The sequence below is a fragment of the Ideonella margarita genome (genome assembly GCF_038066635.1).
GTDB lineage: Bacteria > Pseudomonadota > Gammaproteobacteria > Burkholderiales > Burkholderiaceae_C > Ideonella > Ideonella margarita.
Window position 1 is genome coordinate 112,970 of the sequence record NZ_JBBUTI010000008.1, and the last position, 113,845, is coordinate 226,814.

The 113,845-nt window shown below is 68.5% G+C and carries 99 protein-coding genes and 1 riboswitch (2 of these 100 cut by a window edge); of the genes, 47 read left to right on the forward strand and 52 right to left on the reverse strand.

Going from position 1 to position 113,845, the window contains the following annotated elements; translation table 11 throughout:
- The 6 genes from AACH00_RS12965 to AACH00_RS12990 form a co-directional block, all read right to left on the reverse strand.
- On the reverse strand, positions 1-304 hold the 5' end (the start) of the coding sequence (locus AACH00_RS12965) for an extracellular solute-binding protein (RefSeq protein WP_341399567.1). 713 nt of this gene lie to the left of the window's left edge; only the first 304 of its 1,017 coding nucleotides appear in the window; the start codon lies at positions 302-304; its stop codon lies off the left edge, out of view.
- Between the two features lie 120 nt (positions 305-424).
- The gene (locus tag AACH00_RS12970) at positions 425-2,074 is read right to left on the reverse strand and encodes an FAD-dependent oxidoreductase (protein ID WP_341399568.1); all 1,650 of its coding nucleotides are present in this window, start codon (positions 2,072-2,074) and stop codon (positions 425-427) included.
- The gene (locus AACH00_RS12975) at positions 2,074-3,651 is read right to left on the reverse strand and encodes a polyamine aminopropyltransferase (RefSeq protein ID WP_341399569.1); all 1,578 of its coding nucleotides are present in this window, start codon (positions 3,649-3,651) and stop codon (positions 2,074-2,076) included. The genes AACH00_RS12970 and AACH00_RS12975 overlap by 1 nt, the downstream gene beginning before the upstream one ends.
- 1 nt (position 3,652) lies before the next feature.
- Positions 3,653-3,874, reverse strand: coding sequence for a DUF350 domain-containing protein (locus tag AACH00_RS12980; RefSeq protein ID WP_341399570.1), 222 nt, complete (start codon positions 3,872-3,874; stop codon positions 3,653-3,655).
- Positions 3,875-3,904: 30 nt separating this feature from the next.
- Positions 3,905-5,545, reverse strand: a complete 1,641-nt coding sequence (locus AACH00_RS12985; protein WP_341399571.1) for a DUF4178 domain-containing protein — start codon at positions 5,543-5,545, stop codon at positions 3,905-3,907.
- A gap of 10 nt (positions 5,546-5,555) precedes the next feature.
- Positions 5,556-6,599, reverse strand: a complete 1,044-nt coding sequence (locus tag AACH00_RS12990; RefSeq protein WP_341399572.1) for an SPFH domain-containing protein — start codon at positions 6,597-6,599, stop codon at positions 5,556-5,558.
- A gap of 120 nt (positions 6,600-6,719) precedes the next feature.
- Between AACH00_RS12990 and AACH00_RS12995 the strand changes: the two genes are divergently transcribed.
- On the forward strand, positions 6,720-7,964 hold the full coding sequence (locus AACH00_RS12995) for an FAD-dependent monooxygenase (protein ID WP_341399573.1): 1,245 nt from the start codon (positions 6,720-6,722) through the stop codon (positions 7,962-7,964).
- Positions 7,965-8,115: 151 nt separating this feature from the next.
- Here the strand turns inward: AACH00_RS12995 and AACH00_RS13000 are convergent, their stop codons facing one another.
- A complete protein-coding gene (locus tag AACH00_RS13000) occupies positions 8,116-9,123 on the reverse strand; it encodes a SphA family protein (protein ID WP_341399574.1) in 1,008 nt (335 codons plus the stop codon).
- A 165-nt stretch (positions 9,124-9,288) separates the two neighbouring features.
- On the opposite strand from AACH00_RS13000, the gene AACH00_RS13005 reads away from it, so the two are divergent.
- Positions 9,289-9,924, forward strand: a complete 636-nt coding sequence (locus tag AACH00_RS13005; protein WP_341399575.1) for a chalcone isomerase family protein — start codon at positions 9,289-9,291, stop codon at positions 9,922-9,924.
- 36 nt (positions 9,925-9,960) lie between these two features.
- On the opposite strand, the gene AACH00_RS13010 is transcribed toward AACH00_RS13005, so the two are convergent.
- Genes AACH00_RS13010 through AACH00_RS13030 form a run of 5 tightly spaced genes read right to left on the reverse strand, consistent with a single transcriptional unit; the run spans position 9,961 to position 14,475 of the window.
- Positions 9,961-11,202, reverse strand: coding sequence for an ROK family transcriptional regulator (locus AACH00_RS13010; protein WP_341399576.1), 1,242 nt, complete (start codon positions 11,200-11,202; stop codon positions 9,961-9,963).
- Positions 11,192-11,659 carry an RbsD/FucU family protein gene (locus AACH00_RS13015; RefSeq protein WP_341399577.1) on the reverse strand — a complete coding sequence of 156 codons (468 nt, stop codon included), beginning with the start codon at positions 11,657-11,659 and terminating at the stop codon, positions 11,192-11,194. Before AACH00_RS13015 ends, AACH00_RS13010 begins: the two co-directional genes overlap by 11 nt.
- Positions 11,660-11,677: 18 nt before the next feature.
- Positions 11,678-12,478, reverse strand: a complete 801-nt coding sequence (locus tag AACH00_RS13020) for an ATP-binding cassette domain-containing protein (protein ID WP_341399578.1) — start codon at positions 12,476-12,478, stop codon at positions 11,678-11,680.
- Between the two features lie 20 nt (positions 12,479-12,498).
- A complete protein-coding gene (locus tag AACH00_RS13025) occupies positions 12,499-13,458 on the reverse strand; it encodes an ABC transporter permease (RefSeq protein WP_341399579.1) in 960 nt (319 codons plus the stop codon).
- Between the two features lie 42 nt (positions 13,459-13,500).
- Positions 13,501-14,475 (reverse strand): sugar ABC transporter substrate-binding protein, encoded by a 975-nt coding sequence (locus AACH00_RS13030; protein WP_423221936.1) that lies wholly within the window; start codon positions 14,473-14,475, stop codon positions 13,501-13,503.
- A gap of 252 nt (positions 14,476-14,727) precedes the next feature.
- Between AACH00_RS13030 and AACH00_RS13035 the strand changes: the two genes are divergently transcribed.
- The 3 genes from AACH00_RS13035 (at position 14,728) to AACH00_RS13045 (ending at position 17,768) form a co-directional block, all read left to right on the forward strand.
- Entirely contained in the window at positions 14,728-15,654 is a 927-nt protein-coding gene (locus tag AACH00_RS13035; RefSeq protein WP_341399582.1) for a carbohydrate kinase family protein, read from the forward strand.
- A 95-nt stretch (positions 15,655-15,749) separates the two neighbouring features.
- On the forward strand, positions 15,750-16,577 hold the full coding sequence (locus AACH00_RS13040) for an HDOD domain-containing protein (RefSeq protein ID WP_341399583.1): 828 nt from the start codon (positions 15,750-15,752) through the stop codon (positions 16,575-16,577).
- Positions 16,578-16,634: 57 nt separating this feature from the next.
- Positions 16,635-17,768 (forward strand): AEC family transporter, encoded by a 1,134-nt coding sequence (locus AACH00_RS13045; RefSeq protein ID WP_341399584.1) that lies wholly within the window; start codon positions 16,635-16,637, stop codon positions 17,766-17,768.
- Here the strand turns inward: AACH00_RS13045 and AACH00_RS13050 are convergent, their stop codons facing one another.
- On the reverse strand, positions 17,769-19,349 hold the full coding sequence (locus AACH00_RS13050) for an amidase (protein ID WP_341399585.1): 1,581 nt from the start codon (positions 19,347-19,349) through the stop codon (positions 17,769-17,771). It abuts the gene before it with no gap.
- Between the two features lie 272 nt (positions 19,350-19,621).
- Between AACH00_RS13050 and AACH00_RS13055 the strand changes: the two genes are divergently transcribed.
- Complete coding sequence (locus tag AACH00_RS13055; protein ID WP_341399586.1) at positions 19,622-20,695, forward strand: ornithine cyclodeaminase; 1,074 nt, start codon at positions 19,622-19,624, stop codon at positions 20,693-20,695.
- Positions 20,696-20,754: 59 nt separating this feature from the next.
- Here AACH00_RS13055 and AACH00_RS13060 read toward each other — a convergent pair whose 3' ends face one another.
- Together AACH00_RS13060 and AACH00_RS13065 are read right to left on the reverse strand one after the other, a co-directional pair.
- On the reverse strand, positions 20,755-21,420 hold the full coding sequence (locus tag AACH00_RS13060) for a 3'-5' exonuclease (protein ID WP_341399587.1): 666 nt from the start codon (positions 21,418-21,420) through the stop codon (positions 20,755-20,757).
- Positions 21,417-23,252, reverse strand: coding sequence for a putative nucleotidyltransferase substrate binding domain-containing protein (locus AACH00_RS13065; RefSeq protein ID WP_341399588.1), 1,836 nt, complete (start codon positions 23,250-23,252; stop codon positions 21,417-21,419). Before AACH00_RS13065 ends, AACH00_RS13060 begins: the two co-directional genes overlap by 4 nt.
- Before the next feature lie 130 nt (positions 23,253-23,382).
- Here AACH00_RS13065 and AACH00_RS13070 point away from each other — a divergent pair, with 130 nt between their 5' ends.
- The gene (locus tag AACH00_RS13070) at positions 23,383-24,912 is read left to right on the forward strand and encodes an alkaline phosphatase D family protein (protein WP_341399589.1); all 1,530 of its coding nucleotides are present in this window, start codon (positions 23,383-23,385) and stop codon (positions 24,910-24,912) included.
- Between the two features lie 222 nt (positions 24,913-25,134).
- Positions 25,135-26,163, forward strand: a complete 1,029-nt coding sequence (locus tag AACH00_RS13075) for a hypothetical protein (RefSeq protein WP_341399590.1) — start codon at positions 25,135-25,137, stop codon at positions 26,161-26,163.
- Between the two features lie 3 nt (positions 26,164-26,166).
- Here AACH00_RS13075 and AACH00_RS13080 read toward each other — a convergent pair whose 3' ends face one another.
- Together AACH00_RS13080 and AACH00_RS13085 are read right to left on the reverse strand one after the other, a co-directional pair.
- Positions 26,167-26,997, reverse strand: coding sequence for a carbon-nitrogen hydrolase family protein (locus tag AACH00_RS13080; protein ID WP_423221937.1), 831 nt, complete (start codon positions 26,995-26,997; stop codon positions 26,167-26,169).
- A gap of 2 nt (positions 26,998-26,999) precedes the next feature.
- Positions 27,000-31,139, reverse strand: a complete 4,140-nt coding sequence (locus AACH00_RS13085) for a YhdP family protein (protein WP_341399592.1) — start codon at positions 31,137-31,139, stop codon at positions 27,000-27,002.
- A gap of 135 nt (positions 31,140-31,274) precedes the next feature.
- Between AACH00_RS13085 and glnE the strand changes: the two genes are divergently transcribed.
- The 12 genes from glnE (at position 31,275) to AACH00_RS13145 (ending at position 43,889) form a co-directional block, all read left to right on the forward strand.
- Positions 31,275-34,001, forward strand: coding sequence for a bifunctional [glutamate--ammonia ligase]-adenylyl-L-tyrosine phosphorylase/[glutamate--ammonia-ligase] adenylyltransferase (glnE, locus tag AACH00_RS13090; RefSeq protein ID WP_479723911.1), 2,727 nt, complete (start codon positions 31,275-31,277; stop codon positions 33,999-34,001).
- 20 nt (positions 34,002-34,021) lie between these two features.
- Positions 34,022-34,657: a rhombosortase gene (rrtA, locus tag AACH00_RS13095; RefSeq protein ID WP_341399593.1), complete on the forward strand. Its 636-nt coding sequence runs from the start codon at positions 34,022-34,024 to the stop codon at positions 34,655-34,657.
- Positions 34,657-35,565, forward strand: coding sequence for a DMT family transporter (locus tag AACH00_RS13100; protein ID WP_341399594.1), 909 nt, complete (start codon positions 34,657-34,659; stop codon positions 35,563-35,565). Before rrtA ends, AACH00_RS13100 begins: the two co-directional genes overlap by 1 nt.
- A gap of 79 nt (positions 35,566-35,644) precedes the next feature.
- Positions 35,645-36,319 (forward strand): glutathione S-transferase family protein, encoded by a 675-nt coding sequence (locus AACH00_RS13105; protein ID WP_341399595.1) that lies wholly within the window; start codon positions 35,645-35,647, stop codon positions 36,317-36,319.
- 502 nt (positions 36,320-36,821) lie between these two features.
- The gene (locus tag AACH00_RS13110) at positions 36,822-38,150 is read left to right on the forward strand and encodes an NAD(P)/FAD-dependent oxidoreductase (protein WP_341399596.1); all 1,329 of its coding nucleotides are present in this window, start codon (positions 36,822-36,824) and stop codon (positions 38,148-38,150) included.
- Between the two features lies 1 nt (position 38,151).
- A complete protein-coding gene (locus AACH00_RS13115; protein ID WP_341399597.1) occupies positions 38,152-38,991 on the forward strand; it encodes a DUF1365 domain-containing protein in 840 nt (279 codons plus the stop codon).
- Positions 38,988-40,211: a class I SAM-dependent methyltransferase gene (locus AACH00_RS13120; RefSeq protein WP_341399598.1), complete on the forward strand. Its 1,224-nt coding sequence runs from the start codon at positions 38,988-38,990 to the stop codon at positions 40,209-40,211. The genes AACH00_RS13115 and AACH00_RS13120 overlap by 4 nt, the downstream gene beginning before the upstream one ends.
- An 8-nt stretch (positions 40,212-40,219) precedes the next feature.
- On the forward strand, positions 40,220-40,786 hold the full coding sequence (locus tag AACH00_RS13125) for a chalcone isomerase family protein (RefSeq protein WP_341399599.1): 567 nt from the start codon (positions 40,220-40,222) through the stop codon (positions 40,784-40,786).
- A complete protein-coding gene (locus AACH00_RS13130) occupies positions 40,783-42,087 on the forward strand; it encodes an MFS transporter (RefSeq protein WP_341399600.1) in 1,305 nt (434 codons plus the stop codon). Before AACH00_RS13125 ends, AACH00_RS13130 begins: the two co-directional genes overlap by 4 nt.
- The gene (locus tag AACH00_RS13135) at positions 42,084-42,650 is read left to right on the forward strand and encodes a DUF3833 domain-containing protein (RefSeq protein ID WP_341399601.1); all 567 of its coding nucleotides are present in this window, start codon (positions 42,084-42,086) and stop codon (positions 42,648-42,650) included. The genes AACH00_RS13130 and AACH00_RS13135 overlap by 4 nt, the downstream gene beginning before the upstream one ends.
- A gap of 7 nt (positions 42,651-42,657) precedes the next feature.
- Positions 42,658-43,446, forward strand: a complete 789-nt coding sequence (locus tag AACH00_RS13140; protein WP_341399602.1) for an SDR family NAD(P)-dependent oxidoreductase — start codon at positions 42,658-42,660, stop codon at positions 43,444-43,446.
- A complete protein-coding gene (locus tag AACH00_RS13145) occupies positions 43,443-43,889 on the forward strand; it encodes a nuclear transport factor 2 family protein (protein WP_341399603.1) in 447 nt (148 codons plus the stop codon). Before AACH00_RS13140 ends, AACH00_RS13145 begins: the two co-directional genes overlap by 4 nt.
- Positions 43,890-43,914: 25 nt before the next feature.
- Here the strand turns inward: AACH00_RS13145 and AACH00_RS13150 are convergent, their stop codons facing one another.
- The 7 genes from AACH00_RS13150 to AACH00_RS13180 form a co-directional block, all read right to left on the reverse strand.
- A complete protein-coding gene (locus AACH00_RS13150) occupies positions 43,915-44,637 on the reverse strand; it encodes an HAD family hydrolase (RefSeq protein ID WP_341399604.1) in 723 nt (240 codons plus the stop codon).
- Positions 44,634-45,137, reverse strand: coding sequence for a hypothetical protein (locus tag AACH00_RS13155; protein WP_341399605.1), 504 nt, complete (start codon positions 45,135-45,137; stop codon positions 44,634-44,636). Before AACH00_RS13155 ends, AACH00_RS13150 begins: the two co-directional genes overlap by 4 nt.
- Entirely contained in the window at positions 45,134-46,108 is a 975-nt protein-coding gene (gene corA, locus AACH00_RS13160) for a magnesium/cobalt transporter CorA (RefSeq protein ID WP_341399606.1), read from the reverse strand. Before corA ends, AACH00_RS13155 begins: the two co-directional genes overlap by 4 nt.
- A gap of 228 nt (positions 46,109-46,336) precedes the next feature.
- Positions 46,337-48,937, reverse strand: coding sequence for a PAS domain S-box protein (locus AACH00_RS13165; RefSeq protein WP_341399607.1), 2,601 nt, complete (start codon positions 48,935-48,937; stop codon positions 46,337-46,339).
- Positions 48,938-48,949: 12 nt separating this feature from the next.
- The gene (locus tag AACH00_RS13170) at positions 48,950-49,324 is read right to left on the reverse strand and encodes a response regulator transcription factor (RefSeq protein ID WP_341399608.1); all 375 of its coding nucleotides are present in this window, start codon (positions 49,322-49,324) and stop codon (positions 48,950-48,952) included.
- Positions 49,325-49,346: 22 nt separating this feature from the next.
- Entirely contained in the window at positions 49,347-50,498 is a 1,152-nt protein-coding gene (locus AACH00_RS13175) for a sensor histidine kinase (RefSeq protein WP_341399609.1), read from the reverse strand.
- 237 nt (positions 50,499-50,735) lie between these two features.
- Positions 50,736-51,359 (reverse strand): response regulator, encoded by a 624-nt coding sequence (locus AACH00_RS13180; protein ID WP_341399610.1) that lies wholly within the window; start codon positions 51,357-51,359, stop codon positions 50,736-50,738.
- Positions 51,360-51,721: 362 nt separating this feature from the next.
- On the opposite strand from AACH00_RS13180, the gene hpf reads away from it, so the two are divergent.
- The 3 genes from hpf (at position 51,722) to hprK (ending at position 53,754) form a co-directional block, all read left to right on the forward strand.
- Complete coding sequence (gene hpf, locus AACH00_RS13185) at positions 51,722-52,063, forward strand: ribosome hibernation-promoting factor, HPF/YfiA family (protein ID WP_341399611.1); 342 nt, start codon at positions 51,722-51,724, stop codon at positions 52,061-52,063.
- Between the two features lie 232 nt (positions 52,064-52,295).
- Positions 52,296-52,766, forward strand: coding sequence for a PTS sugar transporter subunit IIA (locus AACH00_RS13190; RefSeq protein ID WP_341399612.1), 471 nt, complete (start codon positions 52,296-52,298; stop codon positions 52,764-52,766).
- Between the two features lie 28 nt (positions 52,767-52,794).
- The gene (hprK, locus tag AACH00_RS13195; RefSeq protein ID WP_341399613.1) at positions 52,795-53,754 is read left to right on the forward strand and encodes an HPr(Ser) kinase/phosphatase; all 960 of its coding nucleotides are present in this window, start codon (positions 52,795-52,797) and stop codon (positions 53,752-53,754) included.
- On the opposite strand, the gene fur is transcribed toward hprK, so the two are convergent.
- A complete protein-coding gene (gene fur, locus AACH00_RS13200; protein ID WP_341399614.1) occupies positions 53,708-54,187 on the reverse strand; it encodes a ferric iron uptake transcriptional regulator in 480 nt (159 codons plus the stop codon). The genes hprK and fur overlap by 47 nt on opposite strands.
- 114 nt (positions 54,188-54,301) lie before the next feature.
- Between fur and AACH00_RS13205 the strand changes: the two genes are divergently transcribed.
- From AACH00_RS13205 to AACH00_RS13220, 4 genes are read left to right on the forward strand one after another with little or no spacing between them, the layout of a single operon-like run.
- Positions 54,302-54,850, forward strand: a complete 549-nt coding sequence (locus AACH00_RS13205) for an outer membrane protein assembly factor BamE (RefSeq protein WP_341399615.1) — start codon at positions 54,302-54,304, stop codon at positions 54,848-54,850.
- Positions 54,847-55,662: a 4-hydroxy-tetrahydrodipicolinate reductase gene (gene dapB / locus AACH00_RS13210; RefSeq protein WP_341399616.1), complete on the forward strand. Its 816-nt coding sequence runs from the start codon at positions 54,847-54,849 to the stop codon at positions 55,660-55,662. Before AACH00_RS13205 ends, dapB begins: the two co-directional genes overlap by 4 nt.
- 4 nt (positions 55,663-55,666) lie before the next feature.
- Entirely contained in the window at positions 55,667-56,329 is a 663-nt protein-coding gene (locus AACH00_RS13215; RefSeq protein ID WP_341399617.1) for a MotA/TolQ/ExbB proton channel family protein, read from the forward strand.
- Between the two features lie 3 nt (positions 56,330-56,332).
- Positions 56,333-56,758, forward strand: coding sequence for an ExbD/TolR family protein (locus tag AACH00_RS13220; RefSeq protein ID WP_341399618.1), 426 nt, complete (start codon positions 56,333-56,335; stop codon positions 56,756-56,758).
- Positions 56,759-56,778: 20 nt separating this feature from the next.
- Here AACH00_RS13220 and AACH00_RS13225 read toward each other — a convergent pair whose 3' ends face one another.
- Positions 56,779-58,815, reverse strand: a complete 2,037-nt coding sequence (locus AACH00_RS13225; protein WP_341399619.1) for a PEP/pyruvate-binding domain-containing protein — start codon at positions 58,813-58,815, stop codon at positions 56,779-56,781.
- 39 nt (positions 58,816-58,854) lie between these two features.
- Here AACH00_RS13225 and leuS point away from each other — a divergent pair, with 39 nt between their 5' ends.
- From leuS to holA, 3 genes are read left to right on the forward strand one after another with little or no spacing between them, the layout of a single operon-like run.
- A complete protein-coding gene (gene leuS / locus AACH00_RS13230; protein ID WP_341399620.1) occupies positions 58,855-61,536 on the forward strand; it encodes a leucine--tRNA ligase in 2,682 nt (893 codons plus the stop codon).
- 3 nt (positions 61,537-61,539) lie between these two features.
- On the forward strand, positions 61,540-62,115 hold the full coding sequence (locus AACH00_RS13235) for an LPS-assembly lipoprotein LptE (protein ID WP_341399621.1): 576 nt from the start codon (positions 61,540-61,542) through the stop codon (positions 62,113-62,115).
- A gap of 23 nt (positions 62,116-62,138) precedes the next feature.
- Positions 62,139-63,248, forward strand: a complete 1,110-nt coding sequence (holA, locus tag AACH00_RS13240) for a DNA polymerase III subunit delta (RefSeq protein ID WP_341399622.1) — start codon at positions 62,139-62,141, stop codon at positions 63,246-63,248.
- A gap of 50 nt (positions 63,249-63,298) precedes the next feature.
- On the opposite strand, the gene AACH00_RS13245 is transcribed toward holA, so the two are convergent.
- On the reverse strand, positions 63,299-64,153 hold the full coding sequence (locus tag AACH00_RS13245) for a 2-hydroxyacid dehydrogenase (RefSeq protein WP_341399623.1): 855 nt from the start codon (positions 64,151-64,153) through the stop codon (positions 63,299-63,301).
- 155 nt (positions 64,154-64,308) lie between these two features.
- On the opposite strand from AACH00_RS13245, the gene AACH00_RS13250 reads away from it, so the two are divergent.
- A complete protein-coding gene (locus AACH00_RS13250) occupies positions 64,309-66,090 on the forward strand; it encodes a putative bifunctional diguanylate cyclase/phosphodiesterase (RefSeq protein ID WP_341399624.1) in 1,782 nt (593 codons plus the stop codon).
- Here the strand turns inward: AACH00_RS13250 and AACH00_RS13255 are convergent.
- The 5 genes from AACH00_RS13255 to AACH00_RS13275 all read right to left on the reverse strand — a co-directional run bounded on the left by AACH00_RS13255 (position 65,994) and on the right by AACH00_RS13275 (position 71,005).
- Complete coding sequence (locus AACH00_RS13255; RefSeq protein ID WP_341399625.1) at positions 65,994-66,620, reverse strand: CinA family protein; 627 nt, start codon at positions 66,618-66,620, stop codon at positions 65,994-65,996. The genes AACH00_RS13250 and AACH00_RS13255 overlap by 97 nt on opposite strands.
- 18 nt (positions 66,621-66,638) lie before the next feature.
- Positions 66,639-67,259, reverse strand: a complete 621-nt coding sequence (locus AACH00_RS13260; RefSeq protein ID WP_423221931.1) for a phosphatidylglycerophosphatase A family protein — start codon at positions 67,257-67,259, stop codon at positions 66,639-66,641.
- Between the two features lie 6 nt (positions 67,260-67,265).
- Positions 67,266-68,228: a thiamine-phosphate kinase gene (gene thiL, locus AACH00_RS13265; protein WP_341399627.1), complete on the reverse strand. Its 963-nt coding sequence runs from the start codon at positions 68,226-68,228 to the stop codon at positions 67,266-67,268.
- A 66-nt stretch (positions 68,229-68,294) separates the two neighbouring features.
- The gene (locus AACH00_RS13270; protein ID WP_341399628.1) at positions 68,295-68,948 is read right to left on the reverse strand and encodes a response regulator transcription factor; all 654 of its coding nucleotides are present in this window, start codon (positions 68,946-68,948) and stop codon (positions 68,295-68,297) included.
- Complete coding sequence (locus AACH00_RS13275; RefSeq protein ID WP_341399629.1) at positions 68,945-71,005, reverse strand: two-component system sensor histidine kinase NtrB; 2,061 nt, start codon at positions 71,003-71,005, stop codon at positions 68,945-68,947. Before AACH00_RS13275 ends, AACH00_RS13270 begins: the two co-directional genes overlap by 4 nt.
- A 203-nt stretch (positions 71,006-71,208) precedes the next feature.
- Between AACH00_RS13275 and AACH00_RS13280 the strand changes: the two genes are divergently transcribed.
- The 4 genes from AACH00_RS13280 to AACH00_RS13295 all read left to right on the forward strand — a co-directional run bounded on the left by AACH00_RS13280 (position 71,209) and on the right by AACH00_RS13295 (position 74,720).
- Entirely contained in the window at positions 71,209-73,503 is a 2,295-nt protein-coding gene (locus AACH00_RS13280) for an NADP-dependent malic enzyme (protein ID WP_341399630.1), read from the forward strand.
- 156 nt (positions 73,504-73,659) lie between these two features.
- Positions 73,660-74,106 carry a guanyl-specific ribonuclease gene (locus AACH00_RS13285; protein WP_341399631.1) on the forward strand — a complete coding sequence of 149 codons (447 nt, stop codon included), beginning with the start codon at positions 73,660-73,662 and terminating at the stop codon, positions 74,104-74,106.
- 48 nt (positions 74,107-74,154) lie between these two features.
- Entirely contained in the window at positions 74,155-74,550 is a 396-nt protein-coding gene (locus tag AACH00_RS13290; protein WP_341399698.1) for a barstar family protein, read from the forward strand.
- Entirely contained in the window at positions 74,529-74,720 is a 192-nt protein-coding gene (locus AACH00_RS13295; protein ID WP_341399632.1) for a hypothetical protein, read from the forward strand. The genes AACH00_RS13290 and AACH00_RS13295 overlap by 22 nt, the downstream gene beginning before the upstream one ends.
- Positions 74,721-74,822: 102 nt before the next feature.
- Here the strand turns inward: AACH00_RS13295 and rsmA are convergent, their stop codons facing one another.
- From rsmA to AACH00_RS13310, 3 genes are read right to left on the reverse strand one after another with little or no spacing between them, the layout of a single operon-like run.
- A complete protein-coding gene (gene rsmA, locus AACH00_RS13300) occupies positions 74,823-75,590 on the reverse strand; it encodes a 16S rRNA (adenine(1518)-N(6)/adenine(1519)-N(6))-dimethyltransferase RsmA (protein ID WP_341399633.1) in 768 nt (255 codons plus the stop codon).
- Complete coding sequence (locus AACH00_RS13305) at positions 75,587-76,927, reverse strand: peptidylprolyl isomerase (protein ID WP_341399634.1); 1,341 nt, start codon at positions 76,925-76,927, stop codon at positions 75,587-75,589. Before AACH00_RS13305 ends, rsmA begins: the two co-directional genes overlap by 4 nt.
- Positions 76,924-79,281, reverse strand: a complete 2,358-nt coding sequence (locus tag AACH00_RS13310; RefSeq protein WP_341399635.1) for an LPS-assembly protein LptD — start codon at positions 79,279-79,281, stop codon at positions 76,924-76,926. The genes AACH00_RS13305 and AACH00_RS13310 overlap by 4 nt, the downstream gene beginning before the upstream one ends.
- Positions 79,282-79,488: 207 nt before the next feature.
- Here AACH00_RS13310 and AACH00_RS13315 point away from each other — a divergent pair, with 207 nt between their 5' ends.
- The gene (locus AACH00_RS13315; RefSeq protein WP_341399636.1) at positions 79,489-80,538 is read left to right on the forward strand and encodes an aminoglycoside phosphotransferase family protein; all 1,050 of its coding nucleotides are present in this window, start codon (positions 79,489-79,491) and stop codon (positions 80,536-80,538) included.
- Here the strand turns inward: AACH00_RS13315 and AACH00_RS13320 are convergent.
- On the reverse strand, positions 80,526-81,551 hold the full coding sequence (locus AACH00_RS13320; protein WP_341399637.1) for a LysR family transcriptional regulator: 1,026 nt from the start codon (positions 81,549-81,551) through the stop codon (positions 80,526-80,528). The two genes, AACH00_RS13315 and AACH00_RS13320, sit on opposite strands and share 13 nt — an antisense overlap.
- 353 nt (positions 81,552-81,904) lie before the next feature.
- Here AACH00_RS13320 and AACH00_RS13325 point away from each other — a divergent pair, with 353 nt between their 5' ends.
- The gene (locus tag AACH00_RS13325; RefSeq protein ID WP_341399638.1) at positions 81,905-82,219 is read left to right on the forward strand and encodes a hypothetical protein; all 315 of its coding nucleotides are present in this window, start codon (positions 81,905-81,907) and stop codon (positions 82,217-82,219) included.
- A gap of 66 nt (positions 82,220-82,285) precedes the next feature.
- On the forward strand, positions 82,286-82,600 hold the full coding sequence (locus tag AACH00_RS13330) for a hypothetical protein (RefSeq protein WP_341399639.1): 315 nt from the start codon (positions 82,286-82,288) through the stop codon (positions 82,598-82,600).
- 131 nt (positions 82,601-82,731) lie between these two features.
- Here the strand turns inward: AACH00_RS13330 and AACH00_RS13335 are convergent, their stop codons facing one another.
- From AACH00_RS13335 to AACH00_RS13350, 4 genes are read right to left on the reverse strand one after another with little or no spacing between them, the layout of a single operon-like run.
- Complete coding sequence (locus AACH00_RS13335; protein ID WP_341399640.1) at positions 82,732-83,862, reverse strand: ABC transporter permease; 1,131 nt, start codon at positions 83,860-83,862, stop codon at positions 82,732-82,734.
- Positions 83,859-85,052, reverse strand: a complete 1,194-nt coding sequence (locus AACH00_RS13340) for an ABC transporter permease (RefSeq protein ID WP_341399641.1) — start codon at positions 85,050-85,052, stop codon at positions 83,859-83,861. Before AACH00_RS13340 ends, AACH00_RS13335 begins: the two co-directional genes overlap by 4 nt.
- Before the next feature lie 16 nt (positions 85,053-85,068).
- Entirely contained in the window at positions 85,069-86,055 is a 987-nt protein-coding gene (locus AACH00_RS13345) for an HlyD family secretion protein (RefSeq protein ID WP_341399642.1), read from the reverse strand.
- 32 nt (positions 86,056-86,087) lie between these two features.
- Positions 86,088-87,503: a TolC family protein gene (locus AACH00_RS13350; RefSeq protein WP_341399643.1), complete on the reverse strand. Its 1,416-nt coding sequence runs from the start codon at positions 87,501-87,503 to the stop codon at positions 86,088-86,090.
- Positions 87,504-87,762: 259 nt separating this feature from the next.
- Between AACH00_RS13350 and AACH00_RS13355 the strand changes: the two genes are divergently transcribed.
- Both AACH00_RS13355 and AACH00_RS13360 read left to right on the forward strand, forming a co-directional pair.
- A complete protein-coding gene (locus tag AACH00_RS13355; RefSeq protein WP_341399638.1) occupies positions 87,763-88,077 on the forward strand; it encodes a hypothetical protein in 315 nt (104 codons plus the stop codon).
- A gap of 66 nt (positions 88,078-88,143) precedes the next feature.
- The gene (locus AACH00_RS13360) at positions 88,144-88,458 is read left to right on the forward strand and encodes a hypothetical protein (protein WP_341399644.1); all 315 of its coding nucleotides are present in this window, start codon (positions 88,144-88,146) and stop codon (positions 88,456-88,458) included.
- Between the two features lie 131 nt (positions 88,459-88,589).
- Here the strand turns inward: AACH00_RS13360 and AACH00_RS13365 are convergent, their stop codons facing one another.
- Entirely contained in the window at positions 88,590-90,056 is a 1,467-nt protein-coding gene (locus AACH00_RS13365; RefSeq protein WP_341399645.1) for a M20 family metallopeptidase, read from the reverse strand.
- A 73-nt stretch (positions 90,057-90,129) separates the two neighbouring features.
- Here AACH00_RS13365 and AACH00_RS13370 point away from each other — a divergent pair, with 73 nt between their 5' ends.
- Entirely contained in the window at positions 90,130-91,338 is a 1,209-nt protein-coding gene (locus AACH00_RS13370; RefSeq protein ID WP_341399646.1) for an ABC transporter substrate-binding protein, read from the forward strand.
- A 12-nt stretch (positions 91,339-91,350) separates the two neighbouring features.
- Here the strand turns inward: AACH00_RS13370 and AACH00_RS13375 are convergent, their stop codons facing one another.
- Positions 91,351-92,205, reverse strand: a complete 855-nt coding sequence (locus tag AACH00_RS13375; protein ID WP_341399647.1) for an alpha/beta fold hydrolase — start codon at positions 92,203-92,205, stop codon at positions 91,351-91,353.
- Positions 92,206-92,298: 93 nt separating this feature from the next.
- Between AACH00_RS13375 and AACH00_RS13380 the strand changes: the two genes are divergently transcribed.
- Positions 92,299-93,135, forward strand: a complete 837-nt coding sequence (locus AACH00_RS13380) for an enoyl-CoA hydratase-related protein (RefSeq protein WP_341399648.1) — start codon at positions 92,299-92,301, stop codon at positions 93,133-93,135.
- Between the two features lie 68 nt (positions 93,136-93,203).
- Positions 93,204-94,055 (forward strand): Rossmann-like and DUF2520 domain-containing protein, encoded by an 852-nt coding sequence (locus AACH00_RS13385; RefSeq protein ID WP_341399649.1) that lies wholly within the window; start codon positions 93,204-93,206, stop codon positions 94,053-94,055.
- Between the two features lie 12 nt (positions 94,056-94,067).
- On the opposite strand, the gene AACH00_RS13390 is transcribed toward AACH00_RS13385, so the two are convergent.
- The 3 genes from AACH00_RS13390 to metX form a co-directional block, all read right to left on the reverse strand.
- Positions 94,068-95,825 (reverse strand): GGDEF domain-containing protein, encoded by a 1,758-nt coding sequence (locus AACH00_RS13390; protein ID WP_341399650.1) that lies wholly within the window; start codon positions 95,823-95,825, stop codon positions 94,068-94,070.
- A 153-nt stretch (positions 95,826-95,978) separates the two neighbouring features.
- Positions 95,979-96,566 (reverse strand): methionine biosynthesis protein MetW, encoded by a 588-nt coding sequence (gene metW, locus AACH00_RS13395; protein WP_341399651.1) that lies wholly within the window; start codon positions 96,564-96,566, stop codon positions 95,979-95,981.
- Positions 96,563-97,705, reverse strand: coding sequence for a homoserine O-succinyltransferase MetX (gene metX / locus AACH00_RS13400; protein ID WP_341399652.1), 1,143 nt, complete (start codon positions 97,703-97,705; stop codon positions 96,563-96,565). The genes metW and metX overlap by 4 nt, the downstream gene beginning before the upstream one ends.
- A 59-nt stretch (positions 97,706-97,764) precedes the next feature.
- Positions 97,765-97,840, reverse strand: a riboswitch (SAM riboswitch).
- Positions 97,841-97,940: 100 nt separating this feature from the next.
- Here metX and AACH00_RS13405 point away from each other — a divergent pair.
- Entirely contained in the window at positions 97,941-99,920 is a 1,980-nt protein-coding gene (locus AACH00_RS13405; protein ID WP_341399653.1) for a flavin monoamine oxidase family protein, read from the forward strand.
- Between the two features lie 22 nt (positions 99,921-99,942).
- Here the strand turns inward: AACH00_RS13405 and AACH00_RS13410 are convergent, their stop codons facing one another.
- The 3 genes from AACH00_RS13410 to AACH00_RS13420 form a co-directional block, all read right to left on the reverse strand.
- The gene (locus tag AACH00_RS13410; RefSeq protein WP_341399654.1) at positions 99,943-101,175 is read right to left on the reverse strand and encodes a DUF1501 domain-containing protein; all 1,233 of its coding nucleotides are present in this window, start codon (positions 101,173-101,175) and stop codon (positions 99,943-99,945) included.
- 24 nt (positions 101,176-101,199) lie between these two features.
- The gene (locus AACH00_RS13415; RefSeq protein ID WP_341399655.1) at positions 101,200-102,819 is read right to left on the reverse strand and encodes a DUF1800 domain-containing protein; all 1,620 of its coding nucleotides are present in this window, start codon (positions 102,817-102,819) and stop codon (positions 101,200-101,202) included.
- Between the two features lie 93 nt (positions 102,820-102,912).
- A complete protein-coding gene (locus AACH00_RS13420; protein WP_341399656.1) occupies positions 102,913-105,288 on the reverse strand; it encodes a penicillin-binding protein 1A in 2,376 nt (791 codons plus the stop codon).
- A gap of 189 nt (positions 105,289-105,477) precedes the next feature.
- Here AACH00_RS13420 and AACH00_RS13425 point away from each other — a divergent pair, with 189 nt between their 5' ends.
- Positions 105,478-107,124, forward strand: a complete 1,647-nt coding sequence (locus AACH00_RS13425; protein ID WP_341399657.1) for an FMN-binding glutamate synthase family protein — start codon at positions 105,478-105,480, stop codon at positions 107,122-107,124.
- A gap of 4 nt (positions 107,125-107,128) precedes the next feature.
- On the opposite strand, the gene AACH00_RS13430 is transcribed toward AACH00_RS13425, so the two are convergent.
- Positions 107,129-107,746, reverse strand: a complete 618-nt coding sequence (locus AACH00_RS13430; protein ID WP_341399658.1) for a glutathione S-transferase family protein — start codon at positions 107,744-107,746, stop codon at positions 107,129-107,131.
- A gap of 157 nt (positions 107,747-107,903) precedes the next feature.
- Between AACH00_RS13430 and purB the strand changes: the two genes are divergently transcribed.
- Positions 107,904-109,283 (forward strand): adenylosuccinate lyase, encoded by a 1,380-nt coding sequence (gene purB, locus AACH00_RS13435; RefSeq protein ID WP_341399659.1) that lies wholly within the window; start codon positions 107,904-107,906, stop codon positions 109,281-109,283.
- Here purB and AACH00_RS13440 read toward each other — a convergent pair.
- The 3 genes from AACH00_RS13440 to AACH00_RS13450 all read right to left on the reverse strand — a co-directional run bounded on the left by AACH00_RS13440 (position 109,267) and on the right by AACH00_RS13450 (position 113,266).
- The gene (locus AACH00_RS13440) at positions 109,267-109,485 is read right to left on the reverse strand and encodes a hypothetical protein (RefSeq protein ID WP_341399660.1); all 219 of its coding nucleotides are present in this window, start codon (positions 109,483-109,485) and stop codon (positions 109,267-109,269) included. The two genes, purB and AACH00_RS13440, sit on opposite strands and share 17 nt — an antisense overlap.
- Positions 109,486-109,607: 122 nt before the next feature.
- Positions 109,608-112,691: a protein kinase domain-containing protein gene (locus AACH00_RS13445; protein ID WP_341399661.1), complete on the reverse strand. Its 3,084-nt coding sequence runs from the start codon at positions 112,689-112,691 to the stop codon at positions 109,608-109,610.
- A 2-nt stretch (positions 112,692-112,693) separates the two neighbouring features.
- Complete coding sequence (locus AACH00_RS13450) at positions 112,694-113,266, reverse strand: ECF-type sigma factor (protein WP_341399662.1); 573 nt, start codon at positions 113,264-113,266, stop codon at positions 112,694-112,696.
- 83 nt (positions 113,267-113,349) lie between these two features.
- On the opposite strand from AACH00_RS13450, the gene pyrF reads away from it, so the two are divergent.
- Positions 113,350-113,845 carry the 5' portion of an orotidine-5'-phosphate decarboxylase gene (gene pyrF / locus AACH00_RS13455; RefSeq protein ID WP_341399663.1) on the forward strand. Its footprint extends 323 nt past the window's final position, so the window shows 496 of its 819 coding nt (coding positions 1-496); the start codon lies at positions 113,350-113,352; its stop codon lies beyond the right edge, outside the window.

Sequence of the window (113,845 nt, forward strand, 5' to 3'; positions counted from 1 at the left end):
GGTCTTCCTGCCGGGACAGCAGCGGCAGCAAGGCGGGGGTCAGGGGCAGGGCCAGGTTGGCGCGCAGGTAGCGCTGCAGCTCGGCGGTGTTGACGGCGAAGACATCGAAGTCGGCGCCATTGCGCTCACGCACGCGCTGCCAGAGGGTGGCGTCGGAGTCGATCTCGCTGACTTCCACCCGGCAGCCGTGGCGGCGCTCGAATTCGGCCACCACTTCGGGCTCGGCGTAGCCCGGCCAGGCCAGCACACGCAGCACGTCATTGCCGGCCCGTGCAGCCATCGGCCATGCAGCGGCGGCGGCCAAGGTGCCTATTCCCCAACGCCTCCTGGATACTGCTGACGACGCCATGCTCTGCTTGATTGTTTGCAGAATGTTACATGTTTGCGCCCGTAAGGCGCGCCTGCATGGCCACCCACCCGTTTTCTACCGGATCTGCCTTGTGCTCACGGCGCCTAGTGTGAAGGCTTCTTCGAAAACTGAATAGCCCGCCAGATCGGCATGTGCAAACCGGATACGGCCGCGGGCCTGCCGCAGGGCCGTGCGCGCCGCCTGGCTGCGCACACCCGGCACCGGGATGCTCATGGCGTGGCCCCAGCGCATCAGCTCGGCCTGCTGCAACTGCTCGGGCAGGTCTGGATGCACGGCTTGCAGGTCGGCCACGATGCGGGCCAGCCAGCTGGCCGCGGGCTGCTGCAGCAGCGATGCACGTTCAGCCACCGGCAGCGCGTGGTACGTGGTGAGCAGTTGCGGGCCGGTCAGCCCCGCGTCGGGCCGCAAGGACTGGTGCTGGGCATTCACATAACCCAGCGCGGCGTTGCCGCCGGCGGGCGCAAACACCACGTTATCCCAGGCCGCCGGCGCCCCCACGCGCTCTTGCAGCGGGCCGCGCAACAGCAGGTTGCCCACCAGCCAGGGCGCGTAGCGGGTGGCGGCTGCCGCCTCGGCCAGGGCCTGCTGCAACGCAGCCTCGGCGCCTTGCAGCAGACGTTGGGTAATGAACAGCGGCGTGGCCAGCACCACGGTGTGGGCGCGCCAGGCTTCGAGTTGCCGGGCGGCGTGGTCAAAGGCCAGCACCTGCACGCCTTGCCGCTCGGCCGTCACCCGCAGCACGGTGCGGCCTGACTGCAGGCGCGGCTGCAGCGGCGTGGCCAGCTCGCGCACCAGAAAGGCATTGCCCTCGGGCCAGGTGAACACGGCGTCGCGCTCGGCGCTGTCATCACCGGGCGGGTGAAAACCGTGGCGGCTGGCGAAGTAGTGCAGCCCGGCCCAGGCCGACACGGTGTGGATGCCGGCGCCGTAGTCGTCGCGGCAGGCGTAATCGAGGTAGCCCAGCAGGTGCGCGTCGCTCACCCCTTGGGCCGCCAGCCACACCCCGAAGGTCTGGGCATCGAGCGCCGCATGGTCGGCGGTGAAGCGCCCGGCGTGGGTCGGCAGGTTGAAGCCGAGCCGACGCTGGGCACCATCCACCAGCCGCGCAAAGAGGCGGTACTGGGCCTGGGTGGCGGGCCGGCCATCGGCGGCAGGCAGCAGGCCATCCTGCCAGGCGCCGTCGATGAACAGGCGCTCTTGCGGGGCGTGGCACAGGTAACGCTCATTGGGCACCACGCCGGCCGCGGTGGAGCGCAGCAAGCCGATGTCGTGCAGCCAGGCGCCTACCTCGATGGCGGCCGGGCCGGGCACCGGCAGGTAGTGCGCCCCGAGCGGGCAGGCAAGGCCGCCCACGCTGTGGCCGCGGCTGTTGCCACCGACCTGGTCTTCCAGTTCCAGCAGCACGGCGTCGTCCACACCGGCCTGAGCCAGGTGATGCAAAGCCGATAGGCCCGCCACGCCGCCACCCACCACCAGCACGCCGGTCTGGCGCTGCACGGCCACGGGCGGCAGGCTGCTTGATTTGCCTTGGCCAAAGCCGTCGCGCAGCTGGTGGCCACGCTCGGCGTTGGCGCCAACCCAGCGCACGGGCACCCGGCCCAGCGCATCGCGCTTCGATGCCTCAGGCGCGGGCGTGCACGCTTGCAAGCCCAGGCCCGCAAGCGGCGCGGCCCCCGCCATCGTCAACACCTGGCGGCGGCGCATCACTGGTGCACCCGGCCCCACTCGTCTTCAAACGTGTGCACCAGGCCCTGGTTCGACAAGCGGTTCGGCTCGGCCGGCACGCGGGCCATGTCGGGCGGAAAGTCGAGCAGCGCGGGCAGGCCAGCCACCGTCAGGAAGCGCAGTCCGTCAGGCAACTGCCGGGGCGGCTGCCAGGGCCGGCGACCCGCCAGGATGAAGCCCCACTCACCGAAGCTCGGCACATGCGCGTGGTACGGCGTGGTCTGCAGGCCAACGGCCTCGATGGTGGTGGCCACGGTCCAGTAGCTCTTGCGGGCGATCAGCGGTGAGGTGGTCTGCACCACGGCAAAACCACCGGCCGACAAGTGCGGGTCCAGCAGCGCATAGAAGCTGGTCGTGTAGAGCTTGCCGAGCGCGAAATTGGTGGGGTCGGGGAAGTCGACCACGATCACGTCGAACACCTCGTCGTGGCTTTCCAGCCAGCCGAAGGCGTCGGTGTTGACGATGCGCACCTTGGGCGACGTGAGCGCGTTGCCGTTCAGCCGCGTCAGCATCGGCTCGGTGCTGAACAGCTGCGTCATCGCCGGGTCCAGCTCAACCAGCGTCACCTGCTCGACGGACGGGTACTTGAGGATTTCGCGCACCGCCATGCCGTCACCACCGCCCAGCACCAGCACCTTCTTCGGCGCACCGTGCGCGGCCATCGCGGGGTGCACCAGGGCCTCGTGATACCGGTACTCGTCACGCGAGTGGAACTGCAGATTGCCGTTGAGGAACAGGCGCGTGCCGGCACCGCTGCGCGTCACCACGATGCGCTGGTAGGGGCTGCTGCTGCGGTAGACGATGTGCTCGCCGTAGAAGCGGTCTTCAGCCCAGGTGGTGAGGTGGTCAGCACCGCCCACCGCGGCGCCCAGCGCCAGCACCACACCAGCGCAGGCGAGCGCATGGCTGCGCCAGCGCGGCAGCTCGTCGCGGAACATGAAAAGCGCCCAGATCGCCACCGCGGTGTTGAGCAGGCCGAACAGCAGCCCGGTGCGGATCAGCCCGAGGTGCGGCACCAGCAGCAGCGGAAACGCCACCGCCACCACCAGCGCGCCCAGGTAGTCGAACGTCAGCACCTGCGAGACCAGGTCCTTCAGCGCATAGCGGTGGCTGAACTGGCGCTTGAGGATGCGCATCACCAGCGGGATTTCCAGCCCGACCAAGGCCCCCACCAGGCCAACCAGGCCGTAAAGCAGGATCTTGAAAGACAGCTGCCCCGTGCCGTTCAGGCTGCTGTGGGCCACGAACAGCGCGGCAGGCATCAGGCCGCCCACCAGCCCCACCAGCAGCTCGATGCGCAGGAACTGCGCCACCAGCTGACGCTCCACCAGGCGTGACAGCCACGAGCCCACGCCCATCGCGAACAGGTAGGCGCCGATGATGGTGGAGAACTGCAGGACAGAGTCGCCCAGCAGGTAGCTGGCCAAGGCGCCAGCGGCCAGCTCATACACCAGCCCGCAGGCGGCGATCAGGAATACCGAGACCAGCAGCACCACCTCGGCGGGGTGCACGCGCGAGGTCGGGGTGGCAGCGTCGGGTGACTTGGGCGCGTTCAACTCAACCGTGGATCGCTGCGGCAACGATCTGGCCGATGGCCACGAACATGCCGGCCACCACGATGCCCAGCGCCACGTTCTTGTGCTCGACGATTTCTTCCCAGAGCTTGTAGGGCGTGAGCTTGTCGATCACGACGAAGCTCGCCCACAGCACCACCACGCCAATCACGGCGTACAGCACCGAACCCAGCACCACCGCCGGCTTGAGCCATTCAAAGTCCATCGTCATCTCCTTGTATCAGCGGGAAGCGGCCTACTTGTGGCCGCCGCCCCCGCTGGAAAAACCGCCAAAAGATCCGCCGCCGGTGCGCAATCCGCCCGAGCTGCCGCTGCTGCGGCGGCATTGCTGGTATTCAGCGCTCGCCTCACCGAAGGTGGCCCGCGTCTGGTCACAGTCGTCGCGGCTGGTGCAGCGGCTCATCAGCAGGATCACCACCACCACGACGATCAGGATGATCACGCCCTGGCTGATGCCGCTGCTGCCCAAGCCACCACCACCGAGGCTGGAGGTGGGCAGACTGTCGCCGCCGAGGCTCCCCGGTGGCAGGTTGAAGCCGCGCGCAATCTCCGCCGCACCCAGCCTGCGGCCGGCCGACCAGGTGACTTCGCTGCCGGTTTCCTCGCGCGACAACACACGGCCGTCGGCGCCGGTGAAGTCGGTGACGCGCGCACGCTCATCGCGTTTGACACGCCAGTAGAACTCGCCCTGCACCCAGGTGACGGCCGCCACGTAGCGGTAGCGCTGCTGGTAGGTCTGGTCTTGCCAGGTGGCGGCGTTGCCGCGCTGTTGCGGCGCACCGGTGAGCGGGCGCACGGCGCTCCAGCCGTCTTCGGCATCCACCAGAAAAGCAAAACCCGCCTGGCGGTTGTAGAGCAGGTATTCGCGCCAGAAGGTCTGCTCGTCGTCATCGCCCGGCGACGGGATGTCGCAGCGTTCCTGGTAGCCGACCACGGTCCAGTCTTGCGCACCCTCGGGGCCGAGTGACAGGCGGCCGGTGCTGCCCAGCGGAATCTGCGGGCCGATGCCGGCCTCGCCGGAATTGTTCTGCGCGTAGTGCTTCAGGTCAGCGCCGACGCCGGCAGAGATGTCGACCACCGCATGGCACTGGCCGCAGGTGATGGCCTGCGTGCTGGCCAGCGTGGCGGTGAGCGACGCGCCGCACGACGGGCATTCCAGCGTGCGACCACTCACCGCGGCGGCGTTGTCATCACGCAGGCCGGTCAGCGACAGCGCCGAGAGGTTGATCGGCTTGCCGATGGCCCATTGCAGGGCCGGGCCGGCCGCGTCATCGAGCGTGCCGACCTCATCGCGCTCATTGCGCAGATCGACCACCGTGTGCGGCTGACCCAGGGTCGGCGGGCGCGGCAATTCGCCCACGGCCGCCGCCAGGGTGACGGGCTGGATCGACGCCACTGTCCACGCGCGGCCGTCCACCAGCACGCGCTGACCGGCATGCCACTCGGCCAGCACCGGCGGGTCGGTCAGCGGCTTCTGGTCGAAGCTCAGCACATGGCCGGCGTTGTCCTCGCTCAGCCAGGCCGAGCGAGGCGGGCCGTCACCCGAGGTGTCGAACAGCAGATGCCATTCGTTCCAGGTGCCTTCGGGGTAGCGGTACTGCAGGCGCCCCACGAGCGTGAAGCCCACGCCCTGCCAACGCCCACTGGCGCCGAGTTGCAGCGGCGTGTGGTCGTCGAACAGCTCGGCGCTTTCGCCGATCTTGCGCAGGGTGTCGCCGTCGCGCAGCAGGCTGCTGCGACAAAAGCTGCACACCGCACTGGCCGATGCCGCCGAAGCGAAATCAACCGGTGCGCCGCAATTCGGACACGCAGCGCGCCAGGCCCGCTGGGCGCGCGGGCGTGGGGGTGGCGATGCGGGGGAAGCTGGCTCGGTCAAGGCGCAGCCGTCAGACCAGCTTCTTCAGCAGCTCGGCCTTCTTGGCGCTGAATTCCTCGTCGGTCAGGATGCCCTTGGCCTTCAGATCAGCCAGCTTTTCCAGCGTGGCCATCACGGCGTCGGGGCTCATCGCCGCCGGCGCTGCGGCTGTCGCGGCCGCAGCGGGCTGCGTGGCCGCGTTCAGGCCCTGCGACATCTGCTGCGCCAGCATCTGGCCCATGGCCACACCGGCGCCCAGGCCGAGTGCGTCACCGGCCACGCCGCCGCCCTGGCCCACGCCCTCGGCCAGCTTCGGAATGGCCTGCGCGGTCTGGTACTGCATGAACTTGTTCATGTCGCCACCCACCATGCCCATGCCGATCTTCTGGTCGAGGATCTTCTGCAGCTCTTCCGGCAGCGACACGCTCTGCAGCGTCACGCTTTCCAGCGCCAGGCCCAGGGCGTCGAAGGAGGCCGCCGTGGCTTCCTTCAGCTGCTTGGCAAATTCGATCTGGTTGGCGGCCAGGTCCAGGAAGGGAATGCCGCTGGCGGCCACCGCATCACTGATGTGCTGCAGCATCAGGCCACGCAACTGGCCGTCGAGGTCTTCGGCGGTATAGCGCTCACGCGTGCCGGAGATCTCGACGTGGAACTTCTTCGGATCGGTGATGCGGTAGGCGTAGTTGCCGAAGGCGCGCAGGCGCACCGCGCCGAAGTCCTTGTCGCGGATGGTGATCGGCTGGGCCGTGCCCCAGCGCTGGTCGATCTGCTGGCGGGTGCTGAAGAAGTAGACGTCGCTCTTGAACGGGCTGTTGAACAGCTTGTCCCAGTTCTTCAGGTAGGTCAGCACCGGCAGCGTCTGCGTCGTCAGCTTGTAGGTGCCGGGGCCGAACACGTCAGCCACCTTGCCTTCGTTGACGAAGATCGCCATCTGGCTCTCGCGCACCGTCAGCGAGGCACCATTCTGGATTTCGTTGTCGGCCATCGGGAAGCGCCAGGCCAGCGTGCCATCGCCGGATTCCGTCCACTCCAGAATATCGATGAACTGTTTCTTGATGAAATCCATCAGGCCCATGGCGAGTCCCCTTCTGTCGACGCCGGCAATGTGCCGGCCACACCGGCGAGAGATGCCGGCGCGGCGAATAATACGCGTTGGGAATTGAAGATCCAGCCCCGCCCGCCCTTCAGGAAACACATGGAAGCCTTTGCGCCCAGCCCCAGCGTCTCACCTGCGCCACAACACCTGGCGGTGATCGGCGCCGGCCCGGTCGGCCTGACCCTGGCCTTGCTGGCCCACCGCCTGCTGCCCGATGCCCGCATCACCGTGTTCGATGCGCGCCCGGCCGACCGCGACGTGAGCGCCGATCCGCGCACGCTGGCGCTTTCACTCGGCAGCGTGCAGTTGCTGCAGCGCCTGGGTGTGTGGCCGGCCGAGGTGGCCCAACCGATTCTTCAAGTGCATGTGTCGCAGGCGCCGCCCACGCTGGGTGGCCAGCACCTGCGGGCCGAAGTGGCCCTGAGCGCACGCGATGAGGGCGTGCCGATGCTGGGCGCCGTGCTGCGCTACGGCCAGATCGTGGCGCCGCTGCAGCGCGCCTGGGCGGCCGCCTGCGCCGCGCACCCCGAGAATTGCGCGATGCGATTCGGCACGCCGGTGGCGGCGCTGAAGGACGTGCCCGGTGGCGTGGAAGTGGATGCCGGCGTGATGGACGCCTTCGATCTGGCCGTGGTGGCCGAAGGTGGCGTGTTCGCCGACCAGGCCCGCAAGGCCGTGGTGCACGATTACCGCCAGAACGCCTGGGTGGGCACCGTGACGCTGGATGCCAGCGTGCCGTCCGGTGCGGCCTTCGAGCGCTTCACCCGGCACGGCCCTGTCGCGCTGCTGCCTCTTCCGACGCTCTCGCCGCTGCCAGGGTCGGGCGGCGCATCTGGGCAGCGTCAAGCCTCTCTGGTGTGGTGTGTGCCCGCCGATGACGACCCGGTGCGTGCGCTGGACGATGCCCAGCGACTGGCGGTGCTGCGCTCGGTGCTGCCCGAGGCCGCCGGCCAGTTGCAGAACGTGGGCCCTCTGAAGTGCTTTGCGCTCGGCCTGAACGCCGAGCGCAGCCTGGTGCAGGGGCGCACCGTGCGCATCGGCAATGCCGCGCAAACGCTGCACCCGGTGGCGGGCCAGGGCCTGAACCTGGGCCTGCGCGATGCATTTGCGCTCATCGACACGCTGCGCCGCACACCCGACATCGAACGGGCGCTGCGCCGCGTCGAATGGGCCCGCGCCCCCGACCGCTGGAGCATGATCGCCGCGACCGATTTCCTGGCCCGCAGCTTCACCTGGCAATGGCCGGGCCTGCCCGCCGCACGCGGCCTTGGCCTCGCCCTGCTGCAGCTGGTGCCGCCGCTGAAATCTGCGTTGGCGCGGCAGATGATGTTCGGGCGGCGTTGAGGGCAGATTCACCACAAAACGGCGGCGACGGTTCGCAAAAGTTGAAACCGTTGGTTGCGCGCGGTGCCTGAAAAACAATGGCCGACCACCCTTTGCAGGGCCGTCGGCCATTTTTTGCCTGCGCCCCTGAAGGCGCTGGGTCTGGGCTGGATCAGTCCAGACGCATCATCAGGCGCACCCAGCCCACGGTGCCTTCAGGGCGGTTGCGCACCTTGAATTCAGGCAGCACCTTCAGGTCAGCTGCCCAGACGCCGCTCTCGGACGTGTAGCCCACCGACGGGCCAACGGCCAGGATCTGTGCCTTGTTGCCGTCAGCGGCCACGTTCGGGCCCTTGTCCTTGGTGGTCTGCTTCAGCACGTAGCCGTTCAGACCCACGCGCCACAGGTCGTTCAGGCGGTACATCACGGATGCATCGGCGTGCAGGTACTGGCCCGAGCGCACCTGGGTGTCGCTGTTCTCGGTGTTGAACGAGTACGTCACGCGGGTGCCGAATTCCCAGCCGTTTTCCCAGGCGCGGCCGTACAGGAAGCCGGGACGGAAGGTCCAGAACTTGCCGGAGCCGGTGTTCACCGCGCGGCTCGCCTTGTAGTCGCCGGTCGGGGCCACCACGGCGGCCAGCAGCACCAGGCGCGACTCGTCGTCCTGGAAGTCGATGAAGGGGGCGATCTCCATGTCGGCCAGGCCGGTGACCGTGCCCGAGCTGGTGGCGGCCTTGGCGTTCAGGCCGGCTTGCACGGCGGTGGCCATGGCGGCCGGGAAGCCGGCAGGGAACACGCCGGTCAGGGTCGTGTTGACGTCGAGGTTGACGATCGGCAGCGTGGCCGAGATGCCGAGACGGCCATCACCCAGCATGGTTTCGCTGACGTAGGTGACGCGCGGCACCAGCGCCACGGCGCTGATCTTGCCGCCACGCACGGCCGTCACGCCATTGCCCACCGAGGCGGACTGGTCGTTGCCGGCGCTGTCGCGGAAGGTGGTGGCGGTGTAGCTCTGGCCCCAGACCTGGCCGTACCAGCCCGGCAGCTGCGGGGTGGTCATTTCCTGGCCGGGCGCGCCGAGCAAGGCCCGCACGGACTGGTTCTCAGTCGCCTGGGCGGGGCCGAAGAAGGCGGCCATGATGGCCAGGGTCAGTGCGCTGGCGCCAAAACGTTGGGACATAGGGTCAACTTGGTGATTTTTGTTCGAGGCGGGAAGATACCCCGCCAATTAGGGGATTGCCAACGGCGGATTCCCACGTTGTGTGGAGATAGCCACAGATGGATACTGTAGCCATCGTGCTTCGGCCTGAGTAGAAGCAGCTCCCCATTCACCCACCACAACCACATGGTCACTCTTACACGCAGAAACACCTTGGCCTTGCTGGCCGGCGCCGGCACCACGGCCGCGGGCTGGCCCCTGGCCGCGTTGGCCGCCGATCCACCGATTGAAATCGACGGTTTCAAGTTCGAACCCACGATGACCGTGGCCGGCAAGGCGCTGCAGCTCAACGGCGCGGCCGTGTCGAGCATCCTGTCGGTGCGCACCAGCGTGGTTGCCCTGTACCTGCCGCGCAAGCAGACCACCGCGGAAGGCGCGCTCGCCGAGCCGGGTGCCAAGCGTCTGTGCTTCTACAGCCTGCGTGAAGTCTCGGCGAAGGACTTGTCCAACACCTTCCTCGACCGGCTGCGCCAGAACGCCTCCCGCGAGGAAATTGCCGCTGGTTTCATCCAGATCGCCCAGTTCGGCTCGGCCTTCAGCAACCGCAACAAGTTGAGCCGCGGTGACTTTGTCACCATGGACTTCAACCCGACCAGCTCACTCACCGACATCGCCCTGAACGGTCAGCGCATCGGTGAGCCGATGCAGGGCGAAAACTTCTTCCGGATGATGATGAAGATCTGGATGGGCCCGAAGGTGCGGCCAGCCACGCGCAACGGCTTGCTGGGCGATGTCAGCGGCGCCACGGGCGCGGGCGGCTGAACCAGCAAAGAAGACGCAGCTGACCCGGCGGACCGGTCAGCTGGCCTGCGCAGCCTTGAGGAACAGATCGCGGTCGGGCGCGAAGTTCGCGTAGAGCGGCAGCAGCGCGCCACCGATGGCGCGCGCATCTGAGCCGATCGCGCCCGGCAGCACGCTGGGGCGCACCACACCTTCCCAGCTGTAGCGCTCGAACGCGGCGTTCACGCTGCGCAGCAGCTCGGCCAGCAGTTCGCGGCTGATCGAGCCATCCACGATCACGCCTTCGAGATCGAGCAGGCACGTCGCGCTGTTGGCGGCCAGGGCAATGCCCGCCGCCGCCTGCTCCAGCCAGGCCTGCGTGATGGGCAGCCACGGTGCCTGCAGCGCACGCGCGTCGCTGGCGGCTGACGCTTCCAAGCCAGCCGCCTGAAAACGGGTTTCCAGCGCCAGCAGTGAAGCCACGCTCAGCAACTGCGGTGGCGCGCCTGACGCACCGGCTTGCGCCAGCCCCAGCGGCATCGAGCCGATGGCACCGGCATTGCCGTGCAGGCCGGCGCGCAAGTGGCTGTCGATGACCAGGCCACCGCCGACGAAGGTGTCGACGAAAACGTAGAGAAACGACTTCACGCTGCGACCCCGGCCGGCCACCAGCTCGGCCACGCAGGCGGCTGCAGTGTCCTTCAGCGATTCCACCGGCAGGCCGGTGACACGCTCGACTTCAGCGCCCAGATCAATGCGCTCCCAGGCCTCTGCCAGCGCTTTGGGAATGTTGAGCAGGTCTTGCCAGCCTCCCAATGACAGGGGCGCGGCGATGCCGATGCCCTGCAGCCGCTCGCAGCCGGCAGCACCCAAATGCGCGCGCAGTGCCTGCACCCGGTCGGCGATTTCCTGCAGCACCTGCGCGGGTTCGGGGAAGGCGTAGTCGCAGCTGGAACGCTCGCGCACGCGGCCTTCAAAATCGATCAGCAGCACATCCAGGCTGCGGCGCCCGACCTTCACGCCGATCGACCAGGCGCCGTCCGGGTTCAGGCCCAGCGGCACCGAGGGCTGCCCCACCTTGCCGCGTTGCGGCGCACCTTTCACCAGCAGACCTTCGTCGATCAGGCGCTTGGTGATCATCGAGACGGTCTGCGCCGTCAGGTGCGTCAAGCGCGCCAGTTCCGCCCCGGGCAGCGCGCCATGCAGGCGGATGGCCTGCAGCACCACGCGCTCGTTGTACTGGCGCAAGCCCCCCTGGCTGGAGCCGCGCGGGCGCAGCCGCAGGCCTTCAGGGTGGGGGCTGGGGGCATCAAGGGACAAGCACTTCTCCGATCACGCCCTTCTTGAACAGGAAGTTGCCGTAGGGCTGCAACTCGCCGGTCAGGACGATGGCATGTGCCTGGCGCACACGGTCGTAGAACGCAAAGCGTTCGGTGGGCTGGCATTGTGCCGCGCTGGCATGGCCGCCCTGCACCAGCATCTCGATGACGCTGCGCTGCTGCGCGCTTTGCCAACCCGGCGGCTGGGCACACACCTGCATGTAGGCCACGGGTTGCTCCACCGCCGCGTCGAGCGGCAGCAGCGCCAGCACGGCCTCGGCCACCTGCTGCACCGAGGCGCCGGGCAGGTGGATCAGCGGCTTGGGGCCGTGCGGCCCCTGGGCCAGCGTGTGGGCGGTGAAGTTGGCGTCGGCGATGACGATCTCGTCTCCATGGCCCATCTGGGCCAGCACCTTCAACAGGTCGGGCGTGAGCAGCGGAGGAATGCCTTTGAGCATGGAAAGTCGCGGCGCGCTTCAGGCCAGGCAATCGGCCGGAATGTCTTCGGCGCGCATGGCGCCGGTCATCACCGCCACGGTGTCGCTCATGCTGATCTTCTTCGGGTTCAGCACGGCCGCGCGCTTGCCCAGGCGGGCCACGTGGATCCGGTCAGCCACCTCGAACACATGCGGCATGTTGTGCGAGATGAGCACCACGGGCAGGCCCTTGTCGCGCACCCGGCGGATGAGCTCAAGCACCATGTTGCCCTCCTTCACACCGAGTGCGGCGGTGGGCTCATCCATGATGACCACGTGCTGGGCGAAGGCCGCCGCGCGGGCCACGGCCACGCACTGGCGCTGGCCACCCGAGAGCGTCTCCACCGGCTGCGTCATCGAGCGGATGCCCACCTTCAAGTCATTCATGCGGGCAATGCTCTGCGCCAGCATTTCCTTCTTGTCGAGCATGCGCAGCACGTTGCCCATGAAGCCCGGTCGGCGCAGCTCGCGGCCCAGGAACAGGTTCTCCGCAATCGTCATCGCCGGGGCCACGGCCAAGTCTTGATAGACAGTCTCGATGCCGGCGCGGCGCGCGTCGATCGGGCTGCGGAAATGAATGGGCTGGCCGTCGAGCAGGATCTCGCCTTCGTCGGGCACCACGGCGCCCGACAGCGCCTTGATCAGGCTGGACTTGCCCGCGCCGTTGTCGCCGATCACGGCGAGGATTTCGCCAGCGCGCAATTCGAAGTCAGCGCCATCAAGCGCGGTGACCTGACCGTAGCGCTTGACCAGGCCCTTGGCTTGCAGCACCAGCGGTGCGGTGTTGGAGGATGCAGTCATGGTGTGGGGCTCCGGGGCGCTCAACGGCTGGCCTTGTGGGAAAGCTGGTCGGCAGCCACCGCCAGAATCACCAGGATGCCGGTGACCAGGATCTGATAGACCGACGACACGCCCATCAGCGTCAGGCCGTTGCGGAAGACGCCAACGATCAGCGCGCCCACGAGCGAGCCGAGGATGACGCCGCGGCCACCAAACAGGCTGGTGCCGCCCAGCACCACGGCGGTGATGGCGTCGAGGTTTTCGGTCTGGCCGGCGTTCGGGTCACCGACGCCGGTGCGCGCCACGCTCAGCAGCGCCGCGATGCCGTAGAAGAAGCCCGCCAGCACATACACGCCCAGCAGGATGCGCTGGGTCGGAATGCCGGTGAGGCGCGTGGCTTCCGGGCTGTTGCCCACCGCGTACACATGGCGGCCGCGGGCGGTTTCACGCAGCGCGAACCAGGCGACCAGGTACAGGCCCAGCATCGCCACCACACCCCAGGCCACCTCGGTGCCACCGATGGTGAAGGTATTGCCCAGGCCGGTCATCAGCTCGGGCAGGTCGGTGATGGTCTGCGACTGCGAATACAGCTGCGTGATGGCGAAGGCGATGTTCAGCGTGCCCAGCGTCACGATGAAAGGCGGCAGCTTGATGCGCGTCACCAGCAGGCCGTTGGCCAGGCCGAACAGCGTCGTCACGGCGATGCCGCACAGCACAGCCAGCGCCGGCGGCATGCCCAGCTCGGTGGCGAACTTGGTCATCACCACCGAGCCCAGTGCCATCACCATGCCGCACGACAAGTCGATGCCGGCGGTCAGGATGATCAGCGTCTGGCCGATGGCGATGACACCCACCACCATCACTTGTTGCAAGACCAGCGACAGGTTCTGCCCCGTCAGGAAGCGGTCACTCTGGGTGGCAAAAAAGGCGCAGGCCATCAGCAGGGCGATGACCGGGCCGAGCGTGCCCAGCGGGGGCAGCTTGTCCTTGAGGGCGTTCATGTCAATCAGTCAGGCAACAAGTGGTGAGGTGGGCGCAGCGGTTTACTTCTTGCCCCAGCAGAGCTGGGTGCCCACCGTCGTGTCCTTGCTGTCGACGCCGGCCACGGCCTTGGCGGCGATCAGCGTCACGCCGGTGTCGGTGTAGCCGCTGGGCTTCTTGCCGGACTTGGCGTACTCGACGCCTGCGTCCACGCCCATCGCGGCCATCTTCAGCGGGTACTGCTGGCTGGTCGCGGCGATCTTGCCGGCGGCCGTGTCCTTGATGCCCTGGCAGCCGCCGTCGACCGAGACGATGAGCACGCTCTTGTCCTTGCCGGCCTTCTTCAGCGCGTTGTAGGCGCCGGCTGCTGCGGGTTCATTGATGGTGTAGACGACGTTGATGTCGGGGTTCTTCTGCAGGCAGTTTTCCATGGCGGTCTGGCCCTTGGCCTGGTCGCCGAAGCTGTCGGCCATGCACACCACTTCAGCCGGCTTGGCCAGCTCGTTGCTCTTGGCGTCCAGGCTTTGCAGACCGTAGCCCTGCAGGAAGCCGTTGTGGCGCTGGGCGCCCACCGGGTGGCCGGGCAGCAGATCGAGCGTGGCGATCTTGGCGGGCTTGCCGGCCATCGTGGCCTTGGCATATTGGCCGATCAGCACGCCGGCCTTGTAGTTGTCGGTGGCGAACAGCGCGTCGGTGCCATCGACCGGATCGGTCGGGCTGTCGAGGGCGATGACCAGGACGCCCTTGTCACGCGCCTTCTTGATCGCCGGCACGATGGCCTTGGAATCGCTCGGGGTGATGAGGATGGTCTTGGCGCCGGCGGCAATCATGTTTTCCATGGCCGTGACCTGACCGGCGTTGTCGCCGTCGGCCTTGCCCGCGCCCGTCAGCAGCTTGGCGCCCTTGGCCTTGGCGGCTTCGGCGGCGCCTTCCTTCATCTTCACGAAGAAGGGGTTGGTTTCGGTCTTGGTGATCAGGCCGATCACGGGTTCACCGGCGGCCAAGGCAGAGCCGGCCAGCGCGAACAGGGCGGCCATCGTCACGGTCTTCAGGGCATGGGTCATGGTTGTCTCCTGGGGATATTGGGCGTGCTGTAGGCCGGCGATCGGCTTTCAAGGGCCCCGGCGAGGTGGATTGTGCGCAAGGGTCGATAAATAAATCAAGTGGATTGATTAATGGAAAACCCCCAAGCCTGAACGCCGCCTTGCAAGGCACGATGCGGCCCGTGGCACCTTGAGCTGCGCGCGCGTGCTGCGCCTCGAAGCCCCCCTCATTCAACGGAGAAGACAATGTTTGTGGTTTGCGGAGAAGCCTTGTTTGACGTGTTCGCCGCGGGTGACACGCCCACCGGCATGGCGCTGGACGCGCGCATCGGCGGCTCGCCTTTCAACGTGGCCGTGGGCCTGCAGCGCCTGGGCCAGCCGGTGGCCTTCATGGGCGGCGTGTCGCGCGGCTTTCTGGGTGAACGCCTGCTGGCCGCCCTGCGCGCCGAAGGCGTGAAGGAAGACTGCGTCGCCCTGCTCGACGCCCCCACCACGCTCAGCCTGATCGGCCTCGATGCCCAGGGCGTGCCGTCGTACAGCTTCTACGGCGAAGGCTGCGCGGACCGCCTGCTGCCGATGGCAACGCTCGACACCGTGCCTGCCCACACCCAGGCCATCCATGTGGGCTCGTATGCGATGGTGGTCGAGCCCGTGGCCAGCACCCAGCGCGCGCTGATCGAGCAGCACCACCAGCAGCGCGTCATCGCCTATGACCCGAACGTGCGCCTGAACGTGGAGCCCCGCCTGGAGCGTTGGCGCGAGACGCTCGACTGGATGGCCGCCCGCACCCACCTGCTCAAGGTGAGCGACGAGGACCTGGGCCTGCTCTACCCCGGCGTGCCGCATGCCGAGCTGGCCGCCCGCTGGCGCGCCGCCGGCGTGTGCGCGGTGGTGGTCACCCGTGGTGGCGAAGGCGCCCAGGCCTGGACCGCCCAGGGCCAGCTGACCATCGCGCCGGTGCGCACCGAGGTGGTCGACACCGTGGGCGCTGGCGACACCTTCCAGGCCGCGATGCTCACCGCCCTGGCCGAGCGCGGCGTGCTGTCGCCCACGGCCCTGCCCGATGTGGCGCTGGCCGCCTGGGAAGAGGTGCTGAACTTTGCGGCCCGGGCGGCGGCCATCACCTGCAGCCGCCGCGGCGCTGACTTGCCGCGCCGTCACGACGTGAACTGACAGCCACTGACACGTTTTGAGGGTTTACCCTCATTCCGTGCCGGTGCACGGGGACGATGAGCGTGCTGCGCCCTGCTGCGCCTTGGAGGCCCGCCTTGTCCCTGACCGACCCTTACGTACGACGCGCCCGCAGCCTGCCGGCCATGCCCGAAGTGGCGGCCCGGCTGCTGACCTCCTTCGACCGCGATGACCTGAGCCTGCACGAGGTGGCCAGCCTGATCGGCCGCGACCAGGCCTTGTCGGCCCAGGTGCTGCGCATGGCCAACTCGGCCCGTTACGCCCACCATGCCAAGGTCGGCTCGCTGAATGATGCGGCGCAGCGCCTGGGCCTGCGCGCGCTGCGCGACCTGACGCTCACCGCCTGCGTGGCCCGCGCCTTCCCGGAGGTGCCGGGGTTCGATCGCATGCGCTTCTGGCGCGGCACGCTGGCCGTGGCCGCCTACGCCCAGGCCATGGCGCCGGCCCTGAAGGTGCAGGCCGACACCGCCTACCTCGGCGGCCTGATGCTGCGCACCGGCCAGCTGCTGATGATGCTGGAAGACGCCGGCGCCTGCGCCGATGTGGCCCTGCATGCGATGGAGCTCGACAGCCGCATCGGCTTCGAAGCGGTGGTGCTGGGTTGCACCCACCCGGAAGTGACCTCCGAGCTGGCGCGCCACTGGGGCTTTCCGCGCGGCCTGGTGACGGCCTTCGGCGCTGCGGCTGATCCGATGGTGGTGCGCCCCTTCAACGAGCTGGGCGCGGCCCTGCGCCTGGCCAGCGTGGTCGACGAATGCCGCGAGGCGGGTGACGACGTGGCCCAGGCGCTGCGCATGACCCACCCCGGCGTGCTGGCCCACATGAACCTTGATGTAGACGCGCTGACCGCCGCCCTGCCAGATCACCAGCTGGCCTGCGCCGGCGCCGAAACGCTGATGCATTGAGACACTGCATTCCTGCAGGCGGGCGCGGCCCGACGGGCTGCGATACTCGCCCCCCGCATGCAGGCCATTCTTTCCGTCACCCTTCCGTTTTTCGCCTTGGTGCTGGCCGGCTGGCTGGCGGCCCATCGGCGCATCCTGCCGGAAGCGGCCATCCCCGGCCTGAACGCCTTCGTGCTGTTCTTCGCCCTGCCCTGCATGCTGTTCCGCTTCGGCATGACGACCCCGGTGTTCGAGTTGCTGAACCCGGCCGTGCTCGCGGTGTATGTGCTCACGGCAGCAGTCATCGTGTTCTTCACCATCGCAATGACGCTGGGCCCGGGCCTGAGCCTGAAGAACGCCGCCTTCGGCGCGCTGGTGGCCGCCTTCCCGAACACCGGTTTCATGGGCGTGCCGCTGCTGGTGGCGCTGCTCGGGCCGGCGGCGGCAGGCCCGGTGATCTGCATGGTGCTGGCCGACATGATCGTCACCAGCTCGGCCTGCCTGGCGATTGCCCAGGCGCGTGACACCACCGGCCAGGGCCCGCGCGCGGCGGCGCTGGCGGCCGCCAAAGGTGCGTTCTCGAACCCGCTGCCGTGGTCCATCGCCCTCGGGGCTCTGGTGGGCATCGCGGGCGTGAGCCTGCCGGGGCCGGTGAACACCGTGGTGAAGATGCTGGCCGATGCCGCCAGCCCGGTGGCGCTGTTCACCATCGGCGCCGTGTTGTGGCGTGCCGGTGAACACACCCGCGCCGTGCCGCTGAAAGCCTCCAGCCTGGAGGCGCAAGCCACGCTGGTGCTGCGCAGCGAAGACTCCCAGGCGCCCAGCGTGTGGCCGCTGGGCGATGCGGGCGGCATGGCGCCCACCTCACCGGGCCGGCTCGACGCGCTGACCCGCAGCCTGCCGCGCCGCGGCCTGGGCGTGCCCATGAGCACCTACATGCCGGTCGCGCTGATCAAGCTGCTGCTGCACCCGCTGGTGGTGCTGCTGCTGGGCGCCTGCGCGCGCAGCCTCGGTGCACCGCTCAGCAGTTTCCAGCTGATGGTGCTGACGCTGGCCGCCGCGTTGCCCAGCGCCAGCAATGTGTCACTGCTGGCCGAGCGTTACGGCGCCGACAACGGCCGCGTGGCGCGCATCATCCTCGCGTCCACGCTGCTCGCGTTTGGCAGCTTCACCCTGCTGGCCTGGGCCTTCGGGGTGCGGCCGCACGGCTGATCACAGCGGCACGCTGCGCGCCATGTAGGTCGGCGGCCGGCGGTGCTTGGTGGCCTGCTCGAAGTGCAGGCCCATCGCCAGCAAGCTCATCTCGCTCCAGGCCGGGCCGACGAACGACAGGCCCATCGGCAAGCCGCGCACGAAACCCGCCGGCACGGTGAGGTGCGGATAACCCGCCACCGCCGCCGGGCTGGAGAAGCTCATGCCGTAATGGTCGCCCGCGATCGGGTCGATCAACCACGACGGCCCGCCCGTGGGCGCCACCAGCGCATCCAGGCGATGCGCCTTCAGCACCTTGTCGATGCCCTCTTCCTGCGAGCCCTTGGCGCACGCCGCCAGTGCCTGCAGGTACGCCGGGCTATCGAGGCCACCGAGGGCCTGGGCCTTGATGAACAGCTCCTGGCCGAACCAGCCCATTTCCTGCGTCTTGTTCGCTTCGTTGAAGGCGATCACGTCCGCCAGGCTCTGCACCTTGGCGCCCGGCGCGAAGGCCTTCAGCCACAGGGCCAGGTCGTGCTTGAGCTCATACAGCATCACGTCCAGTTCGGCATCACCGTAGCTGGGTTGGGCCAGCTCGACGTTGTCGATGATCTCGGCGCCCAGCGCCTTGAGCTGCGCAATCGCCTTGTCGATCAGGGCGTCGGCTTCGTCGAAGCCGGTGAAGTAGTTGCGGCACACACCCAGCCGCTTGCCCTTCAGGGCCTGGGCCGGCAGGCCGGCATCGTCGGCCGGTGCGCGGCGCGTGGCCGAATCGGCCTCGTCGCGGCCCAGCATGGCCTGGTACAGCAGCGCGGCATCGGCCACGCTGCGGGTCATCGGGCCGGCGGTGTCTTGCGTGTGCGAGATCGGAATCACGCCGTCACGGCTGATGCGGCCCACCGTGGGCTTCAAACCGACCAGGCCGTTGATGGACGCGGGCGAGGTGATCGAGCCATCGGTCTCGGTGCCCACGCCCAGCGCAGCCAGGTCAGCGGCCATGGCCGCTCCGGTGCCGGAGCTCGATCCGCTGGTGCTGCGGTCCAGCGCATACGGGTTGCGGGTGAGGCCACCGACGGCGCTCCAGCCGCTGGTCGAGCGCGTGGAGCGGATGTTCGCCCACTCGCTGAGGTTGGTCTTGCCGAGGATGACGGCGCCGGCTGCGCGCAGGCGCTGCACCAGGAAGGCATCGCGCTTGGCGCGCACACCGGCCAGGGCCAGCGAGCCGCCCGTGGTCGCCATCTTGTCGCCGGTGGCGATGTTGTCCTTCAGCAGCACGGGCAGGCCGTGCAGCGGGCCGCGCACCCGGCCGGCCTTGCGCTCGGCGTCCAGCTCGCGGGCGATCTGCACCGCGTCCGGGTTCACGGCCAGCACGCTGCGCAGCGTCGGGCCGTGGCGATCGACGGCCTCGATGCGCGTCAGGTAATCGCGCGTCAGCCGCTCGGCCGACAGGCGGCCCTGCGACATGGCCTGGCTCAGCGCTGCGGCGCCGGCTTCAGCGTGGGGGAAGGCAGGCAGGCGTGCGGCGGTGGCCGCGGTGCCGCTTGCAAGGGTGCCGGCGCCGAGGGTGGTGGCGGAGGCTTGCAGCAGGGTGCGTCGTTTCATGAAAAGGCATGTTGCCTGAGCCGCCCGCACTGCGCAGCAGGGAGACCCCCCGGGCCCTCAGGCTGTGCCAGCACCGCAACAGCCGGCGTCTCGGCCTTGCCTTCAAACATGCCAGATCGCCAATGCACACTGGCGATATGATCAAGTTTTGAAGCGATTTGTGCAGGTTGATGGCTTCCTGTTGGCTGAGCGTCTCTTCAGAATCAGCCCAGCAGCCAGTGCCCGACGGGCGGACGCCGGCGCATCCATCAAGCAAGAACGAGAGACAAACCATGGTCGACTACATCGGCATGGCCGACATCCAGCGCCTGGTCCATGAACTGGGCACCGCCACCTTCATCGAACGCCTGGCCGGGCACATCGAAGCTGATTACCGCCGCTGGGGGCAGTTCGAAAAGTCCGCCCGACTGGCCAGCCACTCCGACGTCGGCGTGATCGAGCTGATGCCCACCAGCGACGGCCGCCACTACAGCTTCAAGTATGTCAACGGCCACCCGAAGAACACGGCCGCCGGCCTGCTGACCGTGACCGCCTTCGGCGTGCTGGCCGACGTGGACACGGGCTACCCGCTGCTGCTGTCCGAGCTCACCCTGACGACCGCGCTGCGCACCGCCGCGATGTCGGCCCTGGCCGCCAAGTGGCTGGCCCGCCCGGACAGCCGCGTGATGGCCCTGATCGGCAACGGCGCGCAGAGTGAATTCCAGGCGATCGCCTTCCACCGCATCGTCGGCATCCGCACGCTGCGCCTGTTCGACACCGACCCGGCCGCCAGCGCCAAGCTGGCCCGCAACCTGCGCAGCCTGCCGGACCTGGCCGACCTCGACATCGTCATCTGCCAGAGCACCGCCGAAGCCGTGCAGGGCGCCGACGTGGTGACCACCGTGACGGCCGACAAGCGCAACGCCACCATCCTGACGCCCGACATGGTGGCGCCGGGCATGCACCTGAATGCCGTGGGCGGCGACTGCCCCGGCAAGACGGAATTGCACGCCGACATCCTGCTGCGCGCTGACGCCCGCGTGTTCGTTGAATACGAGCCTCAGTCGCGCATCGAAGGCGAGATCCAGCAACTGCCGGCCAGCTTCGGCGTCACCGAATTCGCTGACGTGGTGTCGGGCGACGCCCCGGGCCGCTCTGCCGCCAACGAGCTGACGGTGTTCGACTCGGTCGGCTTTGCGCTGGAAGACTTCTCTGCCCTGCACTTCCTGCACACGCTGGTGCAGGCGCAGCGCGAGGGCGTGCGCCAGATCGACCTGGTGCCGCAACTCGATGACCCGAAAGACCTGTTCGGCGGCACGCTCGGCGCGTCCACCCCGGCCCGCAACCGCCTCAAGCGCGTGGCCTGAAGGCCCTCGGGCTGCAGGGCCTGGCTTGGCCCTGGCCCGGCTTCAGCCCTGGCCCGGCTTTAACTCTGGCCCAGCAGCGCGCGCAGCTTCACGAAGGCCAGCGCGGCCATGGTGGCGTCGTTCACCGCGTCGTGCGCCTGCCGTGTGGGCAGGGCCAGGTCGGCCATCAGCGTCGATAGGCGCAAATCGATGCTGGCGCCGTGCTGGTAGGGCGGCAATGAGCGCTGCTTCCAGTCGTAATACAGCGCCGAGACCTCGATCTGGCGCTGCGGCAGCCGCACCCCCAGCATCGGGAAGATGGCGCGGTTGATCAGCGCCACATCGAACTCCAGGTAGTAGCCCACCAGCGGCCGCGGGCCGATGAACTGCAGCAACTGGTGCATGGCTTCATCAGGCGCCAGGCCACCGGCCACGTCCTGCTCCCGCAGGCCGTGCACCTTCACGGCATCAGCCGCAATCGCCCGGCTCGGCTTGACCAGCACGCTGAAGCGCTCGCTGGTGAGCACCCGGTTGCCCTTGATGCGCACCGCACCGATGGCGATGATCTGATCGCGCTGCGGGTTCAGGCCGGTAGTCTCGCAATCCACCGACACCCACTCGTCGGGCGGCGGCGTGTCATAGAGGTGTCGCAGGCGCTGGTCCGCCAGGTGCCACAACATCCACGCGCGGTGCAGGCGGCGCCAGGGCGCCAGCCACAGCGGCAGCGGCTTCAGGCCCGCACTCACAGCATGTCCAGCCGGAAGCGCTGGCCCAGCATCGTGCGGAAGCGCTTGACCACGCCGAGCGTGTCCTTCAGCAAGTCGCGGTCAAGGCTGGAGAGCCGCGATACGCTGATGCCCGAATAAGGCTGCCCGCTGTCCAGCGCTTCGAGACCGGCCTTCAGCCGCAGGCCCATGAAGAAGTGCAGGCTGTCGATGAGGGCGGTGGCCAGGTCCGGCGGCAGGCGCTGGTCAGCCGCCAGTGCTTCGATGCGCGCCACCGTGCCGGTGGCCGTGATGCGGTGGGCCAGCGCCAGGCTGCGCACGCCGTGCACCAGCGGAAAGAGACCGGCCTTCTTGATGTCGAGCCGCTCCTCGCCGTCGCCCAGCGTCAGCCAACGCATCCACCAGCCCTGGCCGGCATCAAAGGCGTCGATGGCCGAGGCGAAGCGGGCCATCATCGCGTCGTTGTCCAGCACGCTCTGGAACAGCTCCTGCCGCAGGCCTTCCAGCAAGCTGCCATCGCCACTCACGGCATGCGCGTCGATGAAGATGGCCAGCGCCATCAGGCTTTCGACATCGGGCGCAAACAGCCAGCGGCGCACGGTCTGTGCAAACACCGTGGCGCCATGCCGCCAAGCCGGGTTGCTGAGCATGATGCGACCCGGGCATTCGGGGTAGCCGAACTCGGCCAGCACCTTGGAAAACCGCTCGCAGATCTCCGCCAGATCCGCCGGTGGCTCGTAGCCATCGCGCAGCACCAGGCCGTTGTCCTGGTCGGTGCGCAGCAACTGCTCGCCCCGGCCCTCGCTGCCCATCACGAACAGGCAGCTGTTGGCCACCAGCGCGGGCGGCGCGATCTGCCGCCAGGCGGCGTCGAACAGCAAGGCATTGAGCTCCTGCACCAGTCGCGCGATGAGCCGCACGGGTGTTCCGCCCCGGTGCAGCAGGCCGATCAGGTGCTGCACCTGGCCCGCGGCCACGGCCAGCGCAGCCAGGTCGGTGGCCTCCATGATCTGCCGGGTGATCAGGTACGAGTGGTTCGACAGGAAGCTCAGCAAGTCCAGCTGATCGAGCGTGCCGAGGATGCGTTCACCGCCCGCCCCATCGGGCTCGGCCACCACCACCCGGCGCACCGTGTGGCGGATCATCACGGCCTGGGCATCAAACAGGTAGGCATCGGGCCGCACGCGCACCAGCGTGAAGGAGGCGAGCTCACCGACCGGCAGGGTGTCGAGCGGCCGGCCAGCCAGGATGGCGCGCTGCAGACCGGTGGTGGTGAAGATGCCCAGCCGGGGCGGCTGGCTGCGGGCGTCATGCACCAGCACGTGGTCGGTGCGCTGGGCGCTGAACAGGCGCACCACGCTGACGATGTCGGTGTCTGCCGGCACCGTGTGCACCGGCCGCACGCTGGCCTCGGCCACGCGGGCCAGCGCCAGCGATTGCAACTCATGCTGGCTGCCGCGCCGTGCCAGCGCACCGAGCTTGTTCGACAGATCCGCAAACAGCAGCGCGCCAAACGTCGCATTGCTGGCGATCAGGGCCATCACGGTGCTGCGGGCCAGCTGGTAGGCCAGCACCTCCTCGGTGGCAACAAACCGGCTGGCCACCTGACCGGCCACCAGCGCGCGGCCGTCGAAGCTGTCGTCCGGGCCGTAGCTGGCCACCACCTGGTCGCCGTCAAGCTGGTCGACATGGCCCTTGATGATGACGAACAGACAGGCCGGCTCCACACCCAGCTCCAGCGCCACGTCACCGGCGCGCAGGTAGGCGATGTCGACGTGGTCACGCACGGCCTGGCGCTCGTCGCTGCTCAGGCAATCGAAAGGCGACAAGGCGAAGTTGAAGGCGCTGGGCACGAGCGGGGCTTCCAGAAGCGGGCAATCGACCATTGTGCGCAGCCATGCCTGACGCGGGCCTGTTCCAGCGCAAGCCTGTCGCATTCACCAGAGGCCCCCGCAAGGTCGGGCCTTCTGCACAATCCAGCCCATGAACACGCTTGATTCGCTGCAGCGACGCCACTGGCTGGGCGCGGCCCTGGCCACCGGCCTGGCACCGGCCTTTCTCCGGCATGCCTGGGCGGCCGACCAGCCCCGCTTCGCGCAGGGTGTGGCGAGCGGCTTTCCGAGGCCCGACGGCATGGTGCTGTGGACCCGCCTGACCGGCCCCGACCTGCCCGAGCGGGTGGAGGTGCAGTGGGAAGTGGCGCATGACGAACGCTTCAGCCAAATGGTGGCCAAGGGCACCTGCACGGCGGAGGCCGCCTGGGCCCACAGCGTGCACGCCGAGCCCGCAGGCCTGGCGCCCGACCGCTGGTACTTCTACCGCTTCCGCGCCCTCGGCGACCAGAGCTCCGTCGGCCGCACCCGCAGCACGCCCGCGCCTGACGCGGTGCGGCCGCTGCGCTTCGTGATCGCCAGCTGCCAGCGTTATGACGCCGGCCACTTCGCCGCCTGGCGCCAGGCCGTGACCGACGCGCCCGACCTGGTCGTGTTCCTCGGCGACTACATCTACGAATACGCCTCGCGCGCCGATGCGCTGCGGCGCCACGAGGGCGGCGCCGCAGTCACGCTCGATCAATACCGGGCGCGCTACGCCACCTACCAGTCTGACCCCCTGCTGCAGGCCGCCCACGCCGCCTGCCCCTGGGTCAGCATCTGGGACGACCACGAGGTGGAAAACGACTATGCCGGCCTGCAGAGCCAGACGCTGGATCCGGCCTTCCGCTTTCGGCGCAGCGCCGCCTACCAGGCCCACTGGGAGCACCTGCCCTACCCGCAGGCGCTGCGGCCGGACCGCGGCGAAGCCCGCATCCACGGCACGCTCGACTGGGGCGCGCTGGCGCGGCTTATCCGTCTGGACGGACGGCAGTTCCGCGACCCGCAGGTGTGCCCCAAGCCCGGCCGTGGCGGCTCGAACACGCTGACGCGGCAAGCCTGCCCGGCTTTTGATGAGCCCGGCCGCAGCCTGCTGGGCCGCCCGCAGGAGCAGTGGCTGGCCAACGCCTGGGACGACCGCCGCCCCTGGAACCTGCTGGCCCAGCCCACGCTGATGTCGCCTTTCAGCTGGACCGACCCCGGCGCCCCGGAAGGCGGCACCTGGTGGACCGACGGCTGGGACGGCTACGCGCCGGCCCGCCAACGGCTGCTGGATGACCTGGCTGCGCGGCGCGTGGCCAATGCCGTGGTGCTGGGGGGTGACGTGCACACCCACTATGTCAGCCAGCTGCACCGGGTGGCGCGTGACCCCGCCTCGCCCATCCTCGCCAGCGAGTTCTGCGGCAGCTCCATCACCAGCCCGTCGCTGCCGCAGTCGCGGGTGGCCGGTGCGCTGCCGTTCAATCCGCATGTGCTGTATGGCCGGGCCGACCAGCGCGGCACGATCAGCTTCGTGCTGACGCCGCAGCGCCTGGAAGCCACGCTCACGGCTGTGGACAACCTGGCCGATCCAGCCAGCCCGGTGCGGGTGGCGGCGCGCTATGTGGTGGAGGCGGGCAAGCCGGGGCCGGTGGCGGCTTGAGCCGACCGGCGTTCAAAGCCAGACAACAAACGGCCGTCGCCGAACGGCGACAAAACCCGTTCAACGCCGTGAAAGCCGCGCTCCGTCCATCGTCCCGATAGCCGATACCCAGCGGCGGGCCGCGGGGCTAAGGTGCAGCCTCCCCGCCGAACCGTGGCCAAAGCAGCCACGGGCGTGCGGCACAAGAAGACAACTGCCCAGCACACCAACCACAGCAGCACTATGAACTTCAAATCCACCGCCCTGGCCGCTCTGGCCACCCTGACCCTGCCGATGGCCGCCCAGGCCGCCGTTGGCGCCGCCAACTGCCCGGGCCTGAAGACGGGCGACTATGTCGCGCTGGGTCCGTTCGACGGCGACGTGACGACCCGCGTGGAGCCCGTGGGCCTTGATGCCACGACCCTGGTGGTGACCACGCCCGACGGCCCCAAGCAGCTGACGGCCGACGCCGACAAGTGCGCGTTCACCACGCCCGAAGGCCTGGCCCTGCGCGTGGCCAACACCTCGGGCGTGTTCCTGGTGACCGGCGAAAACGGCGGCGCCCTGGTGGTGCCCAAGCAGGTCGTGGCCCGCAAGGCCCTGGCCGGCACCTGGAACTACATGCGCCAGGAACAAGGCACCGACGGCATCCTGCACACCTACAACGGCAAGCTGGAAGTGACCGCCACCGGCCGCGTCACCGGCACCAACTGTGACAGCGCCGGTCTGAACTGCGGCACGCAGTTCAAGCTCGGCACGCTGGTGGCTGAAGCTGCCGGCGGCTTCTCGGTGACCAACCCCGAAGGCGTGCGGACCTGGCTGTTCCCGATCAAGAGCAAGGACGGCTCGCTGGCCATGATCGGCGTGGACCCGGAAGCCACCCTCGGCGCCATCACCGTGCTGGCCCAGGCCAGGCCACTGGCCCTGCCGACCGCCGGCGACAAGTTCGCCAACTGGGACAAGCAGTTCCCGGGCAACGGCACCTACTCGCCGCTGGCCGCTTACAGCTACCGCATCCTGTCGACCGACCCGACGACCAACAGCTTCGTGCGCCGCCGCACCGAAGACTGCCGCAAGGAAACCTGGGTGGTGAACAGCGGCCGTGACGGCCTGCAGTTCCGCAAGCCCGGCTCCAGCACCCTGTGCGACGGCAGCGTGGCGTCGTACGGCGCGAACCTGGTGATGAACCTGCGTTCGAGCTTCGGCTTCTCGGTCTATGGCTACGAATCGACCAACACGCATTACTTCGGCATGTCGATCGCCCGTCCCTGATCGTCAGAGACGCCGGTGCGCCAGCGCCGGCAACTGGCTTCGCACGGCATCGCGCCGTGCGAGGCTCACTTCTCCCTGGGCCAACCCCGGCCCTTCGGCCAGCACGGCTTGAACCTCGCCCCAGGGGTCGATCACCATGCTGTGCCCCCAGGTGCGGCGGCCGTTTTCATGCAGCCCGCCTTGGGCCACGGCCAGCACCGTGCACTGGTTTTCCACGGCGCGCGCGCGCAGCAGCAGCTCCCAGTGGGCCTGGCCCGTGGTGTAGGTGAAGGCCGCAGGCACCACCAGCAGATCACACGGCGGGTGCATCAGCTGCCGGTACAGCTCGGGGAAGCGCAGGTCGTAGCAGATCGACAAGCCCACCCGCAGGCCATCGGCCTCAAACGCCACCAGCGTGTCCCCGGCTTCCAGCACGCGGGCCTCGTCGTAGCTCTCGCGGCCGTTGTCGAAGGCGAACAGGTGGATCTTGTCGTAGCGGGCCACGCGCTCGCCTTGCGGGTTCCAGACGCAGCAGGCATTGCGCACCCGGCCCGGCGTGGCGGCGAGTAGCGGCAGCGTGCCACCCACCAGCCACACGCCGTGCCGCGCCGCGGCTTCTGCCAGTGCGTTCTGGATCGGGCCGTCGCCGTCGCGCTCGGCGATACGCAGCTTGTCGTCATCACGCAGGCCCATCAGGCAGAAGTACTCGGGCAGCGCCAGCAGGCGCGCACCGGCATCGGCCGCCTGGGCGATCAACTGCCGGGCGGTGTCGAGATTGCGGTCCACGTCAGGCGTGGAGACCATTTGCAGCGCAGCGATGTTCATGCCTGAAGCATAGCCGCAGGCCTGCGCCACGGTCACGGCATGCGGGGGGGCGCACTGGCCGCAGCCGCCGGGGCTGCGGTCGCCGGCTCTTCGGTGTCGGGTATCGGCGAGTTGGCGTTGCGCTCGATCGCCGTGACCTGCGGGTCGGACCAGGCCCCGGTGACCTGGAATTCACGCGTGCTGGCCTGCATCAGCGGCTTGCGCAGAAACACCTGCGCCAGGAAGGTGCCCAGGCCAATCGCCGGGTTGATGGTGGCGTAGTAGAGCGATGCGGTGCCGGCATTGAGTTCAGGCACCACATACATGTGCAGATCCTGGGTTTCACGCCGCAGGTCGGCCTGGCCTTCCACCAGCACGACCGCCTGCACGCCGCGGATGCGCAGGTTGCGGGTGCGCGCCAGGCCGTCAGCCAGCGTCACGTCGCCGCCCACGCTGTCGAAGCTGAAGCCCTGCTGGAACACATCGCGGAAGTCCAGCAGGAAGCGCCGCGGCAGCGACTGCAGGCTCAGCACGCCCAGCACCCGCGCTGCGCCCAGCTCGGCCTTGAGGAATTGCCCGCCCTCGAGCTGCATGTTCATGCTGCCGGTCATGGCCGACCAGTCAGGCGCCAGCGGCGAGCCGTTCCAGGCCAGCTGGCCCTGCATGCGGCCCTTGCCGCCGCGCACCACGCCGCCCATCCCCAGGCGGTCGAGCAAGGCGCCGCCATCAGACATGTCGAGTTTGAAGTCCATCGTCATGCGCCGGCGGGCGCCGCCCACCCACTGGCCGCTGCCGCTCAGGCGCGCCTCGGGCACCCCCAGGCTGAAGCGCGAGAGGCGCCAGTCGCGGCCGTCCACGCCACGCACCTGGGCTTCCACTTCCAGCCGGCCCAGCTTGCGGCCGCGCAGCTCGAAATCGTCGACCACGATGTCCAGCGCCGGCACGCTGCTGGAGGCCTGGTCAAGCAGGCTGTCGACCGCGTCGGCGTCCGACGGTGGCAGCGCCAGCCGTGACAGCCGGGCATGGAAGCGCGCGGCCTGCGTGCCGGCCGCCGGCTTGAACTCCAGCTGGCCCTGCGCCTGCTCGCTCTGCACCGTGGCCCGCCACAGGGCGCCGTCGGTGCCCTGGCGGTGCTGGGCCTCGATCTGCACTTGCCGCAGCGTGCGTCCTTCCACCAGCAGCTCGCTGGCCCGCAACTGCACATCGGTGGGCTGGTAGCTGGCCAGCGCCTGCGCGCTGAAGCCGTCTGCCGATGCAGCAGCCGCCGGGCCTTGCAGCGCACGGGCCAGCTCCGACCACGCATCCACGTTCAGTGCCCCCACCTTCAGATGGGCCAGCACCTGGCCCGGGGCGGGCGCGGGCAGCGGCTCACCCACGGCCACCGCGCCGCGTTGCACGCGCGGCCAGGGGCCGGTCAGATCACGCTGGAATTCGGCCTGGGCCTGGCTGCCCAGCTCCACGCGCAAGGTGTCGCGGCTGCCGACCGGGTCACCGGACAACACCGTTTGCACCCGCAACGGCCAGCTCACCTCGGCCGGCTTGTGCAGGGGCGCGGGCAAATCCAGCGCCATGCCGATCAGCGGGCTGGTGAGCGTGAACTCCGGCTTGCTGCCGCGCAGCGCCAGTTGCAACCGGTACGGCGCGTGGCCGCTCATGCGCTCCGCCAGCCGCTGCAGCCCGCCCAGCTCGGGCGACTTGCGCAGCGCCTCGGCCGTGGCCTGGCCTTGCAGGTTGAACTTGAGGCTGCCGTCAGCGCCCAGGCCGCCGTCCAGCGTGGCGTCGCCGCCCAGCACGCGCACCGCCAGGTTGTTCAGCGAAAACGCCTTGTCGGAAAAATCGATGCGGCCCTTGGTGCCGGCGAACAGCGGCAGGTCAGGCCGGATGCGCACATCACTGCCGGCCAGCTGCAACTGGCCCTTCACGGTGGTGCGCGCGCTGTCATCCAGCGGAATCGACAGGCCCAGCTTCAGGTCCATGTTGCCAGTGGCGGTGGTGTCGCGCAGCGCGTTCTGCAGCCAGCTGCCGATGGGCGTGGCCGCCACGTAGTGCAGGCCATCAGCCACCGGGCCGCGCACCTGACCATCAAGCACCAGCACGGGCTGGTGCAGCAAGTCCTTGATGCCGCCATTCACGCCACGCAGCTCGCTGCCCCAGATGCGACCCTGGGCCCCGCGGATGCTCATGCTGGCCTTGTCGAACACCAGTTCGCCCTGCACCTGGGTGAAGGCCGGCCAGGCGGGGTCACCATGATCGTTGCCCGGCACATAGGCCAGCGTCACCCCCTCCACGCGGCCGGCGATGCGGAAATCACCATCACGGCTGCGGTCAAACGGGAAGCGCCAGAGGTCGCCCCGCACCTTGAAGTTCAGGTTGCTGACGGTGCCCTCACGCACCGCCTGGGTGACGTACTGGCGCACGTCGGCGCCAATGCCCACCGGCAGGTAACGCGCCACCTTCACGGCCGCGCCCTTGCGCACCACGCCCGTCAACTCGATCAGGCCGGGGAAGCGCCCGCCCGTGCCAAAACCCGTGCCGTCACCGGTGCGCCAGCGGGCCTGCAGCTCGCCCTGGGCATCGGCATTGGCGAACTGCACATCATTCACCTGCAACTCGATGGCGGGTGGTGGCATCACCCCAGGCGCCGCACCAGCCACCGGCTTGCCCGGCTTGATCTGCCAATTCAGGCGGCTGCTGAAATGGGTCAGCGGCACCACCGGGTCTTCAAACACGCCGGGCAGATCAAGCGCGCCATCGGTCAGGGTGAGCCGCGCCAGGCCACCGGCTTCATGGGCGTCGATCACCAGGCTGGCATCGCGCCACCCCGGCCGGCCCACGCCACCCGCTTCCGATGACGCCAGCGAGGCGATGGACAAGCCGTCGATCTGGCCGCGCACGCGGTATTTGCTCGGCGCTTCGGGGCTGCCGGTCCATTGCACCTGCAGGCCGCTCAGCACGCCTTCGGGCGCGGTGTCTTCCAGGCCCTGGCGCACCTGCGGAGGCAGCGGCAGACGCTCGGCCAGCTGCGCCAGCATGCCCACATCGAGCCGGTCGGCGCTCAGCTCGCCACTGCGCACGGGCGCGTCGGCCGGGCCCGGCAGGGTCAGGTTCTGGGCCTGCTGCCAGCGCAGGCTGAAGCGGCTGTCGGGCCAGTGCAGGCCGTCAGCGGTAGAGAAACTCAGGTGCTGGCCGGAGATGCTGACGCTGTCCGCGCTGCGCGACAGGGCCACCCGCCCGGTGACCCGCTGCAGCGCCAGCGGCGCCAGGCCCTTGGCCAGCCGCATGCTCACCGCGTCCAGGCCCACATCCAGCGTGGCCGCGCGCCACTGGCCGCGCACCACGTCCAGCCACAGCCGCAGCGCGCCGTCGCCTTCACGCAGCTCGAAGGGCAAATCCACATGGCGGTGCAGCGCGGCCACGTCGGCACGCGGCAGATCGGCATGCAGCGTGCCCGACCAGCGCTGCCAGTCACCGGCGCGCGCCAGCAGCGGCTGGGTGAAGCGGCCCTGCACGCTGAAGCGCTCGCCCCAGCCGTCGGGCGGCGTGGCGTCCAGGCGCAGGTCGTGGTCACGCAGGCCGTTGCGCAGCACCAGGTCGGTGTCAGACAGGGTCAGCGCGGGCGCATCCCGCTGCTCGTCGATCCAGCGCAGCTTGCCGTGGCGGATGACGATCTCGCGCTGCTGGAACAACCAGTCGAGGCCGTCGGTGGTGTCCACCGAGGCGCCGCCTTCCATGTCGAGCCCGCCCACATGCCAGCGGCCGGCGCGGTCGCGGCGCACTTCGAGCTGCGCCCCGTCGATGTAAAGCTGGCCCAGGCGCAGGCGCAGCGTCAGCAGGGTTTGCACCGAAACCGCCGCCGAGACCTGCGGCAGGCGCACCGCCTGGCGCCCCTGGGCATCTGACAAGGACACGTCGTGCAGCGTGAGCGCAGGCAGCCAGCTGCCCGTGGTGACCTCCATCCGGCCGATGCGCACCGGCAGGCCGAGCGCCGCGCTGGCACGGGCTTCCACCTCAGGGCGCCATTCGTCGATGTGCGGCAAAATCCCCCAATGCAGTGTCAGCCACCCAAGAAGGGCTACGCTCCACACCATGAACACCGTCCATGCCGTCAGTCGCAGCAGCTTGCGTAGCAGCCGCGAACGCATCAGGCTGCGAGCAACAGGGGCACGGACAGTGGCAGAGGAAAACAAAGGCATGAATTCGGTATCTGGGCGACCTGAACCCTGCGCATGATTCGCAAAGGTGATGCAGTGCTGCCGCCAACCCCGATGCAGCGGGGCGAGGCAATCTAGCACAGACCCCTTCCCTGACACTCGGTTCCATCCCCCGCCGTGACTTCACCTTCGTTCACACTCGCCGACCACAGCCGTTTCGTGCAGCGGGTCCGCCGCCGCTACCACGCCGAGTTGCCGCTGATGCCGCCGGGCGTGCCTGACGTCGCCAGCATCACCGCCCTGATCCACACGCTGCGCGAAGGCGGCCGCGCGCTGCCGTCGGCCCTGCGGGTGGCCCGCCAGCTGGTGATGGAGCGCCTGGTGGTGCTGGACGTGGAAGCCGGTGCGCCGCTGACCGACATCACGGTGCCGATGACCCACCTGGCCGAAGCCACGCTGGAATTGGCCCTGGCCGAAGCGCGCCGCGAGGCCGACGAGCGCCACGGTGCGCCCCTGACTGACGACGGCCAGCCAATCGATTTCTGGATCGTCGGCATGGGCAAGCTGGGTGCCCGGGAATTGAATGTCTCCTCGGACATCGACCTGATCTATGTCTACGAGGAAAGCGGCCAGACCACCGGGCCGCAGGTCGTCAGTGCGCATGAGTACTTCAGCCTGGTGGCGAAGAAGCTCTACACGCTGATCGGCGACGTGACCGAAGACGGCTTTGTCTTCCGGGTCGACCTGGCGCTGCGCCCGAACGGCAACTCGGGCCCGCCGGTGGTGAGCCTGGCGATGCTGGAAGAGTATTTCCTGGTGCAGGGCCGCGAGTGGGAGCGCTTCGCCTGGCTGAAAAGCCGCGTCGTGGCCCCGCGCGAGAGCGTCACCAGCGGCCGCGCGCTGCAGCTGCGCTCGCTGGTCACGCCGTTTGTCTACCGCAAGTACCTCGACTATTCGGTGTTTGAAGGCCTGCGCCAGCTGCACCGCAAGATCCGCGAAGAAGCCCAGCGCCGCGCCGCCGGCCGGCCTGAACGCGCGAATGACGTGAAGCTGTCGCGCGGCGGCATCCGCGAAATCGAGTTCACCGTGCAGTTGCTGCAGGTGGCGCGTGGCGGGCAGTTCCCGGAGATCCGCACCCGCTCGACCCTGAAGGGCCTCGACAAGCTCGCCGCGTCGGGCCTGATGAAGGTCGACACCGCCCGCAAGCTGGCCGACGCCTACATCTTTCTGCGGCAGGTGGAACACCGCATCCAGTTCCTCGACGACCAGCAGACCCACCTGCTGCCCACCGCCGACGCCGATCTGGGCTGGATCGCCGCGAGCATGCAGCTGGCCTGCACGGCCGATACCTGCCAGCTGCTCGACCGCCTCGGCGAGGTGCGCGAGCTGGTGGCCACGGAATTTGACGCCCTGCTGCACGACGGCCAGGCGCCGAGCCCGCGCAGCCCGGGCGGCACCTGCCGCAGCTGCGTCACGCCGCAGCCACTCGACAGCGACGTGCTGCTGGAGAAGCTGCCGCCGGAGCTGGCCGAGCGCGTGCGCCCGTTCTCCGCCAGCCCGCGTGTGCAGGCGCTGCGTGACGAAAGCAAGCTGCGCCTGGGCAAGCTGGTGTGGCGCGCCGCCTGCAGCGTGGCCGACGGGCAATGCACGATGAACGCCGCCGTGCGCTTCGTGGACTGGCTGGAGCCGCTGCTGCGCCGCGAAAGTTACCTCGCCCTGCTGGTGGAACGCCCCGAGGTGCACAAGCGCCTGCTGCGTCTGCTGGGCCTGGCGCGCTGGCCGATGCAGTACCTGTTGCGCCATCCGGGCGTGATTGATGAGCTGGCCGACGAGCGGCAGATCGCCGAGCGTTTTGACCGCGCCGGCTTCACCGCCGACCTGAACGAGCGACACGCCGCCTGGGTGCGCTCGGGCGAAGCCGACGAAGGCCTGCTGCTGGATACCCTGCGCCGCGCCCACCATGCCGAAGTCTTCCGCACGCTGGTGCGTGACGTGGAGCAACGCATCACCGTGGAGCAGGTGGCCGATGACCTGTCGGCGCTGGCCGACGCCACGCTGGACTGCACCGTGCGCTGGGCCTGGTCGCACCTGAAACAACGCCACCGCGACGAGCCGCAGTTCGCCGTCATCGCCTACGGCAAGCTGGGCGGGCTGGAGCTGGGCTACGGCAGCGATCTGGACGTCGTGTTCCTCTACGACGACGCCGATGAGGCCGACCCCGACAAGGCCCAGGAGGTGTACGGCGCCTTTGCCCGCAAGCTGGTGCCCTGGCTGACCCTGCGCACCGCCGCCGGCGAGCTGTTCGACATCGACACCGCGCTGCGCCCCAACGGCAACTCCGGCCTGCTGGTGACGAGCATCGGCTCCTTCGAGAACTACCAGATCGGCCGCGGCAGCAACACCGCCTGGACCTGGGAGCACCAGGCCATCACGCGGGCCCGCTGCTGTGCGGGCAGCCCGCGTCTGGCCGAGCGCTTCGAGGCCACGCGCCGCGCGGTGATGTGCGCCGAGCGTGACCCGGCCGCCCTGCGTGAAGAAGTGCGGGCGATGCGCGAGAAGGTGCGCGGCGCCCACCCGGTGAAGGCCGGCCGCTTCGACGTGAAGCAGAGCGTGGGCGGCATGATGGACGCGGAGTTCGCGGTGCAGTACCTGGTGCTGTCGCAATCGGCGCGCCACCCTTCGCTGCAAGACAACGCCGGCAACATCGCCCTGCTGCAACGCGCTGAGGTGGCAGGCCTGCTGCCTGCCGGCGTGGGCCAGGCCGCCGCCGACGCCTACCGAGAGCTGCGCCGCGCGCAGCACCGGGCGCGCCTGGACGAGCAGCCCACCCAGTTCGAGCCCGAACTGCTGGCCCGCGAACACGACGCCATCGTGGCCCTTTGGCAGGCGGTGTTTGTTGACTGAGCTGCCGACGCAGTGGCGTGATGGTGTTGCGTAAGCCCGCCGCCCGGAGCGGCATCCTGGCTTGGGGCGGCTTGACCGCGCTGCTGGCCGCCAGCTGCCTGCTTGCCGCCGCCACCACCGGCCTGGCCACCCCCGACGCCCGCTTCGACTGGCAACCGGCCCTGGCCGCCATCCAGCCCTGGCGCGCTTTCACCGCGGCGCTGCTGCACTGGAGCCCGCAACACCTGGCCATGAACCTGGCCAGCCTGCTGCTGCTGGCCTGGCTGGCCCACCGCGCCAACGCCGGCCTGCGCGATGCCGTGGCCTGGGGCCTGGCCTGGCCGCTCACCCAGCTCGGCCTGCTGGCCCGACCGGACCTGACCCACTACGCCGGTCTCTCGGGCGTGGTGCATGCCGGCGCTGCGGTGCTGGCCTGGCGGCTGCTGGCGCAGCGGCAGATGCGCCCGAGGTTGATCGGCGTACTGCTGGCCGCCGGGCTGGTGGTGAAGCTGCTGAGTGAGCAGCCCTGGGCCGCCGCGGTGCAAGCCGTGCCGGGCTGGGACTTCGCATTGGCGCCCTGGGCGCACTTGTCTGGCGCGGTGGCGGGGCTGTGCTGCGCGGCTGTGGTCTCATGCTGGCCCGACCGCCCGGATACGTCCACCCACACGCCCACCTGATGACCCAACGCCGCACCGACCTCGACACCTTCGCCATCACCTGCCTGGTGTGCTGCTGCGCGCTGTGGGGCCTGAACCAGGTGGCCACCAAGGTGGCGCTGAGCGAAGTGCCGCCGCTGCTGCAGGCCGGCCTGCGCTCACTCGGTGCGGCGTCGTTGTTGTGGCTGTGGGCGCGCCGGCAGGGCATTCCGCTGTGGCCGGAGCGCCGGATGTGGCGCGGCGGCCTGCTGGCCGGCAGCCTGTTCGCGGCCGAGTTCGCCTGCATCTTCATCGGCCTGCAATTCACCACGGCCTCGCGCATGGTGGTGTTCATCTACCTCGCGCCTTTCATCGTGGCGCTGGCCATGCCGCTGCTGTCGCCGTCAGAGCGGCTGCGGGGCTGGCAATGGGTCGGCCTGGGCGCCGCATTCGCCGGGGTGGTGAGCGCCTTCGCCGAAGGCTTCAGCGCCCCGGCCGCTGGCCCGATGCAGTGGCTGGGCGATGCCCTGGGCGTGGCCGCCGCCGTGGGCTGGGCCGGCACGACGCTGACCATCCGCGGCACCGCGCTGTCGAAGGCGCCCCCCGAGCAGACCTTGATGTTCCAGCTGCTGGTGTCGGGCACCTTGCTGCTGGGCGCCGCCTTGCTGCATGGCGAGCGCTGGCCGGCCGGTGGCATCAGCCCGCTGGTGGCGGGCTCGCTGGTATTCCAGACCGGCATCGTCACCTTCGCCAGTTACCTGGTGTGGTTCTGGATGTTGCGCCACTACCCGGCCACCAAGGTCTCGGCCTTCACCTTGCTGACACCGGTCTTCGGCCTGTTCGCGGGCGTGCTGCTGCTGAACGAGCCGCTCACGCTGCGACTGATGCTGGCCCTGGCCACCGTGGCCGCGGGCATTGCACTGGTCAGCCGGCCCCCGAGACAACCCTGAGGCTGTCGCCTTGGCGCCAGAAAGTGGCCTGCACCGCGCCTAGACTGGCCGGCTTCGCCCCTTTTTTCCTGGAGCCCTCATGATCACGCTTTGCGGTTTTGCCCTCTCGAACTACTACAACAAGGTCAAGCTGGTGCTGCTCGAAAAGGGCATCCCCTTCACCGAAGAGCGCGTGATGACGGGCAGCAAGGACGAGGCCGTGCTGGGCGCGTCACCGCTGGCCAAGGTGCCGTTCATCCGCCTGGCGGACGGCTCGGCCCTGTGCGAGAGCGAAGTCATCGTCCAGTACCTGGAAGACCTGCACCCCACGCCGGCCCTGATGCCCGCTGACGCCCTGGCCCGCGCCAAGGTGCGCGAGCTCACCACCTACATCGAGCTGCACCTGGAACTGGTGGCGCGCGAGCTGTATGGCCAGGCGTTTTTTGGCGGCACCGTGAGCGAGGCCAACCAGGCCCGCGTGCGCAAGCAGCTCGAAAAGAACGTGGTGGCTTTCCGTCGCCTGGCCAAGTTCGCCCCGTATGTGGCCGGCGACAGCTTCACCACCGCCGACGCCGCCGCCTGGGTGTCGCTGCCGCTGGTGGCGCTGGCCAGCAAGCTGGTGCTGGGGGTCGACCTGCTCGCCGAAGGCGGCGTCGACTGGAAAGCCCACGCCAAGCTGATCGGCGAGCGCCCGCACGCCCAGGCCGTGGCGGCAGACCGCAAGCGCGCCCAGGAAGAACAACTCGCCGCCGTGAAGGCCCGCGCCGAGGGCTGAGCCCCGTCTGCCGGGTGGCCCCGCCGGGAGGCGACGGGCGGCCCGGCCCCGCTGTTTTCGCGGGCTCCACCGCATCCATCGCGCCCTGTTCTGCGTAAGTCAGAACAGGGCTTTCCCTCGTCACGGCAAAAATGTGAACTGATGAGTTTACAAATCGAACCGGCCGGTGCATTATTTCATCCAACGATTCGCGCCATGCATCCCGATGCCGGCTTTCACCAACTCACAAAAATTCACAGACACCGATGGAACTCTTGAACAGCTGCCTTGTCACACCACCGTGGGTTGGGTGTTGGCACTTCGGTGCCACCCCCGGTGCCGGTGGTTCTGCTGCTGGTGCCGTTTTCTTCAAGCCGCGCAGTCAGGCCGCCATCGGGCGTGCCCCCCGGGAGCATGACTCCTCCTCCCTCCCTCTCTCTTGGGCTTCCGGGCGCTGCGCGGCTCCTTTTTTCCCCACGGCCCAAGCCGCCCTTTCCTCTGAACACCGCACGGGGGTGCCGTCATGAACGCACCACGCCGCCGTGTGGCTGTCATCGGCTCCGGCATCTCCGGCCTCGGTGCTGCCTGGCACCTGTCTGAAGAAGCGGATGTCACCTTGTTCGAAGCGGGCCGCCACTTTGGTGGCCATGCCAACACGGTCGACATGACGCTGCCCGGCCCCAACGGCCCGATCACCCACGGTGTGGACACCGGCTTCCTCGTCTACAACGAACGCACCTATCCGCAGCTCATCGCGCTTTTCGAGCAGTTGCAGGTGCCCGTGGCCAAGTCCGACATGTCGTTCTCGGTGCAGGCGCCGGCCGTCGGCCTGGAGTGGAGCGGCTCTGACCTCAATACCGTGTTCGCCCAGCGCAGCAACCTGCTGCGCCCGCGCTTCTGGGGCATGCTGAGCGACATCGTCCGCTTCAACCGCCTGACCACCGCGCTGGCCGAAGCCGGCGAAGACGCCGCGCTGGCACAGCCGATCGCTGACTTCCTCAAAGAGCACCGCTTCGGCACGCTGTTCACCGACGGCTACCTGCTGCCGATGATCGGCTGCATCTGGTCCAGCCCGACCGACCAGATGCTGAAGTTCCCGATCGGCACCTTGATCCGCTTCTGTCACAACCACGGCCTGCTGCAGGTGGCCAATCGGCCGCAGTGGTACACGGTGGAAGGTGGCTCGCGCAACTATGTGCAGCGCATGCTGCCGCGCATCCACGATGCCCGCCTGATGTGCCCGGTGCATGCGGTGCGCCGCCAGCCACCCGACAGCGGTGAATCCGGCGTACTCATCGACAGCCCGCGCGGCACCGAGCGTTTCGACGAAGTCGTGCTGGCTTGCCACACCAACCAGAGCCTGTCCCTGCTGGCTGATGCCACCGCCGCCGAGCGCGCGGTGCTGGGCGGCATCAAGTACCAGGCCAACCGCGCGGTGCTGCACACCGACACCGCCGTGCTGCCGAAGCGACCGCTGGCCTGGGCCGCCTGGAACTACGAACGTGCACCCGACCAGGCCCGCGAATCGAGCGCTGTCTGCCTGCACTACCTGCTGAACCGCCTGCAGCCGCTGCCGTGGCAGACGCCGGTGGTGGTGTCGCTGAACCCGGTCCGTGAGATCGACCCGGCCAAGGTGCACGCGGTCATCGACTACGACCACCCGGTGTTTGATCTGGCCGCCGTGGCTGCGCAGCAGCGCCTGCCTGAAATCCAGGGCCACTCGCATGTATGGTTCTGCGGCGCCTGGACGCGCTACGGCTTCCATGAAGACGGCCTGATGTCGGGTCGGGCCGTGGCCGATGCCTTGCGTGCCCGGTGGGCCAACGCGCCCGCAGAACGGGAAAGTGCCTGACATGTCGCACGCCCTGATCGGTACTGGTGAGGTGCTGCACACCCGGCTCAAGCCGGTGCGGCACGCCTTCCGGTATCCGACCTTCTTCCTGCTGCTGCCGATGCGCCAATGGCGCAATGAGCCGGGTGGCGCGCTGAAGCGCAACCGCTTCGGTCTGGTGAGCTTCCACGATGCCGACCACGGTGACGGTGGCCCCGACGCGCTGGCCTGGCTGGAAGGTCTGCTAGCCCGTGAAGGCGTGGCCGACGCCGACGGCGAAGTCTGGCTGCACTGCTTCCCGCGGGTGCTGGGCTTTGCCTTCAAGCCGGTGAGCTTCTGGTATGCGCATCGGCGTGATGGCTCGCTTGCCGCCGTGGTGGCCGAGGTCAACAACACCTTTGGTGAGCGCCACGCCTACCTGCTGCAAGGCCCCGGCCTGACCTGGGGCACCGAGCAACGCGCCACCAAGCGCTTCCATGTGTCGCCGTTCTGCGCCGTGGAAGGGCAATACCGCTTCCGCTTCTTCCGCAATGACCTGGGCGCCGAGCCCGCGGCCACGCCACGCACCGTGGTGCGCATCGACCACGACGACGCCACCGGCCCGCTGCTGCAGACCAGCGTCAGCGGCCGACTGGCGCCGCTGACGGCCGGCAGCCTGCGACAAGCCTTCTGGCGCATGCCGTTGCTGACGCTGGGCGTCATGTGGCGCATCCACTGGCAAGCCCTGCAACTCTGGCTGCGCAAGGTGCCGTTTTTCACCAAGCCGCAACCGCCCGCCATTCCACTCACGCACGGACACCCGCCCGCTCCGGCCGTGCCGCCGATCGAGTCAACCGCCCACCCCGTCCTGACACGACCATGAACACCACCACTGCCTCCGCCACCAGCCTGCCCACCGGCGCCCCTGCCGCTGCACGCACCGTGCTGCGCCTGCTGCAACGCCTGCAAACCGGCACGCTCGACCTGCAGTGCCCGGACGGCACGCAACTCCACTTCGGCAATGCCGCACAACCCGAACCCCGGGCCGCGCTGCGCATCAAGAACTGGGACGTCTGCAGCGCCGTGCTGCGCTCGGGCGACGTCGGCTTTGGTGAAAGCTACATCGCCGGTGACTGGACCTCACCCGACCTGGCCGCCCTGCTTCGCCTGCTGCTGGCCAACCGCGAAGCCGTGGACGAAGCCATGTACGGCACCTGGTGGGGCTCGCTGCTGCACCGCCTCAAGCATTTGCTGAACCGCAATTCACGCAAGGGCAGCCGCCGCAACATCCAGGCGCACTACGACCTCGGCAACCCGTTCTACAAGCTCTGGCTGGATGAGACGATGAACTACTCGAGCGCGTGGTTCAACGGCGACCAGCGCCAGCCGCTGGCCCAGGCGCAAGCGGCCAAGATGCAGCGCGCGCTGGACGAATGCGGCATCCGCCCCGGCGACAAGGTGCTGGAAATCGGTTGCGGCTGGGGCGCCGTGGCCGAGTGCGGCGTGCGCGACCGCAACCTGAACATGGTCGGCGTGACCTTGTCGACCGAACAGCTGGCCTGGGCACAAGAGCGCGTGGCCCGCCTGCCCGCCGGCCACCAGGCCGACTTGCGCCTGCAGGACTACCGCGACATTCCGGAAACCGGCTTCGACGCCGTGGTCTCGATCGAGATGTTCGAGGCCGTGGGCCGCGAATACTGGGGCCAGTTCTTCCGCAGCGTGCACGACAAGCTCAAGCCGGGCGGGCGCGCCTGCATCCAGTCGATCACCATCCGCGACGACCTGTTCGAGCGCTATGTGCGCGGCACCGATTTCATCCAGCAATACGTCTTCCCCGGCGGCCTGCTGCCCAGCCCGTCGGCCTTCCGCGCCGCAGCCGCCGAGCACGGCCTGAAGGTGGTGAACCAGCTGGCCTTCGGCACCGACTACGCCGAGACCCTGCGCCGCTGGCGCCATGACTTCATGGGCCAGGACACCCAGGTGCGCCAGCTGGGCTACGACGCCAACTTCGTGCGGCTGTGGGAGTTCTACCTCGCCTACTGCGAAGCGGCCTTTGATGCCGGCAGCACCAACGTCATGCAGTTCACGCTGCAACGCGACTGAGACCCACCATGCGCCAACTCCCCTCTGGTCACATCACCCGCCGAGCCGGTCTGGCTTGGGCTGCTGCCGCGCTGGCCTGGCCCGCGCATGCGCAGGGCGTGGCCGTGCCACCGGAGTTGCGTGGCGATTGGCCGCAGGCGCGCCTGCAGGGCCAGACCAGGCTGACGTTCTTCGGCCTGCACATTTATGACGCGCGTCTGTGGGCGCCCGCTGCGGTGGCGGCTGCCGACACGGCGCGCGCAGCGCTGGCCATCGAGCTGATCTACGCGCGCGGTTTGAGCGGCACCAAGATCGCCGAGCGCTCGCTCGACGAGATGCGGCGCGTGGGCAGCGTGGACGACGCGCAGGCCGCGCGCTGGCTGCAGGCCATGAAGCGCCTGTTTCCCGACGTGAAGGCCGGTGACCGCATCACCGGCCTGCAGCAGCCCGGTCAGGGCGCGCGCTTTTTCGTCAACGGCCAGTTGGCCGGCGAAGTGCGCGAAGACGCGTTCGCCATGCTGTTCTTCGGCATCTGGCTGTCGCCCAAAACCTCCGAGCCGACGCTGCGCGAACAACTGCTCGGGTTGCGGCCATGAGCACGGCTCCCCCGGGCGGCTCGCTGCGCGCGGCCGCCGGTTTGCGCTACGGCGCCCTCGGGCTGCCGCTGGCCTTCGTGGCCTTGCCGCTGTATGTGGTGCTGCCCAGCCATTACGCCCAGATCTATGGCGTACCGCTGGCCAGCCTGGGTGCGCTGCTGCTGGGTGTGCGGGCGCTCGACGCCATCGCCGACCCGTTGATCGGCCGCGGCGTGGACCGCGCGATGGCGGGCCCGCGCGTGCCGCTGATGCAGGCGGCCTGGGTGGCGGCGCTGCTGCTGGCCCTGGCGTTTGCGGCGCTGTTCTTTCCAACGTTTTTCTTGCCCGCCTTGCAGGGCAATACGGCGCTGCTGGCCTGGTGCGGTGTCGGCCTGGTGGTGGCCTACCTCGCGTTCTCGGCCCTGAGCGTGCTGCACCAGGCCTGGGGCGCGCGGCTGGGGGGCGATGAGCCGGCCCGCGCACGCATCGTGGCCTGGCGTGAAGGGTTGGCGCTGCTGGGCGTGATCATCGCCAGTGTGCTGCCCGGCACCGCCGGCCTGCCCACCACCTGCGTGGTGCTGGCCGTCGCGCTGGCGCTGGGTCTGTGGGGTTTGGGTACCGGGCCTGCACCCGCCGCCACATCGGCCGGGCGCACGGCATCTGTTGATGAGCGCGGCCTCATCGCCACACTCTGGCAGCCGCTGCGCCTGCCGGCTTTCCGGCGCCTGCTCCTCGTCTTCTTGCTGAACGGCGTGGCGAGTGCCGTGCCTGCCACGCTGGTGCTGTTTTTCATCCGCGACCAGCTGCAAGCCCCGGCCTGGGAGCCCGCCTTTCTGGGCGCCTATTTCGCGGCGGCGGCCTTGTCGTTGCCGGTGTGGGTGAAGGCCGTGGCGCGATTCGGGCTGGCGCGCTGCTGGCTGGCGGGCATGGCACTGGCCATGGCCACGTTCTTGTGGGCGGCAGGCCTGGGCGCGGGCGACACGACGGCGTTCGTGCTGGTGTGCATCGGCAGCGGCCTGGCACTGGGTGCTGACTTGACCGCGCCACCTGCGCTGCTGGCCGGCCTGCTGCGCCGCGAAGCCCCCGACGGCAGCCAGGACGGCGCGTTTTTTGGCTGGTGGCAAATGGCGACCAAGCTCAACCTGGCCCTGGCGGCCGGCCTGGCACTGCCCCTGTTGCAGTGGCTGGGCTATGTGCCGGGCCAGACCTCGAATGACGGACATGCCGCCCTGTCGGTGGTGTATGCCGTGGTGCCCTGCGGGCTCAAAGCCGGCGCCGCCGGCGCCCTGTGGTGGCTGTGGCTTTCAAAGGAATCATCATGAACCGCTTGCCTTCTCCGCGTCGAACGGCCTGGCGCATCGCCACGGCCACCCTGCTCATCGCCAGCGCGGGCTGGCTCACGGCCTGCGCCAGCGGGCCGAAGCCGGCCGACTATGCCGCTGAAAAGCCGGTGCTGGATCTGGCCACCTACTTCAACGGCCCGCTGGTGGCACACGGCCTGTTCACCGATCGCTCGGGCAAGGTGGTCAAGCGCTTCACCGTGAAGATGGTGGGCACCTGGACCGGCAACCGCGGCGTGCTCGAAGAAGACTTCACCTACAGCGACGGCACCTTGCAGCGGCGCGTGTGGCGCCTTCAGAAGCAGGCCGACGGCCGCTACACCGGCGAGGCCGACGACGTGGTGGGCGGCGCGGTTGGCCAGGCCGCCGGCAATGCGCTGAACTGGCGGTACACCCTGGCCCTGCCGGTCGACGGCAAGGTCTGGGAGGTGCAGTTCGATGACTGGATGTACCTGATGGACGAGAAGGTCATGCTGAACAAGGCGGTGATGAGCAAGTTCGGCATCACGCTTGGTGAAGTGACGCTGTCGTTCTACAAGCCGTGAGCAGGCCATGTCACTCAACCCCCGATTGACCGACTGGCAAGGCCGCGTGGTGTGGCTGGTGGGTGCGTCCACCGGCATCGGCCGCGCACTGGGCGTGGCCCTGCATGCGCGTGGCGCCACCGTGGTGGTGTCGGCCCGCTCGGCCGCCCCGCTGCAGGCCTTCGTGGCGCAGCACCCGGGCAGCCACGCAGCGCCGCTGGACGTGACCGACCGCGAGGCCTGCGCCAGCACCGCCGAGGCGCTGGTCGCCCAGCTCGGTGGCCTGGACCTGGTGCTGAGTTGCGCGGGCACCTACCAGCCCATGCACGCCACCCAGTTCGACCTGGACGTGATGCTCCGCCACCAGCAGATCAACGTGGCCGGCGCCCTGAACCTGATCGGCGCCGTGATGCCCTCGCTGCTGGCACAGGCCCAGACCGGCCGGGGCGGCCACCTGAGCCTGGTGGCCAGCGTGGCCGGCTACCGCGCACTGCCCAACGCGCTGGCCTACGGCCACACCAAGGCCGCACTGATCCACCTGGCGCAGTCGCTGCACCTTGATTTGTCGCCGCGCCAGCTGGGTGTCTCGCTGATCAACCCAGGCTTTGTCGACACCCCGCTGACGGCGCAAAATGGCTTCACCATGCCCGCGCTGCAGACACCGGAACAAGCTGCCGCCGCCATCCTGCACGGCTGGGCGCAGGGTGACTTCGAGATCCATTTCCCCCACCGCTTCTCGCGCGTGCTGAAGGCGCTGGGCCTGCTGCCCACGGGCAGTTATGAATGGCTGGTGCGCCGAGCCACCGGACTGCAATGAGCACCTTGCCCGGCGAGCCCAAGAGCCAGGATCCGCGGCTGCAGCGCCTGATCGATTTTTACGAACAGCTGCAGCCCGCACACCTGGACAAGCTCGATCGCATCTACAGCGACGATGTCCGCTTCAAGGACCCGTTCAACGACGTGAGCGGCCTGCCTGCGGTGCGCCACATCTTCAGCCACATGTTCGCCACGGTGCAAGCGCCTCGCTTCGTGGTGCGGCATGCGGTGAGCGATGCGGACCAGGGCTTCTTGACCTGGGACTTCCACTTCAGCAGCAAGGGCAGCACGTTCGAAGTGCACGGCGCCACGCGCGTGACGTTTGCAGCCGATGGCCGGGTGGCCCTGCACCGCGACTACTGGGACGTGGCTGAAGAGCTGTACGAAAAGCTGCCCGTGCTGGGCAGCTTGATGCGCTGGTTGAAGCGCCGGGCGCGCGGGTAACTCGACGCTCAGCTGGCGCTTGGTTTCAGCTCAGCGCCTGCAGCAGCCCATCCAGCGAATCCGTCACCAGCCAGGGCTGGGCTTGCGCGTCAGCGGGCTTGGGCGGATGACCCGCCCGGTGCAACCACACGCTGGGCAGGCCCGCCGCGTGCGCGCCCTCCACGTCCAGCGCCCAGTCGTCACCCACATGCAGCACCTGCTCAGGCGGCAGGCCCAATTGCTCGCACGCCGCATGGAAGAACACCGGCGCCGGTTTGCCAACACCAAATTCTCGCGCGGTCATCACACCCTGGAAGTGCTGCGCCAGGCCAATGCGGTGCAGGTCGGAGTTGCCGTTGGTCAGCGCTAACACCGGGTAGCGGCGGGCCAGCTCAGCCAGGGCGCGGGGCACCTCGTCGAACAGGGTCACACGCTGGCGGTGATCAAAAAACACCTCGAAGGCCGGGTGGGCCAGCGCGGGGTCTTCACCCGCCAGCGTAAGCGCCCGCTCAAGGCTGGTCTTGCGCAACCACGACAAGTCGTGAACCTGGTCCGGGTGCTGTGCGCCCACCGCGTTGCGCAGGGCACGCAGGCCCTTCACGTCAAACCGGGCCGCGGTGGCGGGGGCGTGCTGCGACAGCCAGTCGTGCAGCACGGCTTCGGCGCGCTCGATGGTCGGCCAGACTGGCCACAGGGTGTCGTCGAGATCGAGCGTGATGGCGCGGATGCGCTGGGGCACCGGGGCGAGGAGGTGCGGGGTCGCGGTCATGGGCGCTGTTGTCCTTCGGTCAGGCTGTCGAGCTGGAAGCGGCCTGACTTGTCGACCAGCCAGATGTCGACCCAGGTGTAGATGGCGTCTTCCGTCCCCCCCTGCGCAACCTCGCCGCGCAGGCCACGCGGCGCAGGCAGCTGGCCAAGTTGCCGGATCATGCCCACCACCCACGGGCCCACATCCTTGGCGGCGGCAGGCTCGCGGGTCAGACGCACGTCCAGCACACGTCCTTCGGCGTCCACATCGGTTTCGGTCACGGCCACCGCATGCATCCAGGCGGGCAGCTGACCACGGAAGATGTGCGGCGCATAAGCCGCGTAGACATGGCGGGCCACATCCTCGCGCCAGGCTTGTGTCTGGCCTGCGGCCGACGGCGCAGCGTCCACACGCACCACCGGCGGCGGCTGGCGAAACTGCGCCCGGGCGGGGGCCACCAGCCCCCCCAGGGCCAGCACCCCGGAGGCCAGCGCCAGCAAGGCGTGCCGCGGCCAGCTCACCGCATCCAGCCCTTGCGGCGGAAGTAGATCAGCGGCGCCGCCACCGAGGCCACCATCAGGCCCAGCGCGAACGGATAGCCCCAGGGCTGCTGCAATTCCGGCATGTGCTGGAAGTTCATGCCGTAGATGCTGGCGATCAGCGTGGGCGGCAGCAGCGCCACCGAGGCCACCGAGAAGATCTTGATGATCTTGTTCTGGTTGATGTTGATGAAACCGACGGTCGCATCCATCAGGAAGTTGATCTTGTCGAACAGGAAGGCGGTGTGGCTGTCGAGCGAATCGATGTCGCGCAGAATCTGCCGCGCTTCCTCGAACTGCTCGGCGTTCAGCATGCGGCTGCGCATCATGAAGCTCACCGCACGGCGGGTGTCCATCACGTTGCGGCGGATGCGGCCGTTCAAGTCTTCTTCCTTGGCGATGGCCGACAGGGCCTCACCAGCCGCCCGGTCATCCACGTCTTGCTTGAGCACCCGCGCGCTGACCTTCTCCAGGCTGTCGTAGATGCCTTCCAGCGCATCGGCCGAATACTCGGCGTCGGCGTCATAGAGCTTGAGCAGCACGTCCTTGGCGTCGTCGATCAGGGCCGGGTTGCGACGGGCGCGCAGGCGCAGCAGGCGGAACACCGGCAGGTCCTCGGCATGCACCGAGAACAGCACCTTGTTGAACAGGATGAAGGCCACGCGCACGTTGCGCGGCGTGATGTCATCGTCGATCAGGAAGTCTGAGCGGATGTGCAGCTCGCCGTTGTCTTCTTCGTAGAAGCGGGCGGACTCTTCCAGGTCATCGTCGACGATGTTGTCGGGGATCTGCAGGCCGAAATGGCTGGCGATCCAGCCGATTTCTTCCGAGGTGGGAGCTTCGAGGTCAACCCAGACCGGGTTGACGTCAGCGAGGTCGGCGATGGAGTCGATCTCTTCCTGCAGCAGGCGGCCGCTCAGGCGGCCCTTGTCCAGCGTGAAAACGTTGAGCATGGCGGGTTCCAGCATCGGCAACGCGGCCCGGCGCGGGCGGCGTGTGCATCAGTTTCGTGTCGGGGTGAGGGGCAGACCGTCGCACTCCGACACCGGCCACCGCGCAGGTGTGGAACACCCGGCACGGCCAGCGCGCTGGAGAGGACGGTCACCGAGGGTGAGGGGCGTCCAAGTCAGGCTCTCTGGAAATCAAGAATGGGCCGCATTATGGTGCATTCCCGCAGGGCCTCAGCCGCCGTGTTCCAGCAATTGCGGTGTGGGCTGGGCCTGCGCCACGCAGGGCAGCCACAGCGTCACCCGCGTGCCGCTGCCGAAGGCGCTGTGCAGCCGCACCGCGCCGCCCTGCAGCTCGACGATTTCCTTCACCACGCTCATGCCCAGGCCAGTGCCGGGGATGTTGCCGGAGGGGTCGGCGCGGTAGAAGCGCTCGAACACCCGCGCCAGCTGCTCGGGCGTCATGCCGATGCCGCTGTCGGCCACCTCGATGCCCACGGCCGGCGCGCCGTGCAGCTCGCCGTCGAGCGTGCACAGGGTGATGCTGCCGCCGGCGGGCGAGTACTTGTAGGCGTTCGACAGCACATTGGTCAGTGCCTGGATGGTCTTGTCGAGGTCGATCAGCAGGGGCTGCGCGCCGTGGCTGACCTGCACCTCCACCTTGCGGGCGTCGCCCTGCACCATCAGTCCGTCGATCGATCGATCCACCAGTTCGGCCACGGTGTGCGGCTCGCGGCGCATGTCCTTGCCCTGGCGGGCCTCGATGCGGGCCAGGTCGAGCAACTCGTTGACCATGTTGATGAGCAGCGAGGCCTGTCGGTGGATCGTCTCCAGCACGTCGCGCCGGCGGGCTTCCGGCACGGGCCGGTTCAGCAGCAGCTCGGTGAAACCGAACACACTGACCATCGGCGTGCGCAGCTCATGCGCGGCAGTGGTCAGGAACTCGCTCTTCATGCGGTCGACTTCCATCTCGCGGGTCACGTCGCGGAAGTACAGGATGGATTCACCACGGCCGTCGATGTTCAGCCGCGCCAGCCGGGTGACGGTGCGGCGCTCCGGCAGCACCATCTCGATCAGCTCGTCGGTGTCGAAGCTGCCGGCGCCCTGCGCATTGGCGTTGAGCGTGCTCAAGGGCTCGCAGGGCTTGGTCGGGTCACACAGGGCACCGAAGAGCAGGTCGAACTCCCGCAGCGTCATGCCACTGGCCACGCGCTCCACGTCCCAGCCGGTGATCTTGCGCAGCGCGCGGTTGCCAAACACCAGCACGCCGTCGCTGTCGAACACGGCGTAGCCGTCCGGGCTCAAGTCGAACACCGCGTTCAGGCGCGCATTGCGCTCGGCCAGTGCCAGCCGAGAGCGCTCCCGCTCGCTCACGTCGTTCAGGATGCCGACATAGTGGCGAACGGTGTCGTCCGCCGAGCGCACCGGCGCCAGCGCCAGTTCATTGAAGAACAGCGTGCCGTCCTTGCGGTAATTGCGCAGCACCACGGTGGCCGAGGACTGCGTGGCGATGGCCTGGCGCATCACATCGATCTCCGGCTGGTCGTGGTCAGTGCCTTGCAGCAGGGCGCACTTCTTGCCGATGACTTCCCAGGGCTGGTAGCCGGTGATGCGGGTGAAGGCCGGGTTGGCGTAGAACACCGGCTGGCCGGGCAGGCTCATGTCGGAGATCACGATGCCGTTGGTGGCGCATTCGAGAGCCCGGTTGTAGAGCTCCATCATGCCCATCGTCATGCGCTGCTCGGTGAGGTCACGCACCACCGCGGCGTAGCGCGTGCCGGCATCCGTTTCCACCCGCGAGATCGACACCTCGGCCGGGAACGGCGTGCCGTCGTTGCGGCTGGCGTCAATGTCCAGTCGCGCCAGGTGCGAGCCTGACGCGCGCATGAACAGACCTGCCAGCGTGGCCTCTTCAATCTTCTCTGCGGTGAGTGAAGGCAGCAGCCGGCTCACGGGCTGGCCGATGATCTGTTCTTCCGTGCAACCGAACACCGACGTGACGGCGTGGTTGACCAGCGTGATGCGAGCCTGATCATCAAGACCCAGCAAGGCATCTGGCGCAGCGTTGATGACCGCCGCCGTGCGCGCTTCCGCGGCGCGTGTGGCATCGAGCTGGCGCACCATCGCCGCCGACGCTTCATTCAACGCGTCCACCAGTTCATCCACCTCTGCGCTGCCGCCACTGTTGGCCGGCATCTGCAGGCCGAACTGCCCGGGCAGCCGCCGCGCGAACATGACGACGCGGTGCAAGGGCTGGAGCGCCTGGGCGGTGAAGATCGCCATCAGGGCGATCACGACGATGCCGCCGATCACCATCCAGATCACGGCCTGGTCACGCAGGGCATCGAGGTGCTTGGTGGTGACCCGGGAATCGAAGCGCACGCGCAGCCACGCCTGCGCACCACCGACCGGTGCGGTGGCTTCCACGGTGCCGTTCTCATCGGTTTGCGCTTCGCCCAGCGAGGGCCGCATGCGTTCCTGCGAGCGGTCCGTGATGAGCACCCGGCCGCTGTCGCCATGCACATAGGTGTGCATGATCTGGCCATCCCGGTCGGCCAGGTCGATGCGCAGCACGCCCTGCAGGCTGGCCAGATCGGACAGCCGCTGATGCAGGCCATGAACGTCCTTGTGTGCCAGGTCCGCAGCCACGTTGTCCGCGACCGACAGCGCCAGGTTCTGCGCCCAGCCCCGCCCTTCCTGCCGGGCGGTCTCGGTGATGCGGTGGGTGGAATCCACCGCCATGGTGAGCACCGCAGCCACGATCACGCCGCTGGCAACAACCAGCAACTGCCGCCACAGCTTTCGTGGCCAGACCAACTGCCAGAGCGCGGACATGGCGCGGGCCCGTCAGGCGGTGGCGCCGACCATTCGCTCCAGCGTCTCGATCAGCTGCAACGGGCTGAAGGGCTTGATGAGGTACTCGTCGGCACCCACCTGCGTGCCGGCCTCGCGGTCTTTCTGCTGGCCACGAGCCGTGAGCAGCACCACCTTGATGGCCTTGAGCTCCGGGTCGCTCTTGATGCGCTGGCAGACCTGCAAGCCGTCGAGCTCGCCCGGCATCATCACGTCGAGCAGCATCAGGTCGGGCTTGATGGCGGCGGCCATGCGCAAGCCGAACGAGCCGTCCGAGGCCTCGTGGATTTCGTAGTTCTCGAACTCCAGCGTCATGCGGATGAGCTTGCGGATGTCTGCCTGGTCTTCAACGATAAGGATGCGCTTCATGGTTCAGCTCCTGGCTGGGTCGTCAACGGGCCGCCGTTGAATCAATGGCGGCGTTCGCGAGGGGCGGCTCCTTGCGCCTGCGCGCACGGGCCATCAAGGCAGCCAGGTCCTTCGCATATTGCTGGGCCTGGGCGATGTCGAGTTGGGTGGTGTCTGCGCGGTGGGGCGCGCCGGTGGGCAGATCGATCATGAAAGTGCGCACACCGTGGTCGATTTCCTCGCGCAGCAGGCCGCCATGCATGGCGACGATGTGCTGCGAGAGTTGCAGGCCGATTTCCTCGCGCGCCTGCCGGCGTTTGGTGGCGGCGTTCGCAACGTTTGGCGTGGCCGCTGCCGGGGTTCCCAGCATCGGGATGCCTTCAGGCACTTCACGGTTGAAGACGCCGCAATCACGGAAGATGATGAGGGCGCGCGGGCCCATCTGGCGATGCTCGATCTCCAGCGTGCCCTCCTTGGGTGTGCTGCGCACCGCCGACTCCAGGCACTCCTGGAACACGCGGGTCAGCCACTGCTCGCTGCCGTACAGGGTGGCCAGCGCTGTCACATCGCCTTCGGCGATGAACCGGGCCGTGATGCTGCGCTCGACCGCCAGCGGCTCCACCGCCGTCCAGGCCTTCTGCAGCAGCGGCCACAACTCCAGCCGGTCGGTCGACATCAACGACGCCGAGCCCCAGACCTCGGCCAGATCGACCAGCTTGTCGAGCACGCGCAGCACGTCCTCTGACCGTTCCTGGGCCACATGCACCGCAGCGGCATCACGCTCCTGCAGCGCCATGTCGAGGCCGTCGTGCGCGCGCCGCAGAGGCTCACGCAGGTCTTCCTGGACAACGATCATCAGGTTGTTGAAGGCCACGCCGCCGGCGTCCAGCGTGTCATTGGCGATCATCACGAAGGCATCGTCCTTGACGAGGCCGGGAATCACGCGGCACATCAGCTCAGCCGGCGCCTGCCCCGGCTGCGACGCCACGCCGGAGGCCTTGATCACGCGGGGCGTCTGGGTTTCGACGGCCTCCGCCACGGCACGCATCATGTCGGTGTCATACAGGCGCAGGCCCGAGGACAGACCCGTCTTCTGACCGGCCAGGGTATTGGCATGGCGCACCACGCCGTCGCTGCCCACCCACAGCAGGCCCTGTTTCAGGTTCTCAAGCAGCTCAGACAAGCTGGTGTTCATGATCAGCACTCTCCAGCCCAGGGGCGGTTCGCGGTCGTCGCATCGTGTCGCGGGCGACCGGACGGACGCCAACCGTTCGACCACCATGCGTCGGTTATCGGCGTGTCTGAGGGAGGCTGAAGTGGTGGGCGCGAAGTTGTACGCGTTCTTGTGCGCGAAGTTGCGCACGAAGTTGCGCAGGCAGTTGCGCACGCAGTTCCGCACGTACCGGCCGGCGCGCGGCGCCGTGCCGGAGGATCAGAGCGGAATGGCCGCGCTGTCCAGCCGCACGATGCCCAGCTCGGCGATGCGCGCGCGTGCGAGCTTTTCAAGCTCGGCAAACGGAACCGGCTTGGTGAGGCAGCGCACACCGGGAGGCAGCGTGCCGCGGTCAGCCAGTTCCACCGGGCTCAGCGCCGTGATGACCACGATGTGCTCGGCCGACAGCGCCTGCTCAGAGGCCAGCAGCGAGCGCAGCATGTGGAAACCGTCCATGCCGGGCATCATCAAGTCGGTGATCAGCAAGTCAGGCCGCTGCTGGCCGATCTGCATCAGACCGTCGAAACCGTCCTTGGCCAGGCGGACATGAATGGGCAAGTCCCAGCCTTCAATGACCATGGCGTAGAGATTGAGTAGATCAGGCTCATCTTCAACCACCAGCATCTCCAGCGTGTCGCGCGCGGGGCCGGCCACGGCGCCACGGCGCTCGGCCGCCAGGGCCAGCACGGCGGCACGGGCAATCCGGCGATGTCCGCCTGCGGTCTTCCAGGCCGGCAAGACGCCGCTTTCAACCCAGAGCTGAACCGTGCGCAGCGCCACCCCCAGCATCTGGGCGGCTTCGCGGGTGGACATGACGTCGTCGTTGGTAGGTGATCGGTGCACCGTGGCAATTTATCAGTTGTATCAACTGAAACCAATCCCGCATCGGGATGAATTGCGCCGGGCTGCCGTCAAGGGCGTGATCTGCATCAAACGCGGGCGCCATGGCCGGCTGAGCGATCAGCGGAAGCTGAGGGCCGCGGCAGGCAAGGCGGCCAATTCACCTACCCGGAATTTCCGTGGCGCAGTGCTCAAACCAGCGGAGTCTAGCCCGCTTTTTCGGGGCTGAACATTCTTGTCAAAGCGTCGAGGCAGGCGCACACTGAATTCGACGGGGTGCCTGGCTGACAGCAGCAACCCGGGCAAGCAGACCGAGTGCCTGCAATCTGTTCCCTCTCTCCCTGCACACGCGAAAGGAGTTCTCGATGAACCTGAAGATCAGCGGACACCACCTTGAAGTGACCCCTGCACTGCGTGAATACGTGCTGACCAAACTAGACCGCGTGACCCGGCATTTCGACCAGGTGGTTGATGTCAACGTCCTGCTGACGGTGGAAAAGATGAAGGAGAAGGAACGACGACAGAAAGCGGAAGTGACCTTGCATGTGAAGGGCAAGGACATCTTCGTGGAACAGTCCCACGAAGACCTGTACGCCGCCATCGACACCTTGATGGACAAGCTGGATCGGCAAGTCTGCCGCCACAAGGAACAGCTCCAGAACCATCACCACGTCGCCGTGAAGCGGCAAGTCGTTGCAACAACCTGAGTTCAGACCTCTGACGCACAGGCGGCCCCACAGGGGCCGCTTTTTGTTGGTGCTCCACACAGGGGGCTGAAAAACAGCACAATGTTGCTGCAATGCAGCACGGCTTGGCTTCTCAACCGTGTCAGCGCATGTTCAGATTCCCAGAAGCCTGCCGATTTCTATAATCCGCACCCTTGACCAGACGCAACGTCGTTCTGAAGCCGTCACACAGAGACACGTCGGAGTACCTGCCATGAACCGCCTTGCCGCCATCCTGCCCGCAGCCAACGTGCTGGTCGGGGTGGAAGCCACCAGCAAAAAGCGCGCGTTCGAGCACGCCGGCCTGCTGTTTGAAAACCAGCACTCGATTGCCCGTGCCACGGTGACCGACAACCTGTTCGCCCGTGAACGGCTGGGCTCCACCGGCCTGGGTCACGGCGTGGCCGTGCCGCATGGCCGCGTCAAGGGCCTGAAGAACCCGCTGGCCGCCGTGCTGCGTGTCGAGAACCCGATTCCGTTTGACGCACCCGATGACGAGCCGGTCAGCCTGCTGATCTTCCTGCTGGTGCCCGAAGCTGCCACCCAGCGTCACCTCGAAATCCTCTCGGAAATCGCCGAGCTCCTGTCAGACCGCGAACTGCGCGAGAAGCTCAAGGCCTCGCCTGACGCCGCTGAGGTGCACCGCCTGATCGAAGGCTGGGAACCGCTGAAGTCGGTCGCCTGACCAGCCAGCCCCAACAGCGTCGCGCCGCGTGAAGCCCATTTCAATCAGCGCCGAGGCGCTGTTCGAGGAACACCAGCCCGCCCTCAAGTGGGAATGGATCGCTGGTCATGCCCATCCTGAGCGTCGTTTTGACGACGCCGCCGTGCGCGATGCGCATTCGGCCGCCGACCTGGTCGGCTACCTGAACTACATCCACCCTTACCGGGTGCAGATCGTCGGCCGACGTGAAGTGGCCTACCTCGGTGAAGGCGTGCCCCTGGAGGTGCAGGAACGCCGCATCCAGCGCATCGTCACGCTGGAGCCACCCGTCCTGATCGTGGCCGACGGCGAACATGCCCCTGATCGCCTCGTGGCCATGTGCGACCGCGCCGAGATCCCGCTGTTCACCACCGCGCATTCCGCCGGCCACGTCATCGACGTGGTGCGCTCTTACCTCAGCCAGCTGTTCGCTGACCGCACCACCCGCCATGGCGTCTTCATGGACATTCTGGGCCTGGGCGTGCTGCTGACCGGTGAATCCGGCCTGGGCAAGAGCGAGCTGGGCCTGGAGCTGATCTCGCGCGGACACGGCCTGGTGGCCGACGACGCGGTTGATCTCTACCGCGTCGCGCAAACCACCCTGGAAGGCCGCTGCCCCGAACTGCTGATGAACCTGCTGGAGGTGCGCGGCATCGGCCTGCTCGACATCAAGGCCATCTTTGGCGAAACCGCCGTGCGGCGGAAGATGCGCCTGAAGCTCATCGTGCACCTGGTCCGCAAGGAAACCATGGAGCGGGAGTTCGAGCGTCTGCCTTACGAACCGCTGTACGAAGACATCCTGGCCATCCCTGTGCGCAAGGTGGTCATTGCGGTGGATGCCGGCCGCAACCTGGCCGTGCTGGTGGAAGCCGCGGTGCGCAACACCATCCTGCAGTTGCGCGGCATCGACACCTACCAGGAATTCATCCAGCGGCATCAGGCCGCGATGGGCCAGAACCAGGATTTCTGACCGGCGCTGCCGGGCGGTGCTCGCAGTCGGTCTTGGTGCAGTGCCCGTACAGCGACAGCGCGTGGTCCTGCAGCTCGAAGCCGCGGGCCTGCGCCACCGAGCGCTGACGCGCCTCGATGTCCGGATCGAAGAACTCTTCAACCCGCCCGCAGGTCAGGCACACGAGGTGGTCGTGGTGCTGGCCCTCGTTGAGCTCGAACACCGACTTGCCTGACTCGAAATGGTTGCGGCTCAGCAAACCCGCCTGCTCGAATTGCATCAGCACGCGGTACACGGTGGCCAGGCCGATGTCCGACCCTTCCGTCAGCAAGGCCTTGAAGACGTCCTCGGCCGTCATGTGCCGCTGCTGCGACTTCTGGAAAATCTCGAGGATCCGGATGCGGGGCAGCGTAGCCTTCAGGCCGCTGCTCTTGAGTTCGTCTGCGTTGGTCATGCTGTCTTCCTGATCTGCGGCCGCAGCCATTGCCGATGGGGTCGCTAGAATCGTCGCATCATAGCCAGCCTGCCCCGGGTTGGCACTTCACACCCTGCAGGCATACTCCGCCCCATGCGATTTTTGTCCTACTCCCGAACGGCCGCTCTGGCGCCCGTGGCCCTGGCGCTTTGCCTGCTGGGCGGCTGCTCCACGATCTCCAACACCCTGTCGAACGGCATCACCAGCGTGATTTCGCCCTACCGCAGCGACATCGTGCAGGGCAATGTGATCACCCGCGAGCAGATGGCCAACATCAAGCCGGGCACCAGCCGCGCCGACGTGCGTGACGCGCTGGGCTCGCCGCTGATCGCCGACGCCTTCCACGCCAACCGCTGGGATTACGTCTTCACGCTGCGCCGCCCGGGCGTGGAGCAGCAACGCCGCGCGGTCGTCATCCTGTTTGAAGGCGACAAGGTGGCTTCGATCGACGCCCCCGAGCTGCCCACCGAACTCGATTTTGTCGCCAGCATCAGCCGCGGCGCACCCAGCACCAACGTGCGCAAGCTGGAGCTGACCGACGAGCAACGCGCCGAGTTGCCAGCTCCGAAGCCGGTGAGTGCCGCCGCCGCCAACCAGCCGCAAGGCGCTGTTCGCACCTACCCGCCGCTGGAGGCACCGTGAGCGCCGCCGCCCCCTTGCGCATCGCGATCGCCGGTGCCAGCGGCCGCATGGGCCGCATGCTGATCGAAGCCGTCCACCAGGCCGATGACTGCGTGCTGGCCGGCGCACTCGACGTGCCCGGCAGCCCGGCGCTTGGCAATGACGCCACCGCATGGCTCGGCCATCAAAGCGGCGTGGCCATCACGTCCGACCTGCGCGCCGGCCTGGCCAACGCGCAGGTGCTGATCGACTTCACGCGCCCCGAAGGCACGCTGGCCCACCTGGCGGTGTGCCGCGAGCTGGGCATCAAGGCGGTGATCGGCACGACCGGCTTCTCCGACGAGCAGAAGGCGCAGATCAACGAGGCCGCTGCGGATGTGGCCATCATGATGGCGCCCAACATGAGCGTGGGCGTGAACGTCGTGCTCAAGCTGCTCGACATGGCCGCACGCGCCCTTAACGAGGGCTACGACATCGAGATCATCGAAGCCCATCACCGCCACAAGGTGGACGCGCCCAGCGGTACCGCGCTGGCCATGGGTGAAACCGTGGCGGCTGCCCTGGGCCGCGACCTGAAGGCCTGCGCCGTCTACGGCCGCGAAGGCGTGACCGGCGAGCGCGATCCGTCCACCATCGGCTTTGCCACCGTGCGTGGTGGCGACATCGTCGGCGACCACACCGTGCTGTTTGCCGGCACCGGCGAGCGCATCGAGATCACCCACAAATCGTCGAGCCGCGTCACCTATGCCCAAGGCAGCCTGCGCGCCGCCCGCTTCCTGGCGAGCCGCCCGAACGGGCTGTTCGGCATGAACGACGTGCTGGGTCTGGCCTGACGCCATGGGCGGCCTGCCGGAGTTCTGGTCCGAAAGTGATGCCATCGGCCGCGCCGTCGCGCTGGCCTTGCTGGCCATGTCGGTGGGCGCCTGGGTCCTGATCCTCTGGAAGGGCTGGCTGCTGAACCGGGCCCGCCACGACATCACCCACGGCACGGCCATCTTCTGGGATGCGCCCGAGCTGGCCGCCGCACGCGAGCGCCTGCAGGCGATCGACCGCGAACAGACCCTGCTGCCCCTGGTGGAGGCGGCCTTCGCCCAGCCGACGGGCGGCACGCTGCAAGCCCAGGGCGACGCTGCCGCGCAGCGCACGCGCCGGCTGCGCGACGCCTTGAATGATGTCTTGAACCGGCTGCAATCGGGCCAGGTCTTCCTGGCGTCGGTCGGGGCCGTGGCGCCGTTTGTCGGCCTGTTCGGCACCGTCTGGGGCATCTATCACGCGCTGCTGGGCATGGCGAGCAGCGGCTCGATGAGCATCGACAAGATCGCCGGCCCAGTGGGTGAAGCGCTGGTGATGACCGCCGCCGGCCTGGCCGTCGCCATTCCGGCCGTGCTGGCCTACAACGTGTTCGGCAAGCGCGTGGGCCAGTGCGAGGCCGAGCTTGAAGGCTTTGCGCACGACCTGCATGAACTCGCCGGCCACCGCGCCGCGCCCTCGGGCGACTGAGCCATGGCCTTCGGCCGACTGGAACGCCACCGCGCACAGGCGCCGATGAGCGACATCAACATGACGCCGCTGATCGACGTGATGCTGGTGCTGCTGGTGATTTTCATGATCGCCGCGCCGCTGATGACCAGCAAGCTGAAGCTGGACCTGCCCAAAGCCAACGGCGCGCCAACGCAGACGCCGAAGCAGCCGCTGCGCCTGGGGCTGGACGCCGAAGGCACGCTCTACCTGGGCGACGAACGCATCACGGCCGAGGAACTGGCCACCCGCGCCGCAGCCGCTGCCAAGACCGACCCGACCACCGAGGTGCAACTGCGCGCCGACGTGAAGGTGCCCTACGGCCGCGTGGCCGAATTGATCGCGCAGTTGCAAGCCGCGGGCTTAAGCCGCATCGGCTTCATCACCAGCACCGCGGCGCCCAGCCGTTGATCCGCTGATCCGCTGACAACTCAGGGCCGTGGCGCAACGCCCGGCACCGCCTGCACCAGCGGCCGGGCCTGCAGCAGCACGATGCGCCCCTGCGGGTCGGTCGCCCATTCGATGTCCTGCGGCGCCGGGCCCAGCAGGCGCTGCACGCGCTGGCCGGTTTCCGCCAGCCCCCGCACCAGCGCGTCCGTCAGCACGGCGCGGCCCGGTGGCTGAGCTTCCTCGCGCACGCCGCCGGCCGCATCCAGCAGCAGGGCCACCGGGTCTTCGCTGCGGCTGAGCACCTGCACGGCGTGGCTGCGGTGGTGATACAGCACCTGCTCGGCCTGCCGCTTGCCTTCCACTACCCGGATGCCCAAGCCGCGCTTGGCCGACACATAACTCAGGCCCGGCCGCTGGGGGTCGAACGGGTTGATCGTGGCCAGCACGCCTGACGACTGCGCCGCCACCGCCCGCTGCACCAGCACGCCCATCACCACGCTGTCCTGCGGCACGCCGGCCCAGCGGCGCGCTTCCCAGGCGTCGGCGTTCCACACCGACGCCCACACCGTGCGCACCGCATCGGCCAGGGCCTCCGGCCGCGTCACGTTGGGCACGGTGGTGTAGAGCCCGGCACCGCTGAAGCCCGGCAAGTCTTCCGAGTTGGATGAGCTGCGCACGAACACGCCATCGCCGCCCAGCTGCTGCTGCCAGCGTGCCAGCCAGCCACGCTCATCGCCCTCGGGCAGCGGCACGGTCAGCAGGGTCTGGCGCAGCGTGGCCAGGGCCTCGGCGCGCACCCGGCGGTCGGTGGCAAAACCCGGGGTGGCCTGGGCACGCGCCAGCGCCTCGCGGGCGGCCGGCTGGGCCATGAAGGCAGCGAAGCGGCCGAACGGGATGCAGAAGCCGTCTGGCACCGGCGCCACGCCGGGGAAGGCGCCCCGCTGCCACGCGGTGGTCAAGGCTCCGAGGTTGGCCGCCTTGGCGCCGCAGCGGCGGCGGTCGGCCACACCCAGCCGGGCCAGCGGCACCAGCTCATCACGGCGCAGCTCAGGTGCCGGCCAAGTCGTGACCGGTGCGCGCAGCACCTGCCCGGCCTGGGCGCGCTCGGCCTCGGTGGCGCGCACCAGCGTCACACCGGTGCGGGCCACGTCCAGGCGCACCCACTCGCCCGCCAGGCTGCGCCAATCGCGGGTATCCAGCACCCAGGCGTTCGGAATGCCCCAGCCGCGCGCCAGCAGGTTCACATGCGACAAGGTGGTGGACGGCCGCGCCGTGATCACGCCAGCTACCGGCGGCAGGCCCAGCGGCACCTCATCGAGCAGCACGATGTCGTCCGGTGCCAGGTCATCCACCGCATCGGCATCGGCCACCACGCGCAGGCGGCCCACGGCCCGGCCCACGTTGAGCGGCAGAAAACCTTGTTCTCGAATCAGATCAACGGCGGCCAGCATCGGCACCCCCAGCGTCTCGCCCACCGCCTGCTGGGCCTGTGAATTGGGCTTGAAGCGCAGCAGCGCGTAGAAGCTGTCCTGCAGCGATTGCCGCGCCAGGCGCAGCAGGTTGGCATCGAGTTGATCGCCTTCCCAGAATTCGAAGGTCCAGGCCTGGCTGGCCGATTGCCAGGCCAAGGTGCCGAACAGGTGGCGGCGCTGGGGGGAGCGGTAGTTGGCCTTGAAGGCCCGCTCGTCGATCTGCGTCAGGCCGTCACGCGCTTGCAGGAACTGCTGGTGCAGCGCGTACCGGCGGCTGTCGATGTACTGCACCTGGTTGCCTCGGCCGCGGTCAATCAGGAACAGCAGGTGCGGCAGCGCCAGCGGCGTGCCGGCGTCCATCACCCGCGCGAGGCGGTCGGCGTCAACGCGGCTGCCGATGCGCGGCAGCCAGCCCGCCGGCACGGGCGTGGCACCTGCCGGCGTCGAGATAGGCCCGGGCCGGGGGGCGATCGACCGATAGCCCGAGGGCTTTTCAGCGAGCTGGGCGTGGGCCGGGCCGGCCAGGCTGGCCACCACCGCAAAGGCAACTGAAGCCGCCAGCCAGACAAGGCGGCGCGAGGGGATGGGAACAAGACGTCCGGGCATCGGGCCATGATGCCAAGGGCACGCGCGATAATCAGCGCCATGAACGAGAAATACGTCCCCGCCGAGGTCGAAGCCGCCGCCCAGGGCCACTGGAATGCCCGTGATGCCTACCGTGTCACCGAGGATGCGAATCGCCCCAAGTTCTACGCCTGCTCGATGCTGCCTTACCCGTCGGGCAAGCTGCACATGGGCCATGTGCGCAACTACACCATCAACGACATGCTGACCCGCCAGCTGCGCATGAAGGGCTTCAATGTCCTGATGCCGATGGGCTGGGACGCATTCGGCCTGCCGGCTGAAAACGCCGCGATGAAGGGCGGTGTGCCGCCCGCACAGTGGACGTACTCGAACATCGCCTACATGAAGGGCCAGATGCAGGCCATGGGCCTGGCGATCGACTGGTCGCGCGAGGTGGCCACCTGCCAGCCGCAGTACTACAAGTGGAACCAGTGGCTGTTCCTGCAGATGCTGAAGGCCGGCATCGCCGAGCGCCGCACCCAGGTCGTCAACTGGGACCCGGTCGACCAGACCGTGCTGGCCAACGAGCAGGTCATCGACGGCCGCGGCTGGCGCTCTGGCGCGCTGGTTGAAAAGCGCGAGATCCCCGGCTACTACCTGAACATCGTCCAGTACGCCGACGAGCTGCTGGGCGCCGTGGCCAATCCGGAAGATCCGAACTACCTGTCGGGCTGGCCCGAGCGCGTGCGCCTGATGCAGGAAAACTGGATCGGCAAGAGCGAAGGCGTGCGCTTCGCCTTCCCGCACCAGATCACGGGCGCTGATGGCGCGCTGATCCAGGACGGCAAGCTCTACGTCTTCACCACCCGTGCCGACACCGTCATGGGCGTGACCTTCTGCGCCGTGGCGCCTGAGCACCCGCTGGCCACGCATGCCGCGGCCACCAACCCGGCGCTGGCGGCGTTCATCGTCGAGTGCGGCCAAGGCGGCACCACGGAAGCCGAACTCGCCACCCAAGAGAAGAAGGGCATGGCCACCGGCCTGTTCGTGACGCACCCGCTGACGGGCGCGCAGGTGGAAGTGTGGGTCGGCAACTATGTGCTGATGAGCTACGGCGACGGCGCCGTGATGGGCGTGCCTGCCCATGACGAGCGGGACTTCGCCTTCGCGAAGAAGTACGACCTGGCGATCAGGCAGGTGGTGGCCGTGGAAGGCGAAACCTTCTCCACCGACGCCTGGGCCGACTGGTATGGCGACAAGCAGAAGTGCGTCTGCGTGAACTCCGGCGAGCTCGATGGCCTGGGCCAGAAGGCCGCCGTGGGCAAGGTGGCCGAGCTGATGGCCGCCAAGGGCCTGGGCGAGAAGAAGACCACCTGGCGCCTGCGCGACTGGGGCATCAGCCGCCAGCGCTACTGGGGCACGCCGATCCCGATCATCCACTGCGACGACTGCGGCGCCGTGCCGGTGCCCGAGCAGGACCTGCCGGTCGTGCTGCCGGAAGACCTGATCCCCGACGGCTCAGGCAACCCGCTGAACAAGTGCGCGAGCTTCCTCAACGTGGGCTGCCCGAAGTGCGGCAAGCCGGCCCGCCGCGAAACCGACACGATGGACACGTTCATCGATTCGTCGTGGTACTTCATGCGCTATTGCGATCCGGCGAACCCGGACGCGATGGTGGCGGAGGGTGCCAAGTACTGGATGCCGATGGACCAGTACATCGGCGGCATCGAGCACGCCATCCTGCACCTGCTGTACGCCCGTTTCTGGACCAAGGTCATGCGTGACCTGAAGCTGATCGACGTGAGCGAGCCCTTCACCCGCCTGCTGACGCAGGGCATGGTGCTGAACCACATCTACTCGCGCCGCACCGACAAGGGCGGCATCGAGTACTTCTGGCCGCACGAGGTGGAGAACGTCGCTGACGAGACCGGCAAGGTCATCGGCGCCAAGCTCAAGGAAGCCAAGGGCGACCTGCCGGCCGGCACCGCCATCGACTACCAGGGCATCGGCACGATGTCCAAGTCGAAGAACAACGGCGTCGATCCGCAGGACCTGATCAACACCTACGGCGCCGACACCGCGCGCCTGTTCGTGATGTTCGCCAGCCCGCCCGAGCAGACCCTGGAGTGGAACGACTCCGGCGTGGAAGGCGCGCACCGCTTCCTCAAGCGCGTGTGGGCGTTTGGCGCCAAGCAGGCCGAGCACCTGCGCCGCGCCACGGCCACCGACCTGTCGGGCGCCGCCCTGCGGGCCGATGCCAAGGTGCTGCGCCGCGAGATGCACCTGGTGCTGCGCCAGATGAGCCATGACTACGAGCGCATGCAGTACAACACCGTGGTGTCGGGCTGCATGAAGCTGCTGAACGCGCTCGAGGCCTTCAAGCCGGACGGCAGCGACGGCGATGCCGCCGTGCTGTGCGAAGGCATGTCGCTGCTGCTGCGCGCGCTCTACCCGGCCTGCCCGCACATCAGCCACGGCCTGTGGACCGACCTCGGCTATGCCGCGGTGGTGGGCGAGCTGCTGGACGCCCCGTGGCCGCAGGTGGACGAAGCCGCGCTGGTGCAGGACGAGATCGAGCTGGTGCTGCAGATCAACGGCAAGCTGCGTGGCGCGGTGAAGGTGCCGGCTTCGGCCGACAAGGCCGCCATCGAAGCCGCTGCGGTGGCGGCGCTGGCCGATCCGGAACTGGCCAAGTTCACCGAGGGCAAGCCGCCCAAGAAGGTGGTCGTGGTGCCGGGCCGCCTCGTCAACGTGGTGGTCTGACCCTTGAGCCGCCTGACCGCCCCGATTGACCTCGCCCCGGCTGCGCTGCCGAACACCGAGGCGCGTCCATCACGCCGCACCTGGCTGCTGGCGGCTGCCGCCGGCCTGGGTGTCTCGTTGGGTGCGGGCTTGAGCGGCTGCGGCTTCGCGCTGCGCCAGCCCGCGGCCCTGCCCTACACGCGCATCGCGCTGCAGGGCTTTGCCGTGCGCTCACCGATGCTCGACGAGATTCGCCACGCGCTGCCGCCCAGCTGCGTGGTGGTCGACAGCCCGGCGGCGGCGCAGGCCGTGATCGTGGCGCTGGAAGACAAGGTCACACGCACCGTGGCGGCCTCCACCTCGGCCGGCGAAGTGCGCGAGTTCCGCCTGCGCGTGACGCTGAAGTTCCGGCTGGCAGGCCCCGGCGGCGAAGAATGGCTGCCAGCCACCGAGCTGGAGCAGTCACGCGACATGAGCTACACGGAATCCGCGGCACTGGCCAAGGGCAGTGAAGAGGCCGGCCTGCTGCGCGCCATGCGCGCCGACCTGGCCCGGCAGCTGCTGGCGATGCTGGCCGCCACGGGCCGGCAGGCCCGCTGAGCGCCCGACGCTGATCGCCTCCGATGCAAGTTCGCGCCGCCGACATCGCTGCCCACCTGCAGCGCCAGGGCCTCAAGGCCATCTACACCGTGCACGGCGACGAGCCGCTGCTGGCGCAAGAGGCGGCTGACACCATCCGCGCGGCGGCCCGCGCCCAGGGCTTTGGCGACCGCCAGGTGTTCACCGTCAGCGGCGCGCATTTCGACTGGAGCGGCGTGCTGGGCGCGGCACAGTCGATGGGCCTGTTCGCCGATCAGCAGCTGATCGAGATCCGCATTCCCTCCGGCAAACCGGGCAAGGAAGGCTCCACCGCGCTTCAGCAGTATTGCGACGCGCTGGGCGACGGCTTGCTGACCATCGTGCACCTGCCACGCCTGGACAAGCAGCAACTGACGAGCGCCTGGTTCCTCGCGCTGGACCGCGCTGGCGTCACCGTGCGGGTCGATCCGATCGAGCGGCACCAGCTGCCCACCTGGATCGCCCACCGCCTGGCCGCACAAGGCCAGCGGCTGGCCGCCGGTGAAAGTGGCCAGCAGGCGCTGACGTTCTTTGCGGACCGCGTGGAAGGCAACCTGCTCGCGGCCCACCAGGAATTGCAGAAGCTGGCCTTGCTGTACCCGGCGGGCGAGCTCAGCATCGAGCAGATCCAGGACGCCGTGCTCGACGTGGCCCGGTTCGACGTGTTCAAGCTCGGCGCCGCCGTGCTGGCCGGCCAGACCGGCCGCGCCCTGCGCATGCTCGAAGGCCTGAAGGCCGAGGGCGAAGCCGCCGTGCTGGTGCACTGGACGCTGGCCGACGACGTGCGGGCGCTGTACCGCGCGCGGGCCGCCATGGACGACGGCAAACCCCTGCCGATGGCCCTGCGCGAAGCCCGGGTCTGGGGCGACAAGGAGCGGCTCTTCGAGCGCCTGCTGCCCACGCTCGACACAACCGCGCTGGCCCGCCTGGTGGACGCCGCCAGCATCTGCGACGGCCTGGTCAAGGGCCTGCGCCACCCCGACTGGCCCGGCGACGCCTGGGACGGCCTGCGCCGCCTGGTGCTGCTGACACTCGACACGCTGGCACCGGCACAGACGCCGCGCGGCCAGGCGATGCGACCACCGATGGCGCTGCAGACGGCGCCGGCGCGCTGAGGCGCTGGGCGCGCGCTGTCCTCAGCGGCCCTCCGCAGTTCTCGGCTTTTTCAATACCCTGCGCTGCGCGACACCTGATGCGCCAGCGGCCTGCCCGCCCGCAAAGCCTGCACATTGGCCGCGACTACCGCGGCCGCACTGCGCGGGTCCGTGGCCGCTGCCGCATGCGGCAGCACGGTGACCTTGGGATGCCGCCAGAAGGCATGCGCCGTCGGCAGCGGTTCGGTGGCGAACACGTCGAGCACGGCCCGGCTGATGTGCCCGCTGCTCAGCGCCGCGAGCAGATCGGCCTCCACCAGATGCGCGCCGCGCGCCAGGTTCACCACCGAGGCGCCCTTAGGCAACCGGGCAAACAGCTCGGCGTTCAGCAGACCGGTGGTGGCGGGCGTCAAGGGCAGCAGGTTGATGAGCACGTCTGTCTGGGCCAGCAAACCGGGCAAGGCCGGCAGGCCTGAGCAGGAAGGCACCGGCGAGGGCGAAGCCGGCGGCTCAGCCCCCAGGCGCCACCCAGTCACCGCATAGCCCGCAGCCTGCAGGGCACGCGCCACGGTGCCGCCCATCTGGCCCAGGCCGAGCACGCTCACGCGCACCTCGTCAGCCCGGCGCTGCGGCAGCGGCAGCCAGCACGCCTCGGCCTGCTGACGCGCGTAGTCGAAGAAACCGCGGTGCAGCGAGAGCACGGCCCACAAGGCGGTCTGCGCCATCGCGTCATTCATGTGTGGATCGACCATGCGGGCGACCGGCACGTCCGGTGGCAAGGTGCTGTCCAGCATCAGGCGGTCCACACCGGCCCACAGCGACTGGATGAGCCGCAAACCAGGCAGACCTTGCAGGCTGCCGGCCGGCGGATTAGCCACCACGGCCACGTCCACCTCGCCGCGTTCTGCAGATGACAGCGCCGTCAAGATCCGTTCTTGGGGGAGCGCGGCCTGCAGATGTGTCCGCCAAGACACGATGTCGGCGGGGTCGAGGTTTCCGCACAGATAAACAGTCATGCGGGGCAGCTTAACCGGTACAGAATGTCACGAACTGACACACAGCAGCGTAGGAGGCGCTCAGCGTGGCCGGCACCAGCAATGACAACCTACGCAACAGCATGCGCAACAGCGGCTGGCCCGAGGCTTCGCCCGCCACAGAGCGAATGCCCGAGCGGCTGACCGAGCGGTCGGGTGCTGGCGGGCACGCTGCAGGGCGGCGCTGGCCCACGCATGTGCGTGTTGGCGCTGCGCTGGCGGCCGGTGCCGTGCCCGTGGCCCTCGGTGCGTGGCTGGCGCCGTGGTGGCCTGTGGCCTGGGGCGCGCAGTCGCTCTGGCCCACGCTGGCCGCCGTGAGTGCCGGCGTCACCTATGCCACCCTGCGGAAAACGTTGCTGCAGCCGCTCTCGGCGGTGGCCTTGCGCACCGGTCTGCTGGCCGACCCCGATGCCGCCAGCGCCAGCCAGTCACGCGACCAGGTGGCCCTGCTGGGTCAGCAGATGAGCCAGGCGCATGAGCGCCTGCGCATGCTGGAAGGTGCGCTGGAGGCCGGCCACAGCGAGTTGCGCCGCCTGGCCATGGCCGACCAGCTGACCGGCCTGCCGAACCGGCGCCTGTTCGGCGAATTGTTCGACCACGCGCGGGCCACGGCCCTGCGGCAGCGCCACCCGATGGCCCTGCTCTACATTGACCTGGATCATTTCAAGCAGGTCAACGACACCCTTGGCCACCCCGCAGGCGACGAGTTGCTGCTGTGCATCAGCCAGCGCCTGCGCGACGCGGTGCGCGAATCAGACTTGCTGTGCCGCCTGGGCGGTGACGAATTTGCCGTGCTGCTGACCCCGGTGGCCGGCGTCGAATTGCTGGCACAGGCCGCCCTGCGCTTGATCCACGCGGTGGAGGTGCCGGTGCCCCTGGGGCAGCAAGGCGCCAGCGCATCGGTGTCGGCCAGCGTGGGCATTGCCTGCTTCCCGCGGGACGGCGACACGCTGGAGTTGCTGCTGCAGCGGGCTGATCAGGCCATGTACCAGGCCAAGGCCGCCGGGCGCAGCCGCTTCTCCATCTACCGCCCCAACACCACCGACGAAGACACGAGCACGCCGTTGTCGGGCGACATGCGCCTGCACTGGCAGCCGGTGATCGACACCCGCACGGGCCAGGCGGTGTCAGCCGAAGCCCTGATGCGCTGGCAGCACCCGCGCGAAGGCCTGCTGCCGCCCGCCCGCTTCCTGGGCAAGGTGGAGGCCGCCGGCGACATGCCCAAGCTCGGCCGCCAGACGCTGGACGAAGCCTGCGCACAGATGGCGCGCTGGAAGGCCAGCCACCATTCGCCCGCGCAGGTGTCGGTGAATGTGTCGGCCTCGCAGTTGCGGGACCCGGGCTGGGCCCAGGCGCTGGATGAGTCGCTGCGCAAGCATGGCCTGCTGGCCGGCGAGCTGGCAGTGGAGCTCACCGAAAGCAGCCTGATGGAAGACGCTGAAACGGTGATGCCGCAGATCGATGCGATGCACACCTTGGGCGTGTCCCTGATGGTGGACGATTTCGGCACCGGCCCGATGTCATTGGCACGCCTGCAGCAGCTGCGCCCGACGCGGCTGAAGATCGATGCCAGCTTCGTGCAGCGACTGCCGGGTGATCCGCGCGCACTGGCGATGATCGACGGCATCGTGCGACTGGCCCGCAGCCTCGACATCGGCGTGGTGGCCGAAGGCGTGGAAACCGCAGCCCAGCGCGATGCCCTGCACGGCCTGGGCTGCCACCACCAGCAGGGTTACCTGTTCGGCGCGCCGAGGGCCCCGCTGGACGAGCCCGACTGGCCTGTGGGCCCATCGATCAACAAGGCCAGCAACCGCCCGATCGCACACTGAACGGTGGCTGAGCGCACGGCTGTGCGGTCACCATCCAGGTTGAGCAGGCTGGCCGTGGTGTGGATGGTGTTGTGAATGGTCGCATCGCCCTGGGCGGCGCCGGCTTCCACGGCATTCTCCACGTCCACGGCTTCTCGCCAACCCAGCGCCAGCCACACCGTGCCGACCGGCTTGCCTGGCACCGCACCGCCCGGGCCGGCAATGCCCGTCACCGCCACCGAGACCATCGCCCGGCTGTGCAGCAAGGCGCCCTGTGCCATGGCCAACGCCACCGCTTCGCTCACAGCACCGTGGGCGTCGATCAGCGCCGCTGGCACGCCCAGCATCTGTGTCTTGGCCTCATTGCTGTAGGTCACGAAACCGCGGTCGAACCAGTCACTGGAACCCGCCACGCTGGTGCACAGCGCCGCGATGAGCCCGCCGGTGCAACTCTCGGCGGCGCACATCATGGCGCCACGGGCCCGCAGTGCATCGGCCAGGGCCGGCAGTTGCTGCGTCAGTGCGTCGGTGTTCAGCAGCAGGGTGCTCATGGCGCGGTCACGGGATGATCAGATTTTCCAGAGGGCCAGCACGATCAAGGTGCAGAGTGCCGCCACCAGGTCGTCGAACAGGATGCCGAAGCCTTGCGCCCAACCCGGCGCCTGGCCAGGCGCGGCCTTGAACAGCCGATCGGCCCAGCCCACCGGGCCCGGCTTGGCCGCATCAAACAGGCGGAACACGAGAAACGCCGCCAGCTGCCAGACCCAGCTCGCGGGCATCACGATCCAGAGAATCAGCCAGAAGGCCAGCACCTCGTCCCAGACCACCGGGCCCGGATCACCCGTGCCCAGCGCCTGCGCCGTACGCGTGCAGGCCCACCAGCCGATGCCGAAGCCCGCCAGCAGCACGCCCGCCCACTGCACGTCGTTCAACCAGGGGTTGAGCACCAGGAATGCCACCCAGGCCCACAGCGTGCCCACGGTGCCGGGCGCGATGGGCGACAAGCCGCTGCCGAAGCCGAACGACAGCCAGTGCGCCGGGTGGCTGAACATCAGGCGCACCGTGGGGCGCCGGGGGGCTGCCGGTGCCGGTGTCGACGAAATCGGTGTCGGATCCGCCTGGTCGAATGAAGTCGAGTTCAGCGACGGCAACGCAGCGTCCCCATCAGTCCGTGAAGGCTCGGTCACCATCTGGCGTCAGCTCCGGAAGTGGTCGAAGGCCTGTCGGCCGGAAAGGTCCAGCGGCACGCCGCCAGCGCCCAGCACCTGCACACCGTCGCCAGCGCACAGGCTGCCCACCAGGGTCACGGGCGTGGCCGCTTCCTGCGCCGCGGCGCGCACCGCGTCGCGGCGTGACGGCGGTGCGGTGAACAGCAGCTCGTAGTCATCGCCGCCGGTCAGCAGACACAAGGCCTGGACCTCGTCTTGCTGCTCGGCCATCAGCGCCGAGCGCGGCAGATCAGCCAGGCGCAATTGCGCGCCCACGCCGGAGCGCCGCAGCACATGGCCGAGGTCGCCCAGCAGGCCATCGCTCAGGTCGATCGCGCTGGTGGCCACGCCGCGCAGCGCCAGGCCGAGCGCGACGCGCGGCTGCGGGCACTCCATCGCGCGGCGGGCGTGCTCGAAAGCCTCGCCTGACAGTTGCAGCTGGCCGCGGAACACTTCGAGCGCCAAGCGGGCATGACCCAGCATGCCGCTGATCCACACATCGTCGCCCACCAGCGCGCCGCTGCGCAGCAGCGCCTGGCCGGGGGGCACCTCGCCCATCACGGTGATGCCGATGGTCAAGGGCCCGGCGGTGGTGTCGCCCCCCACGAGTTCGATCTGGTGTTCGTCTGCCAGCGCCAGCAGGCCTTGGGCGAAGGGCGCGAGAAAGGCCTCGTCGACGCGCGGCATCGACAGGCTCAGCGTGAAGGCCAGCGGCCGGGCGCCGCAGGCCGCCAGGTCACTCAGGTTGACGGCCAGCGATTTGTGGCCGAGCCGCGCGGGGTCAACCGTGGACAGGAAATGCCGACCCTCGACCAGCAGATCGGTCGAGACAGCGAGCTGCATGCCCGGAGCGGGCGTCAGCAAGGCGCAGTCATCACCCACGCCCAGCGCCGCGCGGCGCACAGGCCGCTTGAAGTAGCGCTCGATCAGTTCAAATTCACCCAATGCCATGGGCGGATTCTCGCTGATGGGTGGGCCCAGCAGCGGCCTGCATGGGCCGGCTGCAGTTGGCGAACGTCACCCTTGGCGCAGCAGGTTGGCCAGCTCGACCGCCGATTTGACGTTCATCTTCTCGAAGACGCGGGCGCGGTGTACTTCCACCGTGCGCACGCTGATGTCGAGTGCGTCGGCGATCAGCTTGTTCGGCTTGCCCTCGACCACCAGCTGCATCACCTCGCGTTCACGCTCGGTCAGGTCCGAGAGCGCCTGTTGCGTGGCGCGCTGGTCCACACGCGCCTCCAGCACCGCTTCGCTGCGCAGCAGGGCCTGCTCGACCCGGTCCACCAGCGCATTGTCAGAGAAAGGCTTCTCGACGAAGTCGAAGGCGCCGCGCTTGACCGCCGCCACCGCAGTGGGCACGTCACCATGGCCGGTCAGGAAGATCACGGGCAGGGCGTCCACCAGGCCGCGCTCGATCAGGCGCTCGAACAGCGCCAAGCCGCTCATGCCGGGCATGCGCACATCCAGCAGCAGGCAGGACGGCGAGCCCGGCCAGGCCGACGGGTTGGCGGCCTTTTCATCCAGCATGGCCTCGAAGGCCTCGGCGCTGCCAAAGCCTTCCGAGAGCAGCCGGCGTGAGCGCAGCAGCCACGCCAGGGCATCACGCACCACATCCTCGTCGTCTACAAGGTAGACCATCGGCAATCCGAACCGGGCAGAAGTCAAACTCATGGCGCGTGGGTGGACGTTGGGCGACGGGTGGCGTCGGGAACGGCTAGGGTAAACCGGAAAGTGGTGCCGCGGCCATCCGGCGTGGCGGGGCCGTGGTCGAGTGCGCCGCCATGCTGCTCGATCACGGTGCGGCAAAGCGACAAGCCCAGGCCCATGCCCTCTTCCCGCGTGGTGAAGAAGGGCGTGAACAGGCGCTGCGCCACGTCGGGCGCGATGCCCGGACCGGCATCCGACACGCTGAACTGCACCCAGCGCGGATGGGTCTGGGCCACGGTGATCGTCAGTACCCGCTCTGCCAGCGGCGTGGCTTCCATCGCCTGCACGCCATTGCGGGTGAGGTTCAGCAACACCTGCTCGACCATGGTGCGGTCGGCCACCACGCGCGGCGCGGGCTTCGGGCACTGGATCTCGATGCGGGTGCCGCTCTTGCGCGCCTGCAGTCGCACCAGCGGCAACACCGATTCGATCAGCTGATCGGCCCCCACCGCCTCGCGCGCCTGCTCACGGCGACGCACGAAGCCGTGCACGCTCTTGATCACGCGGCCGGCGCGTTCCGCCTGCTCGGCAATGCGCTGCAGCGCCTGCTTGAGCAGCCCCTGCAACTCCGGGTCAGCCTCGGGCTCGGCCATCAGGTTGAGCGAACCGGTGGCATAGCTGGCAATGGCTGCGAGCGGCTGGTTGAGCTCATGGCTGAGCAGCGACGCCATCTCGCCCACGGTGGCCAGGCGGGCCGTGGCCTGCAGGCGTTCCTGCTGCTGGCGCGAGAGCTCTTCCATGCGGCGCTCACCGCTCACATCCAGCACCGCGCTCATCCAGCCGGCGTGGTGGCCCACGCGGTCCAGCAGCGGCGCCTCGTAGATCATCACCGGGAAGCGCTCGCCATTGCGGCGCATGAACAGGGTCTCGAAGCCCTCGCGGTGGCTGCGGTCGGTCTCCAGGCTCAGGCGAGAGGCCTGCCGCTGGCGGTACTCATCGACCTGCTCGGGCGGCCAGTACGGCGGCGGGCTCTGGCCCACCAGCTCGTCGGCGGAGTAGCCCGTCATCGCGCAGAACGCCGGGTTCACGTAGGTGATGCGGCCGCTCACGTCACGCGCCCGCAGGCCGGTGACGAGCGAGTCTTCCATCGCCCGTCGGAAGGCCAGCGCCTCAGCCAATGCGGTTTCGGCACGGGTGCGCCGGCGCATGTCGCGGGCCAGCACCACCACCAAGGCGAACAAGATGAGCGAGAGGCCCAGCACCAGGGCGATCGCCACGTTCGGAATCAAGCCCGGCCGGCCCTGCGCAGCATCCGCCCGCAGCTGGATGGAATAACCCGGCAGGTCGACCAGCCGGGTGGCGTAGTACACCCCGGCGCCGCGCAGCGAGCCCGCACGCACGAGGCGCGTACCGTCCGCCTCGACCAGCGAAACTTCATGGCTCGTCAGGCCGGCCGCATGCCCGGCCTCGTCCAGCAGCGCACCCAGGCCCATCGTGGCCACCAGATAGCCCTCCGGATGCCCGGCACGGCTGAACGGCACGCACAAATCAATCACCTCGGCGCCCAGGCCACCCTGCTGCGGCACGAAATACGAGCGCGAGAAGGCCGGCGCCGCCGTGCGTCGGGCCGCGGCACAGGCGGCCTGCGATTCAATGTCGAGCTCGGTGCGGGCAATGCTGCTGAACAGCGGATTGCCGTAGCCGGTGTCCTCGGCGTCGGTGATCTTCAGCGACATGTTGCGCAGCTCGAGCCGCAGCAGCTCACGCCGCTGGCGCAGCATTTCGCGGGCGTCGTTGCGCCACTGGCCGACCGACGGGTCATTCCAGAGCAGCGACTGCACGCTCTGCTGCACGCGCTGAACCACCCGGCGCATCTCGAGCGAGCCGGCCGCCGCCGCGGTGTCGGCCTGGTCCTGCGCCCTTGATTCCTCGTAGCTGAAGGTCAGCCACAACAGCAGGCTCTGCGCCACCAGCAGCAGCAGCACCAGCGCGGCCCACAGCCAGCGCCGCCCACCCCGCACTTCACGGACGGGCTCGGCAGCAGGCACGGCGGATACCGGAGCGTCAGTCACAGCAGGCATGTACAAAAAGGAGGCAGACCACAGCGCGTCGAGTATCAACGGCATGGTCCGGGTCGGGATAAGCAGTTTCGCGCATGCGATTGACAGGTTCCCGGCGCACACTGTCGGGCCGCGGGCTGCGGATCTCCGTGTGGGCGGGTGCGTTTTTGCGCCGCTCCTAGAATCCTCTCCCCTCTTGCGATCGAACCCAAGGAAGCTCCCTGATGCCGTCCGCCGAAGAAAAACAAGCCGAGTTGCGCCGCGCCGCGCTTGAGTATCACGAGTTCCCGACGCCGGGCAAGATCGCCATCAGCGCCACCAAGCAGCTGATCAACCAGCGCGATCTGGCCCTGGCCTACTCGCCCGGCGTGGCCGCAGCCTGCGAAGAAATCGTCGAAGACCCGGCGAACGCTTTCCGCTACACCTCGCGCGGCAACCTGGTGGCCGTGGTCACCAACGGCACCGCGGTGCTGGGCCTGGGCGACATCGGCCCGCTGGCTTCCAAGCCGGTGATGGAAGGCAAGGGCGTGCTTTTCAAGAAGTTCGCCGGCATCGACGTCTTCGACCTGGAAATTGACGAGAAGAACCTCGACAAGCTGGTCGACATCATCGCGTCGCTGGAGCCCACCTTCGGCGGCATCAACCTCGAAGACATCAAGGCCCCGGATTGCTTCTACGTCGAGCGCAAGCTCCGTGAACGTCTGAAGATTCCAGTTTTCCATGACGACCAGCACGGCACCGCCATCGTGGTGGGCGCCGCCCTGCTGAACGGCCTGAAGGTGGTCGGCAAGAGCATCAAGGACGTCAAGCTGGTGTCCTCGGGCGCAGGCGCCGCCGCACTGGCCTGCCTGAACCTGCTGGTGAAGCTGGGCATGCCGCGCGAAAACATCTTCGTGACCGACCTGGCTGGTGTGGTCTGGAAGGGCCGCACCGAGCTGATGGACCCGGACAAGGACGAGTTCGCCCAGGACACGCCGCACCGCAGCCTGCGTGAAGCGATTGCGGGCGCCGACATCTTCCTGGGTCTGTCCGCCGGTGGCGTGCTCAAGGCCGACATGGTGGCCAGCATGGCAGCCTCGCCGCTGATCTTCGCGCTGGCCAACCCGAATCCGGAAATCATGCCGGAGGAAGTCAAGGCGGTGCGTGACGACGCCATCATGGCCACGGGCCGCACCGACTTCCCGAACCAGGTCAACAACGTCCTGTGCTTCCCGTACATCTTCCGTGGCGCCCTGGACTGCCGCGCGACCACCATCACCGACGAGATGGAAATCGCGGCGGTGCATGCCATCGCTGACCTGGCCCAGGCCGAGCAGAACGACGTGGTGGCAGCCGCTTACGCCGGCGCCACGCTGTCGTTCGGCCCGGAATACCTGATTCCGAAGCCGTTTGATCCGCGCCTGATGATGCAGATCGCGCCGGCCGTGGCCAAGGCCGCCGCCGAATGCGGCGTGGCCCAGATGCCCATCAAGGACATGCAGGCCTACCGCGACAAGCTGCAGACCTTCGTCTATGCCTCGGGCACGATGATGAAGCCGATCTATGCGGTCGCCAAGAAGGCCAAGGCCCGCCGCGTGGCCTACGCCGAAGGCGAAGACCGCCGTGTGCTGCGCGCCGTGCAGGTGGTGGCCGACGAAGGTCTGGCCCGCCCGGTGCTGGTGGGTCGTGCGTCGGTCATCAAGGCCCGCATCACGAAGCTGGGTCTGCGCCTGGAGGAGGGTCGCGACTACGAGATCGTCAACATCGACGATGACCGCCGTTACCGCGACTACTGGCAGACTTACCACCAAATGATGGAGCGCAAGGGCGTCACCGAGCAGTTCGCCAAGATCGAGATGCGCCGCCGCCTGACCCTGATCAGCAGCATGCTGCTGCACAAGGGCGAGGTCGACGGCATGATCTGCGGCACCTGGGGCACGACCTCGATGCACCTGGCGCACATCGACTCGATCATCGGCAAGCGCCCGGGCGTCAAGACCTACGCCTGCATGAACGGTCTGATCCTGCCGAACCGCCAGCTCTTCCTGGTGGACACGCACGTCAACTACGACCCGACCGCCGAGCAACTGGCCGAGATCACCATCATGGCGGCCGAGGAAATGCTGCGCTTCGGCATCCAGCCCAAGGCCGCCCTGCTGAGCCACTCGAACTTCGGCTCGAGCAACCAGCCGTCGGCCGTGAAGATGCGCGAGACGCTGGCCCTGGTGCAGCAGCAGGCCCCGTGGCTGGAAATCGACGGCGAAATGCACGGCGACACGGCCCTGGACGCCGAGTACCGCGCCGAGCTGATGCCGCGCAGCACGCTGAAGGGCGAAGCCAACCTGCTGGTGCTGCCGAACATCGACGCCGCCAACATCAGCTACAACCTGCTCAAGACCACGGCCGGCGGCGGCATCGCCATCGGCCCGGTCCTGCTGGGTGCGTCAAAGCCGGTTCACATCGTCACGCCTTCGGCCACCGTGCGCCGCGTGGTGAACATGACCGCCCTGACGGTCGCCGACGCCAACGCCGCTCGCTGAACTTTTGTGCGCAGGCCGCAGCCCCCGCCAAACGGGGCTGCGGCCACAAGTTAGCGCCCACTCAATCACCCTTGGTACAGCTGCTTTCAAGGCCGCGGACTTGTGGTATTGGAGCCAATCCGATACCATCATGGTTTAAGTATTCAGGGTAAACCCGTGGCGCGCTTTGATCCACTCCCGGTGGCTCAGTCCCTTCGCAAGTTGGGGCTCACTGCCAATGTGATGGTCAACGCAGCGGCAACTTTGAGCATCGTCGCCTTGTGCGCGTTGTTCACGCCGCAGCAGGTTCACGCTCGCGACACCGCACGGCTTGCCGACGTGGTGTCTCTGGGCAGCCTGCCCGCAGAAGCGCAGAAAACCGAGCAACTGATTCGGGCCGGTGGCCCGTTTCCGTACAGCAAGGACGGCAGCGTCTTCGGCAACCGCGAACGTGCGTTGCCTCGGCAAGCACGCGGCTACTACCGCGAGTACACAGTGCGCACTCCAGGCTCCCGCGACCGCGGTGCCCGGCGCATCGTGTGCGGCGGCAGCCCACCAACCCGCCCTGAAGCCTGTTATTACACCGATGACCACTATGCGAGCTTTCGCCGCATCGCACCGTGATCATCGACTCGGTTCATGAATTTTCTTGACCACAGGAGGAACGAGACCATGCTCTTGCAGACAGTCCGTCCCAACATCGTGCAGGCGATACGCGCGTACCGGATCGACGATCTGATGCGCGCGGCCCAGGAGTCGGGCCAGCACTTTCTGTTCGCCAATCTGACTGAAGCCCAGTCCAAGCAGGACGTGCTGGAAGGCATTGCCAGCTCATTCCTTTTCCCGTCTCACTTCGGGAAAAACCTGGACGCGCTCTACGATTGCATGACCGATCTGGTGCACAAGTCAGGCCCCCAGCCTGGCTTCGTGGTGGTGCTTGAACAGATCCCGGACAACTCGCGCTTCGACCGCGAGTCTCGGGAACAGCTGCTCGACGTTTTCCGTGATGCGGCCGATTACTGGTCGGACCGGAAGATACCGTTCAGATGTTTTTATTCTTTTCAGTAGCCCGCTCCCAAGAAAACGGGTCATGGGAGCGGGCTGCTGAAACGGCCCCAGAAGCTACTAAGCCGGCCACCAAGGCCAGCGCCAAGGCAGGCACCAATCCAAACTTCGGCACCAACATGCCGATGATGAGCAGTGCCTTCGACACCTCGATGTGGTTGAACGCCGCCTGAACGGCAGCGCAAACATCCGACTGAAAGCAAAAAGGCCCGCAGCAAGCGGGCCTTTTTTCATGGCGCACCGCCCAAGCGGTGCATGCCTGCTGATGCGCCCGCTCAGGGCAGCGATTGCGCCAGGGCCACGAACTCGGCCACGGACACCTCTTCCGCACGCCGTTGCAGGTTGAAATCGCCCTGGTAGCCTTGTGCGGCCAGCCAGGGGCCCAGGGCATTGCGCAGGATCTTGCGGCGCTGCGAGAACGCCGCCTGCACCATCGCCTCGAAACGGCGCACGTCGATATTGGCAGGCTGCGGCAGCGGCAGCATGCGCACGATCGCCGAATCCACCTTCGGGGGCGGATCAAACGACTCCGGCGGCACATCGAACAAGGCTTCGATGTGATAGCGCCACTGCAGCATCACGCTCAGGCGCCCATAGACCTTGCTGCCCGGCTGGGCGGCCATGCGGTCGACCACTTCCTTCTGCAGCATGAAGTGCTGGTCTTCGACGCGGTCAGCCTGCTCCAGCAGGTGGAACAGGATCGGCGACGAGATGTTGTAGGGCAGGTTGCCCACGACGCGCAGCTTGGCGCCCATGGTGTCGGCGAGCGCAGCGAAATCAACCCGCAGCACGTCTGACTCGATCACCGTCAGGCCCTTGCGCTCACGCAGGCGGGCCGCCAGATCACGGTCCAGCTCGATCACCGTCAACTGCTGGCACTCGGCCAGCAGCGGCAGCGTCATCGCACCGAGGCCCGGCCCGATCTCGACCAGTGGCTGGCCGGGCTGCGGGTTGATGGCGCGGATGATGCCGTCAATGATGGCGCCGTCGCTCAGGAAGTGCTGACCGAAGCGCTTGCGCGCCTGATGGTGGCCTGCGCTCACAGCGGCGGCTCGCGCATTTCGATGTAGGCGCGTTGACGCAACTCGGCCACCCACTCGGTGTAGGCCTCTTCGAACTTCTGCTCACGCAACGCATTGCGGGCCTGCTCACGCACCTGGCGCGGATCGACCGGCACCGAGCGGCGCTCGACCACCTGGATCAGGTGAACACCGAAGCGCGAAGTCACCGGGCCCGACAGGCCGCCCGGGCCCAGGCGGTTCATCGCTTCTTCAAACTCGGGCACGAAGCTGCCCGGCGTGGCCCAGCCCAGGTCGCCGCCATTCGGTGCGCTGCCGTCTTCCGAGAACTCGCGGGCGAGGTCGTCGAAGCTGCGCTTGCCGGTCAGCACCTGGTCGCGGAACTCGCCCAGGCGACGCTGTGCGGCATCGGCCGACAAACGGGGCGACGGACGCAGCAGGATGTGGCGCGCGCGGGTTTGCGTCATCGTCATCACGGTGCTGTCGGAGCGCGACAGCAGCTTCAGCAGGTGGAAGCCTGCGCCGCTGCGCACCGGCTCTGCCGTGACCGCGCCCACGGCCATGGTCTTCACCGTCTCGACAAACAGGTCGGGCAGACGCTCGGCTGGACGAGCGCCGATTTCGCCGCCGCGGTCCTTGTTGCTGTCTTCCGAGAAGGCCTTGGCCACGAGCTCGAACGGCTCGCCGCCCTTCAGCCGGGCCTGGGCTTCAGCAACGCGGGCGCGCTTGGCGGCCACCACGGCTTCGCTCGCGCCTTCAGGCACCGAAACCAGGATCTGCGCGATGTTGAGCTCGCTCACTGCAGCACGCTTGGCTTGCTGCTCGGCCAGCACACGCTCCACATCGGCGTCGGACACCTTGATGCGGCTGTTGACTTCACGCTCCCGGGTGCGCTCGGACATCAGCTGGTCACGCAGGTTGGCGCGAAACCGGGCGTATTCGATGCCGTCGGCGGCCAGGCGGGTGCGCAGCTCGGCCATGGTGATCTTGTTGGCCGTGGCGATGTTGGTCACGGCGCGGTCAACTTCCGGGTCATCCACCTTGTAGCCGCTGTCGCGGGCGAAGGTGATGATCACGCGCTCATCGATCAGCGATTCGAGCACCTGGCTGCGCAGTTCGTCATCGGCGGGCATGGCCGTGCCGGCGCGCTGCGCCTCTTCACGTGCCCGGGCGATGCGCTGGGTCAGCTCCACCTGCGTGACCAGTTCATTGTTCACGACAGCCACGATGTAGTCGGCTGCCCGGGAGGCCTGCAGCGCGGTGCGCGGCTTCGCCGAAAACTGGGCAGCAGCCGGGCCCGAGGCCAGGGCCGCCACCAGCGCCAGGGGCAACAGGCGGAAAGGAACAGGGATTTGGATCATGGGTTCACCGTGGGGGTCGGCACTGCGTCTTCGTCGCGCAGCAACCGGTAACCGGGGATATTGTCCTTCAGGACCTTGAGCGGGTTCGAGCCGATGCGAGACAAGCCAACCAGTTCGAGCTGCACCATCAAATGCTGACGCGCCTCGCTCTGGCCGGTGGAGATGCGCTCGGCCACGATCCGGCCGATCCAGCAGCCGGCATCGTATTCAACGCCGGCGATGGAATCGGTGATGCGGTTGTCGCGCATGCTGTAGTTGATCCGGCCCACACCATACATCGTGCCCTGGCAGCTGCTGCCGCTGCGCAGCGCGCCCTTGTAGATCGGCCACTGCCAGCCAAGTTCCACCTGCTCGTTCAAGCCGCGGGCAAACCGGTAGGTGGCGGCCAGCGTGTGGAAGGGCAGCGGCTGGTAGCGCGCAGACACGATGGAGCGGGTGAAGCGGTTGATGTCACCGCTGTACTGCACCGTCGAATCGAGGCGCCACTGCGGCACCAGCGTGGCCGAGCCGAACAGCAGCACGTCCGAGAAGCGGCCGTCGGTGGGGGTGGTGCCGTCGGGCGTCAGCGCCGTGATGGTCTGGTCGCGGAACAGGAAGCGCTGCGCCGCGCCGAAGCGCAGCAGCTCGCCGCCGGTGCGGGCGTCCAGCAGGCGCGTGGTGGCGCCCAGCGTCATCTGCTTGGCGTCGGCGATGCGGTCGATGCCCGAGAAGACGTTGTCGGCGTAGATCGAGATCTCGTTGAAGTCGTTGGCGCCCACGTCGAACTTGGGCAGCTTCGACTGGTCGCGGTACGGCGTCTGCACCACGTGCAGGCGCGGCTCCAGGCTCTGCACCAGGTCGCGGCCGAAGAGCTGCGTGGTGCGGTCGAAGCGCAGGCCGGCGTCGAGGCTGAAGGTCGGGATGCTGCGGCCCACGCGGGTGCGGCCATCGGCCATCGCGGTGTCGGTGCGGTAGCTCGCGGCGTTCAGCGCCACCTTGGGCGTGATCCAGCCCCAGCCACTGTCCCACGGGCGGCTGACCGAGGCCTGCAGGTGCACGCGCTCGCCTTCAGGGCGGGTGTCGTTGGTGGCAAGGTCGCGCAGCTGGAAGCGATTGGCTTCGGTTTCCAGCTCGTATTGCAGCCCGGCGCTCAAGCCCGTCAGTCGCAGGCCGATCTGCGGCGCGCGGTGGTAGGGAGAGGTGATCGGGTCGGTGGTGCTCTGCAGCACCTGCCAGTTCTGGACGCGGCCGTAGGCCTCCAGCTCCGCCGTGCCCAGCTCGAAGCGGCGGCTGGCCTGCACGCTCTGCGAGAGCAGGCGCGGGGTCAGGCTGGGCAAGGTGCCGGAAAAGTCTTTCCAGTAGTTGTCGTCAGACGCCGACTGCCAGTCCGCGCTGTAGAACCAGGCGTTTGCCAGCGAGCCTGTGTGCTCGAACCAGAACGACTGGCGCGAGCGGCCGGCAGAGCGGTCATGCGGCAAGGCATGCAGCTGCAGCTTGCCGCTGTCGGACGGCTGCAGGTAGCGGAACTCGCCCTGTACGCCCAGGCCTCGGCGGGTGGCCAGGGTCGGCGTGATCGTCGCGTCGTAGTTCGGTGCGATGTGCCAGTAATACGGCAGCGCCAGACCAAAACCACTGCGGCTGTCGAAGGGGTCGATGGTCGGGGGCAACCAGCCGGAGCGCGGCGCCTCGGTGGACGGGAAGCTCAGGACCGGAAAGCCCAGGATGGGCACATCCATGAAGCGCAGCACGGCGCCTTCGGCCCGGCCATCGTTCTTCTCGAAGTCGAGGTCGAGCTTGTCGGCGCTGAGCACCCAGTCCGGGCCCAGCACGTCGTCGCGCGGGCAACTGGTGTAGTTGGCCGACAGCGCCGACACCTGCTGCGAGCCGATGAAGTCGATGCGGGCCGCGTCGCCGCCCGCGCCGGTGCGGGCGAAGTGATAGGTCGGGCCGAGCACATAGCCGGCGCCGGTATCGAGCTTCAGGCGTGCTTCGCGGCCGATGACGCGGTCCTGGTCGCGCTGCACCACCACGCGGCCGGAGGCCTGCACCATTTCACTGTCGTGCTCGAAGCGCAGCAGGTCGGCACTGAGCGTGAGACGGCCCTGGCGCAACTCCACTTCACCGGCAGCGGTGGTGGCGCGGTCGAGCTCGCTGCGCACCTCCCGGGCCGTGATGGTGACCGGACCGTTGGGCGTGGCGGCCACGCCGGAAGCGGTTGCGGGTGCGGGTGCAGCAGACGCCGGTGCCGACTGCGCCAGGGCAACGCTCTGGCCCAGGCCCATGGCCAGCAATGCCAGCCACAGGGGCTGGGGGGCGTGGCGGGAGCGGCGCAGGGCAGCGTGGCGTGGCCGGGCAGATTCAGGTCGGTGCAACAAGCGCGTGCGCAGGCAAGGTGATCGGATGAGGCCGGCGCCGGCGTTGCATTCGGGCCGCACGAGGCGGCCGCAACGCCCGCGATGCGGGCCTCAGTAGAATTTGCGATTATCCACGAGGGCCGTGCCGGCCGTGTGGTGGCCCGGCTGCGTGGTTTTCCTCGTGCCCGGCCCTTCCCTGACACCCGCCCGCCCGGCGCACACTGCCCCATGACCCTCACCTCACAACCGGTCGCCTGGACCGATTCAGCGCGCCACGCCGCATTCAACGCCTGGCTGGCGCCGCTGGCCGCCCAGCACGGCCTGAAGCTGGACACCCTGACCCCGGCATCCGCCGACGCCAGCTTCCGCAGCTACCTGCGCATCACCGGCAAGGATGGTGGCAGCCTGGTCATCATGGACGCGCCGCCGCCGCTCGAAGACGTTCGCCCGTTCCTGCAGGTCGGCGAGTTGATCCAGGCCGCGGGCCTGCATGGCCCCGAGGTGCTGGCCGCCGACATCGAACAAGGCTTCCTGCTGCTGCGCGATCTGGGCAGCACGCTGTATCTGGAGGTGATGCAGGAAGGTGACATTCGCCAATCCGACCGCCTGATGCGCGACGCGATCAAGGCACTGGTGCATTGGCAGGGCCACGTGCCCGCGGACACCCTGCCCGCCTATGACGACGCCCTGCTGCGCCGCGAGCTGGCCCTGTTCCCCGAGTGGTGCGTGCAGCGTGAATTCGGCATCACCTGGACACCGGTGCAGCAAGGCCACTGGGACCGGGTGTGCGACGCCCTGGTGCAAAGCGCGCTGGCCCAGCCCACCGTGGCGGTGCACCGCGACTGGATGCCGCGCAACCTGATGGTGTCCGATCCGAACCCGGGCATCCTCGACTTCCAGGATGCCGTGCGCGGCCCGATCAGCTACGACGTGGCCTCGCTGCTGCGCGACGCCTTCATCTCGTGGGATGAGGAGCGGGAAATTGACTGGGCCGTGCGCTACTGGGATGCCGCCCGCAAGGCCGGCCTGCCGGTGGGCGATGACTTCGGTGAGTTCTGGCGCCAGCTGGAGTGGATGGGCCTGCAGCGCCACCTGAAGGTGCTGGGCATTTTCTGCCGCCTGAAGCACCGCGACGGCAAGCCGAAGTACAGCACCGACCTGCCGCGCTTCTTCGCCTACGTCACCAAGGTGGCCATGCGTTATGGCCCGCTCAAGCCCCTGCTGCTGCTGATCGAGCCGATGCAGGACAACAAGGTGTCGGTGGGTTACACCTTCTGAGGCACGGCCCGGCCATCGGCCAGTGATTCGCTGGCCGGCGCACAGTTCGCCAGCAGGCTGGCGCACGGGGTTTCGCAGCCGGCCGCGGCCAGCCACGGGTCGCGGTCTTCGCCACCGAACACCTGCACCAGGAAATCCAGCATGGCGCGGGTGCGCGCCGGCACGTGCTGGCGCGTCGGCATGCAGGCCCAGAGCGTGGAGCTGAACAGCCGCCACTCCGGCAGCACACGCTCCAGGGCGTGCTCCATCAGCGCGTCTTCAATCACGAACGACGGCAAGCCCGCCACGCCCAGCCCCGACAGCGCCGCCGCGTAGTTCGCGTCGACATTGATGGTGCTGAGCACGCCCCGCCGCGGGACCGCGTGGAACGAGTCGGTCGGGTTCTCCGGATCGGTGCCCCGATAGAAGGTGATGCCGCGCTGCAGCTCGGAGATCGGCGGGATCAGCACGTCATAGCGGGCCAGGTCTTCCGGGTGCTTGGGCCGGCCGTGCTTGTCGAGGTACTCGGGCGACGCGCAGCTGATCACCTCGGTGCGCGCCAGCCGCCGCGCGATGAAGTTGCCCTCCAGCGGCTTGCGCACCAGCGCGATGGTCAGGTCGAAGCCGTCATCGACGGTTTCCACCGGGCCGTTGGCCACGATTTCCAGCGTCACCTGCGGGTACATCGCATGAAAGCGCGGCAGGTGCTTGGCCAGCTGGTGCACCGCAACGGCCGGCGGCATCAGCATGCGCACATGGCCCTTGGGGTCGGACACGGACGCATTCGCCATCGCCTCCGCATCATCAATGTCCGCCAGGATTTGCCGCACCCGCTCCAGGTAACTCTCACCGATCTCGGTGAGCGAGATGCGCCGCGTGGTGCGGTTCATCAAGCGGGCGCCCAGGTGTTCTTCCAGGTCGGCCACCAGGCGCGTCACCACGGCCGGCGCGAGGTCAAGCGCACGGGCGGCACCGGCAAAACTGCCCTCGTCAATGACGCGGGCAAACACCCGCATGGCGCGCAAGGAGTCCATTGAATTGTTCCAGTGGGTGGAATTGGCGAAAGCCATTGAACAGCTTTGTTCGCCACAGGTCAACAGACGCCAGCCATTTCATCGACGCGGCCGTGCGGCAGCTGACAGACAAGCGCCCGGAATGACCCGATTTCGCACATAGCGGTTGAATTGGATTTGAGTTTATTGCTCGATCCTCAACGGTGAATGCAGGTTTGGCGGGTTTATCCCGAAAGGGTTAACCCGTAAAGTTCATCCCATCGATGAGCCGAACACAAAACAACGACTCACCGAGGCTGGACAAGACGGAGCGACTCAGTAAGTGCTCACCGCCGTGCCTGGCACCGTTTGACCTCAACCTCAAGGACCTCATCATGACCCGCTTCCAAGTTGCTTTCGCCGCCATCGCCCTCGTCGCCGCCAACGCTGCCTCGGCCCAATCGGCTCCTGACGCCATCCCCGCTGCTTTCCAGCGCGCTGATGTGGTCGCTGCCCCCGCTACCCCGGCTGTCGCCGCTGTGCGTGAAGGTGCCGCCAAGGTCGCTGCCGCCGGCTTGACCCGCGAACAAGTGCGTGCCGAGTTCCTGGCCGCCCGCGCTTCTGGCCAGAACAACCCGTTCGACACCGACGGCTTCCTGCCTGCCACCCCGGTCAGCCGCACGGCCACTGGCCTGGCCCAAGCCAAGTAAGCCAAGCAATCCAGCACTGAACTGCCGAACCCAAACATCCCCACCGAACCCGAAAGAGAAAACATCATGAACCGCTTCCAAGTTGCTTTCGCCGCCATCGCCCTCGTCGCCGCCAACGCTGCCTCGGCCCAATCGGCTCCTGACGCCATCCCCGCTGCTTTCCAGCGCGCTGATGTGGTCGCCGCTCCGGCCAACGCCGATGTCGTCGCCGTGCGTGAAGGTGCTGCCAAGGTCGCCGCTGCCGGTCTGACCCGCGAACAAGTGCGCGCCGAATTCCTGGCCGCCCGCGCTTCCGGCCAGAACAACCCGTTCGACACCGACGGCTTCCTGCCTGCCACCCCGGTCAGCCGCACCGCCACTGGCCTGGCCCAAGCCAAGTAAGCCGGCAAATACGGTCAGCCGGGCCAACACTCGGCTTGCCAGGTTAGGGCTTAAGGCCCCGGCACCAACAACAAGGCCCGCAGCATGCGGGCCTTGTGCATTTCAGGGCGGGGCGCGATGCCGACGGATGTTCAGGCAGCGCGCGGTCGACACCAGCGCCAGCATCCCAGCGCAGCGAACAGCACACCGCTCACCGCCAGCGCCATCAACTCCGGCGCAATGTCGTGCGAGCTGGCGCCCAACTGGTTCAGCGCCACAAAGCCCTGAACGCCCGCGGTGGACGGCAAGACCCAGCGCACGGCGGCCAGCAGCGGCGGCAAGGCCTGGGAAGGCCACGACAGACCCGCCACGAACAAGATCGGCACAGCCAGACCGAGCATCAACTGCACGCTGCGCTCGCGACTGCGGAACCATGCCCCCAGCAGCACGGCCAAGGCGGCAGCGCACATCGAGAAGACCACCGCAAACACCGCCAGGCCGGCGGCATTGCCACCGCGCGGATAGTCTTGCACCCACAGGACGAAGCCGAACCACCAGGCGCAATTCAGCAGTGCGGCGCTGGTGCAGGTCAGCCACAGGCCGCACCAGCCGGCCGGCGTGGCAGGCACCGGCACGCGCCCGCGCTCAGCCCAGGTGCCCATCAGCATGGCCACGGCCATCAGCAAGGTCTGCTGGATGATGATGACGGCCACGCCGGGCACCAGATAGGCGCCGTAGCCCTCCCGCACATTGAACAAGGGCACGCTGTTCAGCCCCAGCGGTTGCCGCTGTGCCGCCGCCTGCACTGACGAGGGTGTACTCGCCGCCAGTCGCTTGAGCTCGATGCCGGCGGACACCGTGCCCACCACTTCCGCCAAGCCACCCAGCGCGGCCTTGTTGAGCATCAGGTAGGCGCCGTGGCCGACCAACTCCACTTCAGCCACCTTGCCCGACAGCACCCGCGCATTCATGCCAGCCGGAATGATCAGTACGCCGCCGGCTTCATTGCGCCAGAGCAGATCCTGGGCGGGGGCCACATCCGGCGTGACCTGCACCACCTGCAGGGCCGGATGCGCATCGAGGTAGCGCACCAGTTGGCGCGACAAGGCACTGCGGTCCTGATCGACCACCGCCACCGGCACGCGCTGCACAGACTCGTGCGCGTAGGGCAGCGGATAGAAGAAGGCGTAGACCACCCCGCCACCAAACAGCAGCAACATCACGCCTGCATCAGCCAGCAATGCACACCAACTGGCCACAAAAGCTTGCCAAACGGGCTTCATGACCGACCCCAGGCACTCGGCGCCAGGGCGCGTCGACGCAGCAGCCAGGCACCGAGCAGGCCGAAGCCCAGGGTCATGGCGGCCAGCGTCAGCAGGTCAGGTACCCCGTAGCGGGCCGGGGCACCGGCCACCCAATGGCGGCTCTGCAACTGCAGGTAATGGGTCAGCGGCAACACCTCGGCCCAGGCGCGCGCCAGCACCGGCATCGACTGCAACGGAAAGCCCTGCCCGGCAAAGGCAAACGCCGGTGCGGTGATGAAGCCCGCGGCCGACAATCCGTTGCGCAGCGCCAGCGTCACGCCGATCAGGAACACGCCCAGCGCCAGCTGCGCGGCCACCAGCAAGCCCAGCCCGACCAGCACCATGAACGGCGCGTCCGTGATGGCCCAGCCGCGCACCCCGGCCATCACCAGCACAAAAGCCAGCGCCATCACGCCAAAGGCCAGCGCCGGCCAGGCCAGCTTGGTGGCCAGGGCCACGTGCCAGCGCCCGCCGGCCGTGGCGAGCCACTCGGGCACGCTGCCGGCCTTCAGTTCCCGGCCGATGGCCGTGACGGCCGCCAGGGTGATGAAGATCTGCATCACCGCCGGCAGCAGGGCCAGGGTCAGGAAAAACTCGTAACTCGCCGACTCGTTGAACAAGGTGACCAGCTTCATGCGGATCGGCTCGAACTGCGCCTTGGCCAGCACCGGGGCGGCGCCGCGCTTTTCACGCGCACTCAACTCGATGCCCACGGACAAGGTGCTGACCACCGCGCGCACATCGCGCGACAAACCGCCGACATGCGACTGGAACTGCCCGTTGTAGAACCATTGCACGGTGGCGGCCCGGCCACCCAGCACCTGGGTCTGCAGCTGCGCCGGAAAGATCACCACGCCAAACGCCTGCCGCTGGCGCAGCAGGCTCAGCGCCTCTTCCCAGCTGGCGGCATGCGCAACCACGCTGATGCCCGGTGAGGCTTGGAGAAAGCGGTCCATCTGCCGCGACAAGGCCGATTGGTCCTGGTCGATCACGACGATGGGCAGGTCACGCGGCACGCCGACAGAAAAGATCCACACCACCAGCGCGCACACCGCCCACGGGATGAGCGTGAGCATCGCCATGTCCCAGGGGCTGGCGCGCAGCCAGCGGCTCTCGCGGGCCAGCGCGGCCCGCCAGCCAGCTGCGGTCTCGCTCGTGGGCTCCAGCATCACGCGGCGTGGCGCTTCAAGGGGCGGCGAAGAGCACGCTCATGCCCGGGCGCAAACCCGGCACGGGCGCCACCGGACGCAGCCGCACTTCGAACGTGCGCAGATCGGTGCCACCGGGGCGCGCCGCCCGCCAGGTGGCGAAATCCGGCATGACCGCCACCGAGCTCACGGTGAAGCGCTGCTGCTTGCCCAAGGCGGGCAATTCGGCCTCGTGCTGGCTGCCCACGGCAAAGGCGGCCAGGCGGTCTTCACGCACCGCCACCACCGCCCAGGCGTCGCTCAGGTTCACCAGGGTGACCACCGGAAACCCCTGCGGCGCCAGCTCACCCGGCTGGATCTGGATCTTGGCCACTTCGCCGGCCGCAGGCGCATGTACCCGGGTTTCGGCCAGCGCCACCTGGGCCTCCGTCACCACACCGGCCACTTGCCGGGCCTGCGCCGACGCTGCCTGCTTGTCTTCCGTGCGCGCGCCGGCGCTCGCCATCTGGAACTGCGCCTGCGCGGCCTGTGATTGCTGCTGCGCCGCGCGCCACTGGGCCTCGGCCTCGTCGCGTTTCTGCCGCGCCAGCACACCTTGATCGGCCATCACCTGCACGCGGTCGAGCGTTGTGCGCGCCATGCGCTCGGCGGTCTGCGCCCGCTCCCAGTTGGACCGGGCCATCTGGATTTCCTCGGGCCGCGCACCATGGCTGGCCTTGTTGGCCACGGCCTGGGCCGCCTCTTGCGCAGCTTGCGCCTGCGCCACCTTGGCACTGACCTCGGGGCTGTCGAGCTCGAAGATCACGTCACCGGCCTTCACCGATTGCCCGAGGCTGACCTTCAGCGCACCCACGCGGCCCGGCACCTTGGACGAGACATTGATTTCCTGCGCGTCGATCTGGCCCTGCAGCGGCAGCACCTGGGGCTCGAAGGCTTTTTTCAGGCCCCAGCCCAGGCCGCCAAGAACCAGCAGCCCCACGATGGGCAGCACAAAAGAGCGGGGTGAGATGTTGGAGGTGCTCATGGATGTGTGGGGGGCGGCGGTCGCGTGATGATTCAAGGCTGCAGCGGCAGGCGAATGTCGGCGCTGGCGGCCAGCTCGGGCAGGCGCTGCGGCTGGCCGGAGGCCTCCAGCAGCCGCGCCAGCGCCATCACGTAATCGTGGGCCGCCTGCAGGCGTTCGATCTTCGATCTGGACAGGCCGAGCTGCGCATCGGTCACGTCGGTGGAGGTGGCCTGGCTCTGGGCAAACGACACCTGCTGCAAGCGCAGATGCTCGCTGGCCAGCTCCACCGCCGAACCCCCGCTGACGTACTGGGCGCGGGCGTTCTCCAGGGCGCGCCATTGCGCCTCCACCAGCGTCGGAATGTCACGGCCAGCCTGTTCGGCGCTCACCTCCACGCGCTGCTGCTGCAGGCGGGCTGCGTCACGCATCTTGTCGTGGTCGATGCGGCTGACCAGCGGCAGGCTCATGTGCAAGCCCACCTGCCAGTTCGGCTGCACCGTCTTGTCGTTGCTGCGGTTCAGGTTGACGTTGGCCAGCGCCACCACATTGGGCGCCAGCTCGGTGCCTTGCAGGCGGTAGGACTCGTCCGCCTGATCACGCTTGGCGGCCAGCTTCTGCCACGCCGGGTGGCGCGACATGCCGGTGTCGATGAAACTGGCCAAGGGCCCGACACCCTGGCTGTGCACGAACAGCGGCGTGGTGGCTTGCACCGGCGCATCGGTGCGCAGCAGACGCTGCAGCGCCACCTCGGCCAGCTGCAGATCGCTGCGGGCGCGGGCTTCGTCGCGGCGGGCGTTGTCGAGGGCCACATCGGCACGCAAACGCTCAGCGCGGGCGATCAACCCGGCCTGCTCCAGCTTCAGCGCACTTTGCTGGTGGGCGCCGATGCCGATGACCGCATCACTGCGCAAGGCCAGCGCCTGGCGCGCCAGCTGCACCGTGAAATAACGCTGGGCCACCAGGGTGGCGAGCTTGTCTTCGGCGTCCTGTTGCTCAGCCTGCGCCTCACGCGCCCGGCCTCTGGCCAGCCCCTGCAGGGCCTCGACCCGGCCACCGGTGTAGATCGGCCAGACCGAGCCCAAGCCGGCCGAAACCAGGTTGACGATGCGGTCGGTGGTGTAGGCGTTCGGGATGGTGGGGATGGGCGCGCCGGGCAAGGCGGCGTCGAGCATGCCCAGGCTCGGGTTGGCGGCCGCGGCCACGTTCGACAAATCCAGGTTGATGGACGTGGACACGCGGCCGGCAAAACCGGTGAGGCTGAGCGAAGGGCCGCCGAGGCGGTCCAGGGCTTCAGCCTGCAGCCCCCGGGCCTGGGCGTCGAGCTGCGCGCCGCGCACGGAACCCGATGCCTCGGCAGCGAGCTTCATCGCTTCGCCCACATCGACCGCCAACTGTGCATGGGCCTGCACCCCGGCACAGAGAAGCACGCCCGCGAAGGCCTGCTGCAGAAGGGTTTGCCATCTCATGCGCCGAGTGTAAGCAGACGGCTGGCTGGTGGAGGACAGGAAATGCGCGCGGCAGCTGCACCAAAGGCTTGTTTTCAAATTATCAACAGTAAATTTATTTTCAGACTGTTTATTCATCAAACAGCAATCTGTACAGTTCACTACATCGATGAGCCGAACACAAAACAACGACTCACCGAGGCTGGACAAGACGGAGCGACTCAGTAAGTGCTCACCGCCGTGCCTGGCACCGTTTGACCTCAACCTCAAGGACCTCATCATGACCCGCTTCCAAGTTGCTTTCGCCGCCATCGCCCTCGTCGCCGCCAACGCTGCCTCGGCCCAATCGGCTCCTGACGCCATCCCCGCTGCTTTCCAGCGCGCTGATGTGGTCGCCGCCCCCGCTACCCCGGCTGTCGCCGCTGTGCGTGAAGGTGCCGCCAAGGTCGCTGCTGCCGGCTTGACCCGCGAACAAGTGCGTGCCGAGTTCCTGGCCGCCCGCGCTTCTGGCCAGAACAACCCGTTCGACACCGACGGCTTCCTGCCTGCCACCCCGGTCAGCCGCACGGCCACCGGCCTGGCTCAAGCCAAGTAAGACAAGCAATCCAGCACTGAACTGCTGAACACAAACATCCCCACCGAACCCGAAAGAGAAAACATCATGAACCGCTTCCAAGTTGCCTTCGCCGCCATCGCCCTCATCGCCGCCAACGCCGCTTCGGCCCAATCGGCTCCTGACGCCATCCCCGCTGCTTTCCAGCGCGCTGATGTGGTCGCCGCTCCGGCCAACGCCGATGTCGTCGCCGTGCGTGAAGGTGCTGCCAAGGTCGCCGCTGTCGGCTTGACCCGCGAGCAAGTGCGTGCCGAGTTCCTGGCCGCCCGCGCTTCTGGCCAGAACAACCCGTTCGACACCGACGGCTTCCTGCCTGCCACCCCGGTCAGCCGCACCGCCACCGGCCTGGCCCAAGCCTACTGATCCCGTGTGTGGCGGGGCCTTCCCAGGCACCGCTGACCGCACACCCTGCGCCCGTCGCAGACAAAAAAAGGCCCGCTTGCTGCGGGCCTTTTTGCTTGCCTCAGTGCCGAAACGCTGAACGCCGGATCACCTCAAGGGTGCGCGGCAATGACCTCGGCCACCGCCGACGTCAGGCGGGTGCCGTAGCCGATGTGCAGGAACTCGTTCGGGCCGTGCGCGTTGCTCTTCGGGCCGAGCACGCCGCAGACCATCATCTGGGCCATCGGGAAGCCCTGCTGCAGCAGGTTCATCAGCGGAATCGTGCCGCCCTGGCCGATGTAGCCCAGCGGCGCACCGAAGTGCCGGCGTGACGCCGTGTCCATCGCGGCCTCCAGCCACGGCGCCAGCGTCGGGGCATTCCAGCCCGTGGCGCCCCAGTCGTTCATGCGGCCGTCCGGGTGGAACGTGACCTTGGCGTTGTAGGGCGCGTTGTCTTCCAGCAGCGCCTTGAGTTGCACCGCGGCCGTGTGGCCTTCCACCAAGGGCGGCAGGCGCAGGCTCAGCTTGAAGGCCGTGAACGGGCGCAGCACATTGCCGGCGTTCTGCAGCGAAGGCATGCCGTCCACGCCCGTCACCGACAAGGTCGGACGCCAGGTGCGATTGAGCAGCGCCTCCACCGGGTCGGTGTCGGTGGCCAGTGCGAAGGCACCATCAGCGCCGCAGGCCCAGGGGTAACGCTTCCACACCTCGTCACCCAGAATGTGCGCGGTGGCGCGGGCCTGGGCCACGCGCTCGGACGGCACTTCGCAGTGGAAAGCCTCCGGCAGCAGCCGGCCGGTCTTCGAATCTTCCAGGCGGTCGAGGACCATGCGCATGATGCGGAAGCTCGACGGCACCAAGCCGCTGGCATCGCCCGAGTGGATGCCTTCGGTGAGGATTTCCACCTTCAGCGTGCCGGTGATGTTGCCGCGCAGCGAGGTCGTGAGCCAGAGCTGGTCATAGTTGCCGGCGCCTGAATCCAGGCAGACCACGAGGCTGACTTCACCCAGGCGCGGGCGCAGCAGGTCGAGGTAGGGCAGCAAGTCGTACGAGCCGGATTCCTCGCAGGATTCGATCAGGCCGACGATGCGGGGGTGCGGCACGTTCTGCGCCTTCAGGGCCTCCACGGCGCTGATCGCGGCGTACACGGCATAACCGTCATCGGCGCCACCGCGGCCATAGAGCTTGCCGTCCTCGATCTTCGGCGTCCAGGGCCCGAGGTCCGAGCGCCAGCCGCTGAATTCGGGTTGTTTGTCGAGGTGGCCGTACATCAGCACGGTCTGCGTGCTGGCCGGCTTGGTGGCGGCCACTTCAAAGAAGATGACCGGCGTGCGGCCTTCCTGGCGGATGACTTCCAGCGTCAGGCCAGGCACCTTGCGGGAGAGCACCCAGTCGGCGGCGTCACGCACCACCTTGTCGATCAGACCGTTCTTCTCCCAGTCGGGGTCGAACATCGGGCTCTTGGCGGGCACGCCGATGTAGTCTATGAGGCTGGGCACGATGCGTTCGCGCCAGGCGTCGTCCACGAATCGATGCAGTTGTGCCGGATCGAGCGGAGCCAGGGTGTCAGGTGCATTCATGATGCAAGGTGTCCTCGGTGTCGGTAAACACCACAGATTGTGCGACGGTTTGAGGCTGACGTATGCTGGGCTGATGACTGCACCCTCCCCCACTCGCCGCCGGTATCTTCAACTGACGGGTGGCGCGGCGGTCGGGCTGGCCGCCAGCACCCCGTGGCAGATGGCGCTAGCCCAGCCAGCGAGTCCCTCCATACCGGCGCCCGCCGCCAACCCCACGGCCGGCATCACGCCGACGCAGATCCTGCTCGGGCAGACGATCTCGCTGGAAAACGCCAAGAACGACTATGCAGTGGCCATTCGCCAGGGCATCGAAGCCGCAGTGCAGCAGATCAACGCCACGGGCGGCGTGGCGGGCCGGCGCTTGCAGATCAAGGTGATGGACGACCATGCCAAGCCCGCGGAAGCCGAGGCCAATGCCCGGCAGCTGGTGGCAGACGGCGTGTTCGCGCTGTTCGGGCCGATCGAAGGCGGGCCGTCGACCGCCGTGATGGGCGTGGCCAATGACACCGGTGTGCCGCTGTTCGGGCCGATGGCCGGCTCGCCCGGTTTGCGCCGGCCGCTGCAGTCGCTAGTGTTTCCGGTGCGCGCCGAGCACCGCGAAGAGTTCCGGGCGCTGCTGAACCACGGCGCCAGCCTGGGCATGCGCCGCGTGGGTTTTCTGCAGGCCGATTCCGACACGGGTCGCCAGCACCTCGACAACGTCCGGCGCATCGCCGGCCCGCTGGGCATGGAGGTGCGCCTGCCGATGCCGTTCAAGGGCGACATCACCGATGCCGGCTTGCAGGCCTTCGTGCAGCAGCTGGGTGACAAGCAGGTGGAGCTGGTGTTCAACCATGGCTCGGCGGGCGTCTATGAGCGCCTGATCCGGCTGAGCCGGCAAGCTGGCCTGAACACCAGTTTCTGGGGCATCAACTCGGGCTCTGCGCAGCTGGCCAAACACCTCGGGCCACTGGCCAACGGCATGGTGTTCGCCCAGGTGATGCACAGCCCGTGGGAGCGAAAGACCGCCCTCACCCGGGCTTATCAAGACGCCTTCCGCGCCCTGTTCCGGGACCAGGACTTTTCGTACGGCAGCCTGGAAGGTTATGTCACGACGCGCGCGCTGGCCGAAGCCCTGCGCCGCTGTGGCCGCGACCTGAGCCGACCCCGCTGGCTGGCGGCCATGAAGGACGCACAGCTCGACATCGACGGCTTCAAGGTCAGCTGGCCGGCGGCCGAGCACGCCGGCTCCACCTTCGTCGACACGGCCATCGTCACGCGCGACGGCCGTTTCCGTCACTGACCCGCCATTGGCTCAGCGGGCAGCCGGGTAGCGGGCGTTCAGCCAGCCATTGAGCGCGGCCAGCACCTCGGCCTGCTCCGGCTCATTGAAGATTTCGTGCGCCAGGGCATGCCAGGGCTGCGCCTGCACCGAAGCCGGCGCAGCAGCGGCAAACCGCGCGCTGCCCGCGGGTGCCACGCAACGATCCGCGCCGCCCCACATCAGCAAGGTGGGCACGCGCCACGAGGCCGCCATGCCCTGCACTTCCGGGCCGGCATCAGCGATGAACTTGGCGAGTCGGCCGCAGATGCGGTCATGAACCAGCGGGTCGGCCACGTAGGCGGCCACCACGGCGGGGTCGCGGCAGATCCACGAGGGCTTGAGGCCATTGCCCAGCGCCAGGCCCGGCACCAGGCTGGAGCCCACCGCCACCAGCAGCTTCTGGAACAGGTTCATGCCGGCATCGAGGGCCGGTGACGACAGCACCAGCGCATCCACCGGGCGCCACCAGGCCGCCGGCTTCACATGCAGGCCCTCGGCCACATAGCGCGCGGCCACCAGGCCACCCAGGCTGTGGCCCAGCATCACCAGCGGGCCGGGCTGCAGCGGGCGCACGGCATCCACCACACGGCCGAGGTCTTGCAGCAGGCTGTTGCGATCGGGGATCACGCCCCGCCCGCCACCCGACTGACCATGGCCGCGCTGGTCGTAGGCCACCACCTGCCAGCCCTGGGCACACAAGGCCTGGGCCACATGCTCATAGCGGCCGGCGTGTTCGCCCAGGCCATGCACCAGCAGCACCTGCCCACGCACCCGCTCCGCATTGGCCGAAGCCGGCCACACACGCGCCTGCAGGCGCACTCCATCGGCAGTGACGATCTGATCCATCCCGGCAGTCTACGCGGTGCTGTCACCTGCGTGATGGCAGGCCCCAAGGAACACGGTAGGCTTTCGCCCCACAAACATCATTCCGGAGACCCCATGACGACACGCGCCTTCGACCTGCAGCTGGACACCGCCACCGGTATCGCCCGTCTGGTGCTCAACCGCCCGGATCGCATGAACACCATGGACCCGGCGTTTTTTCCGGCGCTGCGCGACGCGGTGCGCGAGCTCGACGACGCCGGCGATACGCGGGTGCTGGTGATCAGCTCCACCGGGCCGCACTTTTCAGCCGGCATGGCGCTGGAGGTGTTTGCCGGCGGCCTGCCGATGCTCGACACCAGCGATGCCCGCAAGCGCCTGGCCTTCCAGACCGGCCTGCGCCGCCTGATGGACTGCTTCACCGCGATCGACGAAGCGCGCTTCCCGGTGATCTGCGCGGTGCAGGGGGGCTGCATCGGCGGCGCACTCGACCTGGCAGCCGCCTGCGACATTCGCGTGTGCAGCGCCGATGCCTTCTTCACCATCCAGGAGATCACGGTCGGCATGGCGGCCGATCTGGGCTCGCTGCAACGTCTGCCCAAGATCATTCCGCAAGGCCTGGTGCGCCAGATGGCCTACACCGGCGAAAAGCTGCCGGCCCAGCGCGCGCTCGACGCCGGGCTGGTGAACGCCGTGTTGCCGGACGTGGCCGCACTCGAAGCCCACGCGCTGGCACTGGCCCGCGACATCGCCAGCAAGAGCCCGCTGGCCATCACCGGCAGCAAGCTCGCCCTGAACCACGCCCGCGACCACGGCACCGCCGACGCGCTGGCACAGATGACGCTGCTGCAAAGCGCGATCTTCGACATCGGCGAGATGGAACGCGCCATCGGCGGCTGGAAGAAGAAGCAGGCCGCCGAGTACGCGGCGCTGGGCCCCACCGCGCCGCTTTGATACGGCGTTCATGCCGCGTTGATGCCGCTTTGATACCTGCGACTGCATCCACCCCCGACAATCGCCCGATGTGGACCTTGAACGTGGTGGGCCCCGGGCGGGTCGGACGCAGCCTGAGCCGGCTCTGGCTGGATGCGGGCATGGCGCAGTTGCAGGCGGTGCTGGCGCGCCAGCCCGGGCATGCGCAGGCCGCCATTGAAGCCTTGGGCGCGGGCACGGCCTGCACGGCACTGGCGCAGATGCCACCGGCCGACGTGTGGCTGCTGGCTGTGCCGGACACCCAGATCGCCAGCGTCGCCGCGCAACTGGCCGAGCTCAGCCAGGCCCGAGGCTGGGCGCCGGCGCAGGCCTGGCATTGCAGCGGCTTCTTGACCTCGACGGAGATGGCGCCCTTGCAGGCGCTGGGCTGGGACGTGGCCAGTGCACATCCGGCCCTGAGCTTTGCCGATCCGGACCGCGCCTGCGCGCAGTTCCCCGGCACGGTGTGCGCGCTTGAAGGCACGGCAGCGGCGCTGCAGCGGGCTCAAGTTGCGTTCGAGCAGATCGGCGGCCGGTGCTTCGAATTGCAGGCCGCCCACAAACCGCTGTATCACGGGGCTGCCGTGTTCGCGAGCAACTTCCTGCCGGTCTTGCAGGCGGTAGCGACTGAGCTTTGGCAGGGCACGGGCGTGCCACCCGCCTGGGTGCCGGGCCTGGCGCAGGGTTTCCTCACGCAGGTCAGCAGCAATGTGCAGGCGCTGGGGCCACGGGCCGCGTTGACGGGCCCGGCTGCGCGGGGTGATGGCGCGGTGCTGGCGGCTCAAGGCCAGGCCATGAGCGCCCGAGACGCGGCGCTGGGCGAAGCCTATGCCAGCCTGAGTGAGCTGGCCGGCCGCTTGGCCAGGCGCGGGCAGGTGCTGGGCGAGCCATCGGGCAGCTGACGACCAGCCACGTCAACCCGCCACAAGAGCCAGCCGCCATTCACGCTCATCCAGCCCGGGGCTGTTGTCATGCAGCTCCTCGGCCAGCACCACCTGGTTGCGGCCGTTGCGCTTGGCGCGGTACATGGCCTGGTCAGCACGGGCCACCAGGTCGTCGAGCGCCACCAGCTGCAGGTCCAGCGCGGCCACGCCCACGCTGATGGTCACGCCAAAGGCGCTGCCCAGCGGGGTCGCGATGTTCAGCCCGGCCACGGTCTGGCGCAGGCGCTCGGCAATGCCACGGGCCTGGGTCAGGTCGCAGTGGGTCAGCAGCACCACGAACTCTTCACCGCCGTGGCGTGACACCAGGTCACCATGCCGCATCTGGCCCTGCAGCGCCCCCGCCACGGCCACCAGCGCCTGGTCGCCCACGGCGTGGCCGTAGCTGTCGTTGATCTGCTTGAAGTGGTCGATGTCGATCACCAGCGCGGCGGTGTCGATGGTGTGCCGATGGGCATTCACCAGCTCACGCTCACCGGCTGCAAAAAATGCGCGGCGGTTCAACAGGCCGGTCAGCGAATCGGTGCTCGACAACTCGCTGAGCTGCTCGATCAACTCGGCTCGTTCCTGCTCCAGCGCGCGGCGGGCCACCTCGCTGGCCTGCAGCGCACGCACCGCGCCCAGCACGGCACCAATTTCATCGTCGCGCTCCACCGCCGGCCAGGCCGCCACCGGCTCGCCGTCGGCCAGCGCCTGGATGGTGACGGCGGTGGCCGCCAGCGGGCGCATCACCCGGTGGTGCACCAGGGCCATCGAGCCCACCAGCAACAGGGCCGCCAGCACGGTGGCCACCAGCACCAGTTGCAATGAGGTCTGCGCCTGCTGGAGCGTGTCACGCGCATGGTTCAGCGCCTGGGCCAGCACCGCGTCACGCAGGCCCAGCAAGGGCGCCATGTCGGGCACGTAGATGTCGCCGAACTGGGTCACGTCGGTGGCGTAGGGGGTGCCGCGCATGCCGGCGTCGATCACGCGCTGCAGCTCAAGCTGGGTGCGGCCGAAATAGCCGAGCGCGAGTCGCTCGCGCACCTCTTTCACCGCCGGGCCCATGGTGTGCGCACCCAGGTGGCGGTCGAGCAGGATACGCCGGGCCTCGATGCGCCCGCGCAGTTGCAGCACCTGGGTGAGTTCGTGTTCGGTCAATCGGCGTTGTTGCAGCAGCGCCGGCCGCAGCCAGGTGCCCAGCACGCCCGCTTCCTCGCGCAGATCGGCGGCCAGCATCGCGGCACTCACGTCAGACGCCAGCGCCGGAAACGCCGTGCCAGTGGCCGCAGCCCGTTGATCCACCAGCGGCGTGATCAGCAACACCGCATCGCGCAGCCGGCCCACATCATTGCCCTGTTTGGCAGCGTCATCACCCACGCGGCCGCGCATGGCCATGGCATCGACGGACTCGCGCACGGCCTCCACCACCTGGCGCGCGCGCTGCACTTCTGGTGGCGTGGGCTGCAGGGACTGGAAAGCCAGGTCGGTGCGCTGGCGGGCGCGGGTGAGGGTCAGTTGAGGCGCGGTGTCGGACGGCGCAATGTCGCCCAGCACCGCAAACGACGGCGCCCGCTCGCGGGAAATCATCTCCATCAGGCCCAGGCCGCGCTGCAGATCCTGCAGCGCCTGCACGCCCTGCTCGGCCTGGCGCCACTGGGCCAGGTCGGTGCCGGCCAGCCGCCACAACATGGCGGCCACCACCAGCGCCAGCACCCAGTTGATCAGGCGGAACAGGGACATCAGGCGCATGCCAACCTCCCGGGGCTGGGCAGCCTGCTGAGCAGATGAGCGGAGGGGAACGGGACAAGCACGCGGGTTCCTTGCGGGCCAGACGGCCCGGAGAGGAGCGACGAGGCTCCTGCAGCGGTTATCGACCGCCGCCCCGCGAACTTGATGCCGGCGTCAGGCCTTCTCGAACTTGAACACGGCCACGCTGGCCCGGAGGTTCGGGAAGGTGCGCACCACCTCACCCGCCTGCAAGCCAAAACTGTCGAGGATGTTCAGCCCGTTCTTGCGGGCCAGCACGTCGAAGTCGGTGTAGGTGCCCACGCGGATGTTGGGCGTGTCGTACCACTGGTACGGCAGGGCGCGCGTCACCGGCATGCGGCCACGGATCACCGACAGGCGGTTCGGCCAATGTGCGAAGTTCGGGAAGCTGACGATGCCCAGACGGCCGACCCGCGCCGTTTCGCGCAACATGCGCTCGGTATTGCGCAGGTGCTGCAATGTTTCAAGTTGCAACACGACGTCGAAGCTGTGGTCCTCGAAGAGCTGCAGGCCTTCTTCCAGGTTCAGCTGGATCACGTTGACGCCGCGGCGGGCGCAGGCCAGCAGGTTGGCGTCGTCGATTTCCACGCCGTAGCCGGTGCAGCCGCGCTTGTTCTTCAGGTAGGCCAGCAACTCGCCGGTGCCGCAGCCCAGGTCGAGCACACGCGCACCCTCGGGCACCAGCGCGGCGATGGCTTGCAGGTTCTTGTTGTCGGTCGTCATGCGGTCACCACCGGCTCATCGGCAATGCGGTCGAAATAGGCCCGCATCACGCCGTGGTAGCGCGGGTCGTCGAGCAGGAAGGCGTCGTGGCCATGCGGCGCGTCGATCTCGGCGTAGCTCACGTCCACCCGGTTGTCGACCAGCGCCTTGACGATCTCGCGTGAGCGCGTCGGCGAAAACCGCCAGTCGGTGGTGAAGCTCACGAGCAGGAACTTCTTGTCGCGGGCCACCTGGAACGCCCGGGTCAAGTCACCGCCGTGCTGCTTGGCCGGGTCGAAATAGTCCAGCGCGCGGGTGATCAGCAAGTAGGTGTTGGCGTCGAAGTACTCGCTGAACTTGTCGCCCTGGTGGCGCAGGTAGCTTTCGATCTGGAACTCGATGTCCTGCGTGCTGTAGCCAATGCCACCCTCGCGCATCTCGCGGCCGAACTTGGCCTCCATCGAATCGTCGCTCAGGTAGGTGATGTGGCCGATCATGCGGGCCACGCGCAGGCCGCGCTTGGGCACCACGCCGTGGGCATAGAAATGCCCGCCGTGGAAGTCGGGGTCGGTGACGATGGCGCGGCGCGCCACCTCGTTGAAGGCGATGTTCTGGGCCGACAGGTTGGGCGCCGTAGCCACGGCCACGCAGTGGCGCAGGCGATCGGGGTAGCGCAGCGTCCAGCACAGGGCCTGCATGCCGCCCAGGCTGCCACCCAGCACCGCAGCCAGCTGGGTGATGCCCAGGCGTTCCACCACGCGGGCCTGCGCATCCACCCAGTCTTCCACCGTGACCACCGGGAAGTCGGCGCCATAGGGCTGGCCGGTGGCCGGGTTGGTGTCCATCGGGCCGGTCGAGCCGAAACACGAGCCCGGGTTGTTCACGCCGATGACAAAGAAGCGGTCGGTGTCGAGCGGCTTGCCCGGGCCCACCAGGTTGTCCCACCAGCCTTCGCTGCGGGCCTGGCCTTCATAGACGCCCGCCACATGGTGCGAGGCATTCAAGGCGTGGCACACCAGCACCGCATTGCTGCGGTCGGCGTTCAAGGTGCCATAGGTTTCCACTGTCAGCGAGTAGTCGCGCAGCACCGCACCGCTCTGCAGCGGCAGGTCTTGCTCGAACCTCATCTGTTGTGCCTTCACGTACCCGACGGAAGCCATGTATTCATCCCCAGAAACAACAAAGCCCAGCTCCGGACTCAAGAGTCGGACACCGGGCTGTCGTGCCGGAATGTCCCTCTTTAGCGGCATTTTTAAGGCGCCCGCAATCCGGAACAAATCGGCGCCATACAAGCCGGAAGTTTAGCAGGGGGTGTGCGGCTCCGCTTGCATGCCGGGCACCGGGTGCGGGAACATGGGCGCACTCCTTCACGTCTGCAGATCCTGCAGTGCCCGCATGTCACGCTCACCCGGCCGCCCGCAGCTCTTGCCTGAGGCGGCCCCCGCCGCCGCCATCACCCGACGCGATTTCCTGAACGGCGTGGCCCTCGGCCTGGGCGGCACGGCCAGCCTGTCCGCTGCGGCCACGCCTGGAAGCGAGCTGCCCGACCCCGCCCTGCGCACCGGCCTGCAGGGCCAGACCGACACGGTGAACGCTGCGGCCCACGCCTGGCGTGACCGCGCCGGCGGCGTCAGTGAAGCGCCTGCTGAGCGTGACGACGGCGTGGAAGACCTGCTGGTGGTGGGCGCGGGGCTGAGTGGCCTGTGTGGCGCACACCTCTACGCAAAGCACGCCGGCCGGCCGGTGCGCATGCTGCTGCTCGATGCACTCGACGACGTGGGCGGCCATGCCCGGCGCAATGAATTCATCGCCCGCAACGGCCAGCGGCTGGTGGGCTATGGCGGCTCGCAGTCGCTCGACAACCCCAGCCTGTTCTCGCCGGCCGTCCAGCAGGTGCTGCAAGACATCGGCGTGGACTGGCCCCGCTTCAACACGCAGTTCTTCGACCACGGCTGGCATGAGCGGCACGGCCTGAACAGTCGCGCCCTGGTGTTTGATGCGCGCACCTGGGGCCGATCTGCGGTGGTGCTGCGCCAGCCCGGCGAAGCACCGGCCAGCTGGTTGGCCCGCACGCCGCTGCCGCCCGACGCGCAGCGGCAACTGGCCCGGCTGCTGGCCGAGCCAGCGGCGGATGTGCTGCCACGGGGCATGCCGCCCGCTGCCCGGCGCGACATGCTCTCGCGGCTCACCTGCCGCCAGTTCTACCAACGCCACTGGCGGCTCGGGGCGCAGGCCCTGCGCTGGCTGCAGGCCGATACCGAGGGCTACTTCGGCGCGGGCATCGACGCCACCAGCGCGCTGGATGCCTGGGCCGCCGGCCTGCCGGGCTTCAGCGGGCTGGGGCTGGGCGCATCGATGGACACACGGCTGTCGCCCAGCGGCCGGCTGCTGCACCAGGGGCAAGACCCCTACGTCTTCCACTTCCCCGACGGCAACGGTGGCGTGGCCCGGGCGCTGCTGCGCCAGCTGATCCCGGAGGCCATGCCGGGCAGCGACATGATCAGCCTGGCCGAAGGCCGGGTGCAGCACGCCGCCCTCGACCGCCCCGAGGCCCCCGTGCGGCTGCGCCTGCGCGCCACCGCCGTGCACCTGCGCCACCTCGGGCCGCCGGGCGAAGCGCAACTGGTGGAGGTGCGCTACCTCGACAGCCACGGCCAGCTGCGCGTGGCACGCGCCCGGCAGGTGCTGCTGGCCTGCTGGCACCGCGTGGTGGCACGGCTGACCGACGAGCTGCCGGCCACCCAGGTGGCGGCGCTGAACGACCAGGTCAAGGTGCCGCTGCTGTACGGCACCGTGCTGCTGAACAACTGGCGCGCCTTCCACCGCGCAGGCATCAGCGGCCTGCAGCCGGTCGACGGCTTCTGGCGCGAGGCGGCGCTCGACTTTCCGGTCCGCATGGGCTCGCTCGGCCCGCCCGAGCACCCAGACCAACCCGTGCTGCTGCATCTGTCGAAGGTGGTGCTGCCAGCACCGCAGGAACCGGCCCTGCCCCCGCGTGAGCAGGCCGCCCGCGGCCGTGCGCTGCTGACTGGTTGGTCGTTCGACGAGCTGGCCCAGGAGACCACCCGGCTGCTGCAGTCCGGGCTGGGCGACTTCGGCTTCGAGGCCGAGCGCGACATCGAGGCCATCACCATCAACCGCTGGGCGCATGGCTATGCCTACGAATACATGCGCCCCTGGGACCGTTGCTGGCCGCAAGGCCCGCTGCCCTGCACCACGGCCCGACGCGGCTGGGGCCGGGTGGCCATCGCGAATGCCGATGCGGGCGCCTATGCCTATGCCCACGGCGCGATGGACCAGGCCGCGCGGGCGGTGCAGGAATTGCTGCCTCAGGCGCGTCTGCCGAGCTGGTCAAAAAGGCCGGGGCCGGTGTGAGGCCACCAGCCCCGGGCTGGCTTCACACCAGGCCGAGGTCCTTCGGCTGGCTGCCCGGAAATACCGCCTGCACCTGCGCCGGACTGAGGCCGTAGAGGCGCTGGAACAAACCGCCAAACAGCTCCTGGTAGGAGGTGAGCACGGGGAAGTCGCGGTTCTGGTGCAGCGTGGCGGCCGACACCGCCACCTGCTCACCGGCGATGCGGCCACCGCGCACCCGGCCGCCCATCACGGCGCACACCGTGCCGTGGCCGTGGTCGGTGCCGCGGTTGCCGTTTTCACGCAGCGTGCGGCCGAACTCGCTGAACACCACCACCACCGTGTCACGCCAGGCCGGGCCCATCGCATCCGCGAAGGCGGCCAGGCCACGGCCCAGCTCACCCAGCCGGCTGGCCAGGGTGCCGGTGGCATTGCCTTGGTTCACATGGGTGTCCCAGCCGCCCACATCGAGAAACCCGAGGTGATAACGCTCGCGCATCATCTGGGCGACGCGACGTGATTCGGCCTCGAAGCCGCTGCTGCTCAGCGCGTTGCGGCTGGCGGCCTGCATCTCGGCGCTGGCGCCGGCGGCCATGTCGCGCATGGCCTCGCGCTTGACCTCGAAGCCTTCGGCCACCGCACCGGCCAGTGGCTGGTCGCGGTACATGCGGGCGATCAGCGCCGCCTGGCGCTCGTCCACTGCATTGCGCACCGACGACGCCAGCCGCAGGTTGGGCACCGGCAGCGCACCACGCAGGACGATCGGCAACTGGTCGGTGAAGGCCATGCTGTCGCGCCGCTGGCTGCCCAGTTGCTGCGCCAGCCGGTTCAAAAAACCCGACTGCTGCTTGGCACCGGCCGTGATGTCGTCAAAGCCGTATTCGATGCTGTCCTGGGTTTCAAAGTGGCTGCGCGACAGGTTGTGGCTGCCGGCAAATGGCACCCAGGCCAGTTGCCCCTGCTGGTAGAACGGCGCGAGGCTGCCAGCCAGCGCCGGATGCAGGCCCCAGTCGGTCGTCAGCGGCAAGGCCGCATCGGCCTGGGCGCCCGGCCGGGCAATGGCGATGCGGGGCCGGGCCTCGTAGTAGAAATCGCTGCTGACCGGCACCAGCACGCTGGCCGCATCGGCCGCGCCGCGCAGGAACACCATCAACAGCCGTGGCGGCGTACTGGCGCCCTCGGGGGCGGCCGCCCACAAGCGGCCCTGCACGGCGCCCAGGCCAGAGGCCGCAGCGGCCCCGCGCCAGGCGTGGTTCAGAAAATGACGGCGATGCATCCAGGGCCTTCCGGGTCAGGCGTGTCAGCAGCGCATGAATTCAGGGCTGGACAGCAACAGCGCATTCCATGGCGCGGGGCTGCCAGCCTCGGCCAAGGCGCTGCGGGTCTCGGCCGAGAGCACCGGCCAGACGTTCTGGCGCACCAGCGGTGCCTGCTCCAGTCTGACCAACGCAGGCACGACCATCACGTTGACCGGCCCCCCCTCTTCCGCACGGAACAGGGCGTTGGTGCCGCCCCCGATGGCCCGGGCGATCTCGAACCGGGTACCCAGCTGGCCGGAACCCGACCAGGCCGAGGCCTGCATCGGGTAACCATCGGGCGTGACGCGCCCCCACGGGGCCTGGCCCAGGCGTTGCAGCCAGGTCAGCGCCGGGGCCGGGTTCACGATCAGGCGGTCGTCGTGCACCAGCCGCAATGAAGACAACACCCAGCGCTGCGGATCCTTGAACTTGCGGCCGAGTGACGGCGCAAATTCAGGCGCCTCGAACAAGGCCTGAAGCATCGGGGCGATCGCCGTGTCAGCCTTCAGGTAAGCCGTGGCCATGCGCTCGACCACGGCCGCTGGCGGCTCGTCGGCCATCAGGAAGCGGGCGATCTTGCGGCTGAGGTGGCGCGCGGTGGACGGGTGGTGCGCAAAGCGCTGCAGCTGGGCCACGATGTCGTCCCAGCCCTTGCCGCCGCTGGTCACACCGAGGATGGTGACGGGGCCGTTGTCGTGGCGCGCCGGGTTGAATTCGGTCAGGCCCTGGCGGCGGTACTGCGCCATCTGGTGCTCACGCAGGCGCGGGGTCGCCTCGCCGCTGGCTACGCCCAGGCCGGTCAGCAGCCGGGCCAGCTCCTGCACGTCTTTTTGGGCATATCCGCCGTTCACGCCCAGCGTGTGCAGCTCCATCAGCTCACGGGCAAAGTTCTCGTTGATGCGGCCGGCGGAGTTCTGGTCGTTGTCGAGGTAGCGAAGCATGGCGGCGTGGGTCGACGCGGCCACGAGCAAGTCTTGAAACCGGCCGAGCGCGTGCGGGCGCAGTGCCGTTTCTTCGTAATCACCGACCAAGGCGCGCAGTTCACGCTTGTTGCCGTGGATGCTGAAGTGGTTGCCCCAGAACCAGACCATCTGTTCGCGCAGCTGGTGCGGGCTGTAGAGCGAGCGCCAGAACTGGCGCGTGGCCGCCTCGCGCTCCAGGCGGTTCATTTCCTGCTGCCAGGCCCGGCGCGCCTGGCTGCGGTTGGCGGGCTCGCCCGGGCTTTCCGATTCGCGCCGACGCTCCTGCATCTCCCAGGCCAGGTTGGCCACCGGCCGGGTGGCGATCGTCATGCCGGCCACTCGCAGCGCCAGGGCTTGCGGCAGGCCATCTGATTTTGGTGGGGCGAGCTGGTTCTGCAGCCACTCCTGGCGGCCTTGCTGGGCGTAGGCGCGCACGGTGCCGCCGTTCACGCCGAAGCTCAGGCGGTTGATCCAGGCAAGGTCGTCGGGGGCCAGCGTGGGCAGCGGCGCGGCGGGTGGCGGCACGGCGCCGGGTTCAGCCAACGGGGCGGATGCGGTGGCCACACCGGCGGGGCTCGATGCGGGCGCGTGGCCACAGCCCACCAGGGGCAACGCAGCCAGGCCAGCCAGACCAGTCAGCAAATCACGACGCAACAACATGGTTGTACAACCTCTATCCCATCGAACTTCAACAACTGTAAGCCGGGCAGATGACAGGGCGGTAACCAACCGTAGAGGTCAGCCTGGCGCTGCTCAGTTCGGCTCGCTCGCCGCGCCTGAGGCGCCCCCCGCCGGCACCACCGCGGCCGCCGGCTCTTCCAGGCCGATGCGGCGCACGAACCCGCCTTCCGCATAGTCGGTGAAACGCCAGTCGCCGTCCACCTCGACAACCCCATCTGGCGGCACGGCCGGCCGCACCGGCACGCCGCGCAGGGCGCGCTCCATGTAGCTGATCCAGACCGGCAGCGCCAGGCCACCACCCGATTCCCGGCTGCCCAGGCTGCGCGGCTCGTCATAACCGATCCACACCACGGCCGTGATGTCGGGCTGGTAGCCGCCGAACCAGGCGTCCACCGCGTCGTTGGTCGTGCCGGTCTTGCCGTAGACGTCCGGCCGCTTGAGCTGGGCCTGGGCGCGCGCGGCCGTGCCGGTGCGGGTCACTTCGTTCAGCAGGCTGCCGGTGATGAAGGCGGTGCGGGCAGGCACAACGCGCAGGCTGTCATCCAGCGCGGGGGCCGGCGGCGCCTCGAACAGCACCTTGCCCTGGGCGTCGGCAATGCGCTCGATCACCAGCGGCGTCACCTTGTAGCCGCCGTTGGCCAGCACCGCATAGGCCGAGGCCAGTTGCAGCGGGCTGGTGCTGCCGGCGCCCAGCGCCAAGGTCAGGTTGTCGGGCTGCTTGTCCAGCTCGAAGCCGTACGCCAGCAGGCCCTGGCGGGCTTCGCTCAGGCCCATCTGCTGCACCAGCCGGATGCTGACCAGATTCTTCGATTTGGCCAGGGCGCGGCGCAGCGTCAAAGGCCCGTCGAACTGGCCGTCGGAGTTCTGCGGGTTCCAGCCGCCGATGCCGCCACCATCGGCCAGCGGCGCATCGTTGATCAGCGTGGCCGGCATCACGCCGTGCTCCAGCGCGGTGGCATACAGGAATGGCTTGAGGCTCGAGCCCGGCTGGCGCCAGGCCTGGGTGACGTGGTTGAAGGGCTGGCGGTTGAAGTCAAAGCCGCCCACCATGGCCCGCACGCGGCCGGTGGCGCTGTCGAGGGCCACCAGCGCGCCCTGGGCCTGCGGCCACTGCGCCACGGTCCAGCCAGCGCCCTGGCGCATCACGCGGATCACCGCGCCGCGCTTGAGCGCCAGCGCCGCCGGTGCCTGCGGGCTGAGCGCCGGCAGCGCCCACTTCAGACCCTCGCCGCTCAGCTTGACGCTCTCACCGGTGGCCAGCCGCACCGACACTTCCTTGGTTGAGGCCTGCAGCACCACCGCCACGCGCAGGTCTTCATCGTCGCGGTGGTCTTTCAGCACCTGGGCGGCGGCCTGCTCCGCATCGGCCAAGTCGTCCGGCAACTCCTCGTTGTCTTCCGGGCCGCGCCAGGGCTGCTTGCGCTCGTGGTCGAGCAGGCCGCGCCGCAGGGCCGCCCACGCCGCCTGCTGGTCAGCCGCCAGCAGCGAGGTCGTGACCTTGTAGCCCTTGGTGTACGCCTCTTCACCGAAGCGGTCGAACACCGCCTTGCGGGCCATTTCGGCCACGTATTCGGCATGCACCGCCGTCTGGCCCGGGCTGCGGATCTGCAGCTTCTCTGCCTTGGCCTGGGCCGCCTGGGCTTCGGTGATGACGCCAGTGGCCAGCATCCGGCCGATCACCAGCTGCTGCCGCGCCGTCGCCCGGTCAAAGTTGGTGATCGGGTTGGCAAAGGCGGGGTTCTGCGGCAGGCCGGCCAGCATCGCACTTTCGGCGATCGACAGCTGCGCCACCGGCTTGCCGAAGTACACCTGCGCCGCCGCACCAAAGCCGTATGACCGGTGGCCGAGGTAGATCTGGTTCATGTAGAGCTCGAGGATCTGGTCCTTGCTGAGCTCCTGCTCGATCTTCAGCGCCAGCAGCGCTTCCTTGATCTTGCGCTCCGGCGTGCGCCGCGACGACAGGAAGAACGTGCGCGCCACCTGCTGCGTGATGGTGGAGGCGCCCTGTCGCATGCCGCCGGTGAAGTTGGCCACCACGGCCCGGGCCACGCCCTTGAAGTCGATGCCGCTGTGCTCGCGAAAGCGGCTGTCTTCCACCGCCAGCACCGCGTCCTGCATCAGCTTGGGCATGTCCCCAATGGGCACGAACACCCGCCGCTCGGAGCCGAACTGGGCGATCTCCACGCCGTCGCGGGTGAACACCTGCAGCGGCTGGCGCGGCTGGTAATCGGTGACCTTGTCGAGCGCCGGCAACTGCTGCGAATACCAGACCGCCGCTCCGCCCAGCAGCAGCACGCCGACCAGCACCACGGCCACCAGCGCCAGCAGCAGGGCCACGACGATGCCGCCGGCTTCTCGCCCGGCGCGGTGTTCTGGTCGACGTTCGGCAAGGCAGCCAGCAGGCCGGGCGAGGTGGCGGCGCAAGGCCGCGAGGTTCTGGATCGTCATGGGGCACAGCGAATCAAGGCGGGCTGATTATGGGCATGTCCGCCGGGCACGGCGAACGTGGTCAGCCGCCGGGGCCGCCCTGAAGCCCTGAAAAAGCCACGGGAATGCCCGCTGTCTGTCTCCGTTGGCGAGCGCACGTTCGGCAGCACAATGGCTCTTCCTGCCTCAAGCTGCCTGGGAGCCTTTCAAATGCCCGCCTGGTTGAATGCCCTGAATCAGCACTTCCCGCTGCGCTACCTGGTCTGGGTGTGCTGCGCCGTGCTTGCGCTGCTGGGTGCCTTCACCCAGGTGTCCTTCGGCACCGGCGGCTGGCTCGCGCTGCTCGGCCTGTGCGGCGTGGTGCTCGGCCTGCGCGACAGCCGCCAGCAGCGGCATGCCGTGCTGCGCAACTACCCGGTCATCGGGCACATGCGCTTCCTGCTCGAATTCATCCGCCCCGAGATTCGCCAGTACTTCATCGAAAGCGACAACGAGGCGGCGCCGTTTTCGCGCCAGCAGCGCTCGCTGGTCTACCAGCGAGCCAAGGGCCAGCCTGACAAGCGCCCCTTCGGCACCCAGCTCGATGTGCACCACGACGGCTACGAATGGATCAACCACTCGCTGCAACCCACCGAGCTGCCCGGGCACGACTTCCGCATCACCATCGGCGAGCACTGCGCGCAGCCCTACAGCGCCAGCGTCTTCAACATCTCGGCGATGAGCTTCGGCGCGTTGAGCGCCAATGCCATCCTGGCGCTGAACGGCGGCGCCAAGCGGGGCGGCTTCATGCACGACACCGGCGAGGGCTCGATCAGCCAGCACCACCGGGTGCACGGCGGCGACCTGGTCTGGGAGATCGGCTCGGGCTATTTCGGCTGCCGCGGCGACGACGGCCGCTTCAACGAGGCCGCCTTCGTGGCCAATGCCACCGATCCGCAGGTCAAGCTCATCGAGATCAAGTTGTCACAGGGCGCCAAGCCCGGCCACGGCGGCGTGCTGCCGGGCCCGAAGGTGACGCCCGAAATCGCCCTGGCGCGCGGCGTGCCGGTGGGCGTGGATTGCGTGTCACCGGCGGCGCACAGCGCCTTCAGCACCCCGCGCGAGCTGCTGCAGTTCGTGCAGCGGCTGCGTGAACTCTCCGGCGGCAAGCCCGTGGGCTTCAAGCTGTGCATCGGCCACCCCTGGGAGTGGTTCGCCATCTGCAAGGCCATGCTCGACAGCGGCATCACGCCCGATTTCATCGTGGTGGACGGCGCGGAAGGCGGCACCGGCGCCGCACCGCTTGAATTCACCGACCACGTCGGCGCGCCGCTGCAGGAAGGCCTGCTGCTGGTGCACAACACGCTGGTGGGCCTGAACCTGCGCAGCCGCATCCGCATCGGCGTGGCCGGCAAGATCATCGGCGCCTTCGACATCGCCCGCGCGATGGCGCTTGGCGCTGACTGGTGCAACTCGGCGCGCGGCTTCATGTTCGCGCTGGGCTGCATCCAGGCGCAGAGCTGCCACACGGGCACCTGCCCGACCGGTGTCACCACGCAAGACCCGACCCGCCAGCGTGCGCTGGTGGTGCCTGACAAGCTGGAGCGGGTCTACCGCTACCACCTCAACACGCTGCACGCGCTGCAGGAGCTGGTGCAGGCCGCCGGGCTGAAGCATCCGGGCGAGATCAGCCCGCAGCACATCGTGCACCGGGTGGGGGGCGATGAGGTCAAGCTGCTGATCCACCACCTGCCCTTCCTGAAGCCGGGGCAGCTGGTGGATGCGATCGAAGGCCGGGCGGACTGGCCGCACGGCGTCTACAAGATGTACTGGCCGCTGTCGCAACCCGACAGCTTCACCCCGGCCGCGATGGCCTGAGGGCTCAGGCCGCCGGCGGCGCGGTGTCGATGAAGCTCGGCCGGGCGGCCAGCTTGTCGTGCAGGCGCTGCAGGTTCGGGTACGGCGTGCGCCAGTCGATCTCCGGATAGCGGAAATCCAGGTAGCCCAGGGCGCAGCCCACGGCGATGTCAGCCAGGCTGAGGTGGATGCCGACGCACCAGGGCTTGTCGCCCAGGCCGGTGCTCATGGCGGCCACGGCAGCGTTCACGCGGACCATCTGGCGATCAACCCAGGCTTGCGAGCGCTGGGCTTCGGTGCGGCCGGTCCAGTGCAATTCCATGCGGGCGAGGATGCTGGCGTCGAGCAGGCCGTCGGCCAGCGCTTCCCAGGTGCGCACTTCAACCCGTTCGCGGCCGGTGCCGGGAATCAGCTTGCCGACCGGCGACAGGGTGTCGACGTATTCCACGATGACGCGGGAGTCGAAGACCGCCTCGGCGCCTTCCATCACCAGGCAAGGCACCTTGCCGAGCGGGTTGGACGCGAGGATGGCGTCATTGCCCCAGACGTCTTCCAGCACGAACTGGTAGTCGAGCTTCTTCTCTGCCAGCACAACCCGGACTTTGCGCACGTAAGGGCTGGTGAGTGAACCGATCAGTTTCATGTGTAGTTTGTCGAGGTCTTCCCTTGGGCTTTCATTCTAACGAAGGCCGTCGCAAGCAGCGTCGCAAGGGAAAGACAGCCTCTGAGGCGCTGAGCCTTAAAATAGGGGGCTTCCCGCAGCGCGATCCCCGCGCCGCGACCAGACCGTCTGCACGCCCATGAGCTTTTCCACCCTGATGGCCCTGTCCCCCCTCGACGGCCGTTACGCCGCCAAGGTGGCCGATCTGCGCCCGCTGTTGTCCGAATTCGGCCTGATGCACCGCCGTGTGCAGGTGGAGATCGAGTGGTTCATCGCCCTGTCTGACGCCGGCCTGGACGGCTTCGCCCCCCTGTCGGAGGCTGGCCGCACCCATCTGCGCTCGCTGATCACCGGCTTCGCGGAAGAAGATGCCGCCGCCATCAAGCACATCGAGAAGACCACCAACCACGACGTCAAGGCCGTGGAGTACTGGCTGAAGTCGAAGCTCGAAGGCCATGCCGAGCTGATCGCCGCCAGCGAATTCATCCACTTCGCCTGCACCAGCGAGGACATCAACAACACCAGCCATGCGCTGATGCTGCAGGCCGCGCGCCGTGACGTGCTGCTGCCGTCGCTCGACCGCATCATCGACACGCTGGTGGCCATGTCGCACCGTTTTGCCGATGTGCCGATGCTCTCGCGCACCCACGGCCAGACCGCCAGCCCGACCACCGTGGGCAAGGAAGTGGCCAACGTGGTCGCCCGCCTGAACACCTCGCGCCAGCGCATTGCCGCCGTGCCGCTGCTGGCCAAGATGAACGGCGCCGTGGGCAACTACAACGCCCACAGCCTGGCCTACCCCGACAAGGACTGGGAAAGCTTCTCGCGCAACGTGGTCGAAAACCACCTGGGCTTGACCTTCAACCCGTACACCATCCAGATCGAGCCCCATGACTACATGGCCGAGCTGTTTGACGCCGTCACCCGCACCAACACCATCCTGATCGACTTCTCGCGCGATGTGTGGGGCTACATCTCGCTGGGCTACTTCAAACAGAAGCTCAAGGACGGCGAAGTGGGCTCGTCGGCGATGCCGCACAAGGTCAACCCGATCGACTTCGAGAACGCCGAAGGCAACTTCGGCCTGGCCAACGCCCTGCTGGCCCACCTGAGCCAGAAGCTGCCGATCAGCCGCTGGCAGCGCGACCTGACCGACTCGACCGTGCTGCGCAACATGGGTGTGGCGCTGGGTTACGCCCTGCTGGGCTATGACTCGCTGTCACGCGGCCTGGGCAAGCTGGAAATCAATGTTGACGCACTGGCCGCCGACCTCGACGGCGCCTGGGAAGTGCTGGCCGAAGCCATCCAGACCGTGATGCGCCGCCACGCGCTGCCGCAGCCCTACGAGCAGCTCAAGGCCTTCACCCGCGGCAAGCCGATGACCCGCGAGATGATGCAGGGCTTCATCGCCAGCACCGACCTGCCGCAGACCGAAAAAGACCGCCTGCTGGCCATGACGCCGGGCAGCTACATCGGCCAGGCCATCGTGCTGGCCCAGGGCATCAGCGCCGTTCGCTGAGCGCCACCACCTGCGGGCTGTCATGGCTGGCCACATCGGCCAGTGACAGCCCGATGGACAACATCGCCACCGAGGCCACGGTGCTGACCGCCAGCACCCACAGCGGCGACAGGCGCGACAGGTGATCTTCCGGCTCCTGCGGGTAGTCCGCCGGGGCAGACGCTTGATCGTGCTGGTCGGCGTGGGTCAGGGGGTCAGGCATGGTCGACGTCCTTGTGACTTGTTGTGGCTGCAGGTGCCGCTGTCTGTACATACGGGCTGGCAGCGCAAAACCGGCCATGTGACATGGCAGATCGCGCCCTCCCCCAGCCACCGCAACGTTGATCAGCGCCCGCTCGGGCTGGCGCCCAGGTTCAACCCCGGATTCAACGCGACCCAGCGTTGCTGCCAGACCGGCCCCCAGCTGGCCAGGGACGGCACCAGCTGCGCGGCATTCGGAACGGCCGGCGGCATTCCCGGGTTCTGACACCGGGCATGCAAGGCTGATGCCAGCGCCATCGGCGGCGCCGTGGGTGGCACCGCCTGCAAGGCTGCCACCGCCTCCCCCGCCCACTGGCAGGCCTGGGGGCCGTGCCCCTGCCGCCAGGCCAGCTCGGCCGCCATCGAGGCGGCCTCACCCCGCTCCACCGTGCCGATTTCCGCGGCGGCTTCCGGGGTGATCAGCGCATGCGCCTGGGCGGCCAGTGCACTGGCCTGCACCAAATCCGTGCCTGACAGCAGGCGGGCCTGCGCAGCGCGCAGTGCCAGCCGAGCCTCGCCACGCAGGCGAACCACCGGGGTGGCTTCACGATTCGCCTCGTCCTCGACCTCGCGCCAGCGCTGCAGGGCGTCCTGTGCCGCAGCCAGGCCGGCAGGGCTGCGCACTTCGGCCACGGCCAGCGTCGCGCGGGCTTCGGCCAGTGCGCGCTCCACATGCCGGGCCTTGCCGATCTGGGCGGCTTCCGCCGTGGCCAGCGCCAGCCACTGCCGGGCCTGGGCGAGCTGCCCGCCTTGCGCCAGCACCGGCACGGCCAGGGCGCGCCAGAACGCACGCCAGCTGTCGGGGCGCTGGCCAACGCGGCGCGAGAGCATGTCCACGGCCGAGCCGTAGGCCGTCGCCGCCGCTGGATAGTCGCCGAACTGGCCCAGCGCGCCGGCAATTTCCACATCCAGCGACGGCAGGGTCGACATCTGGGTGGCCACCGGCGTGCGCATCGCGTCTTCGCGGGTCTGCTGCAGCAGCACCAGGGCGGCCTGCGGCTGGCCAGTGCGGCGCAGCGCCAGGCCCAGCCGGTAACCGGTCTGCAGGGTGTCGACGTGGGTGGCGCCCAGCCGGGCACGGCTGCGGGCGTGGATCTGGCGGTACAGGCCGACGGCCGCCTGGAAATGGCCGAGGCGCATTTCCACGTCTGCCAGACCGGCCTCGTGCTGGGTCAGGTCCAGCTCGGACAGGCTGGGGTCGGCGCGCATCAGCGCCAGCAGGCGCACATAGGTGTCGCGGGCAGCCTGCAGCTGGGTGCCGGAGGTGGTCAGCATGCGCGCCTGGCCAGCCACGGCTTCGGCCCGCAGCTGCGGCGGCATGCCCGGGCCGGAGAGCACCGCCTCGGCCCGCTGGAAGGCCTTGAGCGCCACGGCCCAGTCGCGCGATTCACTCTCGGCGCCGCGCGCCAGCATCAACCGCCCTTCGATATCCGCCGGCACGTTCGGCGTGCGGGCAAACAGCGCGCCGGCTTCCTCGAGGCTGGTGGCGGCAGCGGCCTCGTCATGGCCGATGCGCGCATTGGCCAGCAGCAGCAGCGCCTCGATCTGCGCGGCGGCATCGCCCGGCATGCGGCTGCGCACATGGGCCAGCAGCTCGCTCGCCATCTTCTCGCGCTGCTCGGGCGCATCGACGTCGCGGAACAGGCCGAGCAACAGTTTCATCACCTCGCGCTGCACTTCGGGGTCGGCCAGGGGCTGCTGCCGGAGTTGCTCGGCCGAGAGATCAAGCAGTTCACGCGCGCTCACCTCCCCGGCGCGAGACGGGTTGCCGCTCAGCCACGACACCGGGCGATACAGGTTTTGCAGGAAGTCGAGGGCCGCGCGAGCCCGCTGCGCCTCGCGCTCCGCCAGCCGGCTCTGGTGGATCGACAGCACGGTGCTGCCCACCAGCAGGGCGGCAATCACCGTGCCCAGCGAGGCGATCAGCCAGTGCCGGCGCAGCACGCGGCGCACCCGGGTGGCGAGGGAATCGGGGCGGGCCGCCACGGGCAGGCCATCCAGCCAGGCCCGCAGGTCGGCGCGGAAGGCGGCCGGCCCGCTGTAACGCGCCGCCGGTTGCTTGCGCAGCGCCATCAGCACGATGGCGTCGAGCTCGCCGCGCAGGCTGCCCGCCAGCCGGCGCGGGGTCAGCCCGAGGTGGCCGGCCACGGCCGGTGATTCATGCACCCGGCTGCTGGGGCGCGCGGGCTGGGTTTCGAGCACCGCCGTTTCGAGCTGGGCCGCGCTGCGGTGCTTGAGGCGGTACGGCTGCTGGCCGCACAGCAGCTCATACAGCACCACGCCGAGCGAATACACATCGCTGGCCGTGGTCAGCGGCTCACCGCGGATCTGCTCCGGGCTGGCGTAGTCGGGCGTCATGGCGCGGCCACCCAGCCGGGTGAGCTGGGTGTCCTCGCTCTGCCGGGTCTGCTCGTCCAGCAACTTCGCAATGCCGAAGTCGAGCAGCTTCACGCCGCCGTCGCGGGTGACCAGGATGTTGGACGGCTTCAAGTCACGGTGCAGCACCAGCGCGGCATGGGCATGCGCCACCGCATCGAGCACCTGCAGGAAGACCTCGACGCGTTCACGCAGGCCGAGCGCCTGCTGCTGGCACCAGACCTGCAAGGTTTCGCCCCGCACCCGCTCCATCGCCAGCCAGGGCAGGCCGTCATCGGTGACGCCGGCGTCATAGAGCTGGGCGATATGCGGGTGGGTCAGCCGCGCCAGGATGTCGCGTTCGCGGGCCAGCCGGGCTGCCAGGTCGTCGCGCCAGGGCAGGTGCAGCGGCAGCTTCAGGGCCACTTCGCGCACATAGGCGCCGTCCGCCCGCTCGGCCAGCCAGACCACCGACATGCCGCCCGTGCCCAGCAGCTCCACCAGCTGCCAGGGCCCCACGCGCTGCCCGGGCTGCAGGCCGTGGCCGCGGTCGGCCGCAGGCGGCGCCTGCAGGCTCGGCAGGTGGGCCAGGCGGTCGTCAGCTTCAGCTTGCCCGTGTGCGGCCAGCAGGCGCGCCAGCTCGGCGGCCAGGTCGGGCTCACGCTGGTGCCAATTGGCCAGCCAGTGGGCGCGTGCGGCCGCATCGGGCAGGTCCAGCGCTTCGTCCAGCAGCGCCGACAACCGCTGCCAGCGCGCCACGGCGGCGGCGTCTGGCCCGGTGGGTGGCGTGGGCTGCGGTGGCGTGGCGCTCATCGTCAGGGGGTGAGCTGGGCCAGCAGGTAGGCGCGGGCCTTGTCCCATTGCCGGCGCACGGTGCGCTCGGACTGCTCGGTCAGCTCGGCAATCTCGAGCTGGGTGTAACCGGCGAAGTACTGCATTTCCACCACCCGGGCGAGCGCGGGGTCGAGTTGTTCCAGGTCGCCCAGCGCGTCGTGCACCTTCAGCAGCCACACGTCGCCGCCGCCTTGCACCGGGTGGTCGCCGGGCAGCAGGTCATCGAGCGGCAGGTGCGGGGCACCACCGCCGCGGCTCTCGGCCTGGTGCTCACGCACCAGATCGACGATGACGTTGCGCATCACGGTGGCCGAGTAGGTGAAGAAGTGCCGGCGGTCGACGATGTTGAGTTCACGCGCCTTGGTGAAACGCAGGAAACTCTCGTGGACCAGCTCGGTGGTCGACAGCAGTGCCTGCCCGCCACCGGTGTAGAGCCGGGCATGGGCAATGCGGCGCAGCTCGGGGTAGAGCGTCGCAAACAGATGCTCGATGGCGCCCGCCTCGCCGGCGGTGGCGCGCTGCAGCCAAACCGTGAGTGAGGACACCTCGGTCACAACCACTTCCCTTCCGAAGGCAATGCCTGAAGCGGCGGAGCATACCTTGCCCGCTCTGCCCGCCTCCTCCGTAAAATGGAGGAATGAGCTTCAACCGTCTGCTGGCCGCGGCCACCCACCGCCACGAATCCCTGCTGTGTGTCGGTCTCGATCCGGAACCCTCGAAGTTCCCGGAGCACCTGCGCGGTGATCCGTCGAAGATCTTCGAGTTCTGCGCGCGCATCGTCGACAGCACCAAGGACCTGGTGAATTCGTTCAAGCCGCAGATCGCCTACTTCGCCGCGCACCGCGCCGAAGACCAGCTGGAAGAGCTGATGGCCTACATCCGCCGCGTGGCGCCGGATGTGCCGGTGGTGCTGGACGCCAAGCGCGGCGACATCGGCTCCACCGCCGAGCAGTACGCCCGGGAAGCCTTCGTGCGCTACCAGGCCGATGCCGTGACGCTGTCGCCCTACATGGGCTTCGACTCGATCGAGCCCTACCTGAAGTACGACGGCAAGGGCCTGATCCTGCTGTGCCGCACCTCCAACCCGGGCGGCAGCGACCTGCAGTTCCAGCAGCTGGCCAACGGCGAGCACC

What these genes read in the sequence shown, in the direction of transcription:
- thiL (WP_341399627.1), bottom strand. Translation starts at nt 68,228, where the DNA reads ATGGCATTGGGTGAATTTGAACTGATCGAGCGCTACTTCAAGCGGCCT.
- AACH00_RS13255 (WP_341399625.1), bottom strand. Translation starts at nt 66,620, where the DNA reads ATGAGCACCCTGCTGCTGAACACCGACGCACTGACGCAGCAACTGCCG.
- AACH00_RS13140 (WP_341399602.1), top strand. Translation starts at nt 42,658, where the DNA reads ATGTCACTCAACCCCCGATTGACCGACTGGCAAGGCCGCGTGGTGTGG.
- AACH00_RS13320 (WP_341399637.1), bottom strand. Translation starts at nt 81,551, where the DNA reads ATGGACTCCTTGCGCGCCATGCGGGTGTTTGCCCGCGTCATTGACGAG.
- AACH00_RS13345 (WP_341399642.1), bottom strand. Translation starts at nt 86,055, where the DNA reads ATGAGCACCTCCAACATCTCACCCCGCTCTTTTGTGCTGCCCATCGTG.
- AACH00_RS13305 (WP_341399634.1), bottom strand. Translation starts at nt 76,927, where the DNA reads ATGATCCAAATCCCTGTTCCTTTCCGCCTGTTGCCCCTGGCGCTGGTG.
- AACH00_RS12990 (WP_341399572.1), bottom strand. Translation starts at nt 6,599, where the DNA reads ATGGGCCTGATGGATTTCATCAAGAAACAGTTCATCGATATTCTGGAG.
- AACH00_RS13430 (WP_341399658.1), bottom strand. Translation starts at nt 107,746, where the DNA reads ATGAAACTGATCGGTTCACTCACCAGCCCTTACGTGCGCAAAGTCCGG.
- AACH00_RS13000 (WP_341399574.1), bottom strand. Translation starts at nt 9,123, where the DNA reads ATGTCCCAACGTTTTGGCGCCAGCGCACTGACCCTGGCCATCATGGCC.
- AACH00_RS13405 (WP_341399653.1), top strand. Translation starts at nt 97,941, where the DNA reads ATGTCACGCTCACCCGGCCGCCCGCAGCTCTTGCCTGAGGCGGCCCCC.
- AACH00_RS13330 (WP_341399639.1), top strand. Translation starts at nt 82,286, where the DNA reads ATGAACCGCTTCCAAGTTGCTTTCGCCGCCATCGCCCTCGTCGCCGCC.
- AACH00_RS13145 (WP_341399603.1), top strand. Translation starts at nt 43,443, where the DNA reads ATGAGCACCTTGCCCGGCGAGCCCAAGAGCCAGGATCCGCGGCTGCAG.
- AACH00_RS13110 (WP_341399596.1), top strand. Translation starts at nt 36,822, where the DNA reads ATGAACGCACCACGCCGCCGTGTGGCTGTCATCGGCTCCGGCATCTCC.
- AACH00_RS13190 (WP_341399612.1), top strand. Translation starts at nt 52,296, where the DNA reads ATGAACCGCCTTGCCGCCATCCTGCCCGCAGCCAACGTGCTGGTCGGG.
- AACH00_RS13260 (WP_423221931.1), bottom strand. Translation starts at nt 67,259, where the DNA reads ATGGTGACCGAGCCTTCACGGACTGATGGGGACGCTGCGTTGCCGTCG.
- AACH00_RS13420 (WP_341399656.1), bottom strand. Translation starts at nt 105,288, where the DNA reads ATGACGATCCAGAACCTCGCGGCCTTGCGCCGCCACCTCGCCCGGCCT.
- purB (WP_341399659.1), top strand. Translation starts at nt 107,904, where the DNA reads ATGAGCTTTTCCACCCTGATGGCCCTGTCCCCCCTCGACGGCCGTTAC.
- AACH00_RS13045 (WP_341399584.1), top strand. Translation starts at nt 16,635, where the DNA reads ATGCAGGCCATTCTTTCCGTCACCCTTCCGTTTTTCGCCTTGGTGCTG.
- AACH00_RS13165 (WP_341399607.1), bottom strand. Translation starts at nt 48,937, where the DNA reads ATGTCCGCGCTCTGGCAGTTGGTCTGGCCACGAAAGCTGTGGCGGCAG.
- AACH00_RS13215 (WP_341399617.1), top strand. Translation starts at nt 55,667, where the DNA reads ATGGGCGGCCTGCCGGAGTTCTGGTCCGAAAGTGATGCCATCGGCCGC.
- AACH00_RS13410 (WP_341399654.1), bottom strand. Translation starts at nt 101,175, where the DNA reads ATGCATCGCCGTCATTTTCTGAACCACGCCTGGCGCGGGGCCGCTGCG.
- AACH00_RS13070 (WP_341399589.1), top strand. Translation starts at nt 23,383, where the DNA reads ATGAACACGCTTGATTCGCTGCAGCGACGCCACTGGCTGGGCGCGGCC.
- AACH00_RS13295 (WP_341399632.1), top strand. Translation starts at nt 74,529, where the DNA reads ATGTTTTTATTCTTTTCAGTAGCCCGCTCCCAAGAAAACGGGTCATGG.
- AACH00_RS13290 (WP_341399698.1), top strand. Translation starts at nt 74,155, where the DNA reads ATGCTCTTGCAGACAGTCCGTCCCAACATCGTGCAGGCGATACGCGCG.
- AACH00_RS13325 (WP_341399638.1), top strand. Translation starts at nt 81,905, where the DNA reads ATGACCCGCTTCCAAGTTGCTTTCGCCGCCATCGCCCTCGTCGCCGCC.
- AACH00_RS13280 (WP_341399630.1), top strand. Translation starts at nt 71,209, where the DNA reads ATGCCGTCCGCCGAAGAAAAACAAGCCGAGTTGCGCCGCGCCGCGCTT.
- AACH00_RS13380 (WP_341399648.1), top strand. Translation starts at nt 92,299, where the DNA reads ATGACGACACGCGCCTTCGACCTGCAGCTGGACACCGCCACCGGTATC.
- rrtA (WP_341399593.1), top strand. Translation starts at nt 34,022, where the DNA reads ATGGTGTTGCGTAAGCCCGCCGCCCGGAGCGGCATCCTGGCTTGGGGC.
- AACH00_RS13115 (WP_341399597.1), top strand. Translation starts at nt 38,152, where the DNA reads ATGTCGCACGCCCTGATCGGTACTGGTGAGGTGCTGCACACCCGGCTC.
- AACH00_RS13375 (WP_341399647.1), bottom strand. Translation starts at nt 92,205, where the DNA reads ATGGATCAGATCGTCACTGCCGATGGAGTGCGCCTGCAGGCGCGTGTG.
- AACH00_RS13085 (WP_341399592.1), bottom strand. Translation starts at nt 31,139, where the DNA reads ATGCCTTTGTTTTCCTCTGCCACTGTCCGTGCCCCTGTTGCTCGCAGC.
- AACH00_RS13335 (WP_341399640.1), bottom strand. Translation starts at nt 83,862, where the DNA reads ATGAAGCCCGTTTGGCAAGCTTTTGTGGCCAGTTGGTGTGCATTGCTG.
- AACH00_RS13100 (WP_341399594.1), top strand. Translation starts at nt 34,657, where the DNA reads ATGACCCAACGCCGCACCGACCTCGACACCTTCGCCATCACCTGCCTG.
- AACH00_RS13340 (WP_341399641.1), bottom strand. Translation starts at nt 85,052, where the DNA reads ATGCTGGAGCCCACGAGCGAGACCGCAGCTGGCTGGCGGGCCGCGCTG.
- AACH00_RS13055 (WP_341399586.1), top strand. Translation starts at nt 19,622, where the DNA reads ATGGTCGACTACATCGGCATGGCCGACATCCAGCGCCTGGTCCATGAA.
- AACH00_RS13120 (WP_341399598.1), top strand. Translation starts at nt 38,988, where the DNA reads ATGAACACCACCACTGCCTCCGCCACCAGCCTGCCCACCGGCGCCCCT.
- AACH00_RS13205 (WP_341399615.1), top strand. Translation starts at nt 54,302, where the DNA reads ATGCGATTTTTGTCCTACTCCCGAACGGCCGCTCTGGCGCCCGTGGCC.
- AACH00_RS13135 (WP_341399601.1), top strand. Translation starts at nt 42,084, where the DNA reads ATGAACCGCTTGCCTTCTCCGCGTCGAACGGCCTGGCGCATCGCCACG.
- metW (WP_341399651.1), bottom strand. Translation starts at nt 96,566, where the DNA reads ATGACGACCGACAACAAGAACCTGCAAGCCATCGCCGCGCTGGTGCCC.
- AACH00_RS13390 (WP_341399650.1), bottom strand. Translation starts at nt 95,825, where the DNA reads ATGCGCCTGATGTCCCTGTTCCGCCTGATCAACTGGGTGCTGGCGCTG.
- AACH00_RS13175 (WP_341399609.1), bottom strand. Translation starts at nt 50,498, where the DNA reads ATGAACACCAGCTTGTCTGAGCTGCTTGAGAACCTGAAACAGGGCCTG.
- AACH00_RS13440 (WP_341399660.1), bottom strand. Translation starts at nt 109,485, where the DNA reads ATGCCTGACCCCCTGACCCACGCCGACCAGCACGATCAAGCGTCTGCC.
- AACH00_RS13415 (WP_341399655.1), bottom strand. Translation starts at nt 102,819, where the DNA reads ATGTTGTTGCGTCGTGATTTGCTGACTGGTCTGGCTGGCCTGGCTGCG.
- AACH00_RS13360 (WP_341399644.1), top strand. Translation starts at nt 88,144, where the DNA reads ATGAACCGCTTCCAAGTTGCCTTCGCCGCCATCGCCCTCATCGCCGCC.
- AACH00_RS13220 (WP_341399618.1), top strand. Translation starts at nt 56,333, where the DNA reads ATGGCCTTCGGCCGACTGGAACGCCACCGCGCACAGGCGCCGATGAGC.
- AACH00_RS13270 (WP_341399628.1), bottom strand. Translation starts at nt 68,948, where the DNA reads ATGAGTTTGACTTCTGCCCGGTTCGGATTGCCGATGGTCTACCTTGTA.
- AACH00_RS13315 (WP_341399636.1), top strand. Translation starts at nt 79,489, where the DNA reads ATGACCCTCACCTCACAACCGGTCGCCTGGACCGATTCAGCGCGCCAC.
- corA (WP_341399606.1), bottom strand. Translation starts at nt 46,108, where the DNA reads ATGCTCAACGTTTTCACGCTGGACAAGGGCCGCCTGAGCGGCCGCCTG.
- AACH00_RS12995 (WP_341399573.1), top strand. Translation starts at nt 6,720, where the DNA reads ATGGAAGCCTTTGCGCCCAGCCCCAGCGTCTCACCTGCGCCACAACAC.
- AACH00_RS13030 (WP_423221936.1), bottom strand. Translation starts at nt 14,475, where the DNA reads ATGGCCGCCCTGTTCGCGCTGGCCGGCTCTGCCTTGGCCGCCGGTGAA.
- AACH00_RS13015 (WP_341399577.1), bottom strand. Translation starts at nt 11,659, where the DNA reads ATGCTCAAAGGCATTCCTCCGCTGCTCACGCCCGACCTGTTGAAGGTG.
- AACH00_RS13150 (WP_341399604.1), bottom strand. Translation starts at nt 44,637, where the DNA reads ATGACCGCGACCCCGCACCTCCTCGCCCCGGTGCCCCAGCGCATCCGC.
- AACH00_RS13225 (WP_341399619.1), bottom strand. Translation starts at nt 58,815, where the DNA reads ATGCCCGGACGTCTTGTTCCCATCCCCTCGCGCCGCCTTGTCTGGCTG.
- AACH00_RS13445 (WP_341399661.1), bottom strand. Translation starts at nt 112,691, where the DNA reads ATGAGCGCCACGCCACCGCAGCCCACGCCACCCACCGGGCCAGACGCC.
- metX (WP_341399652.1), bottom strand. Translation starts at nt 97,705, where the DNA reads ATGGCTTCCGTCGGGTACGTGAAGGCACAACAGATGAGGTTCGAGCAA.
- holA (WP_341399622.1), top strand. Translation starts at nt 62,139, where the DNA reads ATGCAAGTTCGCGCCGCCGACATCGCTGCCCACCTGCAGCGCCAGGGC.
- AACH00_RS12970 (WP_341399568.1), bottom strand. Translation starts at nt 2,074, where the DNA reads ATGCGCCGCCGCCAGGTGTTGACGATGGCGGGGGCCGCGCCGCTTGCG.
- AACH00_RS13170 (WP_341399608.1), bottom strand. Translation starts at nt 49,324, where the DNA reads ATGAAGCGCATCCTTATCGTTGAAGACCAGGCAGACATCCGCAAGCTC.
- AACH00_RS13105 (WP_341399595.1), top strand. Translation starts at nt 35,645, where the DNA reads ATGATCACGCTTTGCGGTTTTGCCCTCTCGAACTACTACAACAAGGTC.
- AACH00_RS13385 (WP_341399649.1), top strand. Translation starts at nt 93,204, where the DNA reads ATGTGGACCTTGAACGTGGTGGGCCCCGGGCGGGTCGGACGCAGCCTG.
- AACH00_RS13275 (WP_341399629.1), bottom strand. Translation starts at nt 71,005, where the DNA reads ATGCCTGCTGTGACTGACGCTCCGGTATCCGCCGTGCCTGCTGCCGAG.
- AACH00_RS13050 (WP_341399585.1), bottom strand. Translation starts at nt 19,349, where the DNA reads ATGAAACGACGCACCCTGCTGCAAGCCTCCGCCACCACCCTCGGCGCC.
- AACH00_RS12980 (WP_341399570.1), bottom strand. Translation starts at nt 3,874, where the DNA reads ATGGACTTTGAATGGCTCAAGCCGGCGGTGGTGCTGGGTTCGGTGCTG.
- AACH00_RS13025 (WP_341399579.1), bottom strand. Translation starts at nt 13,458, where the DNA reads ATGAACGCCCTCAAGGACAAGCTGCCCCCGCTGGGCACGCTCGGCCCG.
- leuS (WP_341399620.1), top strand. Translation starts at nt 58,855, where the DNA reads ATGAACGAGAAATACGTCCCCGCCGAGGTCGAAGCCGCCGCCCAGGGC.
- fur (WP_341399614.1), bottom strand. Translation starts at nt 54,187, where the DNA reads ATGACCAACGCAGACGAACTCAAGAGCAGCGGCCTGAAGGCTACGCTG.
- AACH00_RS13350 (WP_341399643.1), bottom strand. Translation starts at nt 87,503, where the DNA reads ATGAGATGGCAAACCCTTCTGCAGCAGGCCTTCGCGGGCGTGCTTCTC.
- AACH00_RS13075 (WP_341399590.1), top strand. Translation starts at nt 25,135, where the DNA reads ATGAACTTCAAATCCACCGCCCTGGCCGCTCTGGCCACCCTGACCCTG.
- hpf (WP_341399611.1), top strand. Translation starts at nt 51,722, where the DNA reads ATGAACCTGAAGATCAGCGGACACCACCTTGAAGTGACCCCTGCACTG.
- AACH00_RS13130 (WP_341399600.1), top strand. Translation starts at nt 40,783, where the DNA reads ATGAGCACGGCTCCCCCGGGCGGCTCGCTGCGCGCGGCCGCCGGTTTG.
- AACH00_RS13370 (WP_341399646.1), top strand. Translation starts at nt 90,130, where the DNA reads ATGACTGCACCCTCCCCCACTCGCCGCCGGTATCTTCAACTGACGGGT.
- AACH00_RS13005 (WP_341399575.1), top strand. Translation starts at nt 9,289, where the DNA reads ATGGTCACTCTTACACGCAGAAACACCTTGGCCTTGCTGGCCGGCGCC.
- AACH00_RS13020 (WP_341399578.1), bottom strand. Translation starts at nt 12,478, where the DNA reads ATGACTGCATCCTCCAACACCGCACCGCTGGTGCTGCAAGCCAAGGGC.
- AACH00_RS13425 (WP_341399657.1), top strand. Translation starts at nt 105,478, where the DNA reads ATGCCCGCCTGGTTGAATGCCCTGAATCAGCACTTCCCGCTGCGCTAC.
- AACH00_RS13125 (WP_341399599.1), top strand. Translation starts at nt 40,220, where the DNA reads ATGCGCCAACTCCCCTCTGGTCACATCACCCGCCGAGCCGGTCTGGCT.
- AACH00_RS13035 (WP_341399582.1), top strand. Translation starts at nt 14,728, where the DNA reads ATGTTTGTGGTTTGCGGAGAAGCCTTGTTTGACGTGTTCGCCGCGGGT.
- AACH00_RS13355 (WP_341399638.1), top strand. Translation starts at nt 87,763, where the DNA reads ATGACCCGCTTCCAAGTTGCTTTCGCCGCCATCGCCCTCGTCGCCGCC.
- AACH00_RS13365 (WP_341399645.1), bottom strand. Translation starts at nt 90,056, where the DNA reads ATGAATGCACCTGACACCCTGGCTCCGCTCGATCCGGCACAACTGCAT.